The 86267-nt window shown below is 65.6% G+C and carries 73 protein-coding genes, 2 tRNA genes, 3 pseudogenes and 1 riboswitch; of the genes and pseudogenes, 50 read left to right on the top strand and 28 right to left on the bottom strand.

The annotated features are described in order from the left end of the window. Positions 1-635 (top strand): hypothetical protein (locus tag P8X75_06490; GenBank protein ID MEJ1994848.1); only part of this gene is annotated, 635 nt, incomplete at its 5' end. Positions 636-810: 175 nt separating this feature from the next. Here P8X75_06490 and P8X75_06485 read toward each other — a convergent pair. From P8X75_06485 to msrA, 3 genes are all read right to left on the bottom strand, one after another. Continuing rightward, positions 811-900 (bottom strand) — tRNA-Ser (locus tag P8X75_06485). A gap of 136 nt (positions 901-1036) precedes the next feature. Further along, entirely contained in the window at positions 1037-1663 is a 627-nt protein-coding gene (locus P8X75_06480; protein ID MEJ1994847.1) for a glutathione S-transferase N-terminal domain-containing protein, read from the bottom strand. A gap of 65 nt (positions 1664-1728) precedes the next feature. Continuing rightward, complete coding sequence (gene msrA / locus P8X75_06475) at positions 1729-2199, bottom strand: peptide-methionine (S)-S-oxide reductase MsrA (GenBank protein ID MEJ1994846.1); 471 nt, start codon at positions 2197-2199, stop codon at positions 1729-1731. A gap of 135 nt (positions 2200-2334) precedes the next feature. Then, positions 2335-2448: riboswitch (TPP riboswitch) on the top strand. A gap of 10 nt (positions 2449-2458) precedes the next feature. On the opposite strand from msrA, the gene thiO reads away from it, so the two are divergent. Genes thiO through P8X75_06455 form a run of 4 tightly spaced genes read left to right on the top strand, consistent with a single transcriptional unit; the run spans position 2459 to position 5268 of the window. Then, the gene (thiO, locus tag P8X75_06470; protein ID MEJ1994845.1) at positions 2459-3604 is read left to right on the top strand and encodes a glycine oxidase ThiO; all 1146 of its coding nucleotides are present in this window, start codon (positions 2459-2461) and stop codon (positions 3602-3604) included. Continuing rightward, complete coding sequence (gene thiS, locus P8X75_06465; protein MEJ1994844.1) at positions 3601-3819, top strand: sulfur carrier protein ThiS; 219 nt, start codon at positions 3601-3603, stop codon at positions 3817-3819. Before thiO ends, thiS begins: the two co-directional genes overlap by 4 nt. A 29-nt stretch (positions 3820-3848) precedes the next feature. Next, positions 3849-4634: a thiazole synthase gene (locus P8X75_06460; GenBank protein ID MEJ1994843.1), complete on the top strand. Its 786-nt coding sequence runs from the start codon at positions 3849-3851 to the stop codon at positions 4632-4634. Between the two features lies 1 nt (position 4635). Then, positions 4636-5268 carry a thiamine phosphate synthase gene (locus tag P8X75_06455; protein MEJ1994842.1) on the top strand — a complete coding sequence of 211 codons (633 nt, stop codon included), beginning with the start codon at positions 4636-4638 and terminating at the stop codon, positions 5266-5268. Here the strand turns inward: P8X75_06455 and P8X75_06450 are convergent. Then, positions 5265-7972, bottom strand: a pseudogene (locus tag P8X75_06450) (Rne/Rng family ribonuclease). The gene P8X75_06455 and the pseudogene P8X75_06450 sit on opposite strands and share 4 nt — an antisense overlap. 742 nt (positions 7973-8714) lie before the next feature. Between P8X75_06450 and P8X75_06445 the strand changes: the two are divergent. The 4 genes from P8X75_06445 to prfB all read left to right on the top strand — a co-directional run bounded on the left by P8X75_06445 (position 8715) and on the right by prfB (position 14179). Further along, a complete protein-coding gene (locus P8X75_06445; protein ID MEJ1994841.1) occupies positions 8715-9908 on the top strand; it encodes an N-acetylmuramoyl-L-alanine amidase in 1194 nt (397 codons plus the stop codon). 106 nt (positions 9909-10014) lie between these two features. Further along, the gene (locus P8X75_06440) at positions 10015-12510 is read left to right on the top strand and encodes a penicillin-binding protein 1A (GenBank protein MEJ1994840.1); all 2496 of its coding nucleotides are present in this window, start codon (positions 10015-10017) and stop codon (positions 12508-12510) included. Between the two features lie 130 nt (positions 12511-12640). After that, positions 12641-12964: a heat shock protein HspQ gene (gene hspQ / locus P8X75_06435; protein ID MEJ1994839.1), complete on the top strand. Its 324-nt coding sequence runs from the start codon at positions 12641-12643 to the stop codon at positions 12962-12964. 89 nt (positions 12965-13053) lie between these two features. Further along, positions 13054-14179 (top strand): peptide chain release factor 2 gene (gene prfB, locus P8X75_06430; protein MEJ1994838.1). Its coding sequence is split into 2 segments (ribosomal slippage): positions 13054-13122 and positions 13124-14179, totalling 1125 coding nucleotides; the frame shifts between segments, so codons are not numbered across the junction. 13 nt (positions 14180-14192) lie between these two features. Here prfB and P8X75_06425 read toward each other — a convergent pair. The 6 genes from P8X75_06425 to P8X75_06400 all read right to left on the bottom strand — a co-directional run bounded on the left by P8X75_06425 (position 14193) and on the right by P8X75_06400 (position 21176). Beyond that, entirely contained in the window at positions 14193-14408 is a 216-nt protein-coding gene (locus P8X75_06425; protein MEJ1994837.1) for a hypothetical protein, read from the bottom strand. A gap of 7 nt (positions 14409-14415) precedes the next feature. Further along, on the bottom strand, positions 14416-15225 hold the full coding sequence (locus P8X75_06420; GenBank protein ID MEJ1994836.1) for a ferritin-like domain-containing protein: 810 nt from the start codon (positions 15223-15225) through the stop codon (positions 14416-14418). Positions 15226-15273: 48 nt separating this feature from the next. Next, positions 15274-16224, bottom strand: coding sequence for a DMT family transporter (locus tag P8X75_06415; GenBank protein ID MEJ1994835.1), 951 nt, complete (start codon positions 16222-16224; stop codon positions 15274-15276). Then, positions 16225-17622, bottom strand: a complete 1398-nt coding sequence (locus P8X75_06410; GenBank protein MEJ1994834.1) for an alpha/beta fold hydrolase — start codon at positions 17620-17622, stop codon at positions 16225-16227. 79 nt (positions 17623-17701) lie between these two features. Further along, positions 17702-18169 (bottom strand): thioredoxin-dependent thiol peroxidase, encoded by a 468-nt coding sequence (gene bcp / locus P8X75_06405; protein ID MEJ1994833.1) that lies wholly within the window; start codon positions 18167-18169, stop codon positions 17702-17704. Positions 18170-18191: 22 nt separating this feature from the next. Further along, positions 18192-21176, bottom strand: a complete 2985-nt coding sequence (locus P8X75_06400; protein ID MEJ1994832.1) for a bifunctional [glutamine synthetase] adenylyltransferase/[glutamine synthetase]-adenylyl-L-tyrosine phosphorylase — start codon at positions 21174-21176, stop codon at positions 18192-18194. Between the two features lie 81 nt (positions 21177-21257). Here P8X75_06400 and P8X75_06395 point away from each other — a divergent pair, with 81 nt between their 5' ends. The 6 genes from P8X75_06395 to P8X75_06370 all read left to right on the top strand — a co-directional run bounded on the left by P8X75_06395 (position 21258) and on the right by P8X75_06370 (position 32733). Beyond that, positions 21258-24521: an AsmA-like C-terminal domain-containing protein gene (locus P8X75_06395; GenBank protein MEJ1994831.1), complete on the top strand. Its 3264-nt coding sequence runs from the start codon at positions 21258-21260 to the stop codon at positions 24519-24521. A 90-nt stretch (positions 24522-24611) separates the two neighbouring features. After that, positions 24612-25223: a hypothetical protein gene (locus P8X75_06390; protein ID MEJ1994830.1), complete on the top strand. Its 612-nt coding sequence runs from the start codon at positions 24612-24614 to the stop codon at positions 25221-25223. Beyond that, positions 25180-26688: a DNA polymerase Y family protein gene (locus tag P8X75_06385; GenBank protein MEJ1994829.1), complete on the top strand. Its 1509-nt coding sequence runs from the start codon at positions 25180-25182 to the stop codon at positions 26686-26688. Before P8X75_06390 ends, P8X75_06385 begins: the two co-directional genes overlap by 44 nt. Positions 26689-26713: 25 nt before the next feature. Next, entirely contained in the window at positions 26714-29944 is a 3231-nt protein-coding gene (locus tag P8X75_06380; GenBank protein MEJ1994828.1) for an error-prone DNA polymerase, read from the top strand. Positions 29945-30222: 278 nt separating this feature from the next. Continuing rightward, the gene (locus P8X75_06375) at positions 30223-31827 is read left to right on the top strand and encodes a peptidoglycan DD-metalloendopeptidase family protein (protein MEJ1994827.1); all 1605 of its coding nucleotides are present in this window, start codon (positions 30223-30225) and stop codon (positions 31825-31827) included. Positions 31828-32082: 255 nt separating this feature from the next. Then, complete coding sequence (locus tag P8X75_06370; GenBank protein ID MEJ1994826.1) at positions 32083-32733, top strand: polymer-forming cytoskeletal protein; 651 nt, start codon at positions 32083-32085, stop codon at positions 32731-32733. A gap of 63 nt (positions 32734-32796) precedes the next feature. Here the strand turns inward: P8X75_06370 and P8X75_06365 are convergent, their stop codons facing one another. From P8X75_06365 to P8X75_06350, 4 genes are read right to left on the bottom strand one after another with little or no spacing between them, the layout of a single operon-like run. Beyond that, the gene (locus tag P8X75_06365) at positions 32797-33792 is read right to left on the bottom strand and encodes a threonine/serine dehydratase (protein MEJ1994825.1); all 996 of its coding nucleotides are present in this window, start codon (positions 33790-33792) and stop codon (positions 32797-32799) included. Further along, the gene (locus P8X75_06360; GenBank protein MEJ1994824.1) at positions 33752-34669 is read right to left on the bottom strand and encodes an alpha/beta hydrolase; all 918 of its coding nucleotides are present in this window, start codon (positions 34667-34669) and stop codon (positions 33752-33754) included. The genes P8X75_06365 and P8X75_06360 overlap by 41 nt, the downstream gene beginning before the upstream one ends. A gap of 3 nt (positions 34670-34672) precedes the next feature. Next, positions 34673-35371: a haloacid dehalogenase type II gene (locus tag P8X75_06355; protein ID MEJ1994823.1), complete on the bottom strand. Its 699-nt coding sequence runs from the start codon at positions 35369-35371 to the stop codon at positions 34673-34675. 59 nt (positions 35372-35430) lie between these two features. Continuing rightward, the gene (locus tag P8X75_06350) at positions 35431-37467 is read right to left on the bottom strand and encodes a lytic transglycosylase domain-containing protein (protein MEJ1994822.1); all 2037 of its coding nucleotides are present in this window, start codon (positions 37465-37467) and stop codon (positions 35431-35433) included. 213 nt (positions 37468-37680) lie between these two features. On the opposite strand from P8X75_06350, the gene dapA reads away from it, so the two are divergent. Beyond that, positions 37681-38571, top strand: coding sequence for a 4-hydroxy-tetrahydrodipicolinate synthase (gene dapA / locus P8X75_06345; protein ID MEJ1994821.1), 891 nt, complete (start codon positions 37681-37683; stop codon positions 38569-38571). 46 nt (positions 38572-38617) lie between these two features. Next, positions 38618-39082 carry an SsrA-binding protein SmpB gene (gene smpB / locus P8X75_06340; GenBank protein MEJ1994820.1) on the top strand — a complete coding sequence of 155 codons (465 nt, stop codon included), beginning with the start codon at positions 38618-38620 and terminating at the stop codon, positions 39080-39082. Here the strand turns inward: smpB and P8X75_06335 are convergent. Next, the gene (locus tag P8X75_06335) at positions 39079-39750 is read right to left on the bottom strand and encodes a uracil-DNA glycosylase (protein ID MEJ1994819.1); all 672 of its coding nucleotides are present in this window, start codon (positions 39748-39750) and stop codon (positions 39079-39081) included. The genes smpB and P8X75_06335 overlap by 4 nt on opposite strands. An 11-nt stretch (positions 39751-39761) precedes the next feature. Next, positions 39762-40314, bottom strand: a pseudogene (locus P8X75_06330) (NYN domain-containing protein). A 183-nt stretch (positions 40315-40497) separates the two neighbouring features. On the opposite strand from P8X75_06330, the gene folK reads away from it, so the two are divergent. The 10 genes and pseudogenes from folK (at position 40498) to recO (ending at position 49084) form a co-directional block, all read left to right on the top strand. Beyond that, entirely contained in the window at positions 40498-41004 is a 507-nt protein-coding gene (gene folK / locus P8X75_06325; protein ID MEJ1994818.1) for a 2-amino-4-hydroxy-6-hydroxymethyldihydropteridine diphosphokinase, read from the top strand. 136 nt (positions 41005-41140) lie between these two features. Then, a pseudogene (rpoZ, locus tag P8X75_06320) lies at positions 41141-41389 on the top strand (DNA-directed RNA polymerase subunit omega). Between the two features lie 310 nt (positions 41390-41699). Next, a complete protein-coding gene (locus P8X75_06315; protein ID MEJ1994817.1) occupies positions 41700-43868 on the top strand; it encodes a bifunctional (p)ppGpp synthetase/guanosine-3',5'-bis(diphosphate) 3'-pyrophosphohydrolase in 2169 nt (722 codons plus the stop codon). A gap of 69 nt (positions 43869-43937) precedes the next feature. Next, on the top strand, positions 43938-44597 hold the full coding sequence (locus P8X75_06310) for a DUF2062 domain-containing protein (GenBank protein ID MEJ1994816.1): 660 nt from the start codon (positions 43938-43940) through the stop codon (positions 44595-44597). Then, positions 44594-45370, top strand: coding sequence for a pyridoxine 5'-phosphate synthase (locus P8X75_06305; GenBank protein MEJ1994815.1), 777 nt, complete (start codon positions 44594-44596; stop codon positions 45368-45370). Before P8X75_06310 ends, P8X75_06305 begins: the two co-directional genes overlap by 4 nt. A 15-nt stretch (positions 45371-45385) precedes the next feature. Beyond that, the gene (acpS, locus tag P8X75_06300; GenBank protein ID MEJ1994814.1) at positions 45386-45802 is read left to right on the top strand and encodes a holo-ACP synthase; all 417 of its coding nucleotides are present in this window, start codon (positions 45386-45388) and stop codon (positions 45800-45802) included. A 114-nt stretch (positions 45803-45916) separates the two neighbouring features. Beyond that, complete coding sequence (gene lepB / locus P8X75_06295) at positions 45917-46717, top strand: signal peptidase I (GenBank protein MEJ1994813.1); 801 nt, start codon at positions 45917-45919, stop codon at positions 46715-46717. Then, a complete protein-coding gene (gene rnc / locus P8X75_06290; protein ID MEJ1994812.1) occupies positions 46704-47429 on the top strand; it encodes a ribonuclease III in 726 nt (241 codons plus the stop codon). The genes lepB and rnc overlap by 14 nt, the downstream gene beginning before the upstream one ends. Continuing rightward, on the top strand, positions 47426-48319 hold the full coding sequence (era, locus tag P8X75_06285; GenBank protein MEJ1994811.1) for a GTPase Era: 894 nt from the start codon (positions 47426-47428) through the stop codon (positions 48317-48319). Before rnc ends, era begins: the two co-directional genes overlap by 4 nt. A gap of 12 nt (positions 48320-48331) precedes the next feature. After that, positions 48332-49084, top strand: a complete 753-nt coding sequence (gene recO, locus P8X75_06280; protein ID MEJ1994810.1) for a DNA repair protein RecO — start codon at positions 48332-48334, stop codon at positions 49082-49084. Here recO and P8X75_06275 read toward each other — a convergent pair. From P8X75_06275 to P8X75_06260, 4 genes are all read right to left on the bottom strand, one after another. Beyond that, a complete protein-coding gene (locus P8X75_06275; GenBank protein MEJ1994809.1) occupies positions 49069-49698 on the bottom strand; it encodes a MarC family protein in 630 nt (209 codons plus the stop codon). The two genes, recO and P8X75_06275, sit on opposite strands and share 16 nt — an antisense overlap. 31 nt (positions 49699-49729) lie before the next feature. After that, positions 49730-50797 (bottom strand): Glu/Leu/Phe/Val dehydrogenase dimerization domain-containing protein, encoded by a 1068-nt coding sequence (locus tag P8X75_06270; GenBank protein ID MEJ1994808.1) that lies wholly within the window; start codon positions 50795-50797, stop codon positions 49730-49732. A gap of 212 nt (positions 50798-51009) precedes the next feature. Then, a complete protein-coding gene (locus tag P8X75_06265; protein MEJ1994807.1) occupies positions 51010-52191 on the bottom strand; it encodes an iron-containing alcohol dehydrogenase in 1182 nt (393 codons plus the stop codon). Positions 52192-52291: 100 nt separating this feature from the next. Then, positions 52292-52900: a 2-hydroxychromene-2-carboxylate isomerase gene (locus P8X75_06260; GenBank protein ID MEJ1994806.1), complete on the bottom strand. Its 609-nt coding sequence runs from the start codon at positions 52898-52900 to the stop codon at positions 52292-52294. 128 nt (positions 52901-53028) lie between these two features. Here P8X75_06260 and P8X75_06255 point away from each other — a divergent pair, with 128 nt between their 5' ends. The 7 genes from P8X75_06255 to P8X75_06225 all read left to right on the top strand — a co-directional run bounded on the left by P8X75_06255 (position 53029) and on the right by P8X75_06225 (position 60140). Beyond that, positions 53029-53799 carry a pyrroline-5-carboxylate reductase dimerization domain-containing protein gene (locus P8X75_06255; GenBank protein MEJ1994805.1) on the top strand — a complete coding sequence of 257 codons (771 nt, stop codon included), beginning with the start codon at positions 53029-53031 and terminating at the stop codon, positions 53797-53799. Positions 53800-53955: 156 nt separating this feature from the next. Next, complete coding sequence (locus P8X75_06250; GenBank protein ID MEJ1994804.1) at positions 53956-54813, top strand: division plane positioning ATPase MipZ; 858 nt, start codon at positions 53956-53958, stop codon at positions 54811-54813. 65 nt (positions 54814-54878) lie between these two features. Beyond that, a complete protein-coding gene (locus P8X75_06245; protein ID MEJ1994803.1) occupies positions 54879-55589 on the top strand; it encodes a VWA domain-containing protein in 711 nt (236 codons plus the stop codon). Positions 55590-55614: 25 nt separating this feature from the next. Then, a complete protein-coding gene (locus P8X75_06240) occupies positions 55615-56370 on the top strand; it encodes a DnaJ domain-containing protein (GenBank protein MEJ1994802.1) in 756 nt (251 codons plus the stop codon). Between the two features lie 110 nt (positions 56371-56480). Next, positions 56481-57356 (top strand): UTP--glucose-1-phosphate uridylyltransferase GalU, encoded by an 876-nt coding sequence (gene galU / locus P8X75_06235; protein MEJ1994801.1) that lies wholly within the window; start codon positions 56481-56483, stop codon positions 57354-57356. 36 nt (positions 57357-57392) lie between these two features. Next, on the top strand, positions 57393-58718 hold the full coding sequence (locus tag P8X75_06230) for a UDP-glucose/GDP-mannose dehydrogenase family protein (GenBank protein ID MEJ1994800.1): 1326 nt from the start codon (positions 57393-57395) through the stop codon (positions 58716-58718). 39 nt (positions 58719-58757) lie between these two features. Continuing rightward, entirely contained in the window at positions 58758-60140 is a 1383-nt protein-coding gene (locus tag P8X75_06225) for a phosphomannomutase/phosphoglucomutase (protein ID MEJ1994799.1), read from the top strand. Positions 60141-60151: 11 nt separating this feature from the next. Here the strand turns inward: P8X75_06225 and P8X75_06220 are convergent, their stop codons facing one another. Continuing rightward, positions 60152-60631 (bottom strand): GNAT family N-acetyltransferase, encoded by a 480-nt coding sequence (locus P8X75_06220; GenBank protein ID MEJ1994798.1) that lies wholly within the window; start codon positions 60629-60631, stop codon positions 60152-60154. 16 nt (positions 60632-60647) lie between these two features. Next, positions 60648-61964: a D-alanyl-D-alanine carboxypeptidase gene (locus tag P8X75_06215; protein ID MEJ1994797.1), complete on the bottom strand. Its 1317-nt coding sequence runs from the start codon at positions 61962-61964 to the stop codon at positions 60648-60650. 419 nt (positions 61965-62383) lie between these two features. Here P8X75_06215 and P8X75_06210 point away from each other — a divergent pair, with 419 nt between their 5' ends. From P8X75_06210 to clpA, 3 genes are all read left to right on the top strand, one after another. After that, positions 62384-62920, top strand: a complete 537-nt coding sequence (locus tag P8X75_06210) for a phasin family protein (GenBank protein ID MEJ1994796.1) — start codon at positions 62384-62386, stop codon at positions 62918-62920. 279 nt (positions 62921-63199) lie between these two features. After that, the gene (gene clpS / locus P8X75_06205; GenBank protein ID MEJ1994795.1) at positions 63200-63550 is read left to right on the top strand and encodes an ATP-dependent Clp protease adapter ClpS; all 351 of its coding nucleotides are present in this window, start codon (positions 63200-63202) and stop codon (positions 63548-63550) included. A gap of 33 nt (positions 63551-63583) precedes the next feature. Then, positions 63584-65887, top strand: a complete 2304-nt coding sequence (gene clpA / locus P8X75_06200) for an ATP-dependent Clp protease ATP-binding subunit ClpA (protein MEJ1994794.1) — start codon at positions 63584-63586, stop codon at positions 65885-65887. A gap of 25 nt (positions 65888-65912) precedes the next feature. On the opposite strand, the gene P8X75_06195 is transcribed toward clpA, so the two are convergent. Further along, positions 65913-67106, bottom strand: a complete 1194-nt coding sequence (locus P8X75_06195) for a GNAT family N-acetyltransferase (GenBank protein ID MEJ1994793.1) — start codon at positions 67104-67106, stop codon at positions 65913-65915. A 172-nt stretch (positions 67107-67278) separates the two neighbouring features. On the opposite strand from P8X75_06195, the gene P8X75_06190 reads away from it, so the two are divergent. Further along, on the top strand, positions 67279-68895 hold the full coding sequence (locus tag P8X75_06190) for an NAD(P)/FAD-dependent oxidoreductase (protein MEJ1994792.1): 1617 nt from the start codon (positions 67279-67281) through the stop codon (positions 68893-68895). A 77-nt stretch (positions 68896-68972) separates the two neighbouring features. Further along, the gene (locus P8X75_06185) at positions 68973-69212 is read left to right on the top strand and encodes a YdcH family protein (protein MEJ1994791.1); all 240 of its coding nucleotides are present in this window, start codon (positions 68973-68975) and stop codon (positions 69210-69212) included. A 7-nt stretch (positions 69213-69219) separates the two neighbouring features. Here the strand turns inward: P8X75_06185 and lipB are convergent, their stop codons facing one another. After that, positions 69220-69900 carry a lipoyl(octanoyl) transferase LipB gene (gene lipB / locus P8X75_06180; GenBank protein ID MEJ1994790.1) on the bottom strand — a complete coding sequence of 227 codons (681 nt, stop codon included), beginning with the start codon at positions 69898-69900 and terminating at the stop codon, positions 69220-69222. An 85-nt stretch (positions 69901-69985) separates the two neighbouring features. Here lipB and P8X75_06175 point away from each other — a divergent pair. The 8 genes from P8X75_06175 to P8X75_06140 all read left to right on the top strand — a co-directional run bounded on the left by P8X75_06175 (position 69986) and on the right by P8X75_06140 (position 77566). Further along, positions 69986-70072 (top strand) — tRNA-Leu (locus P8X75_06175). A gap of 142 nt (positions 70073-70214) precedes the next feature. Next, positions 70215-72497 (top strand): NADP-dependent malic enzyme, encoded by a 2283-nt coding sequence (locus P8X75_06170; protein ID MEJ1994789.1) that lies wholly within the window; start codon positions 70215-70217, stop codon positions 72495-72497. A gap of 68 nt (positions 72498-72565) precedes the next feature. After that, on the top strand, positions 72566-73999 hold the full coding sequence (gene mgtE / locus P8X75_06165; protein ID MEJ1994788.1) for a magnesium transporter: 1434 nt from the start codon (positions 72566-72568) through the stop codon (positions 73997-73999). Positions 74000-74051: 52 nt separating this feature from the next. Then, the gene (locus P8X75_06160) at positions 74052-75020 is read left to right on the top strand and encodes an ornithine cyclodeaminase (GenBank protein ID MEJ1994787.1); all 969 of its coding nucleotides are present in this window, start codon (positions 74052-74054) and stop codon (positions 75018-75020) included. Beyond that, the gene (locus P8X75_06155) at positions 75017-75460 is read left to right on the top strand and encodes a PaaI family thioesterase (GenBank protein ID MEJ1994786.1); all 444 of its coding nucleotides are present in this window, start codon (positions 75017-75019) and stop codon (positions 75458-75460) included. The genes P8X75_06160 and P8X75_06155 overlap by 4 nt, the downstream gene beginning before the upstream one ends. 10 nt (positions 75461-75470) lie before the next feature. Then, the gene (locus P8X75_06150) at positions 75471-76142 is read left to right on the top strand and encodes a glutathione S-transferase family protein (GenBank protein ID MEJ1994785.1); all 672 of its coding nucleotides are present in this window, start codon (positions 75471-75473) and stop codon (positions 76140-76142) included. A gap of 78 nt (positions 76143-76220) precedes the next feature. Beyond that, positions 76221-77393 carry an isovaleryl-CoA dehydrogenase gene (locus P8X75_06145; protein MEJ1994784.1) on the top strand — a complete coding sequence of 391 codons (1173 nt, stop codon included), beginning with the start codon at positions 76221-76223 and terminating at the stop codon, positions 77391-77393. Positions 77394-77404: 11 nt separating this feature from the next. After that, complete coding sequence (locus P8X75_06140; protein MEJ1994783.1) at positions 77405-77566, top strand: hypothetical protein; 162 nt, start codon at positions 77405-77407, stop codon at positions 77564-77566. A gap of 6 nt (positions 77567-77572) precedes the next feature. Here P8X75_06140 and P8X75_06135 read toward each other — a convergent pair whose 3' ends face one another. After that, positions 77573-78271, bottom strand: a complete 699-nt coding sequence (locus tag P8X75_06135; GenBank protein MEJ1994782.1) for a DUF1194 domain-containing protein — start codon at positions 78269-78271, stop codon at positions 77573-77575. 95 nt (positions 78272-78366) lie between these two features. Here P8X75_06135 and P8X75_06130 point away from each other — a divergent pair, with 95 nt between their 5' ends. Next, positions 78367-79248 (top strand): nitrilase-related carbon-nitrogen hydrolase, encoded by an 882-nt coding sequence (locus tag P8X75_06130; protein ID MEJ1994781.1) that lies wholly within the window; start codon positions 78367-78369, stop codon positions 79246-79248. Between the two features lie 240 nt (positions 79249-79488). After that, a complete protein-coding gene (locus tag P8X75_06125; protein MEJ1994780.1) occupies positions 79489-80295 on the top strand; it encodes a hypothetical protein in 807 nt (268 codons plus the stop codon). A gap of 72 nt (positions 80296-80367) precedes the next feature. On the opposite strand, the gene P8X75_06120 is transcribed toward P8X75_06125, so the two are convergent. Both P8X75_06120 and P8X75_06115 read right to left on the bottom strand, forming a co-directional pair. Next, a complete protein-coding gene (locus P8X75_06120) occupies positions 80368-80787 on the bottom strand; it encodes a GFA family protein (GenBank protein ID MEJ1994779.1) in 420 nt (139 codons plus the stop codon). Then, a complete protein-coding gene (locus tag P8X75_06115) occupies positions 80780-83224 on the bottom strand; it encodes an FAD-dependent oxidoreductase (GenBank protein ID MEJ1994778.1) in 2445 nt (814 codons plus the stop codon). The genes P8X75_06120 and P8X75_06115 overlap by 8 nt, the downstream gene beginning before the upstream one ends. Positions 83225-83594: 370 nt before the next feature. Here P8X75_06115 and P8X75_06110 point away from each other — a divergent pair, with 370 nt between their 5' ends. After that, a complete protein-coding gene (locus tag P8X75_06110; protein ID MEJ1994777.1) occupies positions 83595-85934 on the top strand; it encodes a hypothetical protein in 2340 nt (779 codons plus the stop codon). A gap of 152 nt (positions 85935-86086) precedes the next feature. Here the strand turns inward: P8X75_06110 and P8X75_06105 are convergent. Further along, the coding region (locus P8X75_06105) for a hypothetical protein (GenBank protein MEJ1994776.1) at positions 86087-86267 on the bottom strand (181 nt) is incomplete at its 5' end.

Below are 86267 nucleotides of genomic sequence, written 5' to 3'. Positions count from 1 at the left end.
AGGTCTATCGACGAGCAGCAGAAGAAACCGTCCACGCGCTAGACAAGTTGGCGGAATGCGAGCGCCAGGCTCAGCTCCGGCAATTCATAGCCAGAGTAACCCTGATCGGGAGCCAGCTCGAGATACGCCTGCACTGCGAGGCGTTATCCGGCTACCTGAGAGGGATCTTTCCCGGAGCGCTTCTGAAAGATTGGATCGAAGATCCCATCACCCTGGAAGAGCCTATCGAGATCAAGGAGCGGGGAAACGAGATTCTTATCCTTAGACCGAAGCAGCCGATCAGATCAGCGTCTCCGGATGCTGGTCTGATCACAGCGATCGCCCGCGCACAGCACTGGCGGGAGCTCCTGACCGCGGGGGAGGTAACCAGTCTCGAGGATATTGCAGAGACAGAAGGTCTCTCCCGACGCTATGTCGGATATATCATCCATCTGGCATCTCTGGCGCCTGACATTGTCGAGGAGATCCTCTCCGGGAGAAGGCGGCGTCGAGGAGATCCTCTCCGGGAGAAGGCGGCCCGACTTGTTGAAGAAAGATCTCCTCAAACGTCTGCCCATCGACTGGCAAGAGCAACGCAAGCTCTTAGGCTACGAGCCGCATTAGGCCCAAAGCGCCCACCACGCGCACCCTCCTGAAAAGCAAACTGGCACTCGATTTGTCCGCGCAGAGATATGCGGCGAATCACGCCCGGATTCGGCCTCGAAACGCCTATCCATAGTATGGCGAATATCTGCCACTTGCGGGTTAAGCGCCTGAAATGCCGGCGACTTCTAGGACGGCAAACCGGCAGGAGAGTTTCGGTGGAAAGAATGGCGGAGGGGAAGGGATTCGAACCCTCGAAGCAGTTTCCCGCTTACTGGTTTAGCAAACCAGCGCCTTCAGCCACTCGGCCACCCCTCCGCACGCTTGGGGCTTTAGTTATCACGCTGTTTGCGGCTTTGGGTTCTAGTGGTCGCTCGGTACCTTGTCAACGAGCCATTCGGGGTTGGCCCGGAATGGCCTGCCGGGAGGTTCGCCGGGTAGTTCCTGGGGCCGGTCAGTTACGGAAGGGCACCTTCATTCCACGCTGTACGGCGGGGCGTTCGGAAAGCATGTCGAACCAGCGCTTCACGTTCGGGAAATCCGCCAGTTCGACCTCGTGCCAAGTGTGGCGGGCGGCCCAGGGATAGGTCGCGACATCGGCGATCGAGTAGTCGCCGGCCATGTGCTCGCGCTCCGAAAGAAGCCTGTCGAGCACGCCATAGAGGCGCTTGGCCTCGTTGCGGTAGCGGTCCTTGGCGTAGGGGACGTCTTCCTTGGGCTTGCGCAAGAAGTGGTGCGCCTGACCCAGCATGGGGCCGAAGCCGCCCATCTGCCACATCAGCCATTGCAGGCACTCATACTTCGCCCGTGGCTCCTGCGGCATCAGTTGGCCGGTCTTCTCCGCCAGATAGATCAGGATCGCGCCGGACTCGAACAGCGAGAGCGGCTTTCCGCCGGGCCCTTCCGGGTCCACGATGGCCGGGATCTTGTTGTTCGGGCTGATCTTCAAGAACTCGGGCTCGAACTGCTCGTCCTTGGAGATGTCGACGGAGTGGGCGTCATAGGCGAGCCCGACCTCCTCAAGCATGATCGAGATCTTCCGGCCGTTGGGCGTGCCCCAGGTATAGAGCTGGATGGTCATCCGCTTTCCTTCTTTAAGTTCGCTTGAATCCCTGTCCGGCGTCAGGATTGCTCGGTCGGAACTGCTCAGACGTGACAGCCTACCAGGCCGCGCTTGGCGAAATATTGCTGATGATACTCCTCGGCCGGATAGAAGGTCACGGCGGGGACCACCTGTGTCGCGATCGGCTGGGTGTAGGCGCGCTCTTCGGGCAGGCGCTCGATGGTCTCGCGCACCGCCTTCTCCTGCTCGGGCGAGTGGTAGAAGACCGCGCTGCGGTACTGCGTGCCGATGTCCGGTCCCTGGCGGTTCATCTGCGTCGGGTCGTGGATCGTGAAGAAGCGGTCCAGCAACTCCTGAAAGCTGACCACCTCGGGATCGAAGACGATCTCCAAAGCCTCGGCATGGCCGGTGCGTCCGCCGCAGACCATCTCGTAGAAGGGGTTCTCGACCGTGCCGCCGGTATAGCCGACGCGGGTCTGCTTGACGCCAGGCAGGGTGCGGAAGGCCTCTTCCACTCCCCAAAAACATCCGGCGGCGAAGGTTGCGGTTTCCATGATCGGTGTCCTTCCTTGCTCAAAGGGACAGCTTTATCTCTCTTGCTTCTAATCTAGGGGCCTGAAGGGCGGAGTTCCATCTCCGATACGCGCTTTACCCTTGCGAAGCAGCGCAAGGGAGGTCACATCTATGTCATCGAAAGGCTGGGGTGCCGCCCCGCATTCTCATGAGAGCGACGGCGCGGCTGAGATAAGACCCATGAACCTGATCTGGCTAGAACCAGCGTAGGGAGCCGTGATGCGCAGCGGACAGAAAAGAGTGGAAGCAAAGCCCGACATCGCGATTGCGGGCGCGGGCGTTTGCGGTCTCGCCATCGCCTGGCGGCTCGCCAGTGCCGGCTGCCGGGTCAGGCTCTTCGACCGTGGAGAGGCCGGGCGCGGTGCTACCTGGGCGGCGGCGGGGATGCTGGCCGCCGGGGTGGAGGCCGAACCGGGAGAAGAGGCGCTCTGGGCGCTGAACCGCGCCAGCCAGGAACGCTGGCCCGCCTTCCGCGATGCGCTGGAAGCCGCAAGCGGGATGAGCCTTGGCTACCGCGCCGAGGGCACGCTGGTGGTGGCCCCGACACGCGACGATCTGGAGCAGCTTCGCTTTTCCTATGACTTTCAGAAACGGCTGGGCGTGGATCTCCAGTGGTTGAACGCCGCCGAGGCCCGCAGGCGCGAGGCGCAGCTGCGTCCGGGCGTTGCGGGAGGCGTCTATTCGCCCAACGACCACCAGGTGGACAATCGCCTGCTGGCCCAAGCCCTGAAGGTCGCGGTCACGAAGGCTGGTGTCGAGTTGCGCGAGAACTGCGCGGTCGAAGCGGTCGATTGCGAAGGCGGCCGGGCGAGGGGGCTTATCGTGGACGGAGAGCGCATCGCCGCCGACGCCGTCGTGCTGGCGACCGGAGCCTGGGCGCGAGAGATGCCCGGGCTGCCCGAGGCGGCGCGCGCGCCGGTCCGGCCCTTGAAGGGCCAGATGCTGGCACTGCGGATGGAAACCCGCTTTCCGCTGATCGAACACGTGCTCTGGGCGCCGAAGCTCTACCTCGTTCCGCGCGCCGACGGGCGTCTCTTGATCGGGGCGACCGTCGAGGAAAAGGGTTTCGACGACAAGCTGACCGCGGGCGGCCTGCTGTCGCTGCTCGAAGGCGCCTGGCGCGCCCTACCCGCGATAGAGGAACTGCCGGTCGAGGAGACCTGGGTCGGCCACCGCCCGACCAGCCGCGACGACGCCCCCATTTTGGGTCCGGTGCCGGATGTCGCCGGGCTTCATATCGCGACCGGGCATCACCGCAATGGAATCCTGCTGGCGCCGCTGACCGCCGAGGCCGTGAGCCAGGGGATCCTGGAAGGCCGCCTGCCGGACGTGGCGGAAGGCTTCACGCTGGCCCGTTTCCCCTCGGCGGGCAGGAGAACGGCATGAGCGGAGAGGCGCGCGTCATCAAGGTGAATGGAGAGCAGCGCCGCAGCCACGCGGCGAGCCTCACCGACCTGCTGCGGGAGGAGGGGCTCGATCCCGCCCGGCGCGGTATCGCCATCGCGCTGGACGGCTCGGTGGTGGCCCGCGCGGCCTGGGCCGATACCCCGCTGGCCGAGGGCAGCGTGGTGGAAATCGTCAAGCCGGCGGCGGGCGGCTGATGAGCAAAGCTGAAAGGACAGGCGGCCAAGTGACCGATCTTCAAAAGCAGGAAACCCTGACCATCGCGGGCCAGCCGCTGGCCTCGCGCCTTTTTATCGGGACGGCGGGATACCCCAATCAACAGCTTCTTCTTGATTCCCTGGAGGCGAGCGGGGCGGAACTGGTCACGGTCTCGATCCGGCGGGTCGGGCTCGAAGGGTACGCGGAGAGCTTGCTGGACCTGCTGGGGGACCGCTACAGGCTGCTGCCCAACACCGCGGGCTGCACCACGCGCAAGGACGCTGTCCTGACCGCCGAACTGGGACGCGAGGCGCTGGAGACCAACTGGGTGAAGCTGGAGCTGATCGGCGACCGGGAAACGCTCTATCCGGACGTGGAGCAGCTGGTGGAGGCCGCCGCCGAACTGGTCGACAAAGGCTTTGTCGTGCTGCCCTACTGCAACGACGATCCGGTTACCTGCCGCAAGCTGGAGGATGTCGGCTGCGCCGCCGTCATGCCGCTCGGCTCGCCCATCGGCTCCGGCCAGGGTATCGCCAACCCGGCCATGATCGAGCTGATCTGTTCGCGCGCAGGCGTTCCGGTGGTGCTGGATGCGGGGCTCGGCACAGCCTCCGAGGCGGCGCTGGCCATCGAACTCGGCTGCGATGCCGTTCTGGTCAACTCAGCCGTCGCCAAGTCCGAGGCGCCCGTCCGCATGGCGACGGCCTTCAGGCTGGGCGTCGAGGCCGGATGGGCCGCTCGCGCTTCGGGCCGCATACCGCGCCGCAAGTACGCCGAGCCTTCGAGCCCCCAGCTGGGCCTGATCGGCGGGTGAGGTGAGGGCGCTTCCCGAGCCGCCGCTGATGGTCATCAGCGACCGCAAACAGGCGCGCGGCTCCCTGCCGGAAATCGTCACTGCGCTGCTGGAGGTTGGTTGCCGCTGGTTCTCTCTCCGCGAGAAGGACCTGCCGGAAAGTGAACTGCGCCAGCTGGCGCAGGAAATCCAGCCGCTCTTCGAGGGGCAGCCAGCCTCTCTGTCCATCCACGCGGCGGATGCGGTCCTGGTCTCTCAGTTGGGTCTGACCTCGCTGCACCTTCCGGCGGGAGGCGATATCGCTTCTGCGCGGCGCCGACTAGGCGAAAACGCGCGGATCGGTATCTCCTGCCACGATGGAACGGCGCTGCGCCGGGCGGCGGAGGAGGGGGCGGACTACGCCACACTCAGCCCCTTGTTCCAGACGGCAAGCAAGCCCGATTACCCGCCGCTCGATCGCGAAGGGGCGGCGGCTTGGCTGGCTGACGCGCCTCTGCCCGTCCTCGCGCTGGGCGGCATCGAGGGGGCCGAAGAAGCAAAGGCCTGCCGCCGGATGGGGGCGGCAGGCCTTGCCGTCATGGGAAGTATCATGCGCGCCGAGGACCCCGCCGGGGCCTTTGCCGCGCTGAACGCAGCCTGGCGCGCCGGGGACTAGATCCCCATCTTGCTCCACCAGCCGGTTTTCTTCGGCTTTGATTCCTTGGCGCTGTCGACGTCGATCACGACGCCGGGCGCCTCAGCCTCTTCGTCCTCGCTGGCTGCGGAGGCCGGCTTTTCCTCGGGTTGGGCCTGGGATTCGGGCTGGGGTTCGGCGGGAGCTTGAGGCTCCGCTTCGGCCTGAGCCTCGGTTTCGGGACCCTTGCCGTTTCCGCCGGCCTTGCTCTCCTTGGGCTCGGCCTTCTTCTTGGAGCGGGAGCGGCTGCGCTTGGGCTTCTCTTCAGCCGCCGGCGTCTCCTCTTCAGTTGTTTCGGCAGAGCCCTCGGCAGGCTCAGGGGCCTCGGCGGTCGCCTCGGCAGCGGCCTCTTCGGCAGCAGCTTTCTTGCCCCTGCCGCGCCCGCCACGGCTACGCTTGGGCTTCTCGGCCGCTTGTGCGTCCTTAGCCTCATCGGCGGTCTGAGCGGCAGCATCCTGACCCTGCTGTTCTTCAGCTTGATTCTCGCCGGAGCTTGCCTCCTGACGGTTCTCGTCCTGCTGGTTCTCGTCCTGCTGGGACTCGCCATCCTGGGACGCGCCATCCTGGGAATCGGAAGCCTGCTGCTCGTTCTCGTCCCGGCGACGCGAGCGGCGGCGTCCGCCCCTCTTGCCCCGGCGGCGGCGCTTGCGGCCGCTGCGCTCCTGCTGCTCGTCGTCTCCGGCCTGGGCGCTCTGGCGCTCGTCGGAAGAGCTCTCCTCTTCGCTGGATTCCTCGTCGCTCTCGGCGGCGGCTTCCTGTTGAGGGCGTTCGTCGCGGGGCCGTTCATCACGGTCACCGCCCCGGCGGCGGTTGCGGCCGCCACGGCGCGAGCGGCGGCGTCCGCCTTCCTCACGCTCCTCACCGCCAGCGCCAGCACCACTGCCAGCGCGGCGCTCCTCGACCTCGTCATCCTCGTCAACGCTCTCGTAGGCGGTGAGTTCGGCGGGCGGCAGGCCTTCCTCGCCTTCGGCCAGTTCGTGGCGCTGCAGGCGGTAGTCGGGGGCCGTCAGGCGCTCGTCAGCCTGTAGAAGGGCATGGATACCGTGGCGCTGCTCGATCGCGGCCAGATGGTCGCGCTTGTTGTTGAGCACGAAAAGCGCAACTTCGGTCGGAACGGTGAGCACGATCCGGCCAGCACCGCGCTTGATGCCTTCTTCTTCGAGCAGCCGCAGCATGGAAAGCGCCGTGGACTCGATGGAGCGGACCCGGCCCGTCCCGCCGCAGTGCGTGCAGATCTCGGTCGAGGTCTCGACCAGGGAGGGACGCAGGCGCTGGCGGGACATCTCCAGCAGGCCGAAGGGCGAGATGCGGCCGAGCTGAATGCGCGCGCGATCGGCCTTCATGGCCTCCTTGAAGCGGCGCTCCACCTCGCGGTTGTGGCGCGATTCGTCCATGTCGATGAAGTCGACCACGACCAGACCGGCCAGATCGCGCAGGCGCAGCTGGCGCGCCACCTCGTCGGCGGCCTCCAGGTTGGTCTTCAGCGCCGTCTCCTCGATGTGCCGTTCCTTCGTGGCCCGGCCCGAGTTGACGTCGATGGCGACCAGCGCCTCGGTCTGGTTCAGCACGATGTAGCCGCCCGACTTCATATGCACGACGGGCGTGTGGATGGCGTCCAACTGGTTTTCCACCTGGAAGCGGTGGAAGAGGGGGATGCGCTCGTCCTTGTACTGCTTGACCTTGCGCGCGTGGCTCGGGGTCAGCTGCTTCATGAAGTTTTTGGCGGACTTATAGGACTCGTCGCCTTCGACCAGGATCTCGTCCATGTCCCGCGCATAAAGGTCGCGCAGCGAGCGCTTGATCAGGTCGCCTTCCTCGTGGATCAGGCTGGGCGCCGTCGATTGCAAGGTGTTCTCGCGGATCTCACTCCAAAGGCGCATGAGGTACTCGTAGTCGCGCTTGATCTCCGCCTTGGTCCGCTGGCTGCCCGCGGTGCGCACGATGACGGCGATCCATCGGGAATGTCCAGGTCGGCCAGCACCGACTTCAGGCGCTTGCGGTCCTGGGCGCTGGCGATCTTGCGGCTGATGCCGCCGCCGCGCGGCGTGTTGGGCATGAGCACGCAGTAGCGCCCGGCCAGCGACAGATAGGTGGTGAGCGCAGCTCCCTTGTTGCCGCGCTCCTCCTTGGTCACCTGGACCAGGATCACCTGACGGCGCTTGATGACCTCCTGGATCTTGTACCGGCGCAGCAGGGCGGAGCGGCGGCGCGCGGCGTCCTCGGCCTCATCGCCGTCGAGGGTGTCGACACTCGATTCGACCTCTACCTGCTCGATCTCGGCGTTGTTGTCGCCATCGCCGTCACCGTTCGCGTCGCCCTCGGCGGGCTCCTCCGCGGCATCCTCGGCGCTCGCCTCGGCGGCCTCGGGCGCGTCGTCGGGATCGCCGGCGCCGTTGGCGCGCTTGCTCTCCTCGGCGATCAGCGCTTCGCGGTCGGCGATCGGGATGCGGTAGTAGTCGGGATGGATTTCACTGAAGGGCAGGAAGCCATGGCGGTTTCCGCCATAGTCCACAAAGGCGGCCTGAAGCGAGGGTTCGACCCTCGTTACTTTCGCCAGATAGATGTTTCCCTTCAGCGGCTTGCGAGACGCCGCCTCGATATCAAACTCTTCGAGACGCTGGCCTGAGAGTACCACCACCCGTGTTTCTTCCGGGTGGGTGGCATCGATCAACATACGTTTTGCCATTAGGCGAATTCTCCTCGACGCGCCGGATCGAGCCGGTCCTCGGACCAAGCCGCGGCGCGCGCGTTGTCATGATGGGAGAAACCCGAAACGGCTGAGAGGTGTTGAGATTTCGATCCATTGCCGGTCTCCTTCCTCTCTACTCGTTCCTTGGCTCTCTAGGGAGTCGGCGGCCCTTTGTGGCGGGCGACCTGTCCCTTGCGATATTGGAAGCGGCGATCTCCGATCTCGTCGAAACCACGACTTGTCGAAGGCAACGCCGCCAAACCCAAACTGGCTTGCCGACACCGGCCCGCGAGGCGCGGAGCTCCTTTTGATCCTGTTTGCAGATCACCTTCGTTACGACGATGACCCTCAGGAAGGCTCCCGCGTCCGGACTCGGACCCGATGTGCAGTGCGACCGCTTTTCCCCGCCGCTTCGATCCGTCTATTCGGAGGGGACCCGGTCAGGTCCAAACCCTTCAACGACAAATCTTTTTCGCTGCGGCGCCGGGAAGGCGCGCACACTTCGGAAGACAGGCGTACAATACGCTGAGTAAGCCCCTCGGCTCAATGCAAAAAAATGCACGCCAGACATGTTATTCCGTACGCGTGGCAATTTTCCCCTAGGATAGGTTGCTAACCAAGGGGAAGGGGCGAATCCAGCCAATGGGCGGGAAAGCGACTCCTGACAGTATTTCTTGGTTGTGGAGTCGCGATTCTGTTATATTGCCCAAACGATTAGGGGACGATTGCGAGAATTCGGATGCAGTTGCGCAGGCTTATTGGGCTGTTGCTGCTCCTGACAGCTTTGTCAGGCGTGAGCCTGCATGCCTGGGCGAAGCCCGCCGTCGAGGACCTTCGCATCGGCGCGCACCCCGACAAGACGCGCTTCGTGCTGGAGTTGAGCGAGGAGCCGGCTTACCGCGTCTTCACGCTCGCTTCCCCCTACCGGGTGGTCATCGATCTGGCGGAACTGGACTGGACCTTGCCGAGCGAGGTCACGCCCAAGAGCGGCGGCGTCATCGCCATGCTGCGTCACGGGCTCTTCGCTCCCGGCACGACCCGCGTGGTGTTGGACGCCGAGCAGCCGGTCGCCGTCAAGGCCGTCTTCCTGCTGCCGCCCAACGGCACCAACGCCTATCGTCTGGTGGTCGACCTGGCCAAGGTCAGCGCGAGCGAGTTCGCCGCCGCCCAGCAGAGCTTTGTGAGCGACAAGCCGCTGCCCAAGCCGGAGCCGATCACGCGCCCGCAAGTTGCCGCGGGCGACGACCGCATCACGGTGGTCATCGATCCGGGGCATGGCGGGGTCGATCCCGGCGCCATCGGCCGCTCGGGCATCTACGAGAAGCACATCGTTCTGTCCTTCGCCAAGGAACTGGCGCGCGGTCTGGAAAAACAGGGGCGCTACAACGTGGTGATGACCCGCGAGCAGGACATTTTCGTCAAGCTCGGCGACCGGCGGGAGATAGCGCGCAAGGCGGGCGCCGATCTCTTCATCTCCATCCACGCGGATTCGCATGGCGACGCAGCCTTGAGCGGCACCTCCGTGTATACGCTTTCCGAGAAGTCCTCGGACTCGGTGGCAGCGCAACTCGCGGCCTCGGAGAACAAGGCAGACCTGATCGCCGGCATTGAGCTTGAGGAGCATCCCGACGAGGTCTCCAACATCCTGCTCGACTTGACCCAGCGGGAGACCATGAACCTCTCCGCGCGCTTTGCCGCCATGCTGGTCGAGGATTTGAAAGGGCGCACCGAACTGCTGCGCAACACGCATCGATTCGCCGGCTTCGTGGTGCTGAAGGCCCATGACGTGCCCTCCGTTCTGGTCGAACTCGGGTTCCTTTCCAATCCCAACGATGAGAGGAAGCTCAAGTCTGAAAAGGAGCGCGCCCAGCTTGTGAGTGGGCTCGTCGATGCCGTGGACCGCTACTTCGCTTGGCAACAGTCCATGCGCTAAAGCGGGAGTGCGCTCTCGGCCCGATTGCGGCTTGGCTTTTTCGCCCCATTCCTGTCATTTTGCGCTGCGATAGTCGTTCAATGCAGGAATTCCGAAGCACCGCATAATGTTGAAGCGTCTCTTCCTCTGGCTTCTCGGGTTGGGCTTCACCGGCGCCATCGTGGGCGTGGCCGGTGCGCTCTACGCCTTTCACTACTTTGGCAAGGACTTGCCCGACGTCGAGCAGCTGGCGAGCTATGAACCGCCGACGGTGACCCGCGTCCATGCCGGCGACGGACGCCTGCTGGCCGAGTTCGCCATCGAGAAGCGCGTGGCCGTGCCGATCGAGGCCATTCCCCTGCGCGTCGTCCACGCCTTCCTCTCCGCCGAGGACAAGACCTTCTATCAGCACCCGGGCGTGGATCTGCCCTCGATCGCCGCGGCGGCGATCAAGAACGTGCAGTTCGTCATGCAGGGGCGGCGCCCGGTTGGGGCCTCCACCATCACGCAGCAGGTGGCCAAGAACTTCCTCCTGACCAACGAGGTTTCGCTCACCCGCAAGATCAAGGAAGCGATCATCGCGCTGCGGCTCGAGAAGGCCTTCACCAAGGACCGCATTCTCGAGCTATACCTGAACGAAATCTACCTGGGTCAAGGCTCCTACGGCATCGCCGCCGCCGCGCTCAACTACTTCGACAAGTCGATGGACGAGTTGACCATCGCCGAGGCGGCCTATCTTGCCGCTCTCCCCAAGGCGCCCAACAACTACCATCCGACCCGCCGCACCGAGGCCGCCATCTCCCGGCGCAATTGGGTCATCACCCAGATGCTCGAAAACGGCTACGTGACGCCCGAGCAGGCCGACGCCGCCGCGGCAGCGGACTTGAAGGTCCGCGAGCGCAGCAGCGCGGCCACCGCCAGCGCCGACTACTTCGTAGAGGAGGTGCGGCGCAAGCTGGCGGAGCTCTACGGCGACCGGGCGCTATACGAAGGCGGCCTCTCGGTCCGCACCACCCTGGACAGCCGCCTGCAGGAGTTCGCGGAGAACGCTCTGAGCGAGGGCTTGATGGCCTATGACCGGCGCCACGGCTGGCGCGGACCTCTGGGCGTCTTTCAGGACATTCCCGAGGAGTGGGACTGGCAGGCCAGCATGGAGACGGTCGAGAAGCCGGCCGGTGCGCTGGACCGCTGGCGTTTGGCGACCGTGCTCTCGCTCAGCGGCGAGGCGGCGGAGATCGGTCTCGCGGGCGGCGGCACGGGCAGCATCCCCTTCGCCGAACTGGCCTGGGCCCGGCCCTGGCTGGAAGACCAGCGGGTCGGCGCCGCGCCGAAGAGCCCCAGCGACGTGCTGGTGCGCGGCGCCTTGATCCTGGTGGAGCCGGTGACGGAGAACGAGGAGGGGCAGGAATACCCCGAAGGCAGCTTCGGCCTCCGCCAGATCCCGGAGGTATCCGGCGGCATGGTGGCGATGGACCCGCGCACCGGGCGCGTGCTGGCCATGACCGGCGGCTTCAATTTCCAGGAAAGCGAGTTCAACCGGGCGACCCAGGCGAAGCGCCAGCCAGGCTCGGCCTTCAAGCCCTTCGTCTACCTGACGGCCTTCCAGAACGGCTTCACCCCTTCCTCGATCATCCTGGACGCGCCCATCACCATCGATCAGGGCCCGGAGTTGGAGAAGTGGAAGCCCGCCAACTACTCGGACAAGTTCTATGGTCCCTCAACCCTGCGCCTGGGCGTGGAGAAGTCGCGCAATCTCATGACCGTGCGGCTCGCTCAGCAGGTTGGCATGGACAAGATCGCGACCACGGCGGAGCGTTTCGGCATCGTGGATAATCTCCAGGAAACGCTCGCCATGTCGCTGGGCGCGGCGGAGACCACGGTGCTGCGCATGGTCACCGCCTATTCCGAGCTGGCCAACGGCGGCAAGGCGATCGCTCCCACGCTGATCGACCGCATCCAGAACCGGCGCGGGGCCACGATCTATCGCCACGACGACCGACCCTGCGAAGGCTGCGCGGGCGTCGCCTGGCAGAATCAGCCGGTGCCGGTTCCCCCGGACCTGCGCCCGCAGATCGCCGATCCCGCGGCCGTCTATCAGATCGTCTCCATCCTTCAGGGCGCGGTGCAGGCCGGAACCGGCGTGCGCCTAAAGGAACTCGGCCGCCCCCTGGCGGGCAAGACCGGCACCACCAACGAGAGCCGCGACGCCTGGTTCATGGGGTTCTCGCCGAATCTGGTCGCAGGGGTTTACGTCGGCTTCGACACGCCGATACCGCTCGGCCCGCGCGAGACCGGCTCCAGCGTGGCGTTGCCGGTGTTCAAGTCCTTCATGCGCGATGCGCTGGAGGGAGAGCCGATCACGCCTTACCGGATTCCGCCGGGCGTGCGCCTCGTCTGGGTCAACCGGGCGACCGGGGAGCCGACTTCGCCCGGTGCGGAGGGCGCGGTCTTAGAGGCTTTCCTTCCGGGAACCGAGCCCGGGTCTGGCTACAGCCCGCCCGCCTACAGCGAGCCCGCCCTGACCTCCGGCGTCGAGGGCGGCGCCGAGGGAGAGGCGGCAAGCCCAGCGCCACGGCCCAAGCCGCCGGCGGTGGAGAACATCGGAAGGGGCGGCCTCTACTGACTCTCCTCCACTGACTCTTCTGGGAGGAGAGGGCGCCTTTCGCTGCGGTGCAGCACTTGCCTAAGCCGATCTTGGCTGCCACATTGAATCCATGAGAGTGATCCAAGACGCAGCGATTGGCGAGAAGACCATGCGTGAAGCGAAGTTCACCATCGGCGATGTGGTACGCCACCGGCACTATGGTTTCCGGGGCGTGGTGTTCGACGTCGACCCGACCTTCTCCAACACCGAGGAGTGGTGGGAGTCGATCCCAGAAGAGGTGCGCCCGCGCAAGGACCAGCCCTTCTATCATCTCTTCGCGGAGAACGAGGAGACGACCTACATCGCCTATGTCTCGGAACAGAACCTGCAGGTCGACGAAACCGGCCTTCCGGTCAGCCATCCGGACGTGCCCTCGTACTTCGAACTGTCCGATGCGGGCCGCTACGTCCCGCGTGACCAGCAGGTCAATTGACGCCGCTTTATCCTTCACATTAGCATCGCGCCGCCAGGCCGGGCGACCGGCAGGGCGCGGAACATCCAACTCGGAGCGAAAGACACCCCATGCGCGCTGAAACCCAAGCGGTGGTCGAGGAGATTCGTCAGTCCTTGTCCCTGCTGAGGAGGCATCTTTGACTGGGAAGCCTCTCTCAACCGGCTGGAAGAACTGAACGGCCGGGCGGAAGACCCCAACCTCTGGAACAATCCGAGCGAGGCGCAGGCCCTGATGCGCGAGCGCGACCGTCTGGAAAAGGCGGTCAGCAGCGTGCGCGCGGTGGAGCAGGCGCTTGAGGATGCCCTGACGCTGATCGAACTGGGCGAGGCCGAGGAGGACAGCGACAGCATCGCCGAAGGCGAGAAGGAGTTGGCGCGCCTCAAGGCCGAGGTCGACAAGCGCCAGCTTGAAAGCCTGCTGTCCGGCGAGGCGGACGCCAACGACTGCTACCTGGAGGTTCACGCCGGGGCCGGTGGAACCGAGGCCCAGGACTGGGCCGAGATTCTGACCCGCATGTACACCCGCTGGGCCGAGCAGCACGGCTACAAGGTGGATTGGCTGGAGGAGAGCCCGGGCGAAGAAGCGGGCGTCAAGTCGGTCACCCTTCAGATCAAGGGCGAAAACGCCTACGGCTGGCTGAAGACGGAGGCGGGCGTCCACCGGCTGGTGCGCATCTCTCCTTATGATTCACAAGCGCGGCGTCACACCTCTTTCGCCTCGGTCTGGATCTACCCCGTGATCGACGACACGATCGAGGTGGAGATCCTGGACAAGGATCTGCGGGTCGACACCTACCGGGCCTCCGGTGCGGGCGGTCAGCACGTCAACAAGACGGATTCGGCGATTCGTATCACCCACCTGCCGACCGGCATTGTCGTGCAGTGTCAGAACGACCGCTCGCAGCACAAGAACCGGGCCCAGGCCTACGACATGCTGCGCGCCCGCCTTTATGAGCACGAACTGCAAAAGCGCGAGGAGGCCGCCGCCGCCGAGGCCGAATCCAAGACCGACATCGGATGGGGACATCAGATTCGCTCCTACGTCCTGCAGCCCTATCAGATGGTCAAGGATCTGCGCACGCAGGTGGAGACTGGCAATTCGCAGGCCGTTCTGGACGGCGACATCGATGCGTTCCTCGAAGCGTCCCTGGCCCAGCGTCTTGACCGGGGATCGGCCCGCGAAGACGCCGACTAGTAAGTCCGCTGGGCTAGAAGCCCTGGCGTCCGGTGAAGGGCTTTCCGGTCAGAAGAGAGATCAGGTGGCCCAGCATCAGCACCACCACCAGCAGCGCCACGTACTGGATCGCCAGATAGGGGACGAGGCGGGGTTTGCCCGGCTCACTGGGCCGGCGGTCGATGATGTTGCAGACCAGGGCGATGAGGGCCGCCGCGCAGATGCTGACGAGGGTTGCGGTCAGGCCCACGGGAGCATCAATCCAGGGCGAGCGGGGCATAGAAGTCCTCGGGCAACCCGGCCTCCTCGCGCGCAGGCGCATTGAAGGGCGGCTTCAGCCGGCCCCGGAAATGGCGGTTCACCAAGGCCTGCCAGGTATCCTTCGGTTCCTGACCGCGCAGCCGGCAAAGCCAGTCGAACCAGCGCCGCCCGCTGGCGACATGCCCGATCTCCTCGCGGTAGATGATCTCCAGGATGGCCGCGCTGGGCTCATCGCCGGCAGCGCGCAGCTTCTCGATCATGGCGGGCGTCACGTCGAGGCCGCGCGCCTCCAGCACCATCGGCACGATCGCGAGCCGCGCGAGCAGGTCGCCCGCCGTCTCCTCCGAGGCCTGCCAGAGGCCGTCGTGGGCCGGAAGTTCGCCGTAGGCCGCGCCCAACTCGCCGAGCCGCGCCTCAAGGAGCAGGAAGTGCTTTCCCTCCTCGTCGGCGACGGTGACCCAATCGTCGAAGAAGCCTTCGGGCAGATCGCCGGAGGCGAAGCGGGCGATGATGTCCCAGGCGAGGTCGATGGCGTTCAGTTCGATGTGGGCCAGCGCGTGCAGGAGGGCGATGCGCCCCTGCGGGTTGCTGTTGATCTTGCGGCGGGGCACCTCGCGCGGCGGGCGCAGCGCGGGAGATGCCGGACGGGCAGGGCGCGCGGGCGCACCCGCTTGCCCCAGACCGTCGAGCGCGCCGCTGCGCCAAGCCTCGGCAGCGCGCCGGCTCGCTTCGGCCTTCTCCGACGCGTTGGCCGTCGCCAGAACCGCGCGCGCCAGACCGCAGAGTGTTCGCTCGTTCTCTTGCATGGCGCCCTTATGCCGCGAGCGGGCCATCTCTGCCAAGCCGAAAGCCGCCTAGGGCCGGGGCTTCCTCTTCCACTGGGTGACCCGTACGCCGAGCAGGATGAGCAGCAGCGCGCCGAGCGCGGAGAGTCCTGGAACCTCACCCAGCACGACCCAGGCCCAGAACACGCCGAAGATCGGCACCAGATAGCCGACTTGGGAGAGGAAAGTGCTGCCCACGTCGCGGATCAACTGGAAGCGGAGCACATAGGCCAGCGCCGTGGGTGCCAGGCCTAGAGCAAGGATTGCGGCATAGGGTTCCCAGGTCTCCGGCGGCTTCTCCGGCCACCAGAAGAAGACCAGGAGCGGGCCCATGTAGACCGCCGCCGTCAGGAGGAAACAGGCGGTCCCCAGCGTTGGCGGCAGGTAGGAGAGGCGGCGCGTCAGCACGTTGCTGAGCGCATAGCAGCAGGCCGCGCCCATGATCGAAAGCTGCCCCAGAATGGACTGCCCGCCGACAGTGAGCGCATCCACCCCGACCACCAGCAGCACGCCTGAAACACCCAGCGTCAGGCCGAAGAGCTTGGGGGCGTTTATGCGGTCGTCATGGGTCGTGATGTGACTGAGCAGCAGCGTGGCGAAGGGCACCGTCGTCATCAGGATCGCAGCCCTGTTCGCCGCGACGCCGGTCTGTCCGAAGGCGATCAGCGAAAAGGGCAGGGCGGTGTTGACCAGGCCGATCACGGCGATCAGCGCCCAGACCTTGGCCCCCCTCGGCCAGCGCTCGCCCATCAGCAGCCCGAAGGTGGTGAGAGCCGCCGCGCCGACCAGCACGCGCAGCGCCGCCAACGCGAGCGGCGGGAATCCCTCCAACGCGACGGCGATGAACATGAAGGCGCTGCCCCAGATCGCACCGAGCGTCAGAAGCTTGGCGTAATCCTGCGGTTGCCCCTGACGGATGCTTCTCAGGGTCGGCGCCTCAGGGGGCCTGACCGATGCGGGAGGGGGAGGGGATTCTGCCAATCAGCCGTTCTCTTCCAGGAAGGCGTTGAACTCCTTGAAGAACTCATTAAAGGCCGGAGAGCCCTCCAGCAAGGCATGATTGTTTCCCTCCAGGGTCACGAAGCGGGCGCCCGGGATCAGCGCCGCCATGCGCCGGCCTTCCTCGAAGGGGGCCCGCTGGTCGCCTCTCGCATGGAGCACCAGCGTTGGCGCCTGGACGCGGGCTGCGTAGGCCGCCACGTCGGTGCGGGCGATCATCTCCTGAATGCGCACGGCGTTCTCCGGCGTGATGCAGATCCGTTGCAGTTCGTCGAAGCTCTCCATTTGTTCCGCTGTGGCGTCGGGCATGAAAACCTCGGTGAAGAAATGCCGGTAGGTCGCGTTGGGCGAGCCCCAGCCGTGACGGATCATGGCGACGCTGGCGTCATGTAGTTCCTGATTCTCTTTCGAGCCACGGGTCAGAGGCCCGCGCAAGTAGCCGCCGTAGAGCACCAGGCACTTGACCTTCTCCGGGTACTCGGCGGCGAAGCGTACGGATAGGCCGCAGCCTTGCGATATGCCGAGGAGAGCGAACTTCTCCAGGCCGGAGGCTTCGACCACCCTGGCCATGTCGGCGATCATCCGGCCATAGGAAATCTCCTCGACCTCCCAATCCGACAGGCCGTTGCCGCGCTGATCGAACCGCACGAGCCGGTGTTTTGCCGCGATTGCGGACAGCATCGGTCCCCAGACCGGACTGCGCCACTCGTACTCCAGATGGTTCAGCCAGTTGGGCGCCTTGAAGACAGGCGTTCCCTCGCCGACGCTTGCGTAGGCAAGCTGCACGCCGTCGTCCGTCATGCAGAACTGGACGCGCTGGTTCAGCGCCTCCTCCTCAGCCTCCGGCTCACGTGCCGGCGGATCGGGACTCCATTGCCAAACGCCGATCGGGCGGCTGATGTTCTTGACCCGTTGCGACCCGAGATCGCGCAAGACATGCCCGAACCTCGATCCCAGCATCTGATGGACTGTTTCGGAAAGGCAGACCCCGCCCGGCTCCGCCAGCGCCTCCAGACGGGCCGCCACGTTGACGCCGTCGCCGAAGACATCGCCGGAATCGAAGACCATGTCGCCGACGTTTATGCCGATGCGGTAGCGGATGCGAGAGTCTTCGGCGATGTCAGCCTCGCGCGCGGCCATGCCTTGCTGGATCTCGATGGCGCAGTTGACCGAGTCCTGGGCGCTGGCGAACTCGACCAGCAGGCCGTCGCCCGTGGTCTTGATGATTCGGCCCCTGTGCCGTTCGATCGTGGGGTCGATCAGCTCACGCCGATGGGATTTTTGGCGCGCGATCACGCCGTCCTCGTCGGCCTCCATCAACCGGCTGTAGCCGGACATGTCGCCCGCCATGATGGCCGCGAGCCGCCGCTCAGACGTCATGCTCTCTCTCCCGGTTCCCCGCAGTCCCAAAGCATAGGGCCGGTGAGGGCGCGAAGGCAAAGCCTCGGGACGGGCTGGGTCAGCCGATCTGCCGGGCGGCTTCCAGCACTTCCTCCACGTGGCCTGGCACCTTCACCTTGCGCCAGACCTGGGCGATCTTGCCGTCGGGGCCGATCAGGAAGGTCGCGCGGTCGATCCCCATGTACTTGCGGCCGTACATGGATTTCTCGACCCAGGTGCCATAGGCCTCGCAGACCGAGCCGTCCTCGTCGGAGGCCAGCGTGAAGGGCAGCTCGTGCTTGGCCTTGAACTTGTCGTGCTTGGCGACGCTGTCCTTGGAGACGCCGATGATCTCGGCGTCCGCGCCGGAGAAGTCGGGCAGGGCGTCGCGGAAGCCGCAGGCCTCCTTGGTGCAGCCCGGCGTGTCGTCCTTCGGGTAGAAGTATAGGACCACCTTCTTACCCTTCAGGTCCTTGAGGCTGACGCTGCCGCCACCATCGGTCGGCATGGAAAAGTCGGGGGCCTTGTCACCGGGGTTGAGAGTCATGGCTGCCTTTAGTCTCCTCTTTTTACTTTTCGTCTGCTGGTGCCGGCAGGGCCTGCGCCGGCTCTTCGATGGTCCGTTGGAAGGCGGAGAGAACGGCCTCGTTGGACGCCTTCAACTTGGCCTTTAGCTCGTCGAAATCAAGCGCCCCGCATCCCGCCGCCAGCGCCTTCTTGACTCCGTCCGGTGCGGTCTCTTCCTCAAAGCGGCCCTCCAGCGTCAGGCGCAGGAGCGATTGCAGGGTCTGAAGAAGCAGGCTGGCCTGCTTCAGGCTTTCCGCCTCGGCTTTCTCCAGCGCCCCCGCCTCCGCCAGGGCGTCCAGGGCGGTCAGGCTGTTACAGCGGATCACGCCGGGCTGCTCGCTGGCATGCTTTAGGATCAGAGACTGAATGACGAAATCCAGATCCACGATCCCGCCGCGCGACTGCTTGATCTCCCAGGGCGACTTGGCCTTGAACTCGCGCGCGAGCCGCTCGCGCATGGAGGCGTCGCGCAACAACTCCTCGGGGTCGCGCGGCTGGACCAGAAGCGTCTCTATCTTCTCCTCGATCGCGTTCTTCAGCTCCGGTCCGGCGACGAGCACGCGCGCGCGGGTCAGGGCCATGTGCTCCCAGGTCCAGGCCTCTTCCCTCTGATATCGCTCGAAACCCGCGAGCGAGAGGGCGAGGGGGCCGGCGTTTCCCGAAGGGCGAAGCCGCATGTCGATCTCGTAGAGCAGGCCCTCTCCGGTCATGGCCGAAAGCGCGGTGATCAGGCGTTGGCCGAGGCGCGCGTAGTACTGGCTGGCGGCCAGCGGCTTCCTGCCGTCCGAGGTCTCGTTCGCCTCGGCGTCGTAGAGGAAGACGAGATCCAGGTCGGAAGTCGGCGTCATCTCGCCCGCGCCGAGCTTGCCCAGCGCGATCACCGCCATGCCGCCGCCGGGGGGCTCGCCATGCGCCTCCACGATCTGTTCCTGCACGGCGGGGAAGACCGCGGCGATCGTGATTTCCGCGATCAAGGTGAAGGCGCGGGCCGAATCCCGCACGTCGATCGCGTGGCGCAACAGTTGCACGCCCACCTGGAACCGGCGGTCGTTGGCCCAGCGGCGGGAAAGATCGAGGACGTCCTGGAAGTCCAGGGCAGTGGCCAGCAGTTCGTCGAGCTCGGCCTCCAGCGTCTCCCGCTCGGGCAGGGGCTCGAAGAAGTCGCCGCCCAGGACGGCGTCGAGCAGGCTGGGCCGGTTCGCGAGCCGCTCGGAAAGCGCGGGCGCGCTGCCCATGATTTCCGCCAGCAGGTTCAAGAGCGAGGGGTTCGAATAGATCATCGAGAAGAGCTGCACCCCGGCGGGCAAGCCCTTGAGGAAAGAGTCGAAGCGGACGATGGCCTCATCCGGGTCGGCGGTCGCCCCCATCTCGGTCAGCAGGGTCGGCATGATCTCCGTCAGGATCTGGCGCGACCGGGTGGCGCGCAGCGCGCGGTAGCGCCCATGGTGCCAGCCCTTGACGAGGTTGTAGACGCGCTCGCCGTCCTCGAACCCTAGTTCGTCGAGCGTCTTCATGGTGTCGGGGTCGGGTTCGCCACCGGTAAAGACCAGATTGCCGGGCCCGGCGAGGTCCGGTTCTTCCTCGAAAAGCTCGGCGTAATGCCGCTCGACGCAGCCCAGGGTCTTCAGGAGAGCCTCCCTGAAAGCCTCCCGGCTGTCGTAGCCGAGGAAGATCGCCAGGTCCTCGACGGCTTCCGGCTTGGTCGGAATGGAGTGGGTCTGCTTGTCCTCGATCATTTGCAGGCGGTGTTCGACCCGCCGCAATTCCCGGTAGGCCTGGTCCAGGTCCCCTGCGGTCTCGGACGCGATCCTCTCGGCCTCGGCCAGCGCCTGTAGCCCCTGGAGCGTGGAGCGGCAGCGCAGCGAAGGGTCGCGGCCGCCGAAGATCAGTTGCTGGGTCTGAACGAAGAACTCTATCTCCCGGATGCCGCCGCGCCCGAGCTTCACGTTGTGCCCCTCGACCGCAATGGCGTCGCCTCCGCCCTTGGCGGCGTGGATCTGGCGTTTGATGGAATGCACGTCCTGAATCGCCCAGAAATCGAGGTTGCGGCGCCAGACGAAGGGCCTGAGGCTCTTGAGGAAAGCCTCGCCAGAGGCCTTGTCCCCGGCCAGGATCGAGGCCTTGATCATGGCCGCCCGCTCCCAGTTCTGACCGAGTGATTCGTAATAGACCTCAGCGGCCTGGGTGGTGATCGCCAGGGGCATCGCCGCCGGGTCCGGGCGCAAGCGGAAGTCGACGCGAAAGCAGTAGCCGTCGCCCGTGCGCTCATCCAGAAGCCGTGCGTAGTCGCGGGTGATCCGGGTGAAGAGCTCCTGATGGCCGCGCTTGCCGGTCAGCCGGGCCTTCTGCGGGTCGTAGAGCGCGATCAGGTCGATGTCGGAGGAATAGTTCAGCTCTGCGGCGCCCAGCTTGCCCATGGCGATCAGGAAGTATCCGCTCTCTTCGATCCGGTCGGCGCCCTTTTCGAACTCCAACTCGCCGCGCTCTTCCGCCTGCTTCAAGAGAAAGGCGAGGGCGGCACGGCTGGCGAGCGCCGCGAAGTCGCTGAGCGCCCCAGTGATCTGCTCAAGCGGCCAGACGGCCGCGATGTCGGCGAGGCCCACGGCCAGCGCCATCCGCTTCTTGGCCTGGCGCAGCGCGCGCATGACTGCGGCCATGTCGGCCTGCTCCAGTTCTGCCTGAAGCAGGGCTGCGTTTTCCTTGAGTCCGGCTTCCGGGCCCTCACCGGCGAGGGTTAGAAAAAATCTGGGGTCAGCCAGCAGACAGTCGCTAAGATAGGGGCTGTTCGAGAAGAGGGCGGAAAGCAGGGCCGCGCCGGCTTCGTCGTCCGCCAGGGCCTGAGCGCTTTCGCACCAGTCATCCTCCCGGCGGCGTTGCAGCAGTTCCTGCCATCGCTCCCTGTAGAGTTCGAGGCGCGTTTCATCGCCCGCGGCCGGCCAAAGCGAAGGGTCTGCAAAGGAGCTGTGTATTTTGGTTTTCGCCGTCATGGCTGATGAGAGTGCGGAAGGCCTGCCCGCCCGGTCAAGGGCTGGCGGCACGGCAGGATCCGTGGGAGACCGCGCAGACGCATGATTCGCCATAGCACCAAGATCGCAATCGAGATGCTGCTGGGCGCGGTGGTCGTGCTGGCGGTGCTGGCGCTTGGCTTTGTGTGGCGTCTGTCCGAGGGACCCATCAGCCTCTCCGCTTTCCGCCCGCAGCTGGTCGAGGCGCTGGAGGACCGTGAGCGCGGGCTCTCGGTCTCCATGGTCGATCTGGTGCTCACATGGAACCGTGCGGAAAAGCGGCCCGACCTGCGCGCCCTCGGCTTTCGGATCGAGGACGAGGAAGGCGTTACTCTGGTCGATCTGCCCCTGGTCAGCGTCACGCTTTCGGTCGGCGATCTGCTCAGGGGCGAGGTTTCTGTCAGCCAGATCGACATTATCGGCGTGGTGTTGGATCTGGTGCGGCGGGAGGACGGCAGTTTCGACCTCAACGCCGCAAGACCGCTCGACTCGGAACGGAGCGACGCGAAGGCGGACGGCAGCGAGATCGACGACATCATCCTCACCGAGTTGATGCACGACCCGGACGACCGGGAAGGATCGCCGCTCTCGGCCCTGCGTCAGATTCGGGTGATCGGCGCGCGTATGACCTTGACCGATCTGGCTTCGGGCACGGTGTGGCGGGCGCCCGACGCCTTCTTGACTTTGCGCCGCATAGATCGGGGCATCAGCGCCGATCTGGATCTCTCGGTGGCCTTGGCGGATTCGACCACGACCATCGAAGCCCAGATGGTTTTCGACCGCGACAGCCGGCAGCTCGACAGCGCCATCGAGTTCTCCGGTCTGCGGCCTTCGGCGCTTTACGAGGCGATCGCGCAGCCGAGCCTGATGCGGCTGCGGGATTTCGACCTCGCGCTTTCAGGCAGCATCGTCGGGCAGCTGACCACGCGGGGCCGTTTGATCACCGCCGCCGTGGACCTGGAGACGGGGGCGGGAAGCGTCACCATCCCCGAGCTGCAGCTGGACCGGCTGCCGCTGCGCGGGATGTCGCTGGGCGCCGGGCTGGACATGCTTGAAGGCCGCGTCAACTTGCGCACGTTCGAACTGCGTATGGGTAAGGAGGAGGGCGGCCCCGTCATCGCGGCGTCCGGCAGCCTGAGCGGTCTCAGCCAGAATATCTTCAGGCCGGACCCTGATGACCTCGTTGCCGAACTTTCCTTCGGGCTCGACCGTTTGGCGGTGCCCGATCTCGCCCGCTACTGGCCGCCGCCGCTTGTCGACGGGGGGCGCGCCTGGGTGGTGGAGAACATCACGGCGGGCGAAGCGCGCGATCTTTCCGGAACGCTCCGGCTGGAAGCGCCGGATGGCGATCTGGACGCCCTGGCGCTGACCGATCTCAGTGGCGGTTTCTCCTATGAGGGTTTGGAGGTCCACTATCTGCGGCCAATGCCGCCGGTAAAGGGCATCTCCGGCAGCGCCAGCTTCACGCCGGAAAGCCTGCGCCTCAGCGCGGAAGGCGGAGAATTGGATGGCATCGGCGTCAGTCAGGGCAGCATCGACATCACCGGACTGCAGGAGGTCGACCATTACATCACCATCGAGCACCGGGCGCAGGGGGCTGTGCCGGGCATCCTGGAACTGCTCGATCATCCCCGTCTTGGGCTGATCAGCCGCCTTGGTCTTTCCAAGGTGGGGGCGGCGGGGCAGGCGGAAGGGCTTCTCTTCTTCCGCTTTCCCCTGATCAACGACCTCTCGCTTGAGGAGCTGGAACTGCGCGCCGATGCGGACCTCACCGGGGCGGCGCTTGATCAGGTCGTGCTGGGCCAGGACCTCAGTCAAGGAAACATGAAGCTGGCCGTGACATTGAGCGACATGCGGCTCTCGGGCGACGGCGCTTTGGGCGGCATCCCCGCCAGCTTCGATTGGCACGAGTATTTCGAGCCGGCCAACGGTCTGGTCCGGCAGGTCGAGGGCTCCGTTCCCAGCATTGACGAGACAGGCGTCGCAAAGCTCGGTCTCGACAGCGATCCCTATCTTCGTGGGCCGGTCGCCGCCGATTTCTCTTACGAGGAGACCGACGACGGCTTCTCCCAGGTTGGGTTGGACCTGGACCTTGAGCGTGCGGAGCTGTCGGTTCCCGTGCTGCTGGATTGGGAGAAGCCGGTCGGGGAGCCTGGTCGGGCGGCCTTGGTGCTGGAGTTGCAGGACTTCCGGCCGGTCGCCATCAAGGGGCTCGATATTAAGGCGGGGTCCCTGACGCTGCTGGGCGAAGCCTTCTTCGATGACGTCGGATCGACCATTGAGCGCGCGCAGCTCTCCAAGGTCGCGTTCGGCGACCAGTCGCTATGGGGGGTGACCCTGCTGCAGCGGGCCTCGCGCTTCGAGATGCTGGCCGAGGGAGGCATCCTCGATTTGGGTCCGTTCCTGGCGCTCGATCAGGAAGCATCCTCCGAGCAGGAGGCGCCGCCCGACGAGGACGACAGCAACTTCCGGATCGAGGTGAAGGATCTGGAGCAGGTGCGCTTTGCGCAAGGGCGCTATCTGGAACAGGCCTCTCTGGTGCTGGAGCGTGTGCCTGACGGGTGGCTGCGGGTGCGGGTCGGCGGGCGAATCCCGGCGCCGCTCAGGAGTGATGAGGCCGCCGGCGAGCGGATCGAGATCGACTACGGCCCTGCCGGCGAAGGCGGAGGACAGGTCCTGTCGGTGACCTCGGGCGATGCGGGCGGCTTGTTCAGGGCGGTGAACCTCTTCGACACCATGCAGGGCGGCGCGCTCTCCATCTCGGCGCGGCGGAGCGATCGTTCCTGGGCCACGCCCCTGAACGGCTCTCTCTTGATCGAGGAGTTCAAGCTGGTTGAGGCGCCGGTTCTGGCGCGCATCCTGACGCTCGCCTCTCTGACCGGCATCTTGAACGTGCTGGGTGGAGACGGGATCACCTTTCAGGAGATCAGCGGCGACTTCAGCGCCACGCGGGGCCGCCTGTCCACGGAGTTGATGCGCGCCTTCGGCCCGGCCATCGGCCTTACGGCGGAAGGCTTCATCGATCTCGACCAGGACCAGATCAAGTTGAACGGAACGGTCGTCCCGGCCTATTCGGTCAACCGCGTGCTGGGCGCCATTCCGCTCCTGGGCACGATCCTGACCGGCGGGGAGGGCGAGGGCGTCTTCGCCGTCACCTACGGGATCAGCGGACCGGTGGAGGAGCCGGACGTCAGCGTCAATCCGCTCTCGGTCTTGGCGCCGGGCTTTTTGAGAAACCTCTTCGGTGTGCCGGGGGAAGGGGACGATGACGGCAAGATGGACACCGAGATTCTCAAAACGCCACAGGGCGGCAAGCGGCCCGAATAGAGGCTGATTCAGCCGCCAGCCCACCCTGCCTGTCTTGACCCTCCCGCCTGGGCGTTCTACAAATAAGAACATAACAAGAACATTCGTGGAGTGGGAGACCCGATGCCCGGCGGCAAGCAGGAAAGATTGGCGAGCCTGCGCGCAGAGATCCGCAAGCTGGAAGGCTACGATCTGGCCGAGACCCGGGCCCGTCTGCGCTTCGGTCTGCCGGCGCTCGACGCGCTGCTGCCGGAGGGCGGTCTACCGCTGCCGGCCCTGCATCTGGTGGAGCCCGCCCGGCTGGAGTGGGACGACGGCCTGGCAGCCGGTTTCCTCGCCGCCTTGCTGCGGCAACTCATGGAAGCCACCGCGCCGGAGGCTGTCCGGCCCGGCCCGTTGCTCTGGATCACACGGCACGCGGACCTCTATGGCCCCGGTCTCCTCAATTTCGGGCTCTCGCCGGAAAGGCCGGGCGGGGCGGCCAGTCATTGGCGCATCGCCCCGGCGCCGGGTGGTGCCTTGGAAAGAGGAGAAGAGCGTTTGCCGGGTCCGCCTGCCTGGCGGGTCGAGCTGCTGCGTTGCCGTGGCGGCCGGCCGGGGGCCTTTGTTTTGGAGTGGGAGAATGCGACGGGTCGTTTCGTTATGGCTGCCCCGTTTTGCGACCGAGTGCCGGCTGCTGATGAGGGCGCAGGCCTGGCGCTGCGAGCCCTCGGCGCAGGATGAGCAGCCCCTGGCGCTGGTCGCGCGGGAGGGCCAGCAGCTTCGTCTGGCCGCGCTCAATGGGCCGGCGGAGGCGGCGGGGCTCACCCCCGGCCTGCCGCTCGCCGAGGCGCGCGCGCTTCTGCCCGCCTTGCGCAGCCGGGAGCGTGACCCGCTGTTCGAACGCCGCGCGTTGGAGCGGCTCTGCGATTGGGCGCAGCGCTTCAGCCCCTGGGTCGCTTACGAGGCCCTGCCTGGCGAGAACGGTCCTTGCGATGGGGGCGCGGCTGGCCTTTGGCTCGACATCACCGGTTGCGCGCATCTCTTCGGCGGGGAGGAGGCGTTGCTCGACGCCCTGCTGGGCCGCCTCTCGGAACGGGGCCTCACCGCCCGCGCCGGTCTGGCCGACACGCCCGGCGCGGCCTGGGCGGCGGCGCGCTTCCTGACCGGCGCGAAGCAGCAGGCCAAGAGCCTGGAGCCCGGCGGCCAGCGTGCGGCGCTGGCCGGTCTGCCGGTCGCCGCTCTGCGGCTGGAGGACTGGCAGGAGGAGTTGCTCGCGCGCTTCGGGTTGATCCGCGTCGGGGCGCTCTACGGCTTGCCGCCCGCCGGACTGGAGCCGCGGCTCGGCCGGGCCTTGAAGCGCCGTCTTGAGCAGGCGCTGGGCGGTCTCGACGAGCCGCTCTCGCCCAGACGCCCGCAAGCGCCCTTCGAGGAGCGGTTGGTTTTCGGCGAACCCATCGCCTCCGCCGAGGATATCGAGCGTGGCGTTGAGCGGCTTATCCTGGCCCTCTGCCGCCGGCTGCGCGCGGCCGGGCAGGGGCTGCGCCGCCTGCGCCTCACCGCTCACCGGGTCGACGGAAGCTGCGATGCCCTGGCGCTGGGCGTCAGCCGCGCGACGCGCGACAGCGACCACCTTCGCCGCCTGCTCGCCCAGCATCTGGAGGGTTTGGACCCCGGTTTCGGCGTCGAAGTCCTGAGCCTGGAGGCCGAGCGGGCCGAGCCGCTCGGCGACCGGCAGCTGAGCCTCTCCAGCGCAGAGGCGGCCAAGGACGCTGCGGCCCTGGTCGACCGGCTCGCGGGCCGCTTGGGGGAAGGGCGGGTCTTCCGCGTGACGCCGCGCGAGAGCCACTGGCCTGAGGCGGCCCAGAAGAAGAGCCCTCCTTTGCCGGAGCGCCGGGCCTCCAACGAGAACTGGGCGCCCTGGCGCGCGCGCAGCCGTCCCTTGCGGCTTCTGCCCAACCCCGAGCCGATCGAGGCGCTGGCCCTCCTGCCTGACAGCGCGCCCGCGCGCTTCCTCTGGCGCCGCCAGCAGCATCAAGTGACGCGCGCCGAAGGCCCTGAGCGCATTCTGCCGGAGTGGTGGTCCCTGCCGGAGGGTGAGCAGGGCCTTTCCGCGCGCGACTACTTCCGGGTGGAGGATGCGCAAGGGCGGCGCTTCTGGCTGTTCCGCGTCGAGGGCCGCTGGTACCTCCACGGACTCTTCGGGTGAGGGGGCCTCTTCGGGTGAGAGAGGCATGAGCGGTTTCTCCGAGCTCCAGGTCACGACCAACTACTCTTTCCTGCGCAGCGGTTCGCATCCCGATGAGTTCGTCACCGCCGCCGCGGCGCTGGGCTATCCGGCGCTGGGCGTGGCCGACCGCAACTCTCTCGCCGGCGTGGTGCGCGCGCAGGTCGCCGCGCGTGGCACGAAGGTGAAGTTGCTGGTGGGCGCGCGGCTGGTGCTGCAGGACGGGCTGGAGATCGTCTGCTACCCGCGTGACCGGGATGCCTATGGGCGTCTCTGCGACCTGCTAACCCTGGGCAAGCGGCGGGCGGAGAAGGGCGGCTGCCTGCTCTGGCGGGCGGACCTGGAGACGCTTGGCGAAAGGCAGGTGCTATTGGTTCAGCCGCCGGATGACGGCGATGTGGACTTCGTCAGCTTCCTTGGCGGCTTGGCGGCGGCCCGGCCCGGTGAGGTCTTCCTGACCGCCAGCCTGCTCTACGAGCCGGGCGACCAGCGGCGCCTTGCTGCGCTGGCTCAGCTCGCGGCTGGCTGCGGGGCGGGGCTTCTCGCCAGCAACGACGCGCGCCTGCACGCGCCTGAACGCAAGCCGCTGCTGGACGTGGTGACCTGTATCCGCGAGGGCTGCCGGCTGGAGGAGGCGGGCTTCCGTCTCTCAGCCAACGCCGAGCGGCACTTGAAGCCGCCGGAGGAGATGGAGCGGCTTTTCGCAGCCTTCCCAGAGGCGATCCAAAATGCGAAGAAAATACCTGAACTCATTGATTTTAATTTAGAACAACTGCGTTATGAGTATCCAGACGAGGTGGCCCCCGACGGCACCTCGGCCGCGGAGCGTCTGGCCCGCCTGACCTGGGCGGGGGCGGCGGAGCGCTATCCCGGTGGGCTGCCGGACAAGGTCCGCAAGCAACTCGACTACGAGCTGACCTTGATCGGTGAGCTTGCTTATGAGCCCTACTTCCTGACCGTGCGCGACATCGTCGCCTTCGCCCGCTCGCGCGGCATCCTCTGCCAGGGCCGGGGCTCCGCCGCGAACTCCGCGGTCTGCTATTGCCTGGGCATCACGGCGGTCGATCCCGCGCGCATGAACCTGCTCTTCGAGCGTTTCGTCAGCAAGGAACGCGACGAACCGCCCGACATCGACGTGGACTTCGAACACGAGCGGCGCGAGGAGGTGATCCAGTACATCTACGAGACCTATGGCCGCGACCGGGCCGGGCTTGCCGCGACCGTGATCTGCTACCGCACGCGCGGCGCGCTGCGAGAGGTAGGCAAGGTCATGGGGCTTTCCGCCGACAGCATTGCGGCGCTGGCCGAGAGCGTCTGGGGCTGGAGCAAGGAGGGCGTGGGTGAGGAGGGCCTGGCCGAGGTCGGCCTAGATCCGCAGGCTCCGCGCATCCGGCAGACCCTGGCGCTGGTGCGCGCGCTGATCGGCTTTCCGCGCCACCTGTCCCAGCATGTCGGCGGCTTCGTCATCACGAAAGGGCCCCTTCGCCAACTGGTGCCCATCGAGAACGCGGCCATGGAGAACCGCACGGTGATCGAGTGGGACAAGGACGACCTGGATGCGCTCGGCATCCTGAAGATCGACGTGCTGGCGCTGGGCATGCTGACCTGTCTGAAGCGCGGCTTTGCGATGCTGGCCGAGCACAAGGGGCGGCGCTACGGCCTGGCCAGCGTGCCGGCGGAGGACCCGGCGGTCTACGACATGCTTTGCCGCGCCGACAGCCTGGGCGTGTTCCAGGTCGAGAGCCGGGCGCAGATGACCATGCTGCCCCGCCTCAAGCCCCGCAGCTTCTATGATCTGGTGATCGAGGTCGCGATCGTCAGGCCCGGGCCGATCCAGGGCGACATGGTGCATCCTTACCTGCGCCGCCGCCGTGGGGAGGAGGAGGTATCCTTCCCCTCCGAGGAGTTGCGCGAAGTGCTGGGTAAGACGCTGGGCGTGCCCTTGTTCCAGGAGCAGGCCATGAAAATCGCCATCGTTGCCGCCGGATTCACCCCCTCGGAAGCCGATCAGTTGCGCCGGGCCATGGCGACCTTCAAGCGGGTCGGCACGATTCACACCTTCGGCGAGAAGCTGGTCCGGGGCATGGTCGAGCGCGGCTACGAAGAGGCGTTCGCCGAGCGCTGCTTCAAGCAGATAGAGGGCTTCGGCACCTATGGCTTTCCGGAGAGCCACGCGGCTTCCTTCGCGCTGCTGGTCTATGTCTCGGCCTGGATGAAGCACCACCATCCCGAGGTTTTCGCCGCCGCGCTGCTGAACAGCCAGCCCATGGGCTTCTACGCCCCCGCGCAGATCGTGCGCGACGCCCGTGAACATGGCGTGGCGGTGCGGGCTGTGGACGTCAACGCCAGCGCCTGGGACTGCACGCTGGAGCCTGGCGGGGAATCCGGGCTCGCGTTGCGTCTGGGCCTGCGGCAGGTGAAGGGGCTGCCCGAGGCGGAAGCGCGCCGGCTGGTGGCCGCGCGGGAGAACGGCTATGCGGACATCCAGGGGCTCTGGCGGCGCGCCGGGCTGGGCGCCCGCGCGCTCGACGCCCTGGCCCGCGCCGATGCTTTCGCTTCCCTGGGGATCGGGCGGCGTCAGGCGCTCTGGCAGATCAAGGGATTGCCCGATGCCCGGCCCCTGCCGCTTTTTGCCGCGGCGGGCGAGGAGGACCGGGGCGAAGAGCCGGCCGTCGCGCTGCCCGATCTGGCAGCGGGCCAGGAGGTGGTGGAGGACTACGCCAGCTTGCGGCTTTCCCTGCGCGCCCATCCCATGAGCTTCCTCCGTGAGGCCTTGAGCGCCGAGGGCTGGCGCGACAGCAGCGCGCTGCGGGAGGTGAAGGACGGCGCGCGCCTCAAGCTCTGCGGCCTGGTGCTGGTGCGCCAGCGCCCCGGCACCGCCAGCGGCGTGATCTTCGCCACGCTGGAGGACGAGCGGGGCGTGGCCAACATCGTGGTCTGGCCGCGCGTCTTCGAGGCCAACCGCGCCACCGTGCTGAAGGCGAGCCTCTTGGGTGTCAGCGGCCGGGTGCAGAAGGAGGGTCTGGTGATCCATCTGGTCGCGGAACGCCTTTACGACCTCTCGCCCCGGCTCCGGCGTCTGGAGGAAGAGGGCGGAGTCGCGGCCTCCGGCAAGACTATGAAGGGCGCCTTGGCGCGGGCGGACGAGGTGCGCCGGCCGACCCGGGATCAGCGCGACACAGCCCCCCGCACAGCCCCCCGCAAGGAAAAGCTTTACCGCTCCCGCGATTTCCATTGAGGGCTTTACGACCCCTGGTCTGAGCCAATGTTCTTACCCCTTGAACGGCGCATCAGAAATCGTTAACTTCGCGCCGTCATCATACGTGGGTTCACCACGGCACCGACGCCGAAAAAAAGAATCAACGGGCGTGCGGCGGGGAAGCGAAGATCGAAGAACACGATCAATACGGTCGGGACAAGAGGGCGACAAGCTCTTATCGCGTCCCCGAAGGTTAAACAGAAGAGGGATGGCGCCGCGGCGCAAGTAAAGCGTTGGCGAGCTGCCGAAAGGAATGCATGAGGGACACTCTCAGCCGCGTACGTGACTGGGTCGACCGCCTCTTTCCCGACAGGGAAGTCTATTTCCGTTCCAACGGTCAGGTAACCTTTCTCCGCGTCAGCCAGAAGCGCCAGCTTCAGGGCGTGGCGGTTCTGAGCGCCCTGTTCATCTGGGGGCTCTCGACCACCGGCGTCACGCTGCTCTCCAGCACTCTGCTGGCCGAGCGCGAGGAGGAGATTGAGCGCCATCAGCGGGAATACGTGAACCTGCTGGCCGAGGTCGGCGAGTACCAGCAGCAATACGATCGCATCGTTGAGGGACTGGAGCAGAACCAGACCGTGCTGCTGGCAATGCTGGAAGAGGGCGGCACGAAAGACGCCGGATCGCTCGACACGGTTGGCGACGGCCTGAACCTCACCGAGACCGAGCGTGCCCGCATGATGCTCGCGCGCGACGCCCTGAAGCAGCGGCTGAGCAGCTTCGGCGACGAACTCATCGAGGTGGCCGAGCAGAACGCCATGCTGGAGACCCAGGTCACCTCCATGAAGCTGCTCTTGGAAGACACCAAGGCCGAGCGCGCGGAACTGGACGACGCCCGCAGCAAGCTGGTGCGGCGCATGGACGAGATCGAAGCCGAGTTGGCCTCGACCGTCGAAGGCAAGAAGGCGCTGCAGAACGAACTGGGCGAACTCTCCGAAGACCTGCAGCAGACGGACGCGGAGCGTGTCGCTCTCGTCGAGGAGCGCAGCCGCCTTCAAGAGGAAATCGCAGGGCTCGAGAAGCATCAGGCCAATGCCGACCAGCGTATCGTGGAGCTGAACGAAGTTGTGGCGCGCCTGCAGCGGGTTCATGACGACTCCCGTCAGGCGCGGCGCCGCCTCGCGGAAGAGCGGGACGCCCTGCAGTACAAGGTGGTCTCGCTGGAGACCAAGCTTTCTTCTTATGAACAGCGCCAGCTCGACCTCGTCGCCAAGATGACCGAGCGCACCTTGAGCTCGATCGGCGATTTCGAGCGGGCCATGAAGCTGACCGGCATCAAGATCGACAAGTTGGTCGACCGCGTCGCCGATGGCGACCTCTCCGGTACGGGCGGTCCCTTCATCCCCTACGAGGAGATGGACCCGCACAGCGACGAGACCTTCGACGCCGCGCTCTCCCTGCTGGACCTTCACCTGCGCCGTTGGGAGACGCTGCGCCATCTGGCGACCGTGCTGCCGCTCGCGCCGCCGCTGAATGCTTACAAGGTGAACTCGACCTTCGGTCCGCGCATCGATCCGGTCAAGAACGCCCGCTCTCATCACGAGGGCCTCGACATGGGCGCGCCGACCGGGACCGAGATCCTGGCGCCGGCCCCCGGCGTGGTCACCTTCGCGAACTGGAACGGCGGCTATGGCCGCTTCATCGAGATCGACCATGGGTTTGGCATCGTCACCCGCTACGGCCACTTGAGGAAGATTTCGGTGGAGAAGGGCGACAAGATCGGGTTCCGTCAGGTCATCGGGACCGTAGGCTCCTCGGGCCGCAGCACCGGTCCTCACCTGCACTACGAAGTGCGGTTGGACGGCCGGCCGCTGAACCCCGACAATTTCCTGGAAGCGGGACGGCACCTTTTCAAAGGTTAGTGGAAGAATTACGTTCAACTAACTGAAGAATATAAATTTAGTCGCTTTGCCTTGATGCAGTTCTTTCGCAAAAAAGTTCTGATGGACGGCAGACTCCACTGCACAGATGGGCAAGGGCTCTGTTATCATTCTTGAGCAATAAGGAAGCCTCCTCTCCGGCGGATGCCGGGCCGAACAGGCGGAGGGCTTCCATATAAGAACGGGCTAGCGGGCCAAAGGCAAAGACATCCGCAGCAGCATTGAGGTAGTGAGATCATGTTTTCCAAAGGCAAAGGCACGGGCGGTCCGGAAACGCCCGCCTCCAGCTCTTCTTCCAGCAGCGCCGCGTCACAGGGCGTCCGCCCCGCATCGGGCGAGCGGCCGCGCGCTTCGATCGGCGGCGTGCCCTCCATCATTTCGGCTGACCTGACAATCTCGGGCAACCTCCATTCCGACGGCGATATCCAGATCGACGGTCAGGTGACCGGCGATGTATTGAGCCGCAGCCTCACCATTGGGCAGGGCGCCAAGGTGAAGGGAACGGTGCGCGCGGACGAGGTGAAGATCGCCGGCAACCTGGAAGGTGAGGTCCACGCGGCCAACGTCTCCATCACCTCCACTGCGAAGGTGAACGGCGACGTCCTGCACAAGTCCCTGTCCATCGACTCCGGCGCCTACATCGACGGTCTTTGCCGCCGCATCGAAGAGCCCAAGGCAACCGCCGCCGCGCCCTCGGCTTCTGCTTCAAGTTCGGCGTCCAGTTCGGCGTCCAGTGGCAGTTCGGCCCCAACGTCTTCGGCGTCAGCGTCGTCTGGGGTCTCTTCCGACAAGCCTGCCGGCAACGGCGCGGACAGCAGCGCCAAGCCTGCGGACACCAAGACCGATAAGCCGGCCTCTGGCGATCTGGGTCTGAGCGGCAAGCCCTGATTCCAGGCGGGCGGCTCACGCCGCCGGCGTTCGATCCTAGAAAGCCCTTCGGCGCTGGCCTCTTTAGAGGCTGCTGCGCTGGAGGGCTTCTTGCGTCATCTGCCAGTCGACGTTGCCCCCTGAAAGCACGATCGCGAGCGTGCGGTCGCGGGTCGGCAGCCGCCCCGCCAGGAGCGCGGCCAAGGTCACGGCGCCGCCGGGCTCCACCACCAGCTTCAAGACCCGGTAGGCATAAGCCATGGCGCTGCGTACCTCGTCGTCCGTGACGCCCAGGCCGCTGTCCACCATCTGAAGATTGATCGGCAGGGTGATCTCACCCGGAGTCGGAGAGAGCAGCGCATCGCAGATCGAGCGGGCGGCGGGATCGTTCCGCTCCGCCTGGCCGCTCTTCAGCGAGCGCCCGGTGTCGTCGAACTCCGCCGGCTCGACCAGATGCATCTCCACGCCCGGGAGCTGCGACTTGACGGCGATCGCCACGCCCGCCGTCAGCCCGCCCCCGCCGCAGCAGGTCAAAACGGCGTCGAGCCCGATGCCGCGCTCCTTCGCCTGGTCCACAAGTTCCAGGCCACAGGTGCCTTGGCCCGCGATGATCCGGGGATCGTCGTAGGGGCGGATCAAGTAGCTTCCTCGCTCGCGCTGAATCCTCTCGGCGATGATGTCGCGCGACTCGTTGAAGCGGTCGTAGTGGATGACCTCCGCGCCATAACCCTTTGTGTTCGCGACTTTAATCTCTGGTGAGTCGCCGGGCATGATGATGGTGGCCGGTATACCCAGAAGCTTGGCGGCGAGGGAGACCCCCTGTGCGTGGTTGCCCGAGGAATAAGCGACCACTCCCCGCGTCCGGGCGTCTTCGGGAAGATGGGAGAGCGCGTTGTAGGCGCCTCTGAACTTGAAAGAGCCGGTGCGCTGCAGGATCTCCGGCTTGATGAGGACGCGCCCGCCGACCCGCTCGTCCAGGGCCGCGAAGTTCAGAAGTGGCGTCCTGATCGCGACGCCGTCGAGCCGCCGCGCCGCTTCTTCAATGTCGGTCAGGGTGACGCTCAGCTCTGTCGCATTCATCAAGGAAGTCATCGATCGCCTTTATTGCTTCGCTCTCGTCCAGGGTAGGAGCATGCGGCGTTCCGGCGACAGTGACCAGTGACATCTTACCGTGCCGCTCGCCCATCTCTTCCGCGGTCTCCTCGCTCAGGAGGTCCGAGGTCTCGCCGCGCAGTAGCAGGAGCGGATGAGGCTTCAGGCTTTCGAACAAGGCCCAAAGGTCGAACTCCCCCTCGTCCTGCCCGGTAAGCGCCTGGGCGATCCGCACATCCCAGGAGGCATGGAGCTTCCCATCCCCGCCGCGCTTGAAGGAGGTCTTGGCGATCTTGTTCCAGGTCGCGCGGTCGGCGCGCGGGTAACTGCCCTCGGGAAAGGTCTCCTCTAGGGTCCGCAGGGCTTCGTCCCAGGTCTCCACTGGGTGATCGCTGCCGACGTAGTCGAGAATGCGCTGCAAGCCGCTGGACTCGTAGACCGGGCCGATGTCGTTGATCACCGCGCCGCGCAGGGCGGAGGGCATGACCACGCCCAGGCCGAAGGTCAGCAGCCCCCCCATGGAGGTGCCGACCGCCACGAAGCCGTGCAGGCAGAGCGCCGCGCAAACCTGCTGGATATCCTCCAGGTACTGCCGGGGATTGTAGTTGAGCGGCTCGGGATCGAAATCCGAGCGGCCCCGGCCCCGGAAATCGAAGGTCACCACGCGCCGCTTGCCGGAATGACGGCGCGCCAGCGTCTCGAAGTCCCAGGCGTTGCGGGTCAGACCGCTGAGGCAGAGCAGAGGCGTTCCTTCGGCCCGGCGGGAGCCCCACTCCTCGACATGGAGGGTGAGGCCGTCGCGCATGGCTATGCGCCAGACCTTCGGGCCCTCGGGTATCTCCAGCGCGCCTTCCGGACCCGACAAGTCTCAGTCCCCGTTCTCTTCGCGCAGCGGCAGGGGCAGTTCGTCCAGCGTGTGGATCACGGCCTTGGGCTCGCCGGGCAGCTTCTCCCACTGCTTGGCGAAACGGTTGAGCCAGCAGACGGAAAAGCCGAAATGCGCGGCCCCGGCTGCATCCCAGGCGTTGGAGGAGACAAAGCAAATCTCAGAGGGTTTCACCCCCAGCCTGTCGACGGCCAGTTGGTAGACCTTGGGATGGGGCTTGAAGACCCCGACTTCCTCGACGGAGAGGTTCTCGTCCAGCAGGGACGCCAGGCCCGCGGAGTCCACCGCGGAGCTCAACATGCGCGGCTCTCCGTTGGAAAGGATCGCGGTCTTGATCCCGGCCTCTTTCAGCCGCTTCAGGCAGTCCGGCACCTCGGGATAGGCGTCGAGCCGGAGATAGAGCTCCATGAGGTCGTCCCGCAGCTCCTGGCTGGTCAGGCCGTAGGCTTCCATGGCGAAGTCCAGGGCATCGCCGGTCACCTTCCAGAAATCGACATGAGCGGGCATCAGCGCGCGCAGCCAGGTGTACTCCAGCTGCTTCTGACGCCAGAGGTTGGAGAGCGCCTCGCTGTTGGTGCCGATGCGCTCGGCGAGCTTGGAGGCCGCGGAGTGCACGTCGAACAAGGTGCCGTAGGCATCAAAAACACAGGCCTTCTTGTCGGCCCAGGACTCATCGCTCATGGCTCGGCTCCCAGAGGTGTCGTCACAGCTGAGCTGTCGTCACAGCTTAGGACGAAAGGTTATCGAAGCGCGTCGGGCAACAACAGGGCGTATTGCTCGCCAGGCTGAAGGCGCTGGCGATAGACCACCATGGCCTCCAACACGCGCTGAACGTAGTTTCGGGTCTCATAGAACGGGATGCGCTCGATCCAGTCGATGGCCCCGTAAGGGTCGGAGGGCGGCGCGCCGAAACGCTCCAGCCATTCGTCGACCCGGCCCGGTCCGGCGTTGTAGGCGGCGATCGCCAGAATGTGCTGACCGTCGTAGCGCTCCAGCATCTCGGCCAGATAGTGCCGCCCGAGGGCGACGTTGTAGTCGGGGTCCTCGGTCAGCCGTGCGGAGTCGTAGCGCAGCCCCGCCTTGGGCGCGGTCCGCTTGGCGGTGCCGGGCATCAACTGCATCAGGCCGCGCGCGCCGACCCGGCTTACCGCTTTCTTGTTGAAGAGACTCTCCTGCCGGATCAGGCCCAGCACCAGAGCGGGCTCAGGCGTTCCGGCGAGGCTGGTCATGTCGACCGGGGCCACCGGCGGGGTCGGGTAAAGGAAATCGGCCAGATAGATGTTCTCGGTCTGGGCCGTCTTGGCGGTCAGCAGCGCCAGGTCGGGACGCTCCGCGTCCAGGGCCAGTTCGGCCACCATGCGATAGGCCTCGGGCGTCTTCGCCTCGTCGCGCAGTCCGACCAGGAAGGCATTGATCCGGTCGTTCTCCTGGTAGCGGGCGAGGCTGCGGATAAGCTGCACTCGGTCGGTCGCCTCGAAGGCGCTGCGGCCTTCCGCCGTGGCGCCCGGCGCTTCGGCCGTCACGGGCCAGACCCGGAGCTGCCGGATGCCCGCCTCCGCGGCGCCCAACTGCCCGTAGAAGGTTGTGGTCTGCTCGGCTGCCTTCAGATACCAGGCTTTCGCCTTTTCGGCATCTCCCGCCGCCGCGGCGGCCCGCCCGGCCCAGTAGGCGGCGCGGCCCAGGCTGATGGGTGTGCCGACGTTCTCATAGAGCGTCTCGAAGTGGCTCAGCGCGAGAGCGGGCTTGTCCTGATAGCGCAGCGCCAGCCAGCCGGCCAGCCACTCGCCCTGAGCGAAGCCGAGACCCCGGTCCATCCCATGGTTGATCGAGAGGCGGTAGGCGAGGTCGATGCGCCCCTCGTCGAGAGCTTCGCGCGCGGCCCAGTGGCGCATGCGCCACCAGCGCTCCGCATCGCCGAGGTCGGCGGGCGGGGGATCGAGAATCTCCACCACCCCCTCCACGCGGTTGCGCCGCAAGCGCCAGTCCGCCCGCTCGTAGAGCAGGCCGGGGTCGTTCTGGAGGCTCTCCGGAACGGCGCGAATGGCTGCGTCCACGCCGACCTGATTCAAGGCGAGCCGCAGCCGCGCCTCGGCCAACTCGGGATAGCCGCTGCCGAGACGGTTCGCCTGACGTTTGGCCCCGGCCTGATCGCGCCGCCAGAGGAGCGTTTCCAGGCGCGCCAGATTGTCGTCCCGGGTCAGCAGGTTGCCGTAGCGGCTGAGCAGCAGGCGTTCCTGCTCCGCGTCGAGCGAGTGGGACCGCCATGTCTGAACCAGGCGCGTCTTCAGGGCGTCCGTCTCGCCGCGGCGCTGATGGAGTTCCAGGGCCAGAAGCGCGCCTTCGGTGCTGACCGGCGGATGCGCCTGGAACCAGCCAGCGAGACCGGCATCGTCCAGGATCGCTGAGCCCTCGTGAAGGCGCTTCTCGGCCTCGGCGACGAGCGAGCTTTCATAGGGCCAGCCGGGATGCCGGGCGAGAAAGGCGGAGAGTTCGGAAAAGCTCGGCTCTTCGCTGTCGGCGACGGCCGCACGCCAGAGCAGGTAGCTCTCCAGCAAGGGCTCGTTCAGCGGCCCCAGCAAAACCTGGGCATCGCGGAGCTTGCCTTCATCGGCGAGATCAAGGGCGGCCTGCACCACCGCCGAGGCGGCGAGGGTTGGGCCCGCCTTCTCCATATTGTTCTCGGCCCGGAGTTGGCCCGGCTGGGAAAGCGCCCCTCCGCCAAGCAGGACGCTGGCGAGAAGGCAGGCGGTGAGAAGTTCGAGAGGGCGGGTGCGCATCACGTCATGGGTCTCCTGACCGGACCTAGCCGGAAGCACCATCCTAAAGGCCCGCTGGAGTCCGGACAACGCGCCGCCGCTCACTCTTGCGTTACATTTTTGGGGCGGCTTGCGGCGGCAAGACCTTAAGATTATGGTGCGCCCCTCAAAAGCGCCGCATCCCGCCGATGCGACGGGCGTTTTTTAAGGTTCTCTAGCAGGAATGAAGAAGCCATGTCCGGTCCCATGTTTCGCGGTTCGATCACCGCGCTCATAACTCCCTTCACCGAAGACGGTGTCGATGAGAGCGCCTTCCAGTCCTTCGTGGAGTGGCAGATCGAAGAGGGTACGCAGGCCCTTGTGCCTTGCGGCACGACGGGCGAGTCGCCCACCCTCAGCCATGAAGAGCACAAACGCGTCGTGGACCTTTGCGTGGAGGCCGCGAGCGGCCGCGTGCCCGTGATCGCGGGCACCGGCTCCAATTCGACGGTGGAGTGCATCGAGCTGACCCAGTCGGCCAAGGAGTCGCGCGCCGATGCGGCCCTGGTGGTGACGCCTTACTACAATAAGCCGTCTCAGGAAGGGCTCTACCTGCACTACAAGGCGATCCACGATGCGGTCGATCTGCCGATCATCATCTACAACATCCCGGGGCGCTCGGTGATCGACATGACGGTCGAGACCATGAAGCGTCTGTCGGAGTTGCCGCGCATCGTCGGCGTCAAGGACGCGAGCAACGACCTGACCCGCCCGATCAATACGCGTCTGGCCTGTGGCCCGGATTTCTGCCAGCTCTCCGGCGAGGACGGCACCATCGTGCCGTTCCTGGGAGCCGGCGGTCACGGCTGCATCTCGGTCACCTCCAACGTGGCGCCCCGGCTCTGCCGGGCCATGCACGACGCCTGGGCGGCGGGCGACCCGAAGGGCGCGCTGGCGATCAACGACCGCCTGATGCCGCTCAACCGGGCGCTCTTCTGCGAGACCAGCCCGGCGCCGGTCAAGTTCGGCGCAGAGTTGCTGGGTCAGTCGAATCACCGCGTGCGTCTGCCGCTGGCGCCGGCCAGCGAGAACGCCAGGACCCTGGTCCGCGAGGCCATGATCCACGCCGGTCTGCTCAACGGCTAACGGAGCGGGCAAGGTATAGGTATCGAATAGAAGCGGGAGACAAGAGATGGCGGGCAAGGCATCGCGCCCCATCGCGGTCAACCGCAGGGCGCGCTACGAATATTTCATCGAGGAGACCTTCGAGGCCGGCCTGGTTCTGCTGGGCACGGAGGTAAAGGCGCTGCGCGAAGGCCACGGCTCCATCAAGGAGGCCCATGCCGCGGAGATGTCTGGCGAGATCTATCTGATCAACGCTCACTTCTCCGAATACGCGCCGGCGTCGCGCAGCAACCATGAGCCGCGCCGCCCGCGCAAGCTGCTGCTCCATAAGCGTGAGCGCAACAAGCTCCTGGGCCAGCTGCGTGAGAAGGGCGTGACGCTGGTGCCGCTCTCGCTCTATTTCAACGAGCGCGGGATCGTGAAGTTGGAACTGGGTCTGGCGCGCGGCAAGAAGAAGGCCGACAAGCGCGAGACCGAAAAGAAGCGCGATTGGGAGCGTCAAAAGGCCCGCGTGATCCGCGAGTACAGCTAACGCCGTCCCTCCTTCAGGGCTTCGAAAACCGCCTCAAACATCTCCGGCGTCAGCCGTCCGGTGTTCGTGTTGTAGCGCGAGCAGTGATAGCTGTCGGCCAGCAGGATCCCACCCGGAAGGCGGTGCTGAGCGCCGTGCGCGAACTTGTAGGCGCTCTTCTTCTGGCCGAGCGCCGTCAGCACCGCTCCATGCGCCACCCCGCCCAGCGCGACGATGGCGTGCAAGGCCGGGCGCAGCCGCTCGATTTCCGACCGCAGATAGCTATTGCAGCTTCGGATCTCCGCTGTGGTGGGCTTGTTCTCGGGTGGCACGCAGCGCACGGCGTTGGTGATGCGGCAGTCCCGCAGCGTCAGGCCGTCTTCGGGATGGGAGCCGTAGCGACCGTGCGCCCAGCCGAACTTGATGAGCGTCGGGTAGAGAAGATCGCCCGCATAGTCGCCGGTGAAGGGGCGCCCCGTCCGGTTGGCCCCCTTCAGGCCGGGCGCCAACCCGACGATCAGCAGGCGGGGCAGGGGTTCGCCGAAGCTCGGCACGGGGGCATTGAAGAAATCCCGGTGGCGCGCGCGGTTCTCATCCCGGAAGGCCGCGAGGCGCGGACAGATCCGGCAATCGCCATCCGGTTCGCCGGAAGGTGTGTTCTCAGATCGGATTGCGGTTCTCCGGGCCATGACGCCAGCCCTCAATCGTCGTAGATCTCGTCGTCCTCCTGGTAGTCGTCCGCCGGCGTCATGCGCGGCCTGCGCTGGCCGCCGTCCCCGCCGCTGCGTGCGATCTCCTCGGTCAGCCCGTTCAGGTCGACGAAGCGGTCGGCCTGGCGGCGCAACTCGTCGGCGATCATGGGCGGCTGGGTCTGGATCGTGGAGATGACCGTCACCTTGACGCCCTTGCGCTGCACCGCCTCGACCAGGCGGCGGAAGTCGCCGTCGCCGGAGAAGAGGACGATATGATCCAGGTGCTCGGCCCGAGGCGTCGGTGAACTCCTTGGTCGGCTTGGTCACCATGGTGTAGCCGTTGTAGTCGAGCCAATCGACCAGCGGGCGGATCGGGGAGTACTCCTGATCCTCGATCAGCGCCGTGTAGTAGAAGGCGCGGATCAGATGCGCCTTTTCCCCGAAGAAGGTCATCAGACGCTTGTAATCAATGTCGAAGCCCAAGGACTTCGAAGTCCCATAGAGATTCGCGCCGTCAATGAAGAGCGCGACTTTCTCATGCGGGTAAAACTGCAAGGACATACCTGCCAAATCCCTTTATCAAAGTTTCGCGGGCCGCACCTTGAAAGAAAGATGCTAAGCCGATTAATTATCTTATTGAAATCAAACGAAATATTCTGCGGTTTTCGTTGAAATCACGCCTTTGATGGCACACAATTAATCTGTAGCAAATTAGCTGCCGGATCAACGGCTTATATTAGGAGCATGATACTTATAGCGTTAGGAGCCAATCTGCCACACCCGCGCTACGGCGCCCCCAGGGAGACGCTGGAGGCCGCGCTGCGCGCGCTGGAAGAGCGGGGCGTCGTCATACTGCAGCGTTCTCGCTGGTATCGCAGCCCCGCCTGGCCCCCGTCCGATCAGCCGGACTACGTGAACGGCGCGGTACAGGTCACCTGCGACCTTTCGCCCGAAGAGACCCTGGGGCTGTTGCATGAGGTTGAGGCCGGGTTCGGGCGCCGCCGGGCAGAGACCAATGCGGCCCGCGTCCTGGACCTGGACCTCCTCGCGTATCATCAGGAACAGCGGGACGGACGCGACGGGCTGCAACTGCCGCACCCGCGTCTGGCCGAGCGCGCCTTCGTGCTGCTGCCCTTGATGGAAGTGGCGCCCGGCTGGCGTCACCCGGTGACCGGGGCCAGCGTGGCGGAGATGGCGCGCGCTCTGCCCAAGGACGACAGCATCTCACTCCTGGAGAAAGAGCCGGGTTGAAAGCGGGGCTAAAGCATGACAAAGCGGGCTTGCATGCCCCCTGAACGCCGCTTATAGTCCGCGACCTTGATTTCAGGCGGTCCGCACCGGCTTTGCCGCTGCCGCGATCCCTCAGCTTAAAGGAGCTTTAGAACCCATGGCACGCGTTACCGTCGAAGATTGCGTAACCAAGGTTCCCAACCGTTTCGATCTGGTTCTGCTGGCCGGTCAGCGCGCCCGCGAGATTTCCGCCGGCGCGCCGCTCACCATCGACCGCGACCGCGATAAGAACCCGGTCGTCGCGCTGCGCGAGATCGCCGAGGAGACGGTGAGCCTGGAGACCCTGGAGGAGAGCATCGTCAGCGGTCTTCAAAAGCACAACGAGCGCGACGAGCCTGAAGAGGAAGTCGCAGCCGAGAGCGAAGCAGCCGGCGAGGAAAGCCCCGTCGCCGAAAGCGATGAGGCGAGCGCTGCGGCCGAAGACGATCCCGCAGCGGCTCTCGGCATGATCTTCGAAGACATCACGGCCGAGGACCTGGAAAAGCGCGAGGACTGATCGCGGTAATCCCGGCTACTTTGCGGCCCGGAACAGGGGCGCGGTGGAGATTTCTCCGCCGCGCCTTTTTCTTTGCGCCGAAAAGCGCTGCTTGGGGCTGGTGTCCGCGCTGCGCTAGGCTTACATCTAGAATACGAGATGTCTCAGTGATTTGAGGTCCATGGCGCGTCAAAACATCATGCGGCAGGTGGAACTGGTCGAGCGGGTCAAATCCTATGACCCGGACGTCGACGAGGACGCGCTCAACCGCGCCTACGTCTTCGTGACCAACGCCCATGGGCACCAGCGCCGCGCCTCGGGCGATCCCTACTATTCGCACCCTATCGAGGTGGCCGGAATCCTGACCGAGCTGAAGCTCGACGAGGCGACCATTCTGACCGCCCTGCTGCATGACATCGTCGAGGACACCAATACGCCGGTCTCGGAGATCGAAGAGCTCTTCGGTCCGAAGGTCGCCCGGTTGGTCGACGGCGTCACCAAGCTGTCTCAGCTGGAACTGAAGTCGGAGCGCAGCAAGCAGGCCGAGAACTTCCGCAAGCTCTTCATGGCCATGTCCCAGGACATCCGAGTCCTGGTGGTCAAGCTGGCAGACCGTTTGCACAACATGCGCACGCTGCACTTCATCGAGTCGGAGGAGAAGCGCCGCCGGATCGCCAAAGAGACCATGGAGATCTACGTGCCCCTGGCCGAGCGCATCGGCCTGCACCGCTTCAAGGAAGAACTCGAGGATCTGGCGTTCAGCCAGCTCAATCCCGATGCGCGGGACTCCATCCTGACCCGTCTGGGCTTCCTGAAGGAGAAGGGCGGCGACCTGACCCTGCGCGTCATCGACAGGCTGCAGCGCGATGTCGCCGAGGAGGGCATCGAGGCCTGGGTCTCCGGGCGCATCAAGTCGGCTTATTCGATCTGGCTGAAGATGCAGCGCCGCAACGTCACCTTCGAGCAGCTCTCGGACATCATGGCCTTCAGGATCGTGGTCAAGTCCGTGGCCGACGCCTACCAGGTGCTGGGCGTCCTGCACAGCCGCTATCCCGTCGTGCCGGGGCGCTTCAAGGACTACATCTCGACACCCAAGCCAAACGGCTACAAGTCGCTCCACACCGGCCTGATCGGCCCGGAGCAGCAGCGCATCGAGGTGCAGATCCGCACCCGCGAGATGCACGAGTACGCCGAACTCGGCGTCGCCGCCCACTGGGCCTACAAGGAAGGCGTCCCCAACGTCGACGGCAAGCAGTACCGCTGGGTGCGCGAGCTGCTGGACATCCTGGAGCATGCCTCCGATCCGGAGGAGTTCCTGGAGCACACCAAGCTGGAGATGTTCCACGACCAGGTCTTCTGCTTCACGCCGCGCGGCGAGATCATCGCGCTGCCTCGTGGGGCCTGTCCGGTGGACTTCGCCTATGCGGTTCACTCCGACCTTGGCGACACCTGCGTCGGGGCCAAGGTGAACGGACGCGTCGTGCCGCTTCGCTATCAGCTTCAGAACGGCGATCAGGTCGAGGTCATGACCTCGCGCGCGCAGACGCCCTCGCCGGACTGGGAGAAGTTCTGCGTCACCGGCAAGGCACGTGCGCGCATCCGCCGCTTCATCCGGCAGAAGAAGCGCGGCGAGTATATGGAGCTGGGCCGCGAAGTCCTGCACCGCAAGTTCAAGGAGGAGGGGCTGGAAGCCACCGAGAAGGGGCTGGCCGGCGTGCTCTCGAAGTTCCGCCTCGATCAGTTGGAGGATCTCTACGCCGAGGTGGGGGCCGGGAACCTCACCGGACGGGAAGTCATGCTGGCGGTCTTTCCCGGCCTGAAGGAAAAGCAGCGCAAGCTGAAGCAGGAGCCCAAGGAGGGGCCCAAGACCAAGCGTTCCGAAAAGCACAAGTACGGGAACGGCATTCCGATCGAAGGCCTCATTCCCGGCATGGCCGTGCACTACGCCCAGTGCTGTCACCCCTTGCGCGGCGACCGTATCGTCGGGATCGTCAACACCGGCAAGGGCGTGACCGTCCACACCATCGACTGCGACACGCTGGAGGCCTTCCAGGACATGCCGGAGCGCTGGATCGACCTCTCCTGGTCCGACAGCGTCGCGGGCGACGACCTTCAGATGGGCCGCCTGCATCTCGTGGTCGCCAATGAGCCCGGCGGGCTCGGCAACCTCTCGACCGTCATCGGCAAGCACGGCGGCAACATCTCCAACCTGAAGTTCACCAACCGCAAGCCCGATTTCTTCGAGATGTTGGTGGATGTCGAGGTTCACGACGCCAAGCATCTGGTCGACATCATCGCCGCGCTGCGCGCCACGCCCGCCGTCTCCATGGTGGAGCGGCAGCGCGGGTAGCAGCGTTTCCGTCGGCGGAAGAGGCGCTGGGCCCTTGCCTTCGCCAGGTTTTTGCAGAGATAACAGGGCATGCTGTTTCGCCGCCGTTCACCCTTGCCGGTCTTCTCCAAACTGCGCCACATGGTCTGGCCACGCGCGGGGTGGCGGCGTGCGGCCATCTACGTATCGCACAGGGTGCGGCGTCTGCCGGGCTCCCCGTCGCACATCGCGGCCGGTTTCGCCTGCGGCGCCGCCGTCTCCTTCACGCCCTTTCTGGGTTTGCACTTCGTCTCGGCCGCTCTCCTGGCGCTGCTCCTGCGGGGATCGCTGCTCGCCTCTGCGATCGGGACCGTGGTCGGCAACCCCTGGACCTTCCCTTTCATCTGGGCTTGGTCCTACGCGCTGGGTTGTCTGGTGCTGGGGACCGAGCATCAGGCCTGCGTCCATGATTCCCTCTCCTTCTCCAACCTGGAGGGCTCGCCCTTCACGACGGAGTACCTTCGGGACAACATCTTGATCCTGGGTATTCCCTTGACCATTGGCGGCCTGCCGACGGCGGTGCTCGCCTGGTTCCTGTTCTACTGGCCGATCAAGGGGGCGGTGGCCTCCTATCAGAAGGCCCGGCGCGCCCGGCTGGAGAACCCGCGCTTCAAGCGCCGCGCCCAGAAGGTCAGGGAAAAGCTGAAGGAGCGCGCCAAGCGCGAAGCTGCCCGCAGCAGCGAAACCGCCGATATGGAAAGCAAGCCATGAACACAGCAAGCAAGCCGGGCGACCTGCGCCTCGGCGTCAACATCGATCACGTGGCCACCATCCGCAACGCGCGCGGGGGCCTGCATCCGGACCCTCTGCGGGCGGCGGCCCTGGCCGCGGCGGCGGGGGCCGATGGCATCACCGCGCACCTGCGCGAGGACCGTCGCCACATCTCCGACTACGACATCGCGCGGCTCAGTGAAGAGATCGACCTACCGCTCAATCTGGAGATGGCGGCGACCGACGAGATGCTGAAGATCGCGCTGCGCCACAAACCGCACGCCGCCTGCATCGTGCCCGAAAAGCGCGAGGAGGTGACGACCGAGGGCGGCCTCGATGCCGCCGGGAGCGCAAAGCAGCTGACCCCCTTCGTCTCGGCGCTCGGCGGCGCGGGCATCCGGGTCTCGCTCTTCATCGATCCCGACGAGCGGCAGTTGGAGGCGGCGAACCACATGGGCGTGCCCGTGGTGGAGCTTCACACCGGCTCCTTCTGCGAGGCCTTCCAGGAAGACCCTGAGGGGGAGGCGGCGAAAGCCGAGCTGGCGCGGCTTCGCGAGGGCGCTCTCCTGGCCCAGCAACTGGGCATCGAATGCCACGCCGGTCACGGCATAACCTTCGATAGCGTGACCCCTGTGGCGGCGATCCCTGGCCTGATGGAGCTCAATATCGGACACTTCCTGATCGGCGAGGCGATCTTCATCGGCCTGGAAGCCTCGATCCGCCGCATGCGCCAGCTCATGGACGCCGCGCGGAGCGGGGCCGCCGCGCAGTAACGGAGTTCAAGCGAGATGATCCTTGGCATCGGCAACGACCTGATCGACATACGCCGGGTGGAAAAGACGCTGGAGCGTTTCGGTGACCGCTTTACCCAGCGAGTCTTCACCGAGGTGGAGCGCCAGAAGTCCGATCGCCGCAAGGAACGCGCCGCGAGCTACGCCAAGCGGTTCGCAGCCAAGGAGGCCTGCGCGAAGGCGCTGGGCACCGGCGTGCCGCGTCGCGGCGTGCACTGGCAGCACATGGGGGTGGTCAACCTTCCGGGCGGCAAGCCGACGATGGCCCTGATCGAGGGGGCCGAGCGCCGCCTGGCTGAGTTGCTGCCCAGCGGCATGAAAGCGCAGATCGATGTCACCATCACCGACGATTATCCTCTCGCGCAGGCCTTCGTCATCATCTCAGCCGTGCCTTTGCCGGAAGGCGAGGACTAGGCGGCGCTGGACGCATCTGGCGCGGGCCGCTAGAAAGACGCGAATTCCGCTTCTGCGCGCCCTTGACTGTACGGCGCTCCCTGAAGCGCCCCACAAAGATTGAGGCGAATGAGCATGGCCGAAGAAAACGACGGCGAGAGCGAGAAGCAGACCGCGCAACAAAGCGCGCAGCGGAGCAGTGCTCACAAGAGGGGCGGCTTCGTCGAGACCTTGAAGACGATCGTCTATGCGGTCCTGATCGCGCTTCTCGTGCGGACCTTCGCCTATGAGCCCTTTACGATTCCGTCCGGCTCCATGCTGCCGACGCTTCTGATCGGGGATTACCTCTTCGTCTCCAAGTTCAGTTATGGCTACAGCCGGCATGCCCTGCCGATGAGTCCAAACCTCTTCGAAGGACGGATTCTGGGCAGCGAGCCCGAGCGCGGCGACGTGGTGGTCTTCAAATTGCCGCGTGACGGCAAGACCGACTACATCAAACGTGTGATCGGGCTGCCGGGCGACCGCGTTCAGGTCTCCGAAGGCCGCCTCTATATCAACGATCAACTTGTCGAGCGCGAATCCCTGGGTGAAGTGCTTGTGACGCGCGGCTCGGGCTACAGCGAGCGCGTCACGGAGTACATCGAGACCTTGCCGGGGGGCCGCAAGCACAAGATCTGGGAGCGCTCCGACAACGGCTCGCTGGACAACACACAGGTCTACGTGGTGCCCGAGGGGCATTTCTTCGCCATGGGTGACAACCGCGATTCCTCCCAAGACAGCCGCGTTCTGAGCGCGGTCGGTTACGTGCCGATGGAAAATCTTGTCGGCCGGGCGGAGGTCCTCTTCTTCTCCAAGCAGGAGGACAAGTCGATTCTGGCCGTTTGGGACTGGCCGGAGTCCATCCGCTGGGGACGCATCTTCGATGGCATCCAATAGCACCGATAAGAGCGGCGCGGCGCTGGACGGTCTGGCGGAGAAGCTGGGCCATCGCTTCACCGACAGCAGATCCCTCCAGCGCGCCTTGACGCACTCCAGCGCCTCTGGGGCTGCTGGCGCGCAAGGCAGCTACGAGCGCTTGGAGTTTCTGGGCGACCGGGTCTTGGGCCTTGTGGTGGCCGACCTGCTGTTGCGCCGCTTTCCCGAGGAAAGCGAAGGGTCGCTCGCCAAGCGCTTCGCCTATCTGGTCAGCGGGGAGATTCTCTCCCAAGTGGCGCGCGATATCGGTCTTGGCGAGTTCATCGCCTTTTCGCGCGGCGAGGCGGACGCGGGTGGCAGCGAGAACCCGGCCATCCTCGCCGATGTCATGGAGGCGGTGATCGCCGCGCTCTACCGTGACGGCGGTTTGGAGGCCGCGCGGGGCTTCATCGAGCCGCAGTGGCGCCCCCTGGTGGAAGCGGACTTGAAGCCGCCCCGCGAGCCCAAGACGGCGCTTCAGGAATGGGCCCAGGGGCAGGGGCTCCCGCTGCCGCGTTATGAGGAGGTTGGACGGGACGGCCCGGCGCACGACCCGCGCTTTTCGATCCGCGTGGTGATCGAGCGCAAGGGCGGCACCCTTTCCGGCGAGGGTGAAGGCCGCTCCAAGCGCATGGCGGAGCAGGCGGCGGCCAGCGCTCTGCTGGAGCAGCTAGAAAAGGAGCAGGCGCGATGACCCACTGCGGCTTCGTCGCTGTGATCGGCGCGCCCAACGCCGGCAAGTCGACCCTGGTCAACGCCCTGGTGGGCTCCAAGGTCTCCATCGTCACCCACAAGGTTCAGACCACGCGCAATCAGGTGCGCGGCATCGTCATGGAGGGCGATGCGCAGATCGTGCTTGTGGACACGCCTGGCATCTTCGAGCCCAAGCGCCGCCTGGAGCGCGCCATGGTGCGCGCGGCCTGGGCCGGGGCCGAGGACGCGGACGTTGTGATGCTGGTCTACGACGCGGCGCGCAAGAAGCTGGACGCCGACACCCGGCGCATCGTCGATCAGATCAAGAAGAGCGGACGCAAGGTGGTGCTGGCGCTCAACAAGGTCGATCTGATCCGGCGGGACAAGCTGCTGGAGCTCGCGGCCCTCTTCGACGCCGAGGGATGCTTTGAGGACATCTTCATGATCTCCGCGGCGACCGGTGACGGCCTCGACGATCTGCGGCGCTACCTCGCCGGGCGCATGCGCGAGGGGCCCTGGCTCTTCCCCGAGGATCAGGCCGCGGACATGCCGCTCAGGCTGCTGGCCTCGGAGATCACGCGCGAGAAGCTCTTCCTGCAGCTTCATGAGGAACTGCCCTACAACCTGACGGTCGAGACCGACAACTGGGAAGACTTCAAGGACGGCAGCGCCAAGATCCAGCAGACGATCTACATCGGGCGGGAGAACCAGAAGCCCATCGTGATCGGGAAGGGGGGTGCGCGCATCCGCAAGGTGCGCGAAGACGCCCAGCAGGAGATGCAGGCGCTTCTGGAGCGGCCCATCCACCTCTTCCTCTTCGTCAAGGTGCGCGAGAACTGGATCGAAGACCCCGAGCGCTACCGCGACCTCGGCCTAGAGTTCAAATCGTGATCCAATAGCCCCATGATCGAGTGGAGCGAGGAGGGCTATCTGGTGGCGCTGCGCCCGCATGGCGAGGATGCGGCGATCATTCAGGTGCTGACCGAGAGTCGCGGTCGCGTTGCGGGCTTGGTGCGGGGTGGACAGGGACGCCGCCTCTCCGGCGTGCTGCAACTCGGCAATCGCCTTCAGGCGAGCTGGAAGGCGCGGCTGGCCGACCAGCTCGGCAGTTTTCAGGTGGAGTTGCAGCAGGCGAACGCCGCCCGGTTCCTGAGCGCACCGGACCGTCTGGCGGCCCTAAGCGCGGCCTGCGCCGTGATCGAGCAGGCGCTGCCCGAGCGCGAAGCCCATCCCAAGTGTTTCTCGGGATTCGAGGTGCTGCTGGAGGCGCTCGAAGGCGACCACTGGGCAGAAGTCTACGTTCATTGGGAGCTGGCGGTCCTGGCGGACCTTGGCTTCGGTCTCGACCTGACCTCCTGCGCCGTCACCGGGGAAACCGAGAACCTGGCCTTCGTCAGCCCGCGTTCCGGCCGGGCGGTGACTCGCGAGGCGGCCGGCCCCTATAAGGAGCGGCTCCTGCCCCTGCCGGGTTTTCTCGCCGGGCGCGGCGGAGGAGGGGCGCAGGAGATCGCCGAGGGCCTGGCGCTGAGCGGCTTCTTTCTGGAACAGAACATCTTCCACCCGCAGGACAGGCCGCTGCCGGCGGCGCGCCAGCGTCTGGCGGCGCGCTTCCCGCTGAATGAAGTCGAAAGGGGAGACGATCAGCTCGGCGGATAGAGGCTGGTCGCGCCGTCGATGATGAACTGAAGCGCCAGCGCCGCCAGGATCACCCCGGCCACGCGGCTGATTACGTTGATCCCCGTCATCCCCAGGAGCTTCATGATCTGGACCGAGAGCAGCAGGGTCACCAGCAGCGTCAGAAGCACCGCCAGCATGACGCCCAGGATCGCGGCCTGCATCACCAGGTCGCCGCTGGCGCGCGTCACCATCAGCACGACCGAGGTCAAGGAGCCGGGCCCGGCGATCAGTGGGATCGCCAGGGGGAAGACCGAGATGTCGTTGCGATGGCCGCTCTCCTCGTCCTCACCCGGCGTGGTGGAGCGCAGGCCGGACTGACGGGCCATGACCATGTCGATGGACAGGAGCAGCAGCAGGATGCCGCCAGCGATGCGGAAGGCCGCGATGCTGATGCCCATGGCCTCGAAGAGGTATTGGCCGACGATCCCGAAGACCAGCAGGATCAAGGTGCCGATGAAGACACCGCGCAGCGCCAGCCGACGGCGCTCAGCCGCCGTTGCGTCCGGGGTCAGTCCCGCGAAGATCGGCGCGTTGCCGACCGGGTCGATGACCACGAAAAAGGTGATGAAGGTGGCGATCAGGGTTTCGATCATCCGCCTTCTCTAGACCCGCCCTGTCCGGCGATCAAGCGGCCTTTTTGGCTCCGGCCGGCGTGAAGCGCTGTTCGGCCAAGCGGTCGGCAGCCTCGGAGGTCGCGATATCCTGCTGCTGCGCGAAGGTGAATATCTCGCGCAGCGTCCCGCCGATGCCCGCGATGTGGGCGAAGGCGGCCTCCTTGTCGTAGCGCTTGTCCTGGCCGGGCCGGGTCTCGTAGCTGATGTTGATCACGCCCCCGGCGTTAATGACGTAGTCGGGCGCATAGAGGATGCCGCGCTCCTTCAGCATGAAGCCGTGCTCGCGCCGGGCCAGCTGGTTGTTGGCCGAGCCCGCGACGACGCTGGCCTTCAGGGCCGGGATGCTCTCGTCGTTCAAGGTCGCGCCCAGTGCGCAGGGCGCATAGACTTCCGCCTCGGCCGAGACGATGGCGTCGGGGGCGGCGGTGGCCGCGCCGAAACGCTCCTTGGCCAGCGTTACCTGTTCCTGGTTCAGGTCGGTGACGATCAGCTCCGCGCCCGCTTCGTGCAGCAGGCGGCAGAGCTCGAAACCGACGTGGCCCAGGCCCTGCACGGCGACGCGGACGCCCTTCAGGTCGCTGGCGCCCAGACGGTGGGTGACAGCCGCCTTGATGCCGTGGAAGACGCCATATGCAGTGGCGGGCGAAGGATCGCCGGAGCCGCCGGCGGAGACGCCCGCGACATGGCTGGTGCGCTTGCCCATGGTCTCGACATCGGGCACGGAGATGCCGACGTCCTCGGCCACCACATAGCGCCCGCCCAGGCTCTCTACGAAACCGCCCAGCGCCTCGAACAGCGCGGGCGACTTGCCGCTGCGGGGATCGCCGATCACCACCGACTTGCCGCCGCCAAAGGGCAGACCGGCCAAAGCCGACTTGTAGGTCATGCCGCGCGACAGGCGCAGCACGTCGCCCAGCGCCTCGCCTTCCGAGGCGTAGGGCCACATGCGGCAGCCGCCCAGGGCGGGCCCGCGCGAACTGTTGTGAATCGCGATGATGGCGGAAAGGCCGCTGGCCGCGTCCCGGCAGAAGACCAGCTCTTCATGAGCGTCGAATTCCGGATGCGTGAAGACTGACATGCCTTTCGTCCCTCCGTATCTAAACAAGAGATGAGCGCTGCTTTCGGTCTGGAAAGCAGACCATCTGCTGTAAAAGATCGGTGCTCAGGAGGCGAGCGCGCAATCACAAAATGATGAGTGCGCCAAGAAAGAAAGGAAGCGTTATCAAAGAGTTGCGGGCTTCTCGAATGCTTCGAAAAGCCCGCCTCAAACGACAGAAACTTATCCGGCGGTCAGAAGCCCACCCGGCCTTCAAGCGAAGCTTCCAGCATTTCGCGGCAGTTCTGCTCGTCCAGCGGAATGGGATTGCCGCCCGCTGAGGGATCGACCACGGCCATGGCCGCGATCTCGTCGAGGCGCGCGTCGTCGACGCCGATATCGCCGAGGCGGTGGGGGATGCCGAGCTGCTCTCGCAGGGACAGCATCCAGTCCATGAAGCCGCCGAAGGTCGGCTGGTCGAGGCCGATGAAGGCCGCCAGGCGCTCCAGCTTGGGTTCGATGGCCTTCCGGTTGAAGGCCAGGACATAGGGCATGAAGACGGCGTTGGTCAGGCCGTGGTGGGTGTCGTAGAGCGCGCCCACCGGATGGCTGAGCGCGTGCACCGCGCCCAGGCCCTTCTGGAATGCTGTGGCGCCCATGGAGGCCGCGATCAGCATGTGCGCGCGCGCTTCGATGTCCTGACCGTCGGCGGTGGCGCGGGGCAGGAACTCCTTCACCAGCCGCGTGCCCTCAACGGCGATGCCCTCGGACAGTGGATGGAAGAAGGGCGAGCAATAGCCCTCCAGGCAGTGGGCCAAAGCGTCCATGCCGGTCGCCGCCGTCAGCTTGGGCGGCAGACCCAGGGTCAGGGCCGGGTCCGAGATCACGATGGAGGGCAGCATCTTCGGATGGAAGATGATCTTCTTGGTGTGGTCGCTCTCATCCACCAGGACGGAGGCGCGGCCGACTTCCGAGCCGGTCCCGGCGGTCGTGGGCACCGCCACGATGGGGGCGATACCCTCAGGGTCCGCCGCCTTCCAGTTGGAGCCGCGGTCCTCGAACTCCCAGACCGAACGGGTCTGGCCGGACATGAAGGCGATTGCCTTGGCGGCGTCGATCCCCGACCCGCCGCCAAAGGCGATCACGCCGTCGCAGCCGTTCTCGCGGTACACGGCGAGGCCGTCTTCCAGGTTCGTGCCCGTTGGGTTCGGCTTGATGTGCGCGAAGAGCACGGCCGAGCAGCCGTCATCCTCGCAGAGCGCCAGCGCGTCGCGAACCATCGGCAGCTCCGCAAGCCCGGGGTCGGTAACCAGCAGCGGGCGCTTCACGCCGAGGCTGGCGAGCGCGCGCGGCAGTTCCGCGATGCGCCCCACGCCAAAGCGGATTTGGGTCGGATAGCTCCAGTTGGCGGTCAGGCTCTGAGGATCGAAGCTCATGGCGCGGCGGCTCCTTGGCAGGCGGGCGGGATCATGTGACGTGTTTTCAGGCCCGCATTTCTTGGCACCGCTCGCGCCGCCGCGCAAGGCGTCTTGCGTATCAGAGCGCGCGTTCCAGGAAATCCAGGCGGTCCTGACCCCAGAAGATCTCTCCCTCCACGACATAAGAGGGCGATCCGAACACGCCGGCCTCCAGCGCTTCCTTGCTGAGCGCCTTGTAGCGCTCCTCCATCTCAGGCTGCTTTGCCGCGGTAAGGATGGCGGAGGCATCCAGCCCGCAGTCGCCGAGAATGGCGGCGAGGGTGTCCTCATCGGCGATGTTGCGTTCTTCGGCCCAGACGGCGCGCAGGATGGCGTGGGAAAGCTGATAACAGGCCTCGCTGGCCTCTCCGCCTTCGCTCGCGTCGGCTGTCGCGATGACGCAGTAGGCGGCCAAGCGCTCGTCGGCCGGGAAGTACGCGGGATGGATCGCGATCGGCTCGTTCAAGAACTTCGACCAGCGCTCCAGCTCCACCAGGCGGTAGGCCTGGCGCTGCGGGGCCCGCTTGGGCAGCGGGAGGCCACCCGATTCCGGAAAGATCATGGCGAGGCTCACCGGCTTGACCCGCAGGGTGGCGCCCTTGGCGTCCACGATCTGCTTCAGGCGCTTGCTGCCCAGGTAGGTCCAGGGCGACACCAGCGAGAGATAGTAGTCCACGGTCTTGGCCATTTCGTCTCTTTTCCTCCCGGTATTCTGCTGTGATAGCGTCCTGCGGCCCGTAGGGTAACGCGAAGGATGCGGTGGAGGCAGGGGATTTTTCCCAGCTTTCCCAACGAGTGAACAGACAGGAGGCAAAGGTGGTGACGAACTTGGGGGTTGTCGGCGTCGGACACATGACAGGGGCCATGGTCGAAGGCTGGGCGCGTCTGCCGGAGGGCGCGCGGCCACGCTTCCTGCTGTCTCCCCGCGGCGCCAAGGTCGCAGCGCGCCTCGCCGATACCTGCGGCGCGGAGATCATGGACAAAAACGAAACGGTCGTGCGCGACAGCGACGTGGTCCTGCTCGGCGTGCGGCCCGGACAGGTCGAGGAGGCCTACAAGGGCCTGCCCTGGCGCGAGGGGCAGCTCGCGATTTCCGTCATCGCGGGGGTCGGTATGGAGGCGCTCTCGGCGCTGGTCGCCCCGGCGCGGGTCGTGCGCTGCATGCCGGTGACCGCCTGCGCCTTCGCGGAGAGCCCGGTGGGGCTCTTCCCGCCGGACGGCGAGGCGGAGGCACTCCTCGCCCCCCTCGGCAGCGTTTCCGTGGTCGAGGAGGAGAGCGTCTTCGACCGCCTGGCGGTCCATGGCTGCACCTACGGATGGCTGATCGCCCTGGTCGACGAGATCGCCAAGTGGAGCGAGGAGGTCGGGCTGCCCCCGGAGGTCGCCCGCCGCCACGTCGCCCAGACCTTCCGGGCCGCGGGCACCACGGCGCTGGAAGACGGCACCCGCTCAGTGCAGGACATCTACGAGGAGATCGCCTCGCCGGGCAGCTTTACGCTCAAGGGGCTGGAAACCCTGCGCGACGGCAGGGCCTTCGACCCCTGGCGCGCCGCGCTGGAGCGCATCCGCAAGGAATACGAAGGCTAGCGCCGGGCTCTGTCGGATGCGGAAGATACCCCGCAGCAAAGGGGGTGCTAGCCTAGCGCGCCTCGCGTAGACTCTTCTGGAGAGGTTCGAGTCGCAAAACAGGGTCGAAGACGCGCGATAGGCGCTGCGCGGCCTTCGCCGAGGGAGAAAGCGGGAATGGACGAAGCGGCCATGACGAAGAAGGCGGGCGGTCCGCAGATTTTCGTCCTAGGCAACGAGAAGGGCGGGTCGGGCAAGTCGACGACCGCCATTCACCTCGCCGTAGCCCTGCTGCGCCAGGGCCGCAAGGTGGGCACCATCGATCTCGACGCCCGGCAGGGCACGCTGTCGCGGCTGGTCGAGAACCGGGAGGCCTTCGTCAAGGAAACCGGCCTTCGCCTGCCCTTGCCGCGCCATGCGCGGGTCTACCGCTCGCAGTTGCCCAACCGCGACGATGCGGAGGCCGAAGAGCGTCAGGTGATGGAGCAGGTCATGCAGTCCATGGCCGGTAGCGACGCCATCATCATCGACACGCCCGGCAGCGACTCCTACCTCTCGCGGCTCGGCCACATGCATGCGGACATCCTGATCACGCCGCTCAACGACTCCTTCCTCGACCTCGACGTGCTCGCCAAGATCGACCGGGAGGGAAAGCGGATCCTGGGCCCCAGCGTTTACAGCCAGATGGTCTGGGAGCAGCGGCAGATGCGCGCACGCATGAACCTTCCCCCGGTTGACTGGATCGTGATGCGCAACCGCCTGGCGCACCTGGACGCGCGCAACAAGCGCACCGTGGGCCGCCTGCTGGGCGAACTCTCCCGCCGAATCGGTTTCCGTTTGATGCCGGGCTTCGGCGAGCGCGTGATCTTCCGCGAGCTTTTCCCCAAGGGCCTGACCCTTCTGGACCTGCGCGAGAATGGGGCGGGCGTGAACCTGACCATGAGCCATCTGGCCGCCCGTCAGGAGGTGCGGCTGCTCCTGGACGAACTCGGTCTGGCCGAGCGTGAGCTGGAGCCACAGACTGGAACCGGCTGACCCGCTACACTATCTCTCTAGGGGTAATGGAAAGCGCCGGACTTAGAGGCGCTTAAAGGGAGAGCATGAGCGGAAAGTCAAAGCTGCCGGAAGGCGCTTCCAGCAAGTCGGAGGTCTCTGAATTCCTGACCAAGGTGCAAACCCTGGCGCCGCGTGGCGAGGGTCAGGGGCGCGGACGTCTGATCTTCGCGCTCGACGCCACGGCGTCCCGCCAGCATTCCTGGGACAGCGCCATGAACATTCAGGCCGAGATGTTCGACGCCACCTCCAAGCTTGGCGGGCTGGAAGTGCAACTCGCCTACTACCGCGGCTTTGGCGAGTTCAAGGCCAGCGGGTGGGAGAAGGACGGCAAAGGACTGCTGCGCCGCATGACGGCGGTGCACTGCCTGGCCGGGCGCACTCAGATCGCAAAGCTCCTGAACCACGCCCTCAAGGAGACCGACAAGAAACGCGTGGGCGCGCTGGTGTTCATCGGCGACGCCATGGAGGAGGACATCGACCGGCTCGGCCATCTGGCGGGCAAGCTGGGGCTGAAGGGCCTGCCGTGCTTCCTGTTTCACGAGGGCGCCGACCCGGTCGCTCAAGGCGCCTTTCAGCAGATCGCCCGCCTTTCCGGCGGCGCCTGTTGCAGCTTCGACGCGCGCAGCGCCAAGGAGCTGCGCGACCTGCTTTCCGCCGTCGCGGTCTACGCCGCGGGCGGCAGGCGGGCGCTCAGCGATTTCTCGAACGAGCGCGGCGGGGCGGTGCTGAAGCTGACCCACCAGATGCGTTCCTAAACGGACCGGGGCAGGGGACAAGAGTATGGTTCTGGCGTACGTCTTCCTCGCGATCTGCCTTTTGGTGGGCGGGGCGCTGCTGCTCCGCTGGTTCGCCCAGGCTCCCCCGGGGACGATCAAGAAGACTCTGCTCTGGACCATCGGCATCATCGCGCTCTGCGGCGTGCTGGTGATGGTCTTCCTGAAGCGCTACCAACTCGCCCTCTACTTCGCGCCCTTGCTTCTTCCCTTCCTGCTACAGGCGCCGTCCTTCTGGCGGCGCTATAAAGCCGCGCGCGGCGGCTCCAAAGGTCAGAGTTCCAGCGTCAACACCCGGGTCCTCCGCATGACCCTGGATCATGACAGCGGCCTTATGGAAGGCGAGGTGCTGGAGGGTCCCTACGAGGGCCGCGTGCTGAGCGAGCTTTCCCTGGCCGAATTATTGGAGCTCTGGCGCTACTGCGCAGAGGCCGATGCGGATTCGCTCGCCGTCCTCGAAGCCTACCTCGACCGCACACGCGAGGAGGATTGGCGCGCGCGTCTAGACGCCGAGGACGAAGTCGCGAGCCGGGAGCGCCGCGGGCGCCAGGGGAGCGAATCGGGTGGCGGCGCAGCGAGGAGCTCAGGCACGATGGACCGTGAAGAGGCGCTGGCCGTGCTGGGGCTTTCCGAGGGCGCAACTGAGTCCGACATCAAGGCTGCTCACCGGCGGCTGATGCGCCAGGTCCATCCCGATCATGGCGGATCCGACTACCTGGCCGCGCGCATCAACGAAGCCAAGGCGGTGCTGCTGGGTCATTAGAAACGCCGCCCGGAGCAACGCCGCCCGGCGTGCTTGCATTTTGCGGGCGGCCTCTCTAAGCCAATAGGGTGCAAGCTAGGCCCCCGCAAAACGGCAGAAATGAAGGAAAAATGACAAAAGCCCTCCGCAAAGCCATCTTTCCCGTCGGCGGCCTCGGCACCCGTTTCCTGCCCGCCACCAAATCCATGCCCAAGGAAATGCTGCCCATCGTCGACAAGCCGCTGATCCAGTACGCGGTTGAAGAGGCCAAGGCCGCGGGCATTGAGGAGTTCATCTTCATCACGGGCCGAGGCAAGGGGGCGATCGAGGATCACTTCGACCACTCATACGAACTCCAGGAGACCCTGGCCGAGCGCGGCAAGCACGAAATGTTGGCGCTGACCAAGGAGATGCTGTTGGAGCCGGGGCAGGTGGCCTACATCCGCCAGCAAGAGCCGTTGGGCCTGGGCCACGCCGTCTGGTGCGCACGCAACGTGATTGGCGACGAGCCCTTCGCGGTGCTCCTGGCTGACGACCTGGTGAAATCGGACACGCCCTGCCTGAAGCAGATGGTCGATCTCTGGGGCGAGGTTGGCGGGAACCTCGTCGCCGCGATGGAAGTGCCGCGCGAACATACCTCGCGCTACGGCATCCTGGACGTGGTCGAGGACGACGGGCGTCTGGCCCGCGCAAAGGGCCTGGTGGAAAAACCAAAGCCGGAGGATGCGCCCTCCACGCTCTCGATCATCGGGCGTTACATCCTGCAGCCCGCCGTGATGAAAGAACTCGGCTCGCAGGAGGCGGGCGCCGGCGGCGAAATCCAATTGACCGACGCCATGGCTCGCACGCTGGACCGCGTGGCTTTCAACGGCTACCGCTTCGAAGGAACTCGGTATGACTGTGGCTCCAAGGCCGGTTTCGTGGAGGCCACCCTGGCCTACGCCAGCGAGCATGAGGAAATCCGCGATGCGCTGCCCGGGATCCTGTCCCGTGTCACCGGCGCATAGCACCTGACCGGGTCGCGGGAAGCGAAGGGGGTATAGATGCGCGTCGCCATGATCGGCACAGGGTATGTCGGGCTCGTGTCCGGCGCCTGCTTTTCGGAATTCGGCACCCAGGTGACCTGCGTCGACAAGGACGCGGGCAAGATCGCGCGGCTGGAGAAAGGCGAGATCCCAATCTTCGAACCGGGATTGGAGAACCTCGTGCAGACCAACGCGAGCGCCGGGCGGCTGACCTTCACCACTGATCTGGCATCGGCGGTCGCAGCCGCCGACATCGTCTTCATCGCCGTTGGCACGCCGAGCAGACGCGGCGACGGCCATGCCGACCTGACCTATGTCTATGAGGCCGCGCGGGAGATCGGCCGCGCCATGAGCGGTTATACCGTCGTGGTCACCAAGTCGACCGTGCCGGTCGGGACCGGTCGCAAGGTCCACGACATTCTGAGCGAGGTCGCGCCGGAGGGCAGCTTCGACGTGGTCTCCAACCCGGAGTTCCTGCGCGAGGGGTCGGCGATCGGTGACTTCATGCGCCCGGACCGCGTCGTCATCGGGTCCGACTCCGAACGCGCCGCCGAGGCCATGTCCCAGCTCTACCGGCCTCTCTATCTGATCGAAAAGCCGATCCTGCATACCTCGCTGGAAACCGCGGAGCTGACCAAGTACGCCGCCAACGCCTTTCTCGCCATGAAGATCACCTTCATCAACGAGATCGCCGATCTTTGCGAACAGGTGGGCGCGAACGTCCAGGACGTCGCCAAGGGCATCGGCCTCGACGGGCGCATCGGGCGCAAGTTCCTGCACGCCGGGCCGGGGTATGGTGGCTCCTGCTTCCCCAAGGACACCCTTGCCCTGGTCAAGACGGCTCAGGATTTCGGCGCGCCGATCGACTTGGTGGAGACCACGGTCGCGGTCAACGACCGCCGCAAGAAGCAGATGGCCCGCCGGATCGTCGAAGCCTGCGGCGGATCGGTCGAGGGCAAGACCATCGCTTTGCTGGGCCTCACCTTCAAGCCCAACACCGACGACATGCGCGAAGCGCCCAGCCTGGAGATCGTCCCGGCCTTGCAGGCGGCGGGCGCCAAGGTCCGGGCGTTCGATCCGGAGGGCATGGAGGAGGCCGCGAAGCTGCTGGAGGGCGTCACCTACTGCGAGGACGCCTATGAAGCGATGGAGGGCGCCGACGCGCTGGCGATCGTGACCGAATGGAACGCCTTCCGGAATTTGGATCTCGGTCGGGTCAAGAAGCTTCTGAGCGAGCCCGTTTTCGTCGACCTGCGCAACGTCTATGACACGGCGAGCATGCTGGAGGCGGGATTCCGTTACAGCTCCATCGGACGCCCCGTGCCAGACGGAACAAAAGACTGAATGAGAAACCAAACGGCAGACCGGAGAGCCTGAGCAATCATGAGCGAACCTTACCGTTTCAACCCGACGATCCTCCGCGAGTACGATATCCGGGGCCAGGTCGGCAAAACCCTCTCAGAGGCCGACGCCCGGGCGCTGGGCCGCGCCTTCGGCTCCATGGCGCGCCGCAAGGGCGGCCGCGCCATTGCGGTGGGCTACGACGGGCGCCTCTCCTCGCCCAGTCTCGCCAACGCCCTGAGTGAAGGCTTGCGCGCAGCGGGCATCGACGTGGTGCGGATCGAGTGCGGCCCGACGCCGATGCTCTACTTCGCCGCCTTCACCCTGCCGGTCGACGGTGGGATCATGGTGACGGGCTCCCACAATCCGCCGGACTACAACGGCTTCAAAATGCTGTTTCAGAAGAAGTCAGTGTACGGCGAGGAGATCCAGGAGCTGGGGCGCCTCTCCGCTGAGGGCGACCTGGAAAGCGGTGAGGGCAGGCAGAGCGAGACGCCGGTGCTGGAGGCCTATGTCGAGCGGCTGCTTCAGGACTTCGACGGGCCGGAAGACCTGACCATCGCCTGGGACGCCGGAAACGGCGCGATGGGCGAGGCCATGAAGCGCGTCACCGACCGTCTGCCAGGCCGCCACATCCTTCTGAACGAAGAAATAGACGGCACCTTCCCCAATCACCATCCGGACCCCACGGTGGCCGAGAACCTGATCCAGCTTCAAGAAGCGGTTGCCGGTGAGGGCTGCGACCTCGGCATCGCCTTTGACGGTGACGGCGACCGGGTCGGGGCCGTGGACCGGAACGGGGAGATCATCTGGGGCGATCAGTTGATGCTGCTGCTGGCGCGCGACGTGCTGCGCGATCATCCCGGCGCGCCGATCATCGCCGACGTGAAGTCGAGCCAGGTGCTGTTCGACGGCATCGAGGCGGCGGGCGGACGCCCCATCATGTGGAAGACCGGCCATTCGGTCATCAAGTCGAAGATGCTGGAGGAGGGCTCGCCCTTCGCCGGTGAGATGAGCGCCCATCTCTTCTTCAACGACCACTTCTACGGATTCGACGACGGGCTCTATGCGGCGATCCGCCTGCTCGGCGCCCTTAAGCACCTCGGCCTGAGCCTCAAGGAGTACCGGGAGAGCCTGCCGAAGCTGCACAACACGCCGGAGGTGCGCGTGCCCTGCAACGAGGAGCGGAAGTTCGCCGCCGTGGAGGAGGTCGCCGCGAAGCTGAAGGCGGCAGGGGCCGAGGTGGTGGACATCGACGGCGTAAGGGTCATGACCGAACAGGGCTGGTGGCTGCTGCGCGCCTCGAACACGCAGGATGTACTGGTGGTGCGCTGCGAATCGGAAAGCGCGGAAGGGCTCGAGGCGCTTAAGGAAACGGTCCGCCAGACCTTGAATCAGGTCGGGGTCACGCCGCCGGACTTCTAGGAGCCCGATTTCTAGTCTTCAGACTTCAACTCCAGCTTCATGCCGATGTGGCTGGCCTTGAAACCGAGCGACTCGTAGAAGCGATGCGCGTCGCCGCGCTGCTTGTCGGTGGTCAGTTGAACGAGGCTGCACCCGGCCTCGCGGGCGCGCTTCAAAGCCTCTTCCATCAAGAGCCTGCCGACCCCGCTGCCGCGCTGGTCGCCGCGAACCCTGACCGCTTCGATCTGGGCGCGCAGCGTGCCGAGGCGCGAGAGGCCAGCGATGAAGGTCAGTTGCAGGCAGCCGACGACCTCTCGGTCCTTTATCGCCAGCAAGGTCTGATTGCCGCCCTGGGCGGTCATGGCGCGGAAGCCTTCGAGGTACTTCGGGTCCAGAGGTTCGCCCGGCCGCTCGCGGGTCTTGCCGAGGCCGTCGTCTGCAAGCAGTTTCACGATTGCCGGAATGTCCTCTTCCCCTGCATAGCGGAAGGAGAGGGTGTCGCCACCGGTCACGCGGACGAACTTGTGATCAGTTGAGAGAGGCGAGGTCGAGCCGGTCGGCCCGGACCACGATGCAGGGGCGCTGCTGCTGGCGGAAGAGGCGGCAGACGGCTTCCGCCTCGCTCTGCTGCATCCCGATCAGACGGGCCCGGTAGAGCGGCGTGCTCTGGCCGGGAATCTGGCTGATCCGCACGGCTTGCCCGACCAGATAGGCCGGCGCGGCCTTGATCGCCTGTTCCGCCGCAGTCTGCGCGCGGACCGGATCGCTGAAGGCGCCGACCTGGATACCGTGGCTCTCGCTCAACTCCATATCGGCATCGCCCTGGCCAATGACCTCGTCGGGCCTGATGGGCGGCAAGACGATCTCCCCGTCGAGGACCACGGCCGGGACGGCGGGTTTCTTGATCGGCATGGGCTCGCTGGCCGCGCTGTCGCTGGTGCCGAGGCTGGCGGCCTGACTGGCCGCCGGGATCTGGTTCGACGCCAGAAGCAGGGGCTTCTCAGGCGGCGGTCCGTCGGGGCGGATGTGCTTGGCGACGGCCATCTTGGAAAAGCCCCTGTCCAAAAGCTCGACCATGTGGGCGTTGCGCGACCGTGAGGTCTTGCCGCCGTAGACCACGGCGATGATACGCCGGCCGTTGCGCACGGCGGAGGCTGCGAGGTTGAAGCCGGAGGCGCGGATGTAACCCGTCTTGAGGCCATCGACGCCGGGATAGCTGTCCAGCAGCTTGTTGTGGTTGCGGTAGGTATTGCCGTTGTAGCTGAACCGCGAGAGGGAGAAGAAGTGGTAGTACTGCGGATAATGACGGATCAGCGCCTGTCCCAGGCGCGCCATGTCCCGCGCGGTGGAGAGCTGATGGCGGTCGGGCAGGCCCGAGGCGTTTCGGAACACCGTGCGGCTCATGCCCAGCTCGCGGGCCTTCTCTGTCGCCTTGATGCCGAACTTGTACTCGCTGCCGGCGATTGCCTCGGCCACCACCACGGCGACGTCGTTCGCCGACTTGGTGACGAGGGCGCCGATCGCATCCTTGACCCGGATGGTGGAGCCTGCGCGAAGCCCCAGCTTCGAGGGCGGCATCCCCGCGGCGCGGGCCGAAACCTTCAGCTTGCTGTCCAGCGTGTAGCGGCCCTGCTCAATCGCCTCGAACAGCATGTAGAGCGTCATCATCTTGGTCATGGAGGCGGGGTAGGCCTGACGGTCGGGGTTGGCCGCGTGGAGCACCTCCCCGGTTTCAGCGTCGATGACGATGGCTGCATAGCGGCGCGCATCCGCCGTCTGCGGCGCTGCCAGCAGCGCAACGGCGAAAACCAATCCCGCGATGAGCGCAAGCGTTCGGCTCTGCATGGATCCCCCGCGTGTCCCCTTGGTCCCAAAATCCCGCTTCTTACCCGGCCACAGCAAAGGCGTTCCCCTAAGTTCTTCGTCTAATGGCCTTGAATCTTCTACGATTCTACAGATCGCACGAATCGCTGTCCAGTAAACAATCCAGTGCGGCTATCCGCTGCGGAACGCGGATTCAAGCGCCGTGCCCCGGGTTTCGCTGTTCGGATGAGAAAACTGTAAAGACAAGAGGTTAAAAGCAGGTTTCCAGTGAGGGTGGCCGGTTCCGGGCGCGTCGCAGGAAAATTTATTGTGCAGTGCACAAAAATATATTGACACCCGAGGGCGAGCTTCATATATTCCGGTCATGTTGCAGCGCACAAAAGAATGCTGCATACGCTAACAGTTAGAGCTAGCCGTCCAATCGGCAAAGGAGTTTGATCATGACCACGACCAAAAAGACCACCAAGCAGGCCGACGTTATGAAGCCGGTTGAGGACGCTGTTTCCGCCGGTAAGGAGACCGTCGAGCAGTTCGTCAAGGTTGGCACCGACGCCGCCACCAAGAACTATGAGCAGGCTGTCGCCATGACCAAGGAGCAGGTCGAGAAGGCCTCTCAGTCCATGTTCAAGAGCTACGACGAGATGACCGAGATCTCCAAGGAGAACGTCGACGCCGTTGTCGCTTTCAACACCAAGCTCGCCAAGGGCTACGAGCAGGTCGGCAAGGAGTGGGTTGCTTTCACCCAGTCCGCCTTCGAGGCTCAGGTCGCCGCCGCCAAGGCCATCATGGGTGCCAAGTCCCTCCGCGAGGTCATTGACCTGCAGAGCGAGATGACCAAGACCCAGTTCGACAAGGTCATGGCCGAGAGCGCCAAGATCACCGAGATGTCCGTGAAGGTCGCCAACGAGGCTTACGAGCCCCTGCAGGCCCGCATGAACACCACGGTCGAGAAGATGATGAAGCCGGTCGCCGCGTAACGCGAAACCAGTTTCGTCAAGAGCGGGGCGCTCTCCTTCCCCTCCCTTCGAAGAGCGCACCCGCAACCGACAAAGAACGGTCCGGCATTTCCGCCGGGCCGTTTTTTTGTGCTCGGGGTTCGGGGCCGACTGGCGGTTTTCTCGCTCCTGCCCACGAATTGCCAAGAAGGGGGGCTTCACCCAGCGCCGTTAATGCCAATATCATTACTGAGCCGATATACTGTGACCGATATGCGGGACTCGGCACCCAACAAACCAGCGGGCAAGACAAGCGCGGCCATGAACGACGTGAAGATGAGCGACAAGGACGACGACAAGAAGGGGTCCGGCGGCTCGCCGGGTACCGGCGTCGTCATCAAGGCCAAGCCCAGGACCAAAAAACCTTCCATGTACAAGGTCCTGATGCTGAACGACGACTACACACCCATGGAGTTCGTCGTCCACGTGCTGGAGGCTTTCTTCGGCAAGCAACGCGAAGAGGCGACCCAGATCATGCTGCATGTGCACCGGCGCGGCGTGGGTCTCTGCGGTGTCTACACCTATGAGATCGCGGAAACGAAAGTCACCCAGGTCATCGACTATGCCAGGCGACACCAGCACCCCTTGCAGTGTACGCTAGAGAAAGACTAACCGGCGCGGGCCATTAAAGGAGAAGCGGAGAAGATGCTGTCAGCAAATTTGGAACAGACCCTGCACCGCGCCATGGCCTACGCCAGTGAGCGCCAGCACGAATATGCGACGCTCGAACATCTGCTGCTGGCGCTGACCGACGACAGCGACGCCATCGCGGTGCTGCGGGCCTGCGGGGTCGAACTGGCCCAGCTCCGAGAGGACCTGGCCGAGTTCATCGAAAGCGAGCACGCCAAGCTGGTGTCCCCGGAAGCGGTCGAGCCCAAGCCGACCGCCGGGTTCCACCGCGTCTTGCAGCGCGCCGCCATTCATGTCCAGTCCTCGGGCCGGGAGGAGGTGACCGGCGCCAACGTCCTGGTTGCGATCTTCTCCGAGCGGGAGAGCCAGGCGGTCTACTACCTGCAGGAACAGGACATGACCCGCCTGGATGCGGTCAACTACATCAGCCATGGCATCGCCAAGACCGGCGACGCCGACCAGGCCCGCGCGACTCCGAGCGGCGCGGACGAGGACGCCGAGGCCGAGAAGGTCGTGCGCCAGGGGCATGAGGCGCTGGACGCCTACTGCGTGGATCTGAACAAGAAGGCCGCGGACGGGCGCATCGATCCCCTGATCGGCCGCGACCACGAGATCGAGCGCACCATCCAGGTGCTCTGCCGCCGCACGAAGAACAACCCGCTCTACGTGGGCGACCCCGGTGTGGGCAAGACCGCCATCGCCGAGGGGCTCGCCAAGCGCATCGTCGACCAGAGCGTGCCCGACGTCCTGAAGGACGCGACCATCTTCTCGCTCGACATGGGCGCGCTGCTGGCCGGGACCCGCTATCGCGGCGACTTCGAGGAGCGGCTGAAGGCCGTCCTGAGCGAGCTCGACTCCATCGAGGGCGCGGTGCTCTTCATCGACGAGATCCACACCGTGATCGGGGCGGGCGCCACCTCCGGCGGCGCCATGGACGCCTCCAACCTCTTGAAGCCCGCCTTGCAGAGCGGCTCGCTGCGCTGCATCGGGTCGACCACCTACAAGGAGTACCGCAACTACTTCGAGAAGGACCGCGCCCTGGTCCGGCGCTTCCAGAAGATCGACGTGGTCGAGCCTTCCATCGAGGACGCGGTCAAGATCCTGCGCGGGCTCAAGCCCTACTACGAGAAGCATCACAGCGTGCGCTACACGGCCGAGGCGCTGCGCTCCGCCGTAGAGCTCTCGGCGCGCTACATCGGCGACCGCAAGCTGCCGGATAAGGCGATCGACGTGATCGACGAGGTCGGCGCCTCCCAGTGGCTGCGCCCGCCCTCCAAGCGCCGCAAGACCATCGGCGTCAAGGAAGTGGAGGCGGTTATCGCCAAGATCGCCCGCATCCCGCCCAAGTCCGTCTCGAACGACGACAAGACCGCGCTCAAGAACCTGGAACGCGACTTGCGGACCATGGTCTTCGGCCAGGACAAGGCGATCACGGCGCTCTCCGCCGCGATCAAGCTGGCCCGCGCCGGTCTGCGCGAACCCGAAAAGCCCATTGGCTCCTACCTCTTCTCCGGCCCCACGGGCGTCGGCAAGACGGAGGTCGCGCGCCAGTTGGCGGCGTCGCTCGGCATCGAGATCACCCGCTTCGACATGTCGGAGTACATGGAGCGGCACTCCATCTCGCGCCTGATCGGCGCGCCGCCGGGCTATGTCGGATTCGATCAGGGCGGTCTTCTGACCGATGCCGTCGATCAGCATCCGCACTGCGTGCTGCTGCTGGACGAGATCGAGAAGGCCCATCCGGACCTCTTCAACGTGCTGCTGCAGGTCATGGACTACGGCAAGCTGACGGACCACAACGGCAAGTCGGTCGACTTCCGCAACGTAATCCTGATCATGACCACCAACGCCGGCGCGTCGGACATGACCAAGAAGGCCATCGGCTTCAACCGCGAGAACCGCGAGGGTGAGGACGAAGAGGCCATCAACCGCATGTTCACCCCGGAGTTCCGCAACCGCCTGGACGCCGTCATCCCCTTCGGCGGACTCACTCTCGAGATCGTCGAGCAGGTGGTGGACAAGTTCGTGCTGCAACTGGAGGCGCAACTAGCCGACCGCGGCGTGACCATCAGCCTCTCCGAGGAGGCGCGCAAGTGGCTGGCCGAGAAGGGCTACGACAAACTCTACGGCGCGCGCCCCCTGGCCCGTGTCATCCAGGAGCACATCAAGAAGCCCCTGGCCGAGGAGCTGCTGTTCGGCAAGCTGACCAAGGGCGGCGTGGTCTCGGTCACCATCGAAGACGACAAGCCCGCCTTCTCGCTGCAAGAGGACCAGCCCGGCCCGTCCCGCAAGAAGAAGGAAAAGGTCGAGGTGCGCTAAAGAACTTCAGCGCGTCATCGGGTCATCAAGAATCGCCCGTCTGCCGGTAGGGGCTGTGCTCCATCAGCAGGCGGGCGTCTTCTTCTATGGACTCTGATTCACGCCGGACGAAATTGGCGACGGGCTCGGCGAGGGCCGGGTCGGCGATCCAATGCAGGCTGTAGGTCTCGACCGGCAGGTAGCCGCGGCGGATCTTGTGTTCGCCCTGCGCGCCCGCTTCGACGCGGGCGAGGCCGCGCTCGATGGCGAACTCGATGGCCTGATAGTAGCAGCACTCGAAGTGCAGGTTGTCGAACTCGGCCAGCGCCCCCCAGTTGCGTCCGTAGAGGGCGTCCTCGCCGATCAGGTTGAGGGCACCGGCCACTGGCCGGCCCTCCATCTCGGCCATGACCAGCAGAGCGCGGTCGGCCATGCGTTCCCCCAAGAGCTGGAAGAAGGCGCGGTTCAGGTAGGCCTGCGCCCACTTCTTGTCGACGGTCGAGAGGTAGAAGCGGTGAAAGGCGTCCCAGTGTTCGGGCTTCAGGTCCTCGCCGGTCAGCCGTCTGATCTCCAGCCCGCCTGAAAGCGCCCGGGCGCGTTCCTTCTTGAGGTTCTTGCGCTTGCGCGAGGCGAGGGCGGCCAGAAAATCCTCGAAGCTGCCATAGCCTTGGTTCCGCCAGTGGTACTGCAGGCCCTTGCGCTTCAAGAGGCCGAGCTCACCGCCCATCTCCCATTCCTCCTGCCCGCAGAAGGTGACGTGGAGAGAGGAGAGCTTGTTCTGATCGCCGAGCTGAACCATCCCGGCCAGGAGCGCATCCACCAGGATTGGAACGCTTGGCTCATCCGGCCTCAGGTCGCCGCGGGTCAGAAGGCGGCGGCCCGGCACCGGCGTGAAGGGCACCGCGCACTGGAGCTTCGGGTAGTAGCGCCCGCCGGCCCTTTCATAGGCGTCGGCCCAGCCCCAGTCGAAGACGTACTCGCCGTAGGAGTGGTTCTTTACGTAAAGCGGGGCGGCGGCGAGCAGCCGGCCGGGCTCGCTCTCGCTCCAGATCGCGAGGTGACGGGGCATCCAGCCGGTCTCCGCCGTCACGGACCCGCTGTCTTCCAAGGCTGAGAGGAAGGCGTGGGCGAGGGTCGGGTTGCCGCCAGCGCAAGCGTCCCATTCGGCGGCAGGAAAATCGCCCATGCCCTTTGCCACGGTCAGCTTGATGGCGTCGTCGCGTTCGCGTCCGTCGGGCAAGGCGCTGAGCTCCCTCGCAGGGTTCGAGTGAAGGTCTCCTGGAGAAGGATATGGGCGGGCGAGGGGCCCAGGCAAAGGCCGCGGCGCTCAAAAAGGGCCGGACGCTTGCCGATTTGCCGGTCTTGTTCTAACCCTACCGTCGGTGTGAGGATTTTCGAACTGAGGGAAGAACATGACCAGCAGCGAGACGACCGATGTCGTCATCATTGGCGGAGGCCACAACGGCCTGACCTGCGCGGGCTATCTGGCGCGCGGCGGCCTTAAGGTGAAGATCGTGGAGCGGCGCCCGGTGGTGGGCGGCGCGGCCTGCACGGAGGAGTTCCATCCGGGCTTCCGCAATTCGGTCTACTCCTACGTGGTCTCGCTGCTGAGCCCAAAGGTCATCAAGGACCTTGAGTTGGAGCGCCACGGGCTGGAAGTAATGGATCGCCACTGCGGCTCCTTCAACGCCCTGCCGGACGGCCAGCACCTCTACATGAGCCGCGACCCAAAAGAGATTCAGGCGGAAATCGCCAAGTTCTCCAAGAAGGACGCGGAGCTTTTTCCCGAGTTCGAACATCTGCTGGAGAAGCTCTCCCTCGCCGTGCGCGCCATGATCAACGAAGCGCCGCCCAATCTCGGCGGCGGTCTCCCGGAACTCTGGACCGCGCTGAAGACCGGCAACCGGCTGCGTCACCTCTCTGATAAGGAGCAGGCGGCGCTGGCCGAACTCATGACCATGTCCATCGGCGACTATCTGAACCGCTGGTTCGAGAGCGACCCGATAAAGGGCGATTTTGGTTTCGAGGGCGTGATCGGCAATTTCGTGGGGCCCTACGCCCAGGGCTCGGCCTATGTGCTGCTGCATCATTCCATCGGACAGGCCCATGGGCGCGACGGCGCATGGGGCCACGCGCGCGGCGGGATGGGCTCGATCGCCAAGGCGCTGGAGCGTTCCTGCGCGGCCTACAACGTGGAGATCGAGACCGACGCGCCGGTGCGCGAAGTCCTGACCGAAAAGGGCCGGGCGGTCGGCGTGGTGCTGGAGGACGGGCGGACGATCCGCGCCAAGGCCGTGGCCTCCAACCTCAATCCCAAGCTGCTCTTCTCCGGCATGGTGGACGAGACGCTCTTGCCCGCGGACTTCAAGCGCCGCATCGGCGGCTGGCGCAACCGCTCGGGCAGTTTCCGGATGAACGTGGCGCTTTCCGAGATGCCGCGCTTCACCTCGCTGGAGGGCGCGGAAAAGCCGCAGGCCTATCTCAGCGGCACCATCAACATCTGCCCCTCCCTCGACTACATTCAAGCGGCCTACGACGATGCCCGGACGACCGGATGGGCAAAGCGGCCCATCGTCTCCATGTGCATACCCTCGACCCTGGACGACAGCCTTGCGCCCGAGGGCCAGCATGTCGCCAGCCTCTTCTGCCAGCACTTCAATCCGGAGCTTCCCGGAGGACGTTCCTGGGATGAAGTGAAGGAGGAGGTGGCCGACCTGATCATCGACCGGGTGAACGAGGTGGCGCCCAACTTCAAGCAGGCGGTGGTGGGCCGTCAGGTGAAGTCGCCGCTGGACCTGGAGCGGGACTTGGGGCTGCTCGGCGGAGACATCTTCCACGGCGCCCTGCATCTGGACCAGATCTACAGCCTGCGTCCTGCGGCGGGCTACGCCGACTACCGCATGCCGTTGCCGGGCCTCTATCTCTGCGGCTCCGGCGCTCATCCGGGCGGCGGGGTGTCCGGGCTTCCTGGCCACCATGCGGCGGCGGCGATCCTGAAGGACGCGCGGCGCGGGGGCCTGGCGGCTTGATCCATCTCAAGGCGGTCGTGACGGCGGCGCTCTAGGGTCCTCTCGATCGAAACGAGGAGAGCCGGAGGAGCGCCCCCATGACCCACACCCCGCACGAGCTGCAGGACGAGTTTCCCGAGTTCCGGGCCCGCATTCATGAACTGAAAGGCAGCGACAGCCACTTTCAACGGCTGAGCGAGGAGTATCACCGCCTGAACCGGGAGATTCACCGCATCGAGGCGGAGATCGAGGCCGTGTCGGATGAGGTGGCCGAGGACCTGAAGAAGAAGCGCCTGCGCCTGAAGGACGAGCTCTTCGCGATGCTCCAGGGCGCCTGAGAATAGGTTAGGCCTCGAAGGCCTCCTCGAAGGTCTGCTGGAGCGCCTGATCCAGATCCGCCATCGTCACGGGCAGGCCCAGGTCGACGAGCGATGTCACCCCGTGCTCCTTGATGCCGCAGGGCACGATGCCGCCGAAGTGGCTCAGGTCCGGCTCCAGGTTGATCGAGATGCCGTGGAAGCTGACCCAGCGGCGCAAGCGCACGCCGATGGCCGCGATCTTGTCCTCGCGCCCGTCGCCCCGGTCGACCCAGATGCCGACGCGGCCCTCTCGCCGCTGTCCCTCCACGTTGAAGCGGGCGAGGGCGCGGATGACCCATTCTTCAAGGTTCTGCACGAAGCGCCGCACATCGGGTTCGCGCCGCTTCAGGTCCAGCATCACATAGGCAACGCGCTGGCCGGGCCCGTGGTAGGTGTACTGCCCGCCGCGCCCGGCGTCGTAGACCGGGAAGCGGGCGTCCAGCAGGTCTTCCGCCCGCGCCGAGGTCCCGGCGGTGTAGAGCGGCGGGTGCTCCAGCAGCCAGACGCATTCCGGGGCCGTACCCTCGCGGATTTCCGCCACGCGGCGCTCCATGAAGGCGAGCGCGTCGGGGTAGGCGACAAGCCCCTCGCTCCAGCGCCACTCGACCGCGCTCAGACCGCTCGATTCCGGGGCTTCCGGCTTGCTTTCAAATAAAGTGTCGGCCATACCCTGATCAGCTTGAAATCACTAAGGGCTTTTGCTATTCCCCTCCCACCATAAGTCTTGCCCCTGCTTTGGCAAGCATCCCCATGCGGTCGTGGCGGAATTGGTAGACGCGCAGCGTTGAGGTCGCTGTCCCAGAAATGGGGTGGAAGTTCGAGTCTTCTCGACCGCACCAAATTCTTTTCTCAAAAAGGGCCTGCCGGCTTCGAAAGCGGCAGGCCCTTTTTGCGTCTTGGGGCTTTCGTTTGACCTCACTAGCGAAGCGGGCAAGATAGGGCGTGTCGAGAAAAGAAGAACCCGAGGGGAGGGGCGAGACAGTGCCAAAGGATTTCCGGGAAGCCGCGCTTTTCTATCACCAGCATCCGACACCGGGAAAGCTGGAGATCAGCGCGACCAAGCCGCTGGCCAACCAGTCCGATCTGGCGCTCGCCTATTCGCCTGGCGTCGCCGAAGCCTGCAACCTGATCGTTCAAGATCCTCAGGAAGCCGCGAGCGTGACTGCGCGCGCCAATCTGGTGGGTGTGATCACCAACGGCACCGCGGTGCTGGGCCTTGGCCCGATCGGGCCCCTGGCGTCCAAGCCGGTGATGGAGGGCAAGGCGGTCCTCTTCAAGAAGTTCGCCAACATCGACGTCTTCGATATCGAAGTGGACGCCTTGGACCCGGAGCGTTTCGTCGATGTCGTGGCCGCGCTGGAGCCGACCTTCGGCGGCATAAACCTGGAAGACATCAAGGCGCCTGAGTGCTTCGAGATCGAGCAGAAGCTGCGCAAGCGCATGAACATCCCGGTGTTCCACGACGATCAGCACGGCACGGCGATCATCGTGGCGGCTGCGATCTACAACGGCCTTCGCATGGTCGGCAAGAACGCCAACGAGGTGAAGGTGGTGACCTCCGGCGCCGGGGCGGCGGCCATCGCCTGCCTCAACCTGATGGTCGCCATGGGCATCTCGCGGGAGAACATCTGGGTCACGGACATCGTGGGTCTGGTCTATGAGGGCCGCGAAGAGCAGATGGACCCCTGGAAGGGCGCCTACGCCCAGAAGAGCGACAAGCGCACGCTGGGCGAGGTGATCGAGGGCGCGGATGTCTTCCTCGGCCTCTCCGCGCCGGGCGTGTTGAAGCCCGAGATGGTGCAGAAGATGGCCTCCGCGCCGATCATCATGGCGCTGGCCAACCCGGTGCCGGAAATCCTGCCCGAGGAAGCCAAGGCCGTGCGCCCCGACGCGATCATCTGTTCCGGCCGCTCGGACTATCCCAATCAGGTCAACAATGTGCTCTGTTTTCCCTTCATCTTCCGGGGCGCCCTCGATGTCGGGGCCACCACCATCAACGAGGAGATGAAGCTCGCCTGCGTGAAGGCGCTGGCGGACCTCGCCATGGCGGAGCCCTCGGAAGTCGTGGTGCGCGCCTACGGCGAGACCAGGAGCTTCGGGCCGGAATACCTGATCCCGCGGCCCTTCGACCCGCGTCTCCTGGTCGAACTCGCGCCCTGCGTCGCCAAGGCGGCCATGGACAGCGGCGTCGCGACGCGCCCCATCGAGGATTTCGATGCCTACCGCCAGAAGCTGAGCGAGTTCGTGTTCCGCTCGGGTCTGGTGATGAAGCCGGTCTTCGATCAGGCGCGCAAGGACCCCAAGCGGGTGATCTATGCCGAAGGCGAGGACGAGCGTGTCCTGCGCGCCGTGCAGTCGGCGCTCGACGAGGGCATCGCGCGGCCGATTCTGGTCGGGCGGCCCGAGGTCATCGAGAACCGGGTCGAACGTCTGGGGCTGCGCCTCGACCTCTCCAAGGATGTCGAGGTGATCAACCCCGAGAACGACCGCCGCTACAAGGAATACTGGACCACCTACCACGAGATCATGGAGCGGCGCGGCGTCACGCCCGACGTGGCCCGGACCGTGGTGCGCACGCGCAACAGCGTGATCGCGGGCATTGCCGTGCGGCGCGGCGACGCCGACGCCATGATCTGTGGCGTTGAGGGCCGCTTCCCGCGTCACGTGGAGCACATCCGCCAGATCATCGGCCTGGCGCCGGAGGCGGTGGACTTCGCGGCCATGAGCCTGCTGATCCTGGCCAAGGGCACCTATTTCCTCTGCGACACCTACGTCAACAAGGAACACTCCGTCGACGATCTGGTGGAAATGACCTTGATGGCGGCGGCAGCGGTCCGGCGTTTCGGCATCGAGCCGAAGGTGGCGCTAGTCTCTCACGCGAACTTCGGGTCATCCACCAGCGAGACGGCCAAGCGCATGCGCGCCGCTGTGGCGCGGCTCCACGCCGAGCATCCCGAATTGGAGGTGGATGGCGAGATGCATGCCGACTCCGCCATCGATGAGGCGACGCGCCAACGCGCCTTGCCGTCCTCCCGCTTGAAGGGCTCGGCGAATCTGCTGATCATGCCGACCTTGGACGCCGCCAACATCTCCTTTAACCTCTTGAAGGTGTTGGGGGACGGCCTTCCGGTGGGCCCGATCATGCTGGGCACTGCGATGCCGGCGCATGTTTTGACCGCTTCGGTGACGGCGCGCGGCGTCCTCAACATGACGGCGGTTGCCTGCGTCGATGCGCAGGAACGCGCCAAGGCGGCAGCGGACTGAGAACGGCCGCGATGGCGGAACTGAGCGGCACCGGCAAGGGCGAAGAACCAAGGGAGGCGAAGGAATAGATGGTTGAGCGTCCTCCCGAGGGAGATCAGGAAGCGGCTGAGAAGAAGCCGGCTGACGCGCAGGAAGATCCGCCGCCGCCCAACCCCGAGGACGCAGGCCTACCCGACGAGACCATCGAGGCCGTGCGCGAAGCGCTCGACCAGGGCGACGTTCCCCAGGTCGAGTCGCTACTTGCCGTCCTTCACCCCGCTGACGTCGCCGATATTCTGGAAATCTGCGTCGGCGAGGAGCGCGCGCTGCTGGTGCAGATTCTGGGTGCGCACATCGACCCGGAAATCCTCAGCCACCTGGAGCCCACCGTCCGCGAGGAGGTGATCGAGCAGCTGGGGCCGGAGAACCTCGCCCGTGTCCTCATGGACCTGGATTCGGACGACGCGGTCGAGATTTTCGAGGACCTGGAAGAAGACTCGCAGAGCCGCATTCTGGCCAAGCTGCCCTTCGCCTATCGGCACATCCTGCAAGAGGGCCTCAGCTATCCCGAGGACTCCGCCGGACGCCTCATGGCGCGCGAGTTCGTGGCCGTGCCGCAGACCTGGACCATCGGTCAAACCATCGACTACCTGCGCGCCGCGGAGGACCTGCCCGACATCTTCTACGACCTCTATGTGGTTAACCCAAAGCACAAGCCGCTCGGGATGGTGCCCCTGAGCCGCGCCATCGGCGCCAGGCGGCCCGAACGGATCTACGAACTGATCGAAGAGGGGGAGATGCACTCCGTCCCCCTGACCATGGACCAGGAGGAGGTGGCCTACCTCTTCCGCCAGTATGGCCTGGCCTCGGCCCCCGTGGTCGACGATGCCGGGCGTCTGGTGGGCACCATCACGGTGGACGACATCGTGCACGTCATTCATGAAGAGGCCGACGAGGACATGCTGCGCATGGCCGGTGTCGGCGAGACCGACCTCTACCAGGCAATCATCGACACGGCGAAGTCGCGCTTTACCTGGCTTTTCGTGAACCTTGGGACTGCCATTCTCGCCTCGCTCGTGATCGGTCTCTTCGAGACCACGATCGAGCGGGTGGTGGCGCTGGCGGTGCTGATGCCCATCGTCGCCTCCATGGGGGGCAACGCCGGCACCCAGACACTGACCGTCGCCGTGCGCGCCATGGCCATGAAGGACCTCGGTCCCTGGAACGCGCTGCGGTTCGTTGGCAAGGAACTGCTGGTCGGCGGCTTCAACGGCGTCGTCTTTGCGATTCTGATGGGGACCATCGCCTGGCTTTGGTTCGACGATCACCTGATCGGCTTGATCATCGGCATAGCCATGATCGTGAACCTGATCGTGGCGGCGGCTTTCGGAACCTTGATCCCCCTGACGCTGGAACGCTTCAAGGTGGACCCGGCGGTAGCGTCAGGGGTCTTCTTGACCACCGTGACGGACGTGGTCGGCTTCTTCGCATTCCTGGGGTTGGCCGCGCTGGTCTTGCTCTAGCATTTCCCCGGCGAGCCGTGAGACCCTCCGCTCCAAGCTTGAAAGGACCGGCATGCACATACTTGACGACGAGACAATCGACCGCCTCCTGAGCTACGAGCGCCTGGTGCCCGCGCTGCGGGAAATGCACCTGAAGCGTCCCGACGATCAGGCGGACATGCTGTTGGAGGCGCCGGCCAAGGAGGGTGGCGTGGACCGGCTTCTGAACCGCGCCGCCTGGTTCGGCGGTGAAGGCATCGGCATCAAACTGGCCACCATCTTCCCCAACAACCCCTCGAGCGACGCCCAGTTGCCTTCGATCCACGCCGTCTACGTCTTGTTTGGCGGCGCGCACGGTGATCCCCAGGCGGTGATGGAGGCGAAGGTTCTGACCTGGCGGAAGACGGCCGGGGATTCGGCGCTGGGGGCCGATTTCCTGGCGCGCCGGGACGCGGATAGCCTGCTGATGGTCGGGGCGGGTGCGATGGCGCCCGAGCTTATCCGGGCCCATCTTTCCGTCCGCCCCTCCATCGAGCGCGTCACGGTCTGGAACCGCAGCAGGGAGCGCGCGGAGGAGTTGATCGCCTCGCTCAAGGGCACGCTGGGCGAGCGCCGTATCGAGTTGGCGGGCGACCTGGAAGCGGCGGCTGGAGACGCAGCCGTCATCTGTTGCGCCACCATGAGCGAGACGCCGGTCATCCAGGGGGCCTGGCTGCAGCCGGGCACGCATCTGGACCTCGTAGGGGCCTATACGCCCAGCATGCGCGAGGCCGATGACGAGGCGCTGCGCCGCGGACGCCTTTTCGTGGATTCCCGCGCCACCACGGTCGGGCACATCGGCGAGTTGATCATTCCCATGGAAAGCGGTGTGATCACCGAAGAGGATATCCACGGCGATCTGTTCCAGCTCTGCGAAGGCAGCCGTCCCGCCCGTGGTGGCGAAGAGGAGATCACCATTTTCAAGAACGGAGGCGGCGGTCATCTTGACCTGATGACCGCGCGTCACGCCGTCGACCGCGCCAGAGAGGAGGGTATCCTGTGAAGCCCCAAGATCCCGAGTTCCGCCAGCGCGTCACCAATTCCTTCAAGCGGCAATCCATCATGGGATTGATCGGCGCGGAACTGACCCGCATCGACGCCGGCTTGGTGGAGATCACCTTGCCGTACCGCAAGGACCTCTGCCAGCAGCACGGCTTCTTTCACGCCGGTGTCACCAGCACCATCGCGGACAGCGCCGGCGGCTACGCGGCCTACAGCCTCTTTCCGGCGGGCGCGGCCATCTTGACGGTCGAGTTCAAGATCAACCTCCTGGCGCCGGCCAAGGGCGACAAGCTGGTCGCCATCGGGGCCGTGATCAACGCGGGCAAGACGCTTTCGATCTGCGATGTCGAGGTGCACGCCGTCACCGGGGTGGAAACACGCCTCTGCGCGAAGATGCAGCAGACCGTGATCCGCCGCGACGGTGCTGAGATCGAAGAGTAGGAACGCCCCCATGACCCAGTCAGCGCCGGATCTGCATAAGGTCTACGGCCGCATGGACACCGGCAGCTTCGTGGTGGAGGCCGTGCTGGCCGAACTCGGCCTGGGGTTCGAGCGGATCCTGGTGCCTCGGGACAGGCCCATTTCCGAGCAAGCGGACTTTCTGGCGGTCAACCCGCGCGGTCAGGTCCCCGCGGTGATCACCCCGCAGGGCGAGACCCTGACCGAGAGCGCGGCGATCATCTTCACTCTGGCCGAGCGCCACCCTGAAGGCGAGCTCTTGCCGCCTCTCGGATCGCCGGAACGCGCCCGTCTGCTGCGCTGGCTCTTCTTCGCCGCGGCCAACCTCTATGAAAGCGATTTGCGTTACTACTATGCGGACCGCTTCTCCTCCGAGGGCAGGGCGGCCGCCAAGGGCGTGCGCGAGGCAGCGGCGGAGGCCTTCGATAGCAGTCTCATCCTGATCGAGAACGAGATTGCGCGAGAGAACCTCCCCGGCCCCTACTTCTTCGGAGAGCGCTTTTCGGTCCTTGACCCCTACCTCTCCATGCTGATGACCTGGCACTGGGAGCCGGAAAAGATTCGGCCCCGAATTCCCCAGCTCGCGCGCCTGATGGAGGCGACGCTGAGCCGCCCGGCGATCGCGCCCCTTCATGCCGAGCATCAGGGGCGCGCCGCGCAGTAGGTGCTTTCATTCGACGCTTTGGAGGGCCTATCCTTCAAGCCTGTACACCGCGATCCAGCCCACCGGGAGAGCTGCTTCATGTTGCCCAATCAACTGCCCAGTCTGAACTTCGACCTCGGCGACACCGCGGAGATGCTGCGCGACAGCGTCATGTCCTTCTCCGCCGACGAGATCGCTCCCCTGGCCGACGAGATCGACCGGACCGACCAGTTTCCCCGTCAGCTCTGGCCCAAGATGGGCGACCTCGGACTCCATGGCATCACGGTTGAGGAAGAATACGGCGGCTCGGGCCTGGGCTATCTCGAGCATGTCGTGGCGGTGGAGGAGGTCAGCCGCGCCTCGGCCTCGATCGGGCTTTCCTACGGGGCGCATTCCAACCTCTGCGTCAATCAGATCCGCCGCAACGGCAACGAGGATCAGAAGCAACGCTATCTGCCCAAGCTTATCTCGGGCGAGCACGTGGGCTCCCTGGCCATGAGCGAGCCGGGCGCGGGCTCCGACGTGGTTTCCATGAAGACGCGGGCTGAGAAGAAGGGCGACCGCTGGGTGCTGAACGGCTCCAAGATGTGGATCACCAACGCCAGCGAGGCCGAGACGCTGGTCATCTACGCCAAGACCGATCCCGACGCGGGCCCGAAAGGCATCACGGCCTTCCTGGTCGAGAAGGACTTCAAGGGTTTCTCGATCGCGCAGAAACTGGACAAGCTCGGCATGCGCGGCTCGCCCACCTGCGAACTGGTCTTCGAGGACTGCGAGGTGCCGGAGGAGAACGTCCTCGGCAAGGTGGGAGAGGGCGTGAGGGTCCTGATGAGCGGCCTGGACTACGAGCGCGCGGTGCTGGCTGCCGGTCCCCTTGGCATCATGCAGGCCTGCATGGACGTGGTGGTGCCCTACCTCCATGAGCGCAAGCAGTTCGGCAAGCCCATCGGCGAGTTTCAGTTGATGCAGGGAAAGCTCGCCGACATGTACACCACCATGAATGTCTGCCGGGCCTACGTTTATACCGTCGCGAAGGCCTGTGACCGGGGCGAGACCAGCCGCGCCGATGCCGCCGGTGCGATCCTCTACGCCGCCGAGAAGGCGACCTGGATGGCGCTGGAGGCGATCCAGTGCCTGGGCGGCAACGGCTACATCAACGATTATCCCACGGGCCGGCTCCTGCGCGACGCAAAGCTCTACGAGATCGGCGCGGGCACCTCCGAGATCCGCCGCTGGCTGATAGGCCGCGAACTTTTTGAACAGACTGCGTGAAGGAGACCGTCATGAGCGACCCGGACAAGCAGGAACCCGAAGACCTGGAGCGCATGGAGCATGTGGCCGAAGAGGAGGAGAAGGAGGCGCGCCGCGAGTTCTTCTCGCTGCGCATCTTGGGCATGATCGTCCTGCTGGCCCTTCTCGCCTTCCTGGCCTACGCCAACTTCTAGGGGCTTCTAGGAGATCGGGACCCCTGATATCTCCTGGCGCAGCTTGCGGCGGATGGCCCGCTCGAAATCGGTGAAGTCTTCTGCGACCTCCAGGAAGGCGCCGGGCCCGCCGATGATGCCCCAGCGGTAGTAGCGGTCGAGGTTCTCCTCCTCGTTCATGATCACCAGGCCGTTGATGATCACCCCCAGCTTCAGGGCGCGAGAGCGCGGGTAGGGCGGGCGCTCCCCCTCGTTCGGGCGGCCGTCGCCGGATACGTCGATGACCTTTCGCTTGCCGTCCCAGGCGTTGAACTCCAACAGGCCGGTCGCGAAGGTGATGGCGTCGCCCGGCGCGGTCGCGCCCTCAACCACGCGCGGGGCGTTCAGCAGGGCCTGGGCGAAGGCCTGGGAGTCTTCCGGGGTGCGGATCAGGGTCCAGTCAATGACCTGTTTATGCGACTTGGCACCCGCCCACTGCACCAGCGTCACCACGATGCCGTTGGCGTTGTAGGAGCGGATCGCGTCCAGTACCGAGGGGTGATTGAAGGCGCTGGCGAAGCCCTCCATTTGCAGGGCGTACTCCTCCTCATCGACGGAGTTGGAGCTGTCGATGGCGAGTACGAGTTCCAGGTCCACCCGGTTGTCCTGTGCTGGCGCGCTTGCGGAGAAGTTCAGGCCGGTCAGGAACAGGAGGGTGCAGAGCAGGCTGCGTTTTAGGCTGATCATGCGGCGGACTATAGCAAGCAGGGGTGGCGGGCGTAAGTAAGCTGTGCGAGCCTCGCGCTTTACCGGAATCGACTGCCGAGGAGGAGCGGGGGAGCATGGCGCGGGCAGAGCGTTTGAAGGTCGGCGTGGCGCAGATCGCCTGCCGGCCGGGTGATCTGGACGGCAACCTCGAAAAGCATCACGAGATGGTGCGCCGCGCGCAGGGCGAAGATTGCAGCATCCTGATGTTCCCGGAACTCTCGCTGAGCGGCTACGGAGTGGCGGGCCAAGTTCTCGATATCGCCATGGAGCGGGACGATCCCCGGCTCCTGGCCTTGGCGCGCGAAGCGGGAGAGATGCGCGTCGTCGCCGGTTTCGTCGAGGAGGGCGTGGCCGCCCAGTTCCACAATACCGCGGCGGTGCTGCACCGGGGCGCCGTATCCTTCCTGCACCGCAAGCTGAACCTGCCGACCTACGGGCAGTTGGAAGAGGGCAAGCACTTCGCGGGCGGGCGTTTCGTCGAATCCTTTGCGCTGGAGGACGAGCGCTGGCGCTGCGGGCTGCTGATCTGCGCGGACACCTGGAACCCGGCATTGGTGCATCTGGCGGCGGTGCAGGGCGCTACCCTGCTGCTGAACCCGGTGGCCTCGGCCGTCGAGGCGGTCGGCGGCCAGTTCTCCAATCCTGGCGGCTGGAAGAAGACGCTGGATTTCTATTCCCTCGTCTACGGCATGCCGATCCTGTTCTGCAATCACACGGGACGGTTCGACGGCCTGAATTTCTGGGGCGGCAGCCGGATTCTGGATGCCGAGGGCGAGACCCTGGTCCAGGCAGGGGAGGAGGAGGGGCTGTTCACCGCCGAGTTGGACTACGGCCAACTGCGCCGGGCGCGCTACAGCTTGCCGACGCTACGCGATTCGAACCTGGCGCTGATCCGTCGCGAACTGGCGCGCTGGGAGGAAATCCTGGGCGTTCCGCCGGAAAGCCGAAGGTTGTGACAATTCGACCTTTCTTTTTCTAAAAACTTGGCAGATTCATGGCTTTGGCGTAGATTGCTGACGCGAAACGGGGCGTTAAGAAATCCCCGAATAGGATTGCTGCCACGGTTCGAAGTTAGGGGAACCTTGGCAAAACGAGCCACCGGGAAAGCAGCATGGGAGCGAACCCTCATGGGGAAGCGGAGTAAGTTCGGAGTCGTCGCACTTGCGGTCTCGATTCTGACGGGTGCATTTTTCTTCATGTCATCGAACGCGGAAGCGCAAAGCAATCAGTCCGCCTCCAAGGGGCAGTCGCAGCGTCTGACCGTCACCGCCGTGCCGGTCCGCGGCGCCGCGCCGATGAACGAAAAGATCGCCTATTCGGTCGAGGCGCTCGACGGGAAGGACCGCGGCAAGGTCGTCGCCGCGCAGACGGGCCCGCAGCTCGTCGCCGACCTGCCGTCCGGGCGCTACCGGGTCACCTCGGTCTTCGGCCTTTCGACCATCCGCTCCGAGGTCAGCATCGCCGACGCGCCGGTTGCGCATCAGGCGGTCCTGAACGCGGGCGGCGTCACCTTGGCGCTGATGCCCTACTTCGGCGCACCCGAGGTCAAGGACGAAATCGATTGGACCGTCTGGACCTTCGGGCGGGACTCCTCGGGCAACCGCTGGAAGGTGGCCAGCGTGCGTGGCGCGAACCCGCACCTGATGCTGCCGGAGGGCTACTACTACGTGACCGCGAAGCACAAGGGTGTGGAGGCCAAGCACACCATCGAGGTGACGGCGGGCAACAACTACAACTATTCCATCAACCTGAACGCCGGCACCATGCGGGTCTTCGCGGAACCGGCGGCGGGCGCCAACACGGACGTCACGGTCTTCTGGAAGATCTATGCGAAGGGCGCGGGCGCCGGGTCGGAGCCTCTGGTGACCAGCCAGACCGTGGGCGACAACTTCCTGCTGCCCGAAGGCAGCTACCTTGTGATCGCCGAGCAGGGCGGCAAGGAAGTCCGCAAGGAGTTCAACGTCGGCGCGGGCCAGAAGCACGCCGTCAAGATGGCCTTCTGACCGCCCCGCCTTACAAGAACGAGAGAGGGCGCGCCCATCCGGCGCGCCCTTTTCGTTTGTCCGGCGGCCGCTTCAGCGTTCCTGCTTCTGCGGCAACCCGTCATTGAGTTCGTAGTAGTCGCCCTTGTAGGCGACGAACATGTGGCTCTTCATCGTCAGTCCGCTGGGCTCGTCTATGCTGCCGGCCATGACCGCGATCACCGGCAGGCTCGCCCGGTCCCAGAAGAGGTTGGAGCCGCAGGAGGCACAGAAGCCTCGACGCACCCCCGGCGAGGACTCGAACCAGGAGAGCGTCTCCTCGCCCGAGATTATCTGAAAGCTCTCCCGGTCCACGGCGGTGGCCGCCACGTAGTGTCCGGAGATCTTGCGGCACTGGCTGCAGTGGCACCCGAAGACGGGACGCAAGGCACCCGTCAGGCGGTAGCGCACGGCGCCGCAGAGGCAGCCGCCCTCGCGGACTTCGGCGTCGGGCGAGGGGACGGGGTCAGCCATCCGCCCGCAAGCGCTCGTTGTTGGGGTCGTAGGGGCTCTCCTCCAGCACCGTGCAGCGATGCTTTGTGCCCAGGATGTCGGTTTCAAGCTCCGTGCCCGGCACCGAGAGGTCCGGCTTTACCATGGCGAGCATCAAGGACTTGCCGATACGGAAGCCATAGCCGCCGGACGTGGCGCGGCCGACCACCTCGCCCTGGTGGTAGATCGGGTTGCTGCCCAGCGCGTCGGCGTCGGTGACGTCGTGCACTTCCAGGGTGGTGAAGGCGTAGTCGAAGCCCTTCTGCTGCCACTCCACCAGCGCGTCGCGCCCGATGAACTCGCCCTTGTTGGGATGGGCGAAGCGCTGCAGGCCGGACTCGAAGGCGGCGTATTCGATGGAGAGCTCACGGCCCGGCAGGCGGTAGGACTTCTCCAGGCGCAGCGAGTCCATTGCGCGCAGGCCCAGCGGCTTCAGGCCGAGATCGGCGCCCGCCGCGGTCAGCTTGTCGAAGATGTGCAGCTGGTACTCGATGGGGTGGTGCAGTTCCCAGCCCAACTCGCCCAGGAAGTTGACGCGGATGGCGCGCGCCGGGGCGAGCCCGACGTCGATGTCCTGCGCCGACAGCCAGGGGAAGGCCGCGTTCGAGAAATCCGTGCGCGGGGAGACACGCTTCATCAGCTCGCGCGCCTTGGGCCCGGCCACGATCAGCACGCCCATGGAGGTGGTCAGGTAGTCGAAGCGCACCGAGCCGTCGGTCGGCATGTGCTTCTTGATCCAGTCGTGGTCCAGCCGCTCGAAGCCGCCGGCGGAGACCATGTAGAAAGAGCTTTCGCCCTCGCGCAGGATCGTGAACTCGGAGTGCACGCCGCCACGCGTGTTGAGCGCGTGGGCCAGCGCGATGCGGCCGACCTTCTTGGGCAGCTTGTTGGCCACCAGATTGTCGAGGAAGGCCTCGGCGCCCGGCCCGGAGATGCGCGCCTTGGCGAAGCCCGAGAGGTCCAGAAGGCCGACGTTCTCCATGACGTTGCGGCACTCGTTGCCGACATGCTCGAAGTACTTGGAGCGGCGGAAGGACCAGTCGTCGACGGGCTCCACACCCTCGGGCGCGAACCAGTTGGCCCGCTCCCAGCCGAAGGACTGGCCGAAGACCGCGCCCATGTCCTTGAAGCGCTCGTAGGAGGGGGCCCGACGCAGCGGGCGGGCGGCCGGACGCTCCTCGTCGGGGAAGTGGGTGATGAAGACGTGGGCGTAGGCCTCCTCGTTCTTCTCGATCAGATAGGATTCGGTGCAGTAGTCGCCGTAGCGGCGCGGGTCCACGCCCAGCATGTCGATGGTGGGCTCACCCTCGACGATCCACTCGGCCAGCTGCCAGCCGGCCCCGCCGGCCGCCGTGATGCCAAAGGAGTGACCCTCGTTCAGCCAGAAGTTCGGAAGGTCCCAGGCCGGGCCCACGATGGGGTTGCCGTCCGGGGTGTAGGCGATGGCGCCGTTGTAGACCTTCTTGATGCCGACTTCGCCGAAAGCGGGCACGCGCTCGATGGCGGACTCGATGTGCGGCATCAGGCGGTCGAGGTCTTCCTGGAACAGCTCGTACTCGCTGTCCTCGCTGGGGCCGCGCACGTAACAGGCGGGTGCGCCGTGCTCATAGGGGCCGAGGATCAGGCCGCCGCGCTCCTCGCGCATGTACCAGGCGCCGTCCGCGCCGCGCAGCACGCCCATCTCCGGCAGGCCCTGCTCCTTGCGCTTCATGATCTCCGGGTGCGGCTCGGTGACGATATACTGGTGCTCGACCGGGATCACGGGAATGTCGAGCCCGACCATCTTGCCGGTCTGGCGGGCGAAGCTGCCAGTGCAGGTCACGACGTGCTCGCAAGTGATGTCGCCCTTGTCGGTCTGGACGACCCACTCGCCGGCGTCGCTGCGCTTGATGCCGGTGACGGCGGTGTTGCGGTAGATCTCCGCTCCGAGCGAACGCGCGCCCTTGGCGAGCGCCTGGGTCAGGTCGGCGGGCTGGATGTAGCCGTCGTCGGGGTGCTGGATCGCGCCGATCAGGCCGTCCTTGACCGCCAGCGGCCAAACCTCGACCACCTCTTCGGGGGTCAGCACCTTCACGTCGATGCCGATGGTCTCGGCCACGCCCTTGTACTGCATGAACTCGTCCATGCGGTCCTGGTTCGTGGCGAGGCGGATGTTGGAGCACTTCGAGAAGCCGACGTCCTGCCCGGTCTCCTTCTCAAGCTCCTGGTAGAACTTGACGGAGTACTTGTGGATCTGGCCCACCGAGTAGCTCATGTTGAACAGCGGCAGCAGCCCCGCGGCGTGCCAGGTGGAGCCCGACGTCAGTTCCTTGCGCTCGACCAGGACGACGTCGCTCCAGCCCTTCTTGGCCAGGTGATAGAGGGTGGAGACGCCGACCGCGCCACCGCCGATGACCACAACACGCGCATGAGACTTCATGGGACTCTTCCTCGAAAGGTTTCTTGAGGGGAGCAGCGCTCCCCAAGGGCGAAGCGATTTCAGGTTCAGACAATCGTGAATCCGCTGCCGAGCTTCCAGGCAATTTGCGACAGGAGGACTCCGGATTACGACATGGGCCGGTTACAGGGCAACCTACGAACAACAAATAATCTTGACAAATATTGTTGATATGACTATAGTTGTTCGCGTTGCCCGAGCTGCGGCCAGATTCTGGCCAAATCGGGCCGAGCCGCCCTCCCGCCGGAGAGGCGGCTTTTTGCTGTCTAGCCTCAGCTTCAGCCATAGCCCCAGCCCCAGTGCATTCCGCGCCGGGGCTTTTTCTTTGTCCGCACCGAAAGGAACCGCCGCCATGAGTTTTCTCGACGACGAGAAGTCCCGCCGCAAGCGCCGCTTGCCCGATACCCCGCCGCATGCGACCGCGCCCGGGGTTCAACCGCTCAAGACCAAGCGGCCTGAGACCAAGCCACCGATGACCGCCGCCAAACCTCCCTCCGGCACGCCGCAGCCCCAGCCTGCGCCAAAACCTGCCCCCAAGCCCGCGCCCAAGCCCATTCGCGGATCAGGCGCGCCTGCTTCTCCCCCGGCGGCCTTTCCCCCGGGTCCGGTGCCGGTCGCACCTCCAGCCTCTTCGCGGCCCCCATCAAAGCAGCCGGGGCAGGGCGCGGATCAGCCCTTGTCCGAGGCCTCGCCGTCACCCACCGGCGCCAAGCCCACGCCCAAGCCCAAGCCCAAGCCTAAGCCCAACTTCCGGCCCAATGCAGGGGAGAGCGCCGTGACCCTGGAGAAGGACGCAAGGCGGGAAGTCTGGCTGACGCGTCAGGCCAAGCGGGCCGAGGAGCGGCGCAACAGCGCCTCGGTCGCGGGCCAGGCGGCGCGCCCCGGCACCTCGAACCATGTGATTCGTCAGGCCGAGACCGACCGCCTGGAAAAGCATCGTCAGGCGTTGCAGGCCGAGGCGGGCGAGATTCAGCGCCGCCGCGAGGACCTGCTGGATGGCCACGGCCTCAAGGGAGAGGCGCGCGCCCAGGCCGAGCGGGCCTTGAGCGTGGCGGGCCGCCACAACCGGGAAAGCGAGATCAAGCTGACCTACGACCCGGAGAGCGGCTTGACGCAGTTCGCGCGCGAAGGCGCGGCGGGCGTTCCGCTGGCGGAGCTGCCGTCTGCTCAAGCTGCCAGCTTGTTGGAAGGCCTGGGTGACAAGGCCAAGGACCCGAAGGTCCTCACCGCCGCCCTCGCCACGGCGACCAAGACCCTCGCCGATGCACAAGCGTCAAAAGAAGCCCCGCTAGCCGCCGCTACGGACCTGGAGGCTCAGAACCTGGACCCGCAAGGCGCTGCCGCCCGCCAGGCAGACGCGCAGGCGCGGGAAAACGACCGGCAAGATCAGATCCTCTTCGTCAAGGGCCTGCGGCCCGATCTCCCCGGCGATCCAGAGGCGGAGGAGGGTAGTGTTGAGCGCACGCACTACCACCTCGGCCAGCAAGTGGAGCAGAGTCTTGAGAAGGGCGAGCGGGCGACCGTGCACCTGCACCCAGACGAGCGTGATCGCCTTTCCATTCTGGCTGAGGAGATGGAGGGCCTGCGAAGCGGCGTTCTAGAGGGTTCAGCCACACAGCGTCAGGGCCATTTAGCGCAGTTCGAGCAGGCCAAGGCCGAGTTCGACGCCATTCTGAGCTTGGGCCGCGATCTGGATGCTATTGAGAGCGCCGGTGTCTTCACGGTGCAACGGAGCGAGGACGGCGGCTTCCGCCTATCTGGCGGGAACCTTGAGGCGCCGCTGAACTTGCCCTTCGCCGGCAGTGACCTCCGAAGCGGCCTCTTGAATGCGTATGCCTCCGGTCGCCTGTCTCATGAGGAGATTATTGAGGGTGACCTCCACCGCCTCTACGACGACAGCGGTTCGGCGACCCCCTTGGCCTTCGATCTCTGGGCCGTGGACCAGGCTACCGCCGCCGCCCAACCGCTCACCGATCCGGCCAATTTCGGCGCGGCCAATAGTCTTGTCGATGGTCTCATGGAAACTCCGGGGGTGGAGAACGCCGCAGCCTTCAACGGCGTCTTGAGCAATCTTGAAGAGCTTGAGACGAAGGCCCCGGACGCATCAGAAGCCCAAGCATTCATCGCGGCCAATCCGGGCCTGGGCCGCAAGGCTGCGCGTGGTCACCGGGGTACGGATGTCGAGCGGTACGAGGCGGCGCAGGCGACCCTGGCGGCCTACGAGGAGCAGGCGGAGGAACTCGCCCATCTCCAGACCGCCGTCTTCATGGCACGCGTCGTGGAAATCGCCGGGGCGGAGGAGGTACGGGACCACGAATTCGACGTGGTTGGATCTGCGGCGCAAGGGGCGGTAGTGAATGCAGCCTTTGCGGTGCGCTCCATGAACCCAGCTGCCATTCATGGTACTGCTGTGCTCGGCGCCTTGGGGAATGCCGGAGAAGCAGTCGCTGGGCGTCTAGCCGCTAGTGAGGTTGAACTCAAGCGTTTACCGGAGATGCTTCGCGAGGATCCCGAAGCAGCAGCCACGCTCATGGCGTCCATCGCCGGAGCACAGGATTGGGGCCGAATAGCAGGGCATATGCTTTCTGTTGGACGTGTAGGGCAACGATTGGGCTTTGAGGGCTCTAGGAATGCTCTACGGATTCTCAGCGAAGAGGCTGGGGCTGCCGCGACCAACGAAATACTCAAGTAAGAAGCGGCTCAGGGGCGGGTATTTACTCGCCCCTGGCACCCCCATTGGTTTAGTGTATACGCAAAAATCGATACAGCATTTAGGTGAGATGTTCATGTGGTCTTTGGATCCTCGCAAAAGCCCTCAAATGTATTTGGTCTACCTAGCCACATTCATCTATTTCCTAGAGGGGATGATCCCGGCGCGGTGTAGATGCCGTGACCGTCGTCGGTGATCACATGCCAAAAAATCGGCAGCGCCGGGATCATCCCCTCTAGGAAATAGATGAATGTGGCTAGGTAGACCAAATACATGTGAGGGCTGTTGCGAGGATCCAAAGACCACATGAACATC

Source organism: Limibacillus sp. (genome assembly GCA_037379885.1).
In the GTDB taxonomy this organism is placed as follows: Bacteria; Pseudomonadota; Alphaproteobacteria; order Kiloniellales; family CECT-8803; genus JARRJC01.
Note: the sequence above shows the minus strand (reverse complement) of the source record. Positions and strands in the feature narration are given on the sequence as shown.

Excerpts from the sequence above, each read along its gene's own strand:
- P8X75_06260 (MEJ1994806.1), bottom strand. The coding sequence starts at position 52,900 with ATGGCCAAGACCGTGGACTACTATCTCTCGCTGGTGTCGCCCTGGACC.
- P8X75_06215 (MEJ1994797.1), bottom strand. The coding sequence starts at position 61,964 with ATGCAGAGCCGAACGCTTGCGCTCATCGCGGGATTGGTTTTCGCCGTT.
- P8X75_06190 (MEJ1994792.1), top strand. The coding sequence starts at position 67,279 with ATGACCAGCAGCGAGACGACCGATGTCGTCATCATTGGCGGAGGCCAC.
- P8X75_06150 (MEJ1994785.1), top strand. The coding sequence starts at position 75,471 with ATGACCCAGTCAGCGCCGGATCTGCATAAGGTCTACGGCCGCATGGAC.
- P8X75_06335 (MEJ1994819.1), bottom strand. The coding sequence starts at position 39,750 with ATGGCCCGGAGAACCGCAATCCGATCTGAGAACACACCTTCCGGCGAA.
- clpS (MEJ1994795.1), top strand. The coding sequence starts at position 63,200 with ATGAACGACGTGAAGATGAGCGACAAGGACGACGACAAGAAGGGGTCC.
- P8X75_06250 (MEJ1994804.1), top strand. The coding sequence starts at position 53,956 with ATGGACGAAGCGGCCATGACGAAGAAGGCGGGCGGTCCGCAGATTTTC.
- P8X75_06210 (MEJ1994796.1), top strand. The coding sequence starts at position 62,384 with ATGACCACGACCAAAAAGACCACCAAGCAGGCCGACGTTATGAAGCCG.
- P8X75_06160 (MEJ1994787.1), top strand. The coding sequence starts at position 74,052 with ATGCACATACTTGACGACGAGACAATCGACCGCCTCCTGAGCTACGAG.
- lipB (MEJ1994790.1), bottom strand. The coding sequence starts at position 69,900 with ATGGCCGACACTTTATTTGAAAGCAAGCCGGAAGCCCCGGAATCGAGC.
- recO (MEJ1994810.1), top strand. The coding sequence starts at position 48,332 with ATGATCGAGTGGAGCGAGGAGGGCTATCTGGTGGCGCTGCGCCCGCAT.
- hspQ (MEJ1994839.1), top strand. The coding sequence starts at position 12,641 with ATGCGTGAAGCGAAGTTCACCATCGGCGATGTGGTACGCCACCGGCAC.
- P8X75_06225 (MEJ1994799.1), top strand. The coding sequence starts at position 58,758 with ATGAGCGAACCTTACCGTTTCAACCCGACGATCCTCCGCGAGTACGAT.
- P8X75_06375 (MEJ1994827.1), top strand. The coding sequence starts at position 30,223 with ATGAGGGACACTCTCAGCCGCGTACGTGACTGGGTCGACCGCCTCTTT.
- P8X75_06230 (MEJ1994800.1), top strand. The coding sequence starts at position 57,393 with ATGCGCGTCGCCATGATCGGCACAGGGTATGTCGGGCTCGTGTCCGGC.
- P8X75_06365 (MEJ1994825.1), bottom strand. The coding sequence starts at position 33,792 with ATGAATGCGACAGAGCTGAGCGTCACCCTGACCGACATTGAAGAAGCG.
- P8X75_06400 (MEJ1994832.1), bottom strand. The coding sequence starts at position 21,176 with ATGACGGCGAAAACCAAAATACACAGCTCCTTTGCAGACCCTTCGCTT.
- P8X75_06275 (MEJ1994809.1), bottom strand. The coding sequence starts at position 49,698 with ATGATCGAAACCCTGATCGCCACCTTCATCACCTTTTTCGTGGTCATC.
- dapA (MEJ1994821.1), top strand. The coding sequence starts at position 37,681 with ATGTCCGGTCCCATGTTTCGCGGTTCGATCACCGCGCTCATAACTCCC.
- P8X75_06445 (MEJ1994841.1), top strand. The coding sequence starts at position 8,715 with ATGCAGTTGCGCAGGCTTATTGGGCTGTTGCTGCTCCTGACAGCTTTG.
- P8X75_06315 (MEJ1994817.1), top strand. The coding sequence starts at position 41,700 with ATGGCGCGTCAAAACATCATGCGGCAGGTGGAACTGGTCGAGCGGGTC.
- P8X75_06145 (MEJ1994784.1), top strand. The coding sequence starts at position 76,221 with ATGTTGCCCAATCAACTGCCCAGTCTGAACTTCGACCTCGGCGACACC.
- P8X75_06350 (MEJ1994822.1), bottom strand. The coding sequence starts at position 37,467 with ATGCGCACCCGCCCTCTCGAACTTCTCACCGCCTGCCTTCTCGCCAGC.
- P8X75_06410 (MEJ1994834.1), bottom strand. The coding sequence starts at position 17,622 with ATGACGTCTGAGCGGCGGCTCGCGGCCATCATGGCGGGCGACATGTCC.
- clpA (MEJ1994794.1), top strand. The coding sequence starts at position 63,584 with ATGCTGTCAGCAAATTTGGAACAGACCCTGCACCGCGCCATGGCCTAC.
- acpS (MEJ1994814.1), top strand. The coding sequence starts at position 45,386 with ATGATCCTTGGCATCGGCAACGACCTGATCGACATACGCCGGGTGGAA.
- P8X75_06140 (MEJ1994783.1), top strand. The coding sequence starts at position 77,405 with ATGAGCGACCCGGACAAGCAGGAACCCGAAGACCTGGAGCGCATGGAG.
- mgtE (MEJ1994788.1), top strand. The coding sequence starts at position 72,566 with ATGGTTGAGCGTCCTCCCGAGGGAGATCAGGAAGCGGCTGAGAAGAAG.
- P8X75_06385 (MEJ1994829.1), top strand. The coding sequence starts at position 25,180 with ATGAGGGCGCAGGCCTGGCGCTGCGAGCCCTCGGCGCAGGATGAGCAG.
- P8X75_06370 (MEJ1994826.1), top strand. The coding sequence starts at position 32,083 with ATGTTTTCCAAAGGCAAAGGCACGGGCGGTCCGGAAACGCCCGCCTCC.
- P8X75_06395 (MEJ1994831.1), top strand. The coding sequence starts at position 21,258 with ATGATTCGCCATAGCACCAAGATCGCAATCGAGATGCTGCTGGGCGCG.
- era (MEJ1994811.1), top strand. The coding sequence starts at position 47,426 with ATGACCCACTGCGGCTTCGTCGCTGTGATCGGCGCGCCCAACGCCGGC.
- thiS (MEJ1994844.1), top strand. The coding sequence starts at position 3,601 with ATGAGCGGAGAGGCGCGCGTCATCAAGGTGAATGGAGAGCAGCGCCGC.
- smpB (MEJ1994820.1), top strand. The coding sequence starts at position 38,618 with ATGGCGGGCAAGGCATCGCGCCCCATCGCGGTCAACCGCAGGGCGCGC.
- P8X75_06125 (MEJ1994780.1), top strand. The coding sequence starts at position 79,489 with ATGTCATCGAACGCGGAAGCGCAAAGCAATCAGTCCGCCTCCAAGGGG.
- P8X75_06130 (MEJ1994781.1), top strand. The coding sequence starts at position 78,367 with ATGGCGCGGGCAGAGCGTTTGAAGGTCGGCGTGGCGCAGATCGCCTGC.
- galU (MEJ1994801.1), top strand. The coding sequence starts at position 56,481 with ATGACAAAAGCCCTCCGCAAAGCCATCTTTCCCGTCGGCGGCCTCGGC.
- P8X75_06265 (MEJ1994807.1), bottom strand. The coding sequence starts at position 52,191 with ATGAGCTTCGATCCTCAGAGCCTGACCGCCAACTGGAGCTATCCGACC.
- P8X75_06120 (MEJ1994779.1), bottom strand. The coding sequence starts at position 80,787 with ATGGCTGACCCCGTCCCCTCGCCCGACGCCGAAGTCCGCGAGGGCGGC.
- P8X75_06305 (MEJ1994815.1), top strand. The coding sequence starts at position 44,594 with ATGAACACAGCAAGCAAGCCGGGCGACCTGCGCCTCGGCGTCAACATC.
- folK (MEJ1994818.1), top strand. The coding sequence starts at position 40,498 with ATGATACTTATAGCGTTAGGAGCCAATCTGCCACACCCGCGCTACGGC.
- P8X75_06110 (MEJ1994777.1), top strand. The coding sequence starts at position 83,595 with ATGAGTTTTCTCGACGACGAGAAGTCCCGCCGCAAGCGCCGCTTGCCC.
- P8X75_06440 (MEJ1994840.1), top strand. The coding sequence starts at position 10,015 with ATGTTGAAGCGTCTCTTCCTCTGGCTTCTCGGGTTGGGCTTCACCGGC.
- P8X75_06420 (MEJ1994836.1), bottom strand. The coding sequence starts at position 15,225 with ATGCAAGAGAACGAGCGAACACTCTGCGGTCTGGCGCGCGCGGTTCTG.
- P8X75_06245 (MEJ1994803.1), top strand. The coding sequence starts at position 54,879 with ATGAGCGGAAAGTCAAAGCTGCCGGAAGGCGCTTCCAGCAAGTCGGAG.
- P8X75_06115 (MEJ1994778.1), bottom strand. The coding sequence starts at position 83,224 with ATGAAGTCTCATGCGCGTGTTGTGGTCATCGGCGGTGGCGCGGTCGGC.
- P8X75_06135 (MEJ1994782.1), bottom strand. The coding sequence starts at position 78,271 with ATGATCAGCCTAAAACGCAGCCTGCTCTGCACCCTCCTGTTCCTGACC.
- msrA (MEJ1994846.1), bottom strand. The coding sequence starts at position 2,199 with ATGGAAACCGCAACCTTCGCCGCCGGATGTTTTTGGGGAGTGGAAGAG.
- P8X75_06240 (MEJ1994802.1), top strand. The coding sequence starts at position 55,615 with ATGGTTCTGGCGTACGTCTTCCTCGCGATCTGCCTTTTGGTGGGCGGG.
- lepB (MEJ1994813.1), top strand. The coding sequence starts at position 45,917 with ATGGCCGAAGAAAACGACGGCGAGAGCGAGAAGCAGACCGCGCAACAA.
- P8X75_06310 (MEJ1994816.1), top strand. The coding sequence starts at position 43,938 with ATGCTGTTTCGCCGCCGTTCACCCTTGCCGGTCTTCTCCAAACTGCGC.
- rnc (MEJ1994812.1), top strand. The coding sequence starts at position 46,704 with ATGGCATCCAATAGCACCGATAAGAGCGGCGCGGCGCTGGACGGTCTG.
- bcp (MEJ1994833.1), bottom strand. The coding sequence starts at position 18,169 with ATGACTCTCAACCCCGGTGACAAGGCCCCCGACTTTTCCATGCCGACC.
- P8X75_06270 (MEJ1994808.1), bottom strand. The coding sequence starts at position 50,797 with ATGTCAGTCTTCACGCATCCGGAATTCGACGCTCATGAAGAGCTGGTC.
- P8X75_06355 (MEJ1994823.1), bottom strand. The coding sequence starts at position 35,371 with ATGAGCGATGAGTCCTGGGCCGACAAGAAGGCCTGTGTTTTTGATGCC.
- P8X75_06185 (MEJ1994791.1), top strand. The coding sequence starts at position 68,973 with ATGACCCACACCCCGCACGAGCTGCAGGACGAGTTTCCCGAGTTCCGG.
- P8X75_06380 (MEJ1994828.1), top strand. The coding sequence starts at position 26,714 with ATGAGCGGTTTCTCCGAGCTCCAGGTCACGACCAACTACTCTTTCCTG.
- P8X75_06480 (MEJ1994847.1), bottom strand. The coding sequence starts at position 1,663 with ATGACCATCCAGCTCTATACCTGGGGCACGCCCAACGGCCGGAAGATC.